We start from the raw sequence: 115,343 nt of genomic DNA on the forward strand, positions 1-115,343 counted from the left end.
CAGCGGGAGGCAGCAGATCGATGCGCGCCACTGGCTGGTTCGCGTCCGCCACCATGGCCTGTAACAGCCGCAGCAGGTAGTCACGGTGCCGTTCGATGGTCGCGGCGTCGAACAGTGCCGTGGCATATACCAAGGCCCCCTTCACCCTGTCCGCCTCTTCTTCCAGCGAAAGCGACAGATCGAAGTGTGTCGTGTGATTTTGAATTTCCAGCGTGGACATGCGCAGGCCGGATAGATGGAAATCACCGTCCTGAGGCGTATTGTTGAAGGCAAGCATCGCCTGAAACAGGGGATTTTGGCCGAGGCTGCGCCGGGGATTGACCGCATCCACCACCTGCTCGAAGGGCACGTCCTGGTGTGCATAGGCACCCAATGCCGTCGCTTTGATCTGGGCGAGCAGATCGGCCACCGTTTGTGCATCGTCCAGTTGCACGCGCAGCGCCAGGGTGTTGACGAAAAAACCCACCAACGGCTCGATCTCGGTGCGTTGTCGGTTCGCAACCGGCGTGCCAATCACGATGTCCTGCTGTCCGCTCAGTCGTCCCAACAAGGCCGACCATCCCGCCAGCAGCACCATGAACAGCGTTACACCATGCGCCTGCGCCAACCGTCGCAAGGCCGCCGTCAATTCCGGCGTCATGCTTATTTCAATACGATCGCCACGGTAATTCTGTACTGCCGGTCGCGGTCGGTCCGCCGGCAGGTCCAACATCGCCGGCGCTCCGGCCAAATGCGTCGTCCAAAACTTCAGCTGCGTGCGCAGAGCCTCCCCATGCAGCCAGTCACGTTGCCATGTGGCGTAATCGGCGTATTGAATGGGAAGCGGCGGCAGGGGATCGGCTTCACCGCGCATGCATGCATCGTACAAAACCCCTAGCTCACGGATGAGTACTTTGATCGACCATCCGTCCGACACGATATGGTGTTGCGTGATCAGCAATACATGCTCGTCCTTGGCCAGCTGCAGCAATTGGCCACGCACCAACGGCCCCTGCGACAGATCGAAAGGAGCTAGATTCTCCTCTTGCGCCCGCCGCACTACTTCCGTTTGCGCCCAATCCCGGTCCAGTCCGCCCAGGTCCACGATTTGCAATGCGAATCCAGTCTGCGCAGCATCCAGCCGCTGCACCGGCACGCCATCCTGGTTTGTAAACACCGTGCGCAGAATTTCATGCCGCGCCACGATTTGGTCCAGCGCCCGACGCAGTGCCAGCACATCCAAGGGACCTTCTATCCGCAGCGCTGCCGGCAGGTGGTAGGCCACGCTCGCCGCACGATCCAGTTGGTCCAGAAACCATAGCCGCTGTTGAGACCAGGATAGGCGCAATGGCTGATCGCGGTCCAGGGAACGCAAGGGTGGCGGCACATCTCGTGCTTCATCCGAGCACAATTGTTGCTCAATAGCCGTCGCTAGTCCTTCGATGCTCGGGTTTTCGAAGAATGCGCGCAGAGGGAGGTCGATACAGAATTCATCGCGGATGCAAGCGACCATCTGGGACGCTAACAGCGAATGCCCTCCCATCGAAAAGAAATCCGCGTCCGGCGCGATTTCCATAACACCCAACAGTGACTGCCAAATGCGAGCCACCCACTCGCGCGTCGTGCCTCTGGCAGCGGAGACGGCCGTAGGCTCATCATCCCGTCGCCAGGACCAGATCGCTTCGATCTGTCCAGAGAGATAGAGGTCGCGGCACTTGACGCGCTGGATCTTGCCGCTGGACGTCCGTGGCAGCTGTCCTGCTTTGATCAGCAACAACGCAGCCAGATCGAATACGTCATGACGCTCGGCCAGTTCACTGCGTACCCGGCCGATCAACCCGGGAAAATTGGGCGTGGTGCGCGATTCAACTTCCTGCACCAGCACCAGTTCAGCCCCATGTTCATCTTCTACGGAAAAGGCTGCGCAGCCGTTTGGGCGGAATGCGGCGTCAAGGGCCTCTACCGTGATTTCGATATCGTGCGGAAAAACGTTACGCCCCTGAAAGATCATCATTTCCTTCAGGCGACCGGAGACATACAGGCACCCATCAGCGATGAACCCCAGATCACCCGTACGTAAATAACGCTGGTCGTCCCCAGGCGACGTTGCGCCGAACGCTTTTTCACTTGCCTCCGGTTGGTTCCAGTACCCGCTACCCAGCGATGCCCCCGACACCCAAATCTCGCCGATTTGCCGTTCCGCCAGTGATTGCCCATTGACGCTATCGGCGATGATGATGTGATGCCAATCGGAACTTACCGGGCCGCATGAAAACAGTTCCGTGATGTCGTCGTCGGCCATCGGCGACGTGGCGCTTCCATGTCTCAATGCTTCCTTGCTGATCTGGAGGGATTTAGGCAGATCATCCAAGCCACGGTCGCGGCCTGCACATACCAAAAGTGTCGATTCGGCAAGTCCATAGGAAGGGGTCAGCGATTCCGCCTTAAAGCCGCAGTTGCGGAATGCGTCGGTAAATCGGCGCATGCTGTGCGGGCGCACGCGGTCGGCACCATTGATGGCGAGTTCGAGGCATGTCAGGTCAAGACCGGTTTTGTCTGCGGAGGAAACACGCTTGACACAGAGATCAAAGGCAAAGTTCGGCGCCCCAGTTACCCGTGCGCAGTAGCGGCTGATCAACGACAGCCAACGCAGTGGCCGCATCAGAAACACCGCGGGTGGGAACAGCACGGTGTGCGCGCCGGTGAACACAGGCAGCAAAGTAAAACCGATCAATCCGAAATCGTGGTGCTGAGGCAGCCACGACACCAACGTGTCACGCGGTCGGAGACCATAGCTAGTTTGAATGTGAGTCAAATTAGCCAGCAGGCTGCGGTGGCTCACCATGACCCCTTTGGGTCGGCCGGTCGAGCCGGACGTGTACTGCATGAAGACCAGCGCATCGGCGTTCAAATTCGGTTGGCGCCAAGGGTCTGAGTTAGCCGGTGCGTCCTCGATGGCCAGCCAGACAATTTCCTCTGCAGCCCCATCGGTTGCAACGAACCATCTCTGCAAGCGCTCTATATCCGCAGCAGTGGAAAGAATGACTTGCGCCTGAGCATCCTCCACGATGCCCAGCAATCGCGGCATTGTGCGGGCGTTGGACGGCGGAGCCGTCGGAACCGCAACGACTCCAGCGTAGATGCAGCCAAAAAAAGCTACAACAAAATCGATGCTGGGCGGAAAGCTGAGTAGTACGCGGTCTCCCCGCTGGGTCACGGACTGCAATTGAACTGCAACCGAACGAGCCCTGCGATCTAATTCTTCAAAAGACAATCTTGCGCTGACGTCCTGTCCGTTATCGAGATAAGTGAACGCCAGCTTGTCCGCCATGCCGGATCGAGTGTCAATCCTTTGAAGCGCGACATCGAGCATCGTCGTTGCCACTCCATCCTGTGCACAGCCCATGGATTCCCCTTTTATTTCCTTCGCAAAGCACCGGAAAATTGAAGTCACATTCGTGCTTTGATCGCGATGTCCCATTCTGGGTGGTGACCACGATCAAGCTAAATTTGCAAACTCAACGCTGCATTACCAATTTGTAGAATCTTGATCTACATGTTGCACGCCACTTTTTGCATCTGATACCTGATGCCTGGAGCACGGCCCAACTCGAGCACCTTTATTGGCGACGCTGTACAGACTCTTCCATTCATCTACGATCCTGATCATGGTCTCGTCGTCCACCCACCGAGCGCGATCTACTGTTTGGTTGTAATAACGAAAAGCCTTCTCTAGCATCAACAACATCTCGCGTAACCAGCGGCGCATAGTCGAATGATCTACCTCAATATCTCGCTCGACGGTCATTCCTCTGCGGTTGCTCCCCCTCACTTTCTTGTCTCCTTTGGCCTGATGGTCGCGCGGTTTCACGCCGAAACCCCGCTTCAGACATTCGCTGTTGCCGTAGTGGTAGCAGGTTTCCGACGTTTCTCGACGAGCTTGCCGTCCTCCATGATGAGTAGTTGGTCTGCGACGTGGAAATAGCGATCATCGTGGCTTACCACCACCACGGCTTTTCCTTGTGCTTTAAGGTCTTGCAAGATTTCCGTATAGAACACTTTTTTGAAAACCGGATCCTGGTCGGCGGCCCATTCATCAAGTAGGTAGAGTTGCTTGTTGTCAACAAAAGAAACCACCAGCGCCAACCGTTTGCGCTGACCGTCGGAAAGATCGGTTGTAGAAAATACTCCGTCCAGTACTTGCACTTTGCTGTCGAGCTCGAACTCGCGTAGATAGTGATTAATCGAGACCAGCTTTTCTTCATCTACCGGGCAGAGCAGACGGTCGAACAAGTGGAAATCAGAGAAAATCGTCGCGATGCCTTGACGCAAATCATCAATGCTGCTTGTGTCGACAGCATGCTCGCCGAAAGTGATGCAACCAGAAGTCGACGGATAGTGCAGCGACAGCATTTTGCACAGAGTTGACTTGCCGGAGCCGTTACCTCCGACGATAAAGGTGATTTCCCCTTTTCGTATCGAGAAACTGAGCGGCCCTACGACAAAGGCATCGTGCGCCTTATCGTTACGGTGACGATAGCTGGCATCATCGAAAGAGATGGCCTGCCAGTGGCGCTCGCAAAGGGGCTGTTCGAATTCGTCCTCCTCCGGCAGCTCACCAAGGACTTCCTCGATTTTCTTGAGCGACACGGAGGCCATTGACATTCTGGGCAGCATATTGAGGATAACGGTAATGGGCGCGGTGATATACAGCAGCACCATTACCACGGCGACCAGGTCGCCGCTTGAAATCTCGTGATAGTTGACGAACACGAAGGCGACGGTGCCGATGGCGAAAAAAAATAATAGATCGCCATAGCTGTTGGCCATGAAAAGTGTGGTCATTGCCCGCTTTTCCGCAGCCAGGAGCTTCCGGTCGCAGGGTTCAAGAACCTGGGAAAAATATCCTTCGCGCTTTTGCCGATCGATCTGCAGTTCCTTGACGCCAAGGATAAGATTCCTTACCCCTTTTTCCACGCTGTCATGCAGTTGGCGTGCTATACGAAAGTACCGATTCGCGATCAGAACCGGAATTTGAAAAGTAATGATGCCAAATACCACGGCCTCCAGCACGAAGACGAAAATGCGCGTATCGATGTAGCTTAAAAAAGCAAGCAGCCCCAGTAGCGTTACTCCATTAATGAGAAGCTGCGGGACGACTTCGGCGCCTGCGACGATACGGCGCACATCATCAGTTACCGCTACCATGAGCCGCGCTTGGCCAAGCAGCTCGAGCTGTGGATAGGCGGAACGAACAATGCGTCGACACAGCCGGTTACGCAATCTGGTAGCGAGATCCAGGGAAACCCTAGCCATGATAGTCACGGCTAGCGCCCTGCTGATGAGAATGAGGACACAGAGCAACATGAAAAATGCAGCGAGCCTGACATGACTCACCTCGATCCCGGCAACCCGCGTAACAATCGCCCCGGCATAAGTGAGTCCGTCATCGGGCTCGCGCAGCGAGGACAGGATGATTGGGATCGCCAGTGCATACAAACACCCGGATAGCGCTCCCAGCAACACCGAGAAAAATACCCTGTTCGGCGCAAAGCGCCCAAGCCCCGACAAGAGGCCAACCCGGCTACGGGGACGATCCGCACGCAGGCGCGGGTTCATTTGCCGCCCCCCATTTCAAGGGAAAAATATTGGCCGCGCATAAACGGCAGCACCATGTCTGCGTAATGCGGATTCATCCAATTTCCGGACTGCCCAGTGGAATTCATGTATTCGTACTGACTCCCGTGCGGCCCCAATTCGATGAGCTGGCGAGAACTAGGGCCAAAGGCGCCGACATAGCCATCTGTGCCGCTGAGGTAAAATCCCGATACATCGATACAATCCGGTCCGCCGCCGCTCTCGACGCGGCGCTCGAAAATCCAGGAGAGCCCCTTGATGTTGCTGAAGGGTTGGTGCGCATACAAGGTGTGGTGGATGGCACCCCAGTGCCAGGAAGTCTCGTTCCCGCCCAGGCGTTTGTGCAGCTCCGATAACGCTTCATCCAGGCTGACTCGCAATAGCCTACGGCAGGCACGTTCGTCCGTCTCCAGGGCTTGCGGGCGGCACCAAAGCGCGTGTTCGTCAGTGAGTGCACGATCGATCTGATCGATCCTGGCACCTTCCAGGAAGTCGCGCACGTATTGTTGTTGCTGGCGTCGTGTCCAGTCTTTAACGAGGGCATCGCCAAAAAGCTTGTCCGCAAGATGTCGCGTCCATACATTGAAGATCGCCGCCTGAGTACTCGATGCGGTCATGTTTCCCGACCAGTTCCTGAGCAGATCCAGTGCTTGGCGTTCGTCGGCGTCCGAAGGAGCAAGCGCCGTTAACTGGGGCAGCAGATGTCGAGCCGAAAGACTCACTACATCCGTCTGGATTACTTGCATATCCTTAATTGTCAGAGGATGACCGGAGGCAATCGCATGCTGCAGCATCTGCTTGATCCGATCCGCGCGCGCGGGCGGCGCCCAATCGTTGGATATGAAATATGGGTAGCTATCGCTCACCGGACGATCATTAGCTGAGACGATGTACCCCTCGGGCGGGTTGTACTGCATCGGCATTGCGTCGAAAGGAATATAACTTTGCCAGGCGAATGCGGAATCCCAGCCTGGCTCAGGAAGCGAGCCATCGCCTTGCTGCCGTATGGGAATCTGTCCGATGCCCAGGTAGCCGATGTTACCGTTACGATCGGCGTATAGCATATTGAGAGCCGGCGCCACGTAGTGCCGAAAAGACTCTCTAAAAGAAGTCCAGTCTTCGGCATAGCTGACAGCGTACATGCTTTCATAACTTCGATCGCCTTTCTGCAATGCGGTCCAGCGCAGTGCCACAGGCTGTCCGATAGCCTTCCCCCGCAAGTCACTTATGATCGGCCCATTGCGCGTGTGTCGCACTTCTATCTGCACAGGTTTCAGCGCTTGATGCAAGAATGCCGGAAAATCGGGTGCTACCGCGATTTGCTCCTCATCCTGCTCAACCGGCACCCATTTGCCATCGGCCAGGTATCGATTGGGATCGTTGGGATCGAACCGCTCTATGGCGAGATCTTGTACATCGGCCATCATGCTGGTGCCGCCCCAAGCGATGCGCCCGTTTTGGCCGAAGATGACAACTGGCAGGCCAACAAGGCTCATTCCTTGTGTACGCAGACGGTCACCATGCTGGACGACCGGATACCAGATCGAAGGCAATTGCAGCCCTAAATGAGGATCGTTGGCCAGCAGCGCCCCTCCACCAAGGGTATAGCGCCCGGACACCACCCATGCATTGCTGCCAACCTCGCGCCCGCCTATCTGCCAATTCAAATGGAGGTTGTGCGCAAATGTTCCGAGCGACGCTAAGGAGGCGAGCGTAGGAGTCGGAGCTTCCTCACTTGAAGTGTCGCGCTTGCCTGGAAAGAAGAACTGCACCTGCTCCGGAAGTAAATAGTGCGTAGCTGCGGCTTTTCCAATTTCCTGATCAAGATTGCCGGCCAGATCAAGGGCGAAAACCTTACTCCAGGCGAGAGAATCGATTTCGGTCCATGGCCCCGGATGAACGTTGAACATCGTAAATTCAAAGGGCAGTGGATGCCTCTCGCTCAACCAAGCGTTGACTCCACGAGCGTAGGCCGTAAGGGAGCTGCGCGCGGGCCCACTGAGCGCAGAGTAGGCGCTTTGAGCGGATTGCCGAAGCCCTAGCGTACGCATCCAACTGTCCTGAGCCAGGAGATCTTTTCCAAAGATCTCGCTCAGCCTGCCGGAGGCCAGGCGTCGCTCCAGCTCCATTTGCCACAACCTGTCTTGGGCCTGCACATAGCCCATGGCAAAGTAAACATCTTCATCCCGATTCGCAAACAAACGCGGAACGCCGTGCTCGTCGCGCACGATCTTTACCGTCCCCCCTCCCGGTACCTGCAGCGTTTGCTCACGCGGCGGCAACCCCAGGCGACCATAGACGTACAACCCAGTAAGCAACAGCGCAAGCGGCAAGAAGACGAATAGCACAAACCGCTTGAGGACTGGAAACGCAGCTTCCATAGCACTTATTCGAAAGGTAGAAAGCAAAGCATCTTCGCACTACATGACGATGCCATTGCGGAAGAACGCATAGTTTGATCGCACGCCCATATTCAATCAGACGCGCACTCCATCGCTCAGTTTTGGGTTTTAGGCGATCTCCGTCAAAGAGTGAGTACGCCCCGGAATGGCATAAAGCTGGTGGGCGATGGCCTTGAGCAACGCATCCCTTTCATCGTGGATAAAAAAATGGTCGCCAGGCAAGCATTCAAGGCTAATGAGTAGATCTATGCCTTGCTGCCATGCGGAAAGCTCTTCTTCCGCAATATCGTCTTCAGCGCCGTAAAATACATGCGTGACCACCCCATGCAGCGGGGGCCAGTTGCTCTTATAGTTCTCTACCATTACAAAGTCCGCACGTAGGCCCGGCAGCAACAGATCGAGCATTGCGTCGTTAGCAAGGATTTCGGGGGGTGTTGCGTTGTACTCGCGCAGCAAATCCTTGAAGGCTGCATCGTCTAGCGTCGAATAGCTGCGAGGAGCCCGTGCCCAAGGTGCACCGCAAGCCGATAGCAGGAGACGCTGTGGCATGACCGCTCCAGCTGCCTGCAGCCGGCTGCAGAGCTCGTAGGCCAAGAGCCCACCATAGCTGTGACCGAAGAAGCTGTAGGGCAGGGGTTGCTCAAGCAGTGGCGTCATCTCAGTCAACAGCGCTTGGCAAATATCATCGAGATTGGTGCAGGGTGGTTCTAGAACCCGCGCCCCCTTACCCGGCGCTTCCACGGCCACAACTTCAATCCCGCGCAAAGACTTCGTCCAGCCATGGAACACCCGGGCAGTGCCACAGGCATAAGGCAAGCAGATCAGGCGAGCGCGAGCCGGAATCTCAGATGCTTGCCGCACCAACCACCGTGCAGTATGGCGTCGATCGTTCATTGATCAATACCTTTCCAGGCTTGCCACACTGAAAGGTGCTGCTGGCTTAAGAGCGTATGCCACCAGACTGGCAAATAAAATGATCAGTATGATGCTCCTGGTGCCGAATACAGGAAGGGGCATCAACATATTGCCCTGGCCTGATTTGACAATGGGCCGAGTGATTCTGTTGAGAGAGGGGACGTGCAGTGGGCAAGTGTTACTATATAGCCGGCGCATTAAGCAGCCGAGGAAGCTTTTACGGAGGGAATGAGTCATATTTGTTGCGTTGCCTTCTGTTCCATAACCCTGCGGCCTTGTGGCTACCGTATCAGACAGCTTACCGAGTCGACTAGTCTATCGTAGACGTTCTGGAGTCATTCTTTAAGAGTATCTAAACCAAGCTCATGGGTTATTCGTTTCACGCGCCTCATGACCGGCAGGCGATGCCGCCGTAACCACCATAACGGATGTGATAGGAAGCCAACGTGTTCTCGACGTACATTGGCGCGCTTGCTATCGCCCCAGTGATTGGGTAACTGCAGCCCCGCATAGCTGTTGATAATATCGCGGCACGCGGCAGCGAGTTTGTTGGCATCAATATGCCGTCGATTGACAAACGACAGCATGTGCGAAGTGATAGCGCCGCGAAAATGTCTTGCTGCCTGGTTGGGGCCCAAGTTGCATCCGTAGGTAAAAGCCGTCAGCACATAGCGTTCTTTAGGCTGATCAATTTTGGGTTCCGATCCTGAGATTGGACCGAAGTGGCGGTACCAATTCGTCCAGTGCCCCACATCACACAGTACGTCAATGACGCTGCGTTCACGCAAGGGACTGCTTCCTGCACCTCATGACGTCAGCAGCCCAACGCGCGAGCCACGTGTTCGCGACGTGTTGCCCAAACAGTTGGAAGCATTCGACGACCAAGTTCGCATAGATGGATATACCTACGTCATAGAAAAGGCGTTGGTGATGGCCTTCGGAAATGCCGTCCGCCTAAAATCACTTCTCAAACGCGCCACTAGTTTCGGAAAAGCCGCGAGGTCGCGTCTGGCTGCGCTCGTCAACGACTATTTTTTGACGCTTTCCCCGTCAACCGATGACTCACTCTGGCAAGCGTTCCGTGATCTTATCAAGCACCAAGAACGATTCAGCGATGCCCCGTGGGCCATCCCCGAAGACGAATTGATTGAATTTAGAACAATTCTAGACCGCCATGCGCCTATCGACCCGCTCGGTAGGTTGAGGTGGCTGTTCGATGACTCGGGCTACGCTGAAATGGAGTTCAAGGACAATACGGCGTTCGAATTGGCACGCCGCAATGCCTTGGAAAGTATCAAGGCAAGCGACGGTACTGCACGACTAATCGAGCTGGCATTGGCGGCGCCATCATCGCTTAGCATCGCGATGAGTCTCGCCAAGATCGACTGGCCGATTGAGGATTTTGCTTGCCTAGTCGAACAAAGTCTTCCTATGGAATCCCTATGGTCGCCCTTTACGAGTGTGGTATCGAGCATTGCTAACCAGAAGTTTGGCGAGGCTTGGCAAGTCCGCATGGTTCGGTATGTGGCTGAGGCAACACAACGGGGAGATCTCCAGGCTGATGCGGCGAGCTTTGTATTTTTACGATGGCCGCCTTTGGCGTCGACATGGAGCGCGATCGCAGAGGCTGGAGATGCAGTCTAGGCAGCGTATTGGCGCGTAACGCAGATGTTTCCTTCCGACGGTGACGACGCGGCGATTCGCTTTGCGTGTCAAAAATTTGCAGCATCAGGCCGACCTTTGGGTGCCTTATTCGCAATGCATCGAAATCTCAATCGCTTAACTTCAGTCGTTATCTGCGAACTGCTCACACTTGGGGTTGCCGAGCTAAACGCTAACCCTGAGCGTTATTCGGGAATGCTTAATTACTATCTCAAAGAAGTCTTTGCCTATTTGCGAACCGCAGCGGATACTGAGCCAGCGCTTGTGGCAGCATGCGAGTTTAAGTACATCGAAGCTTTTCGATTTAGTCGCGATGAACTTATCATCCACCGATTGCTGTCCAAAGATCCGGCGCTTTTTTTTGAATTTATCACCAATGTTTACCGCTCAAAAGACCAAGAGGAGGCCGAGATCACCCAGCACCAACAGGCAATTGCCAGAGCTTCGTATTCGATCCTTTCAACCTTTGTTTTGCTGCCTGGCACTCAAGAAAACGATGTCGATGCTGGAATGCTCGCGACCTGGATCGTCAAAGTGCGTCGCCTTGCCTCGGATCGCGGGTTGCTGGAGATCACCGATCGTCAAGTTGGGCGTCTTCTTGCGCATGCGCCCCTCGATTCGAACGATAACGGCTGGCCCCACCGAGCTGTTCGTCTAGCGATTGAGTCCACGCAGAGTACGGATGCGGAGAGTGCGATTGAAATCGAACGCTTTAATATGCGTGGTGCGCATACCAAATCGATTGAAGCAGGGGGTGTCCAAGAGCGAGCCTTTGCGGAGACCTATCGAAAATGGGCATGCCAGGCAGCGGCAACACCACGCACCAGTGCAATGCTCCATCGCATAGCAAAACAATGGGAGGCTCACGCCGCATATGAAGATACATGGGCCGAGCAGCAGAAAATGCGGTAACGAACATGGCTGCCACGGCATGCCTCATCGGCGCCAAGTCTTCCGCCTTAGTCGACGACTATTTGGTGTCGCCTGATCCTGAAGGGTGAGGCGGCCGCCTAGCGGAGATCGCATCCTCTCTGGCCGGCATCAGTGGCGCGCCGAGCAGGTTTGCAGCGCGGCTGGCCAAGAGGCTGCCCGCCTGAAAATACCCCATGACCGTACCGACGCCGCGGTGTTCGGTCATCGCCATCACCTCGCCGAGCGGCACGCCTTGCCGAACCGCTTCGGTGACAAAGCCCGAGCGCAAACTGTGGGCCGCCCAGTCACCGTCAAGGCCAGCAAGTTTGGCGCGGCGCTGGACCATCCGCGCCACGTGATCGGCGGTCAAGGCCGTAGTGCCGACGGTGTCGCCACGGTACATGCGGCGGAAGAGGGGGCCCGCAGCCGCCGGCGCGGCCATCAGCCAGGCGGCAAGCGCGCGGGCGGCGTCGCCCTTTAAGGGTTTTTCGCGTCGCACACCGCTGATATCGGTCTTGGTACTGCCCAAGGCATACACCCACGTGTCGGCATCCAGACGGCGCACGTCCGAAACTTGCAGGCCCACGATTTCCGAGCGACGACGACCGCCACCGCTCCACGCCAACAGCAAGAGCGCGCGATCGCGCACGCCACGCCGGCCGTCTGTGCAGGTGGCCAACAAGGCTTGCAGCGGTTCGGCTACCGCAGCGGTCTTCTTGCGCACGGTGACGCCGCGCCGGACCTGCGCCTTACGGGCGCGCTGCAGCAATTTGCGGACCGCGGCCGTTTCAGTGGGCGACTCCCAGTCATGCACGCGGTGCCAGCTCGCTAGCACGGCCAGGCGGTGGCTGACCGTGTTGTACGCCAGTGCCCCGAGATGGCCCTTGATGCCCGCGGCCACCAGCGCCGCATCGAGCGTCGGCGGCAACTCGTGCGTCCAGGTGCCCTCGTCGGCGGGACGTGCCAGATGATCCAGCACGAATTGGACGGTCGCCGCGACCGGCAGCGGCTGTTCACCCAACGCATATCCGTAACGACCCTGCAGCCAGCTGTTCCAGTAGGTGAGGGCACTACGGTAGCTGCGCACGGTGTTGGGCGGCGTACCGGCGGCCACGAAGGCAGCCGCTGCCGCCTGGCTCGCGGCATCCAGCGAAGCCAGATCCAGTGCGGCGGGTAGCTTACTCAGTGCCAGGGACGTATTATTCATTACGTATACCGTATCTAAATAGTGATTCTGAGTAGATAAGATCGGATAAGGTTTACTTATCATACCTAATTGGAGGAGGGGCAGGGCATGGCCATCGGGGTACCTGAAACGGACGTGTTTGCCGCCGCGGACGCCGTGCTGGCACGGGGCGAACGGCCCACGGTCGAACGCGTGCGCGTGGAACTCGGCCGCGGCAGTCCCGCACGGGTCGGGCAGCTGCTAGAGCAATGGTGGGAGCAATTGGCGCAGCGCTTGAAAGGCCACGCGTTGCTGCCGGACCTGCCGAGCGAAGCGGCGCAGGGCTTCGCGGAGGTATGGCGGCTCGCCGTGGCCCAGGCCGAAGGGATCGCCCGGACCGCGCTGACCGCGGAGCAGAACGCCCTCTTTGCCGCGCAAACCGCCCTCACCCAGGAGCGCAAGCTGTGGGAAATCGCGCTCGCCGAAGCGCAGACGAATGCGCTCGACAGCGCAGCCAAACTGGCGCAGAGCGAGCTGCAACTGCGCGAACGCCAAACCCTGGTGGACCAATTGACTACCCAGGTGGCTGACCTCCTTCAACAACGCGATCACCTGCAGCGGCAACTCGCGCAGCAACTGGCCAACCTGGACACCCTACGTGCCGCGCATGCGTCTGTGCAGGAGCACGCCCGTACCGTGGAAGATCGGGCCCACCAGCAAGTCGATCAGGCACGCCAGGAGATCAAGGACTTGCAGCAGCGACTGGAGCGCGAACAGTACGACGCTCGTCAGCGTGTCGCCCAACTTATCGCGCAACAGGAGGAACTCCGCGGTGCGGTGCGACTGGCCGAGCAAGCGACCGCGCATCACACTGGACGCGTTGTCGCACTGGAAGCCATGATCATGCAGTGGCGCAAAACATTGGAACGTCCCAAACAGATTTCTACACGTCGCGATAAATCGAATTCAGCCTCAAAGAAAGTGGCAAAGAAGAAACATTAAAACGCCAATGGCGTGGCACGCCGCCATCAAGGTGCGTAATCTGAAGTTACGGAGAACTTATGCAGACTACAAAATGGTGGAAGTGCGATTTGCAGGTTGCTTCGCCGTCTTGGGGCTTCACGCTTCCCGCGGGCACTCACTACGACTTTACCCGTCCGGATGATCGCGCAGCGTTCCTCGATCTTTACATGCAAACGGCCGCCTCGCGCGGCATCGAAGTCTTGGCGCTTGCCGATCACAATAGCGGGGAGTGGATTGACGACATAAAACTCGCGGGAAAACGGCATGGCATCGTGGTATTCCCAGGCTGCGAGATCACCACACAAACCGGCGCCGATGGTGCGCATCTGCTGATCTTTGGTGATTTGGACAAAACAAGCCGTGATTTTGATCGCTTGCTTCACAGCATCTTTGGCTTTGCGGAGGGCAATCCGGCGTACCACACCCATGGCGGTACGCTTAAACCGTCCGTCTCTACGCAAACGGCAGAGCAGATTCTCAGTCATCTTCCCGATGGCTACATCGCTGTCGCTCCGCACGCACTAAGTGAAAATGGAATGGCGTCGCCTAAAACCGCCAAGGGTGACATTCGGTGGAAAGCTTTGCATCACGAACGATTGCTGGCGTTAGATCCAGGCGATTGTGCGAATGTTGAGGGGGATGGGTTCAATGCACGCTTTAAGCGACGCGAACTCGCAGACTTTCCTTGCTTGCGTGACATGGCGTTCATTTCGACGTCTGATGCTTACAGCGTTGATCGCCTGGGTGCCAGGTTTACATGGATTCGAATGGGGCGGCCATCGATTGAAGCACTCCGACAGGCCTTCCTAGACCATGAATCGCGCGTCATATGTGATTGGTCGTCGAAACTACAGGCCTTTCCAGCGCGTAACCCCAACAATGTTCGACATGCCTGGATTGCATCCATTGACTTGAACGGCCAACTCGCCAATTCACGCCGCCCGCTATCGCTCTCATTCCATCCTGGACTCAACGTCATCATCGGCGGACGAGGCAGCGGAAAATCGACCGTTATTGCAGCGCTGCGGCAGATTTATTCGTCATCCGACAAATTGCCACCACGCATCAAGGCAGAAGTCGATGCCTTTTCGGGGAGCGTTTTCGCTAGCGCTGAGTTGCATTCGGTTTATCGCATACAGGAGTCACAAGAAGCCGTATCGTTGCGTTGGACACACGCCGATAAACGATCGCCCAGTCCCCGTCTGCCTGTCACGGTCGTCAGTCAGAAGGAGCTATTTGAACGTGCCATTGGTGACATTAATGACCCGAACATGTCGTCCCGAAGCCTCTTGGCGTTGGTTGACACGTCCATCGGTTTCAACGCGGAAGGCATTTCATCGCTCGACGGATTCGGTCGCAAGTTGGAAGACGCCCGGACCCAATGGGCGAACGCCGCGCGGCGGCAGATTCAGATGGAGAGTGACGTCGCGCAACTGCCGGAACTAAGGCGACGAGAAGCCATATTGCAAGGGCAGGTCGATGCATTTTCGGCACCGGAAGTTAGACAACGGCTTGCCCGCATCGAGTCGCGGCGCTACGAAGATGATGTCTTTTCGCGCACTCGCAATGAGACTGTCGACTATCTCGCCGAACTCCAACGCGTGGCGACGTCACTGGCCATTACGAAAGAAGAGGAGACCGGCTTTGGCGAACCTTTTGGCAAGGAATTGGCGCTATTGTTTGGAAAGCTACGCGCTATTTCGGAAAACGTCGCCAACGATGTCGTGCAGTTAGTCGCAGAGGCCAATGACGCCCTTCGCGACTTTGACGCAGACCTAGCCAAATCCGCATGGCACGCCGACTTTACGGCCTCCCTCCAAGATCTGGAGGCGTATAAAGAAGAGTTGGACGCAAAAGGCCTCTCGACGAAGGAATTCAGTCGTTTGCAAGAGGAGTTAAAGGGCATTCGACAGCAAATAGTCGCCCTGACAGAGACCGAGAGTACGATCGAAAAGATCAGAGGCGACACCGAAGCTGCATGGCGCGCTATGGCCGACCTTTGGAGTGCAAGAGACGCTGCACGTGCAGAACTTTTTGAAGTGGTATCGGTTAGAAGCGGACGCTTACGATTTCAAAGAAACGTGCGCGCGGACGTGATGCCTTGGATTCAATCACTTCGCGCCATGGCGAATTTACGCGCAGATGCCTATCTCGACGATGTTCCCAAACTTGCCGATTGGTTATGGCTCCAACGAGCCGATGTAGAAAACCGATGGGACGCATGGATCTATGCCATGGCGACAGGGGACATGCATGTTGTTCAGCAAGAGGCTCAACTCCGTCGTGAGTTTTGTGATCGTCTTTCAGGAATCGATGTCACGGTCCGCATGAAGCTGGCCACGCTGATTCCGGATGATGTTGTCACGATGCAGTTTCTGCGTGACGGCGGCCACGCAGAAAATGACCACGATTGGCAAGCCATCAGTGAAGGGTCGCCGGGACAAAAGACAGCGGCAATGTTGGCTTTTGTACTCCATCATGGAAGTGACCCGCTCGTCTTAGATCAGCCGGAGGATGATTTGGACTCGGAATGGATATCGGAATTGGTGGTGAAGGAACTTAGAAAAAGCCGCTGGACACGGCAGCTTATCGTAGTGTCACATAACGCCAACATCCCCGTTCTGGGTGATGCCGAGCAAGTAATCGCCCTTGAAAATAGGCAGGGCTCACTGTCGATTCGAGAAAGCGCTGTGACGGCGGAAAGCGGCAGTACCGAATTCGTGAAACACGTGGGTCCTGTCGAGGAACAATTCGTACGCAACGATATTCAGTTAATTATGGAAGGTGGCGTGGTGGCTTTCGTCAAGCGCGAGCAGAAGTACAACAATGAGACTCGAGACATCCGCTTAGGCAGATTCGTTTTTCGATAGAAAGCAATCCAAATGAAAGCAACGTGGCCATCAACCGTACAGCCCTCCGCCTCCGACCAATGAGTAAGCCGTGTCTAGCGTCTCCTTGAACATGAACGTTGCCATTGGCGTTATGGCGATTTACGTGTTTATCTACTACTTCTTGGCCAGATCAGTGCTGGCAAGGATCAATCGGAAGGATCCGGATTATTTCGAACTTACTGAAAACGGCAGCGATTTGCCTGTCGGGATGAAAACATCTTCTACCATTTTAGAGATGGTATTCGATCGCGACCTACCTGGCCGCACGTATGGACAATTTGTGCGCATAGGCCTCTACACGGTTCGCGTCATGTTTGCGTGCTACGTTCCACTCTCCGTACTTATGCTGTCCTTGGCTTGGAAATAGCCAGCCCGCATTTCACGGTTTCAAGCGCCGCAGCGATCGAAGATGGTCAGCGATCGGCCTATGCTGTGATGACACGGGCGTTGATACGTCGGACCGCAGAAACGGTCCTCGCGTTTTACTGCGCTGTACGCTGCGTTCCCACCGATGTTGCTGTTGACGAACATTCAATATTGCTTCGTGTGCTGTTTGGCGAGAAGATGATCCATAAGGCACGTATCAGCGCCTGCGGCTAGACACGCTGCGAGATCGAACTGGTAAGAGCCTGCATCAACTCGTGCATCCTACGCTCAATAAGAAATAGGTCGCGACACACCGAACGAGCGCTCCGTGTCGCCGAGCAATTGGGCAACAGCCTGTTGCCCAAAAAGAAGTAAGCCGCGACAAACCGGAGAAACGCTCCACGTTGCTGTGCAAGAGGCAGTTTGTTGGCGGCCCGGCGGCAGGTTGTTGGTCGCAGCGGAGGCAGTTCCTAGGTTTCCGACAGCTGTGCAATTGGTCAACAGCTTGTTGACTAATTTTGTGGGCTGCGTGCTCCAATGAGGAGGTTTATGTGACGAACATTCCTCAGTGCTTAGGTTTTTCTGCCTACGTTCTCGGCTGTAGATATTTGACTGCGCCATTTGCCGAGGATTTCTGCCGTGGGCGTAGAAGTTTCTCTGCCGAGAACAATTGGGACGCCGCTTATCAGCGGCGCTAGCCGAAACTTAAGTGTCAAAGTCAACCGTCGAGAACAGTCAGGCCGCCTAATTTCTAACTAAATTAATTAGATAAGTCCTTTTTTGCAAAAATTTCCAGAATGCCGGCCGTACCTCAATTAGGCGAGAGGCAAGCGTTGTTGGAACAACTGGCTGCGCAACGAGGAGATCTGCTTCAGCAACGCGATCGTTTGCAGACACACCTAGAGCAACTGCGTGTTGAATTGGAAACCTTAGGTACCGAACGAACAGTCGCTCTCGAACATGTGCGTGCCATTGAAGATCGTGCCCACCTTCATGTCGATGAAGCACGTCAGGAACTAAAAATGTTGCAACAGCGGCTCGAACGCGAGCAACGCGAACATGACAAACGCATCACTCAATTGGTTACACAGCAGGACGCACTACGCAAAGCCCTCCAGGACTCCGAACGGGCCACCGCACATCAATTGGGACGAGTTGCTGCCTTGGAAGCGGCCATGGCCAAGTGGCGGAGCATACCGGTAGCGCCCATAAAAAACGTAGCGCGCAAATCACAATCTGAAGCAAAGACCAAGCCACGAAGCAGGGCACGTAAGGGGCGCTCGTAACGCCGTAGTAGATGCCGTCATTCACTATGAAGCGAAGGCTAGCTTTAGCTTGGAAATGGTACGATGCTCAAAAGCTCCGTACGAGTTTGTAGCACCACTCATGAGCCGAAGCCGGAAAGCCAATTTCAAACGTGCCGCACAAAAGCGAAGAGAGGTGCGTGCCAACGCCCGACGTGCGGAAAAGAAAGTGGAGCAAGCCGCCTGGGCAGCTGATGCTCCGATTCGCGAAGCAAAAAATATAGAGCGGCTATCCAACGAAACGTTGTTGCTCGTCAAGGTTGATGGGGAAGTTTATTCCGGATTGGTCCAACACAACGGATCTTGGGAATATCTCCGACGGGATGGTCTGGCCACGCCGGAACCACTTTTCGATGATCCCGTTCTAGCTACGCTATGGCTTTATGCCGACGTGTCGTACAAACGTGAATACCAGCCATCTTCCATGGTGGAAGTCGAAGAGCGACATGCATCGGCAACAGCTTTTCTCTCGGATATTCGAGAAAAACTGCATGTAGCGTTTTATGCAGGCGAACTCGACAATCGAATCATTGACCCTTGCCTGTGCGATGCGACCGATTTATTCCTTGATCATTTCGCCGACGAAACTGCACGCCGTGCGATAGAAGAACGACGAGCGAACGGAGACTATCGCTAACTTGAGCTATTCGATTGGCTCGATAGCTGTCGTCATAACGACTTCAAGTGGCGGCATTTGTTGAAGGTAATGGTGCTGACTTATGCCTATTACTCTCGTCCAACAGCACCCTCACGGGTTTCTTCGAGGCCCATTCTGGGATGAATGCTTGTCCAGTTGGGTGGATCGCCAGGACGGCGCGATCGCCATAGTGCCCGACAAACGTGCGGATGATGCGCCGCACTTTCTTGAGCACGACTACGGCAACCTGAAAGTCCTTGACCCAGATATAGATGAGCCACTCGCAAACCAGCTCCAACGAGCTGCTTGGTGGCCCGCTCCATATGTATTGCCGCCTGAAGAGCGCGACTGGGTATGTTTTCGATGCCTTCGTGGACGCTGGGCGAGGGGGCTTCCGTTGTACCGAAGCCGCAGTTGGTCGATTGCTTGGCACGGGAGCTGCCCGACGCACGGTCCACTGACTAGGGCCGTGCGCCTCCCAAAAAGATTGAACGACTGGCCTGTTGAAGCTTTCTCCGATCCAAATCCCGCTGCCCACGATCGTATGCTGCTTATTACGCGATTATTTGGCGTCCCCATTAATGTCTTTCACGACCAGCGAGGACATCACCTCGAGGCCGCCTTGGACGATATCAGCACCAGCAGATGGCATCCTCGCTTCTTCGATCAGCTGTCACTTCATCACGCCTACGCCGCGATTACAGAGCTGTTGTTAATCCAGTTTGCTGGGAGGAGGCGCAAGCCGCGCCTTAAACGATTGAACGCTCCAGCTTTCAGCGGAAAGGTGGTTTATCCAGGGAAGCGTCCCCGCGAAAGCTCCACAGTTCAATATTGGTGGCGTTCTAACCTTACGGCACACCATCTCAACGTTCTTGCGGAAGCCATTTTATCAATATGGACAGGAACTCCTTTGCCGCGCGACGCAGGTCCCGCGGAACGTACCAGGCTCATCGTTAGAATCATTGGCTGGGATTTGTGGGAAGCTGACAGTGCCCGCAACCTCGTATGCACCTGTAGTCGGAGCGAGCATGGCAACTTGTATCCGGCACCTCATCCGTATGGGCTCGATGCGCTCATAGGCGTGTTCCCTGAGCCGTTGCGAGATAAGTTGGAAAAAGGACTTTTGAACTTTCACCGTAGCCATGGCCATGGCCGACCACCGCTCAGCGATCACCAGGTCGCTATGTATTGCGTGTTCGATAAGCCGGTACGGCAAAACGCGGCGGGCGCCGATGCAGACTTTCTACAAATGTTGTCCACGGAGACCGGGAAATCTTTTGGAATCAACCGCCGGCACGATCTTTAAATAGAGGACAACAATTAAAAATACCGACTCCGACGTGTCGAAGGCCGCGAATCAAATTTGACATAATATACATTATGCGCAATTTAGGGCGAGCCCGATGAGGGAACCGGACGGTCCGCCAACCCTGCCGGAACTGGCGCTGCTGCTGTTTCTCGTCGTCGCCGTCGTGCTCGTCGTCGCACATGGCATATCTCAGCCAATGGATTTCGCGAGTTACGACACGCGTGCTTTTTGAGCTACAAAAGTTGCGCTGAGTTCTTGGGCGTGAGTTTCCGGACGGTTCGCTATTGGAGCGCCAACTATTCGGTGATCGACACCGGCTACGGCATCCCCGCCGATCATCTGGCGCACCTGGGTCTGCATCAGGCGCGGCTGGATATTCGCAGCACGCCCGGCTAGGGCTCCACCTTCACCTGCGGCTTCGGACACGAACGCTTACTGGCGCCGGAAACGCACGATTCCCACGCCGCCGGATAAGGCGGCGTGGGCTGATTACAAAACGCGGCATGAGGCCTAGCACTCGTGTCGCTACGGCGTCCGCACGAATCCGTTCACGACGCCCGCGGAGTTAACATAGAGTCCCACGATGACACCGCTAGGGTTGATCCCTGTTGCCTCAGTGAACGAGGCTCCGGGGTAGTCGAACGACGTGTAAGCGCCATTGAACAGAAAACCGTGGCTGACGCCCGAAGCATCGGTGTAAACCCCCACCACGTCACCCGGAGCGTTGGCGCCGCCAGCAAACGTAAACGTGGCGCCTGGATAGTTGATGGTGGCATACGATCCGTGGAACAGCAGGTACCCTTGGCACTGTGTGGAACATGTCGTTCCACTTAGATGTGTGTAAGCACCAACGACTGCGCCAGATGGGATCACCACGCTGCTGGTACTACTGGCCGCACCTGGTGGGTCGAAGGTCGCCGAGAAGACGCCCTTCTTGGACACCAGGAAACTGTGGGTAACGTTGGCGTTGCCGGTGGCGCCGCAGGCAGCGTCGGAACAGGTAGCGCCTGACAATTCACCTGAAGGGTTAATGCTACTGAGCTCTGTACCAGCCGCGCCTGGGTAGTCAACCGTTGTGTAAGACCCATCGCTTAAAATGAAACCGTGGCTGACGCCAGCCACGTCGACGTAGGCGCCCACAATATCTCCCCGCGGATTGATAAAGTTGGCAGTCGTAAACGTGGAGCCCGGGGGGTCGAACGGCGTAAACTCCCCTCCCGTTAGCGTAAAACCGTGCAAGGCTCCACCCGCCGTGAGGGTGTAACCGCCGACGCTCGTACCCTGGGGATTGGGGCCGCCAACAAGTTCAGTGAGTACAGCGCCAGGATAATGGACCGACGTATAGGTCTGCGCCCACGCGAACGACGGCACTGCAACGGCCGCACCGATCGTACACATTGCGATGAACCGAGATACCTTAGTCATAAGATTTTCTCCTGATTCTTGTGTGAAGTTACGGGCCGAAGGACTGATGGAGCCTACGGCTCCATCCACGTGCCCCACAAAGGAGATTGCGCGCTGAACGATTCCTTACGAACGCATAGGCGTAGCGGTCGCTTATGAGTAAAAATGAACTGATGCCTCCCTAATTTACCAAATCTGTTGTTATCGAAACGTCCCAGGCCGAGCTATTTCTGAGCCGGGAGCTGGCAGCCCTCGAATTCAATTTCCGCGTACTGGCGCAAGCGCGCGACACCAGCATTCCGCTGCTCGAACGCCTGCGTTATCTGAGCATCGATGCCGATGGCCTTTCTTTTGCCACACTCGTTCTCGCGCAATGCGCCCGGCCTTCGTTGAGAACCAAAATCCGTCTTGAACTTCGACAAACTCTTCGCTCAGCAACTTAACCAAGGCGTCCTGGATTTGCTCCTGCGTAAACGCCCATGTCTCCTCCATTTTGACTGTCTCGCGTCGATTGCCGAGGGTAATCCCTCCCCCGGCATCTTGTCAGGGGTGACTGTGTCTCGCGTCGCTGCAATCTCGTGCAAGCAAGAAGGTCTTCATCATTTATTAGATGATTGACCCTGTGCAATAAAGAGCATTTGGGCGCGCTGTGTCGTCGAAATTTTGATAGGGCCCGGGTGCGCTGACGACGTCCCGGCCGCGTGCCTGCGTCGCTGCAAGCATCAGACATTTCCTCTTGATCCGGCGAGACGTACCGAAAATGCGGATACTGTTTCGTTTAAATGGTTTGCTTGTTGCTTTAGCGATTGTGTCGCTTCAGCTGCTTCCTCGACCAATGTCGTGTTCTGCCGCGTCACCTGATCCATTTGATTGATGGCTCGGTTGACCTGTTCGATACCGCGACTTTGCTCGTCCGAGGCAGCTGAAATCTCGGCGATGATCTCCGACACGCGCCGCACCGCTTGCTGCACTTGGGAGGTCGTTTGACCTGCTTCTTTGGTCTGGTCGTAACCTAGCTTAATGGTTTCGACCGAGCGCTCGATGAGGTCCTTGATTTCCCGCGCCGCCGAGGATGAGTGTTGCGCCAAACTCCTTACTTCCTCCGCAACCACGGCAAAGCCACGACCTTGTTCACCGGCGCGTGCGGCTTCCACAGCGGCATTCAAGGAAAGAATATTGGTTTGGAAGGCGATGCTTTCGATGACTGCAGTGATTTCGGCAATTTTCGTTGAGCTCGACGATATATCGGTCATCGTTCCGATGACGCGTTCTACTGCAGTGCTTCCGCGGGCAGATGTGTCGGACATATCGGACGCAAGGACGCTGGCTAAACGGGCGCTATTGGCATTTTGTTGGACAGCGGCAGTTAGCTCTTCAATACTCGCGGCTGTTTCTTCCAGCGATGCTGCTTGTTGTTGGGTACGTAGGGAAAGGTGGTTGTTGCCACTTGCGATTTGCCCAGCCGCCGCGTCCACGGTGTTGCTTGCCGCTTGTGCTGTGCCAACGACCTCGGCCATGCGCGCCATCAGACTGTTTAGTGCGATAGCGGTGAGACCGATTTCATCGTTGCGTTCAACTGAAGCGGTCCGGGACAGGTCGAGCGAGGCGTTAATCTCTTGCAGGGTGCGCTGTAAATTACCGAGGCCTCGGCGGATCAAACGGTAAAGGTGTGTGCCGAAGCCACCGGTAATGAGCAGTGCAGCGAGTACGATCGTTACCAATAGACCCAGAGCTAGGTTGTAAGCGGCGGCATTTTCCTTCTGTACTGCATCCGACTGCTCGACAACATAAGCAAGATGGTTATGGAAACCGTCATTGAGAGCGACGGCGGCTTTATGCACTTGCCCATCGTTATGCAGCATGGCCAGGGCGCCATCCCTATCACGGTTGTGGAGCTTGTCAAAGAAGCTGGCGCGCGCGTTGCGATAGGCTGCCATATGTATTTTGTCCGCCTCTAGTAGCGCGCGGTCGCGTTCGTCGACAACGCTGTTGTTCGCATAAGCGGCCATGTGGGCATCAAAGCTTTTGTCGGCGTCGGCAAGCTGCTTTTGCATGCCGTCCTGGCTCGCTTTATCGATCCCATCCACCACATAGCGATATACCGTCAGACGCATGGTGCCGACGTCGTCCAACGCCATCGAGATGGTCTTGATGCCTGGGATGGTGTGCGTTTCGAGGCCAACAATACGTTGGTATGAATGATGAAGTTGCGTCAATCCATAGCCGCCAACGAATACAAGCGCGATCAGAGCGATGAACAAGGTCAGGATCAAGCGTTGAACGATCGTCATAAAACCTCGGGGAAGCGTATCTAGCGCCAAGGTGCAGCGGTGGTGCCGGCAAAGAATCAGATGAGTGTCAGAAAAATGGGAAAGAGTTGCAGAGCTTCTGATCGGTGAGTCATATCAGTTGTTTGGCTCGTGATGATCCATGGCGTGTAATCGGCTCCCTCCCCCTTCAACTTGAGGACTTGTGCTCCGGCCAGTAGTGAGCACGCCCAAGCAGTCAGTTGCGTAACATCTATATGTATATGGATCCTAGCGAGATCGTGTCGCGGCCAAGGTGACCTACGCGTTCGTGGTCAACGAAAAGGGGCAGTTGCAGTCGATCCATTGGGGACCGCGACTGGCACCGGGCGACCCTTTGCCGGCACCCGTCATACCTCCCGGCCGTGACTCGATCGATGGCGTGGTCAACGTGATCCCGCAGGAATATACCGGCTGGGACGAAGGGATCTACTACGAGCCGGATTTCAAAGTGACGTTTCCAGACGGCAATCGCGACCTGGTCCTGCACTACGTGCTATCACGACCACCGTTCCGCGATAGCTTTTCTCTCAATGTTGTTCGCGTACAAAGGAGCTTCTTCGGCGTTGTGAGCGTTCAAGGCTTTTCTCGCAACCACGCGCGCCTGTTCCAAGGTGATTCCTCTCTTCTCGAGCATTTCGAGATAGTCAGGCGTGATACGCACTTCGATGTGATTCGTGAATCTTGTCGTTTTGGCATCAAGCGCCTGGACGGAAAGATCCCAGACCACGATCACTTTGGTTCGTTCGTCTATCGCCGGGCCAATCGAATCCGACATCGAAACCAGGCGGCAATGTGCCCTTTCGGCAATATCCTCCACGTAATGCTGGATCAGAAGGTTCCCGACGTTTTCGACGTTGATGGACATGCGCTTTCCATCGATGCGGAACGTTGCACCGCCCGCAATGTGTGCTTTTGAGCACGTCTGATACTCAGCATCAGTGAGGGAAAACACCCATTCGGTAAGATCGATGCTTTCCACCGGCGCGTGTATGGTGGCTTCTACGACCGACATTGCGATCAAATCGTCACTACTTTGCGTGCTATTCATGGTGCTTCCCCTGCCCGTCAGATCGAAAGTTTCTCGATGATTTCTTGTGTCGAGAGAATGGCGTTTGCATAAGCGGGCATGTTGAATTTGAGAGACGCATCCATCTCCGCATGCCCAAAGCTGCCGATGGCATCCTTGACGAGCGTCACCTCGTATCCCAACTCGGCCGCAAAGCGCACGGTGGATTCGATGCAAGTGTTGGCTCGCATGCCAATAACGATGACTTTGCGTAAGCCGTGTTTCTTCAACTGAAGGTCAAGGTCGGTGTTGGCAAACCCGCTGGACATCCAGTGCTCTTGTGCGACGACGTCGCCAGGCTTCGGCTCGAAATCCGGATGAAAACTGCCACCCCAGGTGCCGTCAGCGAACACATGATTGTGGTGGGCGCTAGCCTGCACGGGAGGCATCGTCTTCCAATGCAGATGGGTATCGCCTTCGCGCCATCGGTGATGCGGAGCTATGAACACCTGGATGCCGCGCGACCGCGCAGCGGCCAGGACCTGACGCATATGTTCAACAACGTTTAGAGACGCCAGCGTCTCGCGGCTTAGCTCGTAGAGCTTTCCCCCTTCCGACAGGAAGTCGTTATAGGGATCAACAATCAGCAAGCCCGTCAATTCAGGTTCGTAGGTTGTCTCTGCCATGGGTCCACTCCTGTCCGAGGTTTAAGCGTTCTTTGTCGTGGAATGAGCCATCAGGGCTCCCCGAATGGGTTGTCGGCCTAAAGCCCTTCCACACTCGTGCCACCCAGCTAAGCCACCTGGGTGTCGCTTGAGACCGTGCACATGCATAATAGCGTACGACTGAACTCTATAATAGAGTTCAGTCGTACGCTATTTCAAGGATTTTTTCTATATGGGTCGATCAAGCAAGCAGGAGATGGAACAGAACCGCGCGCGCATCGTGGACGCGGCTACGAATCTCTTTCGACAGCACGGTGTCGCTGCAGTCGGTGTTGCAGACATCATGAAGGCGGCGGGTATGACGCAAGGAGGGTTCTACAAGCACTTCCCTTCCAAGGATGCGTTGGCAGCTGAAGCTTGTACCGTAGCTTTCACACGCTCCGTCGATGTCTGGAAAGAAAAAGCGAAAACTGAAAGCGATGGCGGAACCGCCGCCTTGCGCGAACTCGTGACGTATTACTTCGCGCCCAAGTCACCCGAGCGGACCTGCCCTATGGTTGCTTTGAGCCAGGATGCCGCTGCTAGCGACGCCCCAGACGACCCGCTCCGTATCGCCTATAGCCAGGGCGCACACAGACTCTTCGACGCATTTGCCGAAGTGGCTGCAACGCACACCGGCGCGCCAATGTCTCGAGAAAAAGTCATGATGATCTTTGCGGCTATGGTGGGGGCCAACTTCCTGACCCGGGCCATCGGCGAGGATCCGTGGATGGTTGAAATGAAGTCGCTGGTGCTTTCAAGCATCGATACAAAACAGCTGTGAAAGTGACGATCAGGCAGAGCTTCACCATAAGTGTATTTTACGTCGACGCTTCGGGTTTCCAGCGAACCTGATGCGCCGATGTTTCGCACCTCCTCTTCATTGGTATCTGTGGACAATGTCCATCCAGAGGAAGATATTTCAGTGAGGTGTCACTCGACGGATTTTTTCCGGAACAGACATCGCAGCCTGGGCAGCGCAAGCCGTGTGCTTCGCAAAAAATCAGGCGACAATCAGGTGCAATAAGCACACGCATTTCATTGAGGTGACATCATGGCTGATAAGGATATCCCCGGCATTCGTCCTTACAACGCCCCCGCAGGTGGCTGGGGAGCATTGCGAGCAACGGCCAAGGCTGTCCAGGAGCAAATGAATGCCCCTGATGCCACGATGACGCTCCTTCGGACCAATCAGCCTGAAGGATTTGACTGCCCGGGTTGTGCATGGCCGGACAAAGAACATCGATCCACCTTCAGGTTTTGCGAGAACGGCGCCAAGGCCGTCACCTGGGAGGCGACGAACAAGCGTGTTCCTCCGACATTTTTTGCTGCTCACACGGTAACGTCGCTGCTCGCATGGAGCGACTACCAATTGGAGGATCAGGGGCGATTGACGCACCCGATGGCCTACAACCCGGAGAAGGACATCTACGAGGCCATCAGCTGGGACGAAACGTTTGCTCGCATTGGCGCGATTCTCCGCAACCAAGCCAACCCGAACGCCGTCGAGTTCTACACCTCGGGTCGCGCTTCCAACGAAGCCGCTTTTCTCTACCAAATCTTTGCCCGGGAATACGGCACCAACAATTTCCCGGATTGCTCGAACATGTGTCACGAGGCCACTAGCGTAGGCCTTCCTCAGTCCATTGGCATCGGCAAAGGCACCGTTTCACTCGACGATTTCGATCATTGCGAACTCATCATCGCCATGGGGCACAACCCGGGCACGAATCACCCACGCATGATGGGCACGCTCCATGAAGTGGCGCGTCGCGGTGCTCCGATTATCGTGTTCAATCCGTTGCGTGAGCGCGCCCTGGAACGTTTTGCCGATCCACAGGACCCGCTGGAAATGGCGACCTTTGGCGCGACCGAGATCGCGTCAACGTACCTTCAGCCCAAAGTCGGCGGCGACGCAGCAGCGCTCAAGGGCATCATGAAGGCGTTGCTTGAGATGGATGAGGTGCTAGGGCCAGCGGGCGGCGTTCTCGACCATACCTTCATTGCTGAGCACACCAACGGCTTCGAACTGTTTGCAGCCGATCTTCGTACGACTTCCTGGCGAGATATCGAGGCTACCTCGGGCGTACCTGAAGACGAGTTGCGCAAAGTTGCAGAAGCCTACGCCAAATCCAAGGCGACCATCGTCACCTATGGCATGGGTATAACGCAGCACAGCATGGGCACTCAGAATGTCCAGCAGATCGCCAACCTGCTTTTGCTGCGAGGCAATTTCGGCAAGCCCGGTGCAGGCATTTGTCCGTTGCGTGGCCACTCCAACGTGCAGGGCGATCGAACGGTCGGCATTACGGAAAAGCCGGGCGCTGCTATGCTCCAGCGGATCGAGCAAACATTCGGCTTTCGCCCGCCGGCCACACACGGCCATGACGCGGTGGCGGCCATGCAGGCCATCGTTGCGGGTGAGTCGAAGGTACTGATTTGCCTCGGTGGCAATCTGGCTGTGGCGCTGCCCGATCCGGAGGCGTGCTTCCAGGCGATGCGGCAACTTGAACTCTCTGTGCATATCGCCACCAAGCTCAACCGCTCGCACCTTCTCACGGGCAAAAATTCCTTCATCCTGCCCTGCCTGGGCCGCACCGAGCGTGACATGCAGGCAACGGGACCGCAGTCGATCACGGTAGAAGATTCCATGTCGATGGTGCATGCGTCGCTGGGTAAGCTAACGCCGGCTTCGGAAGCACTAAAGTCCGAGCCAGCCATTGTTGCAGGCATGGCAGCCGCCACACTTCCCGAGAGCAAGGTGCCGTGGATGCATCTGATCGAGGACTACGATCGCATTCGCGATGCCATCGAATCGGTTTTTCCGGACTTCGAGAAATTCAACGAGCGCATCCGCGTACCGGGCGGTTTCAGGCTGCCGCTGCCACCGACGGAGCGGATCTGGAAAACGCCGTCCGGAAAGGCGGAATTCCTTCGCTTCACCGGGCTGCACGAAGATCCTGTTTTTACGGATCAGACGATCCTCAAACTCACCACACTGCGCAGCCACGACCAGTACAACACGACCATCTATGGACTGGATGATCGCTATCGTGGCGTTTTCGGACGACGCGATGTGCTCTTCATGAATGAACATGACCTCGCAGAACGAGGCATCGAGGAAGGTGACAAGTTAATCGTGGAGACTGCATTCGGCAAAGGTCAAGAACGCCGCATGACGCAAGTCATCGCAGTGATCTACCAAATCGCAAGAGGCTCAGTCGCCACCTATTACCCCGAAGGCAACTGCCTGGTGCCGCTCGACTACATTGATAAGATTAGTGGGACGCCTTCCTATAAGTCCGTTCCGGTGCGTGTGAAGCGGGCTGGAAGCCACTGACATAGCCGGGCTCGTCATTCGGCACACCCTCCCTTTTGGCAACAAGGATGGCGAGTCCGCCGATGGCAACCAGGCGGACCATTGTGTGTAGCAACATGCGACAAAATTCATTTGTCGTACAATACAACCTTTAGTTGCATCGCCCATCCTTGGCAAGTGTGATTAAAGGGGTTACTCGCTTGATGAAAAAAAATTCGAGAGCATGCGCCCGCCGTTGTCTGGCGATCCTTGGCGTGATGGTGTTGGTGGCATGTGGCGCGATGAACGATGTGCGAGCTGCGGCCAGCGACGGCGGAGCACATATTGATGTATCGGGCCATGTCTTCCGGCTGGATGCGGCCAAGGTGACCTACGCGTTCGGGGTCAACGAAAAGGGGCAGCTGCAGTCGATCTATTGGGGACCGCGACTGGCATCGAGCGACCCTTTACCGACACCGATCGCGCCTCCTGGCCGTGACGCGATCGATGGCGTGGTCAACGTGATCCCGCAGGAATATACCGGTTGGGGCGAAGGGCTCTACTACGAGCCGGATCTCAAGGTGACGTTTCCAGACGGCAATCGCGACCTGGTCCTGCACTACGTGTCGCACAGCGTGCATGGCAACGTGCTGTCCATCGTCATGAAGGATATCGAGCGCCCGATCGTCGTCACCTTGCAGTACGAGATCGACCCAGGCACAGGTATCGTGCGGCGCAGCGCGGTCATCGAGAACCAGACGGCAACGCCGATTATCGTGGAACAGGCGAGCGCAGGCACGTGGATCTTACCGCGCAGCCACGATGACACGCTGCGGTACCTTGCTGGCCGTTGGGCGGGCGAGAACGACATCTACGAACACCCGGTGCAACCGGGCAAGACCGTACTCGAAAGCCGCCGAGGCAGTACCGGTATGCAGAACGAGCCGTGGTTCGCCATTCGCCGTAACGATGCAAACGAAACACATGGGGAAGTGTGGTTTGGTGCCCTGGCTTGGAGCGGCTCCTGGCAGATTACGATCGAGCAGGACCAGGCCGAGCAGATACGCGTCACCGGCGGCTTCAATCCGTTTGATTTCGGCTACAAGCTGGCGCCCGGCGCAAGTCTGCAAACGCCCAGCTTCTATGCGGGTGTCACCAACGGCGGTATGGGCGAGGCTTCACGTTTGATGCATCGGTTGGAGCTCACTCGCATCCTGCCCCAAGCGCCGCACCCGCGAGCGCGGCCCGTGCTTTACAACTCCTGGGAGGCGACAGGCTTCGATGTCAACGAAGCCGGACAGGTGGCGCTCGCAGAGAAGGCGGCAAGCATTGGCGTCGAACGTTTCGTGATGGATGACGGCTGGTTCGGCGCGCGCAACAACGACAAGGCCGGGCTGGGCGACTGGATGGTCAATCCGCAGAAATTCCCGCACGGGCTGAAGCCCTTGATCGATCGCGTCCACGCGCTTGGCATGGATTTCGGCATCTGGGTCGAACCGGAGATGGTCAACCCGGATAGCGATCTATACCGCGCGCATCCAGACTGGGTGCTCAACATGACCGGCCGCCCGCGCACTCTGGGCCGTAACCAAATGGTGCTCAACCTCGCCCGGCCCGATGTACGCGCATACGTGTTCAGTACGCTGGACAAATTGCTGAGCGAAAACCAGATCGCCTTCCTCAAGTGGGACTACAACCGCAGCTGGTCCGAACCCGGTTGGCCGCAGGTGCCAGCCGACCAGCAGAAAAACGTCTACGTCGACTTCGTGCGTAATGTCTACGGCATTCTCGAAGAACTTCGTCGCAAGCACCCGAACGTGGAGATTGAATCGTGCTCAAGCGGCGGCGGTCGCGTGGATCTTGGCATCATGCGCTTCACCGACGAAGTCTGGCCTTCTGACAACACGGATGCGTTCGACCGTCTGCGTATCCAGGACGGCTTTACCCAAGCGCATACGCCGGGAGTGATGATGGCCTGGGTCACTGACTCGCCCTCCTCCATGAATGGGCGCAGCATGTCGCTGGAATACCGTTTCCTGTCATCCATGCAGGGCTCGCTCGGTATCGGTGCGAACCTGACAAAGTGGACTGCGCAGGACATGGCCACCGCACAACGTCTGATCGCTGACTACAAAGCAATCCGCGAGACCGTGCAGCATGGCGATCTGTATCGCCTGGTTTCGCCCGATAACGGCAGCGAGCACTCGGCCACTGAGAATGTATCGCCGGACAAGGCTCATGCAGTGCTGTTTGCATTCCTGCATTCCAGCACCGAAGGCTATCCGTACCCGGCGGTGCGGCTCCAAGGGCTTGATCTGGATGCGCGTTACCGCGTGCGCGTGCTGCAAGGAACGTTGGCCGAGCGTACGCCAACCGTGGCGAGCGGCGCTTACTGGATGAATGTAGGCATCGACGTCGTGATGCATGGCGATTTCCAAGGTACAGCCATCACCTTCGATCGCGAGTAGCCGATGCGCCAGCCTATGACCGAGGAAGAGAGTTGCTGGCTCGAGAACACGCATTTGCGCGTGCAGGTGCTGCCGGCGCAAGGGGGTGGCCTGGGCCGCTTCGAATGGCTTGGACGAGACGTCGCCTTCCCCTTGCTGCGCCCGTATAGACCAGCGCTCGCGGATAACAGCGCAGCGTTCGATCCCAACCGCCTCGCCTGTTATCCCCTCGTGCCATGGAGCAACCGCATTTCGTGCGGAGGATTCGATTTTGCCGGCACATCGGTGGCATTGTCGCCCAACTGTCCTGGCGAGCCGTATCCCATCCACGGTAGCGGCTGGCGCCGCGCGTGGACAACGCAGTCGCATACCGCCAACGAAGTACAACTGGTGCTGGACGAGCGAGCACCGGATGCCTACAGCTACCGCGCCATGCTCACTTACGCATTGCGCGGGGACTCGCTAGAAATCGAACTGTGCGTGACTAATACTGGCGACGCGGCGCTGCCGTTCGGGCTTGGCCTGCATCCATTCATCGCACTGCACGACGGCGTTACCTTGCACGCGCCCGCCGCCCGCGTCTGGCAGAACGACGGCCTTTCGCCATTGCCGTTGGAGAACGTGCCAGTGCCCTCCGACTGGGACTTTCGACAACCGAAGGTATTGCCAAACGAAGTGCTCAATCACTGCTTCCTGTCCTGGCCAGGCAAAGCCACGGTGCATTGGCCCCAGCAAGGACTGCGCTTGCACGTTGTGGCGGATGTCGACGCGTTCCTGCTCTACACACCGCACGATGCAGATTTCTTTTGCTTCGAACCGGTTGACCATCCGATTGATGCCGTGCACTTGCCCGGTGGGCCACTGGCGCATGGCATGACAGCGCTGGCACCCGGCGAGTGCCTATGTCGGCATTTTGTCTTCCGCGTGGAAGACATCGGAAGAGGAGGCCCACGTGAACCCACGGCTTGAGAACAAAACCGCGTTGATCACGGGTGCCGCCAGTGGCATCGGCAGCGCGATCGCCGAGCTTTTCGCGCGCGAAGGCGCATCGCTGGCGCTGCTGGACGTGGACGCTGCCGCCGCCGATGCGTTGGCGCGCCGGATCGTAAACTCAGGCCACCATGCCATCGCCGTGCAAGCAGACGTGTCGAATGACGATGAGGTGCAGCACGCCGTAACGCAGGCCATGGAAGCACTCGGTCGCATTGATATCCTGATCAACGGCGCCGGCATCAATGTCTTTCGCGATCCGCTGACGTTGAGCGACGTGGATTGGCAGCGCAACCTCGGCGTCAACCTGCAAGGTGCCTGGCATTGTGCGCGTGCGGTACTGCCGTCGATGCTCGAGGCAGGCTACGGGCATATCGTGAACATTGCATCCGTGCATGGGCACAAGATCATTCCGGGCAGTTTCCCCTACCCCGTCGCCAAACATGGCCTCATCGGACTCACTCGCGCGCTGGGGCTGGAATACGCTGCTCGCGGTATTCGCGTGAACTCGATTTCGCCGGGACTGATCCTGACGCCGGCGACCGAACGCTATTTCCAGTCATGCCCGGACCCCGAAGCCGAACGCAGCAGGCAGGCTGAGCTTCTGCCCTGCAAACGCATCGGCACACCCGAAGAAGTGGCTTATGCCGCCCTATTTTTGGCTAGCGACGAGGCGCGTTTTATTAACGCGACGGATTTGTTGATCGATGGTGGTCGTAGTCAGCTTTATCACGCTTGAGGTTCAGGCAGTCCGCGCTGAGCGTGATCTTTCAAATTACCGGGCCGTCATTCCCGCGAAAGCGGGAATCCATTTGCCCTGATGCAAGAGCGAAGATGGATTCCCGCTTCCGCGGCAATGACGGCATAGCGGTATATACACATGCAAGGGAAAACGTGGGGATACCTCAGCCTCAGCCCCCTGCAAGCACGGAAGGGAGTTTTGCAAGCATCTCGCTCAGTGCACACCTGCATGGCCTTCAAGATGCGCTTCCAATACTTCAAGCGACACGCCGGCAGTCTCCGGAACACGCCGCAGCACAAACAGAAAACCCGCACCGCAGATCAAACCGTACAACCAGAAACTGCCCGCCGGCCCAAGGTGTGTATTGAGCCAAGGGAAGGTGTAGGTGAGCACGAAGCATGCGGTCCAAAGCCAGAACACGCTCAAGGCGACAGCTTGCGCGCGGATACGGTCCGGGAAGATTTCCGACAGCAGCACCCAGGTGACCGGCGCCAACGTCGTGGCGTAGATCGCAATCGCCGCGAGCACCAGCAGCAATACCGGCAGGCCAAGCACGTGCAGCGCATACGCGCCACCAATCAGCAGATAGACCGCAAACAGACCGCCTGCGCCGATCAGCATCAGCTTGCGCCGTCCCCAACGATCCACCAGCGCCAGTGCCAGCAACGTAAACAGCAGATTGACCGAGCCGGTGGCGACAATCGACCTGAGCCCTTCATTGATGTCGAATCCCGCCGACGCGAAGATGTCCTGCGCATAGTTGAAGATAACGTTTATCCCGCACCATTGTTGGAACACGGCCAGCGTCACGCCGATCACAACGATCGGGCGTACGCGCCGGCTGAGCAGATCACGCCAGGTTGCGCCAACGGCAGAAGTGGCTTCCTGCACCGTGCGAATCGCTGCCAGCGAAGCACGTGCATAAGCTTCGCCGCCGATCTTCGTCAGCACCTGCTCCGCCATATCGTGACGCCCTCGCCGGCTTAGCCATCGTGGCGATTCGGGTATCACCATCGCGAGCACGAAGAACAGCGCCGCTGGCACACCGCCGCTCAAGAACATCCAACGCCACCCATGCTGTACGTTCCACGATTGCAGCAGCGCATGTGTGTCTACTTCCGGCGGTACCGGCCGCGCGATCCACAGGTTCACCGACTGTGCCAACAACACACCGACAACGATGGTGAACTGATTGATCGCCACGAAGCGTCCCCGATGTGCCGCGGGGCTGACTTCGGCGATGTACAGCGGCGAGATGCTAGAGGCCAGGCCGATACCCAGTCCACCGATAATGCGGAACGTTGCAAAGATGCCGGTGCCGTTGGCCCATGCGGTGCCGAATGCGCATATCAGGAACAAGGCCGCCGACACGATGAGTATGGCGCGCCGGCCAAAGCGATCGGCAAGCATGCCTGCTAACGCGGCTCCCACGATGCAACCTACCAGAGCTGCACTCATCAACCAGCCGGACATTACTGGATTGTGGACGCCGAAATAAGTCTCGTAGAAAAGTTTGGCGCCACCGATGACGACCCAGTCGTAACCGAAAAGCAGACCGCCGAGTGCTGCGACCATGCAGATCAACCATATATAGAGGCCGCTGTCGGCATGCACGACACGTGTGTCGCCGGGTGCGCCATCCGCTATCTGCACGAGCAATTCCTTTGGGTACTGAGGCTTGTTGGTAATGCCGAACTTAAAATTCGCCGAAAGGCAGCGTCTTGCCCGACGTCATTCCGGCGAAGGCCGGAATCCAGTTTGAATACGAGGTGCGAAGCACGCAAAACCTTTGTGTCGTGTGCTTCGCACGTCATTCTTAACTGGATTCCGGCCTTCGCCGGAATGACGTCGGGCAACACAACGCCACGCTAGTGCCTCAAGTTCAGGGCCTACTATCGGGGACACGTCCGTGTCGTCATACCAGAGAGCGAGTCCGAGGTAATCAGCGGTGCCACCACGATACGATCAAGATCAGGCGCGTAGCCGTTGGGATTGCCCATCTGGATGGTATTTGATCCGGCCTTCAGTTGAACGCGAAGCAACGTTGGCCTCGGGTCATCAAAGGTACTTCCATCCAGGTTCAATGAAACCGGCGCAGCGTTATTGATAGTGACAACGAGCGTGCGCGTGCCGCTCGTCGCATAGTCGATTTCAAGCTGATATGTCCCTGCTTTTGGAACGGTGACGTTAGAGAAAGTCACGGTGTTGGCCGGACCATTCCCGATGTTGCCGGCTTTGGAAAGGCCCGAGGCATAGTTGCTGAAACCCGCTGTTACCGTGCCGCTCAACGTGGCTTGCTCGGCTTCGTAAGTGGTGGCGGTCGGCAGCACGGCATCACCCTGCCCGCTGATCACGATGCGATCCAGGTCAGGCGCATAGCTCGTGGGGTTGCCGAATTGGATGCTGTTGTATCCCGCCTGCAGACAAACCGGCAGCGTTGTGCTGGAAGGAATAAGAAAACTACCACCACCGAAATTGAGGGTCTGGTAGGGGCCGCCATTGATCGTATACAGATAGGAACGCAAGGCGAAGGTCATCGAGTCGACCTGCATGAGGTACACACCTGCGCGGCGCACATAGACATTCTGGAACGTTACGGTGTTGCCGGTACCAAGGCCGAGGCTACCCACCTTTTTGCCATCGGAACAACTTGGGCAGTCGGCGATTGATGCGGTGCCCGCCAACGTCGCCGAGGTGGCTTCGTAGCTGGTGGAAGGTACGGGCGGCGTATGGCCGATCCGCGTCGAGACTTTCAGCAGACGCACGCCATGTCCATCCAGCGCCGTCGAAAATGCGCCAGGTGACGGACCAAGATCCGTCTGCGCCCACAGGTCGCGCACCTGTCGTACGCCATCAAGCCCGATCTCCCGCCACGGCAACCTCACATCAGCCGGCGTCGCATTCATATTGAATACGGCGACGTAGTAGTTGCCATCACCGAGATCGGTCAGCCATATCGGTAGATCTCCGCCAAGTACCTGCTTGGCCGGTTTGCCGGATTGATCGACAGCAAGCACTTCATCGGCCGTCGCCAGTTGCTTGCCGAAAGCATCGATCTTCGTCAGATCGCCACCCAGGTAGATGGGCGCGTTCGCCATGGCCCACAGGGTGATGGCGGAGCGTTTCTCGGCGTGAGACAGGCCATCCAGTTTGCCATCTCCGATATCGAGCGAGTCCATGTCATTCCAGCCCAGCGTAGGGCCGGTCGCATTCTCCCAGCCCGGCAGATCCCGGAAGCGTTTGTAGATACGTGGCCAATCCGTAAGCGTTGCGCAACGGCCTTCGCATTCAACGTCATCGTCGATGCGGCGTGCATTGGAAAACTGCTGCCATGTGCCGAGGTAATCCTGATCGATTTCCCATGAAATCGTCAGCCAGATCGGGCGGCCGCTGTTCGCGATGGCTTTGGACCACGCAGCCACGTCATCCTGGTTGTCGATATTGAGATTGTCGTTATACGAACCCGGTGTCACGGCATCGAGCTTGATGAAGTCGACACCCCACGAAGCGAACAGTGCGACCACGGAATCGATATAGGCTTGTGCGCCAGGCTTGGTGAAATCGATCTTGTAGTGATAAGGCGACGTTCCCGGCGAGCCGAAAGCATTCCCCGCCGTGTACGGCACGGTGAGAATGTCCTGGATGTGATACGACGTGCCAAGGATCGGGGAATTGGCCGCAACGGCGGGTTCTTCGACACCTGGGATCCAATAAATGCCTGCCTTCTGACCGTTCTTATGAATGTGATCGATCAGCGACTTAATATCCGGAAACAACGTGGGATCGGGAATCGGCCTGCCGTTCGCGTCGAAGCCACCGTGCCAACCTGAGTCCATATTGATGTAGTTGAAGCCGTGCACCTGCAGCCCTGAGCTAGCCAGCGCATCGGATTGTGAGGTGACATTGGCTTGGGTAAGAAAGTTGGCATCGAGCGTCTGCTGACTAAAGCTGCTCCAGCCAAGATAAGGTCTCTGGGCGACACCGTTAACCTGTGCGCCAGCGCTTGTCGCCAGCCCGAGCAACCCACACGCTAGAGCGCCGCGTGACAAGAGCGATTTCAGCGTCCGCGCCAATAAGCGTTGGCCTGTTGCTGTGTCATGGAATCGTGAATGCGCATCGCCGTTAAATACAGAGGTATTCATAACTGTCGACGTTCCCTTCGATGTATGGAGGACGCCCTGATCCATCGAGCAAACAAACCCAACAAATCCGAGCAGACAGCTGCGGCCTTCACTAGCGCATGGAACAACGGCTTGCGAGTTGCTGACGTCAGCCGCTTCGACAAGCCCCTCACCTTCTCGATATCGAACAGCAATAGCCGCAGTTTTTGAACATCACGCTGACTACGTCGAATGGACTGAGGCGCCGTTGCGCCCTCCCCAGCACACCCGCTGAAATGACGGTATACGCCTAGACATGCGTATTAGTCATATAATATAACGTAGACCTGTGTCATCCACCCTGTCAAGCATGGACGAGTGAAACTGTGGGCGTAATCCCTCGCACGGCGACCCGGCTGTTGATGACTAAGCATGGGACACGATTGCTGACGACAATCGCGTTAACGGCAGCCTCCGGCTTCTGCGCCGTGCTAGCGGAGAAACCGCCCTTACCCGGTCGGGTAACCATTTGGGCGCCGAGCGTGACCATCGGCGGCCCCGCTTTCAACGACCAGACGATTCGAATGATCGTGCATCCGAGTCTGAGTGGGTCATCCGTGCGCATTCACTTATCTAATCTACGCAGCACTACGCCGTTACGTGTAGGCCGCGTGAGCATTACTTATCAGGCCGATGGCGCAACGGCTGCTGCTGGTTCGTTACACACGGTGACGGTTTCTCGCGCCACAAGCTTCATTCTGGCCGCGGGCACGGAGGCTTTCAGCGACCCGATACCGATGCAAGTCAAAGCCGGACAGAATTTGCTGATCAGTCTTTATTTGCCAAATAAAACCAGCTCTGCCACTTGGCACTCCGACGCATTCGACACGACCTACCTATCTGACGCGGGCACTGGCGATCACACGAACGATATCGATGGCGGCCGCTATACCCGGACAACCACGTCCTGGTATTACCTGTCTGGCGTGGACGTTCTTGCCAGCAACCACAGCACCATCGTTGCTTTCGGCGATTCCATCACCGACGGCTACAACACACCTAAAGGCGCCTACGCGCGCTGGCCCGATGACTTGGCTCGGCGGCTTGCCGACAGCCGTCACCCTATCGCAGTCGTTGATGCCGGCCTCGGCGGGAATCGGGTGCTGACGGATGCACCCAACATCTGGCAAGGATTCAGCGCAATCAAACGATTCGCGCATGATGCACTTGACCTTCCAGGTGTGAAGACCGTGATCCTGATGGAGGGCATCAACGATATCGGTAACGATGCAGGTCCCAGTGGCGCACCGCTGACCGCGCAGGATTTGATCGGCGGCTATAAGCATCTCATCAAGCAGGCGCACGATGCCCGCGTCCGGATCATCGGCGGAACCTTGTTGCCGAACAGCAGCGCCAGCTATTACACCGAGTCGCGCGAAGCCATTCGGCAAGCCTGCAATCAGTGGATTCGTACTAGTGGCGCCTTCGACGGTGTTGTTGACTTCGATCAGGCGATGCGTGATCCCGCCCATCCCACATCTTTGCGCCCGAGCTACGACTCGGGCGATCACCTCCACCCGAACGCGGCAGGCATGCAGGCCATGGCGAACGCCATCGACCTGCAGCTGCTCACAAAATAGTGCCGAGAGAGAAAATTGGCGATGAAAAAATTACAGGGTCCTGGCGCGAAAAATGATCATGATGACCTTGAGCATGCAGCACGCCGCCGCTTCCTTAAGATGACCGGCACGATGGCGGCGTTGCTGCCTTTGTTGAGCGCGCCCGGATTCAGTGCCACGACCGCCCCTGTACAAAATCCACGAAAGACACGCGCACCTTCGCTGCACGGCCCCACGCTGTGGTACGCCGCACCCGCTTCCGAATCGAATGTCATCCAGGAAGCGACACCGATCGGCAACGGGCGCATGGGATGCCTTATTGGCGGCGATCCTGCAAGGGATTTTCTGTATCTAACCGATAACTCCATGTGGCTCGGTGGACCGAACAATGCCCTCGATGCTGATGGGCAATTCAGTTACGAGGTGAAGGATTTCGGCAGCTTTACCATGCTTGCCAAGCTTTACCTTGAAGTGAGTGGTCATGAGCTGTCGGGCATTACCGACTACCGGCGGGAATTGGATCTCGCCAATGGCTATGTGCGGATTTCCTATCGCAAGGACGGTATCCACTATCGGCGCGAGATATTTGCCAGCCATCCGGACGATGTCATCGTCGTGCATCTCTCACAGAGTGGTGGCGGCACCTGGTCGGGTGCTATCGCCTTGCAGGGAACACACGGGGAAACCACCCAGTTTTCGCAACAAACAGCAAGCAGTCATTTCAGCGGTGCACTCAATAACGGTTTGAAATATGCAGCTAGCGTAAAAGTCGTCAACCGGTCCGGCTCAGTATCGGTCGAGAACGGCACGCTACGCTTTGCCGGCTGCGATGCGCTGACCATTCTGTGCTGTGGCGGCACCAATTACACCCCGGATGTGGCGAAAGGCTACCTGGATCATTCCCTTGATCCGCTGACGCTGGTGAGGCAGAAGCTCGAGGCGGCGGCTCAGCTGAGCGCGGATGTTCTGCTGCAAACCCACATTGCCGACTACGCCGCGCTGTATGACACCATGCAGGTCAATCTCGGTGCATCGACACCGGAACAACGCGGATGGGATACATGGACGCGCCTGCAAGCACGCGCAAAAACCGATGCCGCCGCAGACCCTGAGTTGGAAGCGGCGTATCTGCAGTTCGGGCGCTACCTGACGATCGCCGGATCGCGCGACAGGTTGCCTACTACCTTGCAGGGGTTGTGGCTCAGCGACAACGCGCCCGACTGGATGAGCGACTATCACACTGATGTCAATCTACAGATGAACTACTGGCTGCCGGATCGCGCAGGACTGCCTGCCTGCTTCGATGCACTGGCGAACTACTGTCTGTCGCAGCATGAATCCTGGACCACGATAACCCAGCAGCATTTCAATGACCCAAGAAACGGTTTCCGCAACAGCTCCGGCAAACTGGCCGGATGGACGGTAGCCATTTCCACCAATATTTTCGGCGGCAATGGCTGGTGGTGGCATCCCGCCGGCAGTGCCTGGCTATGCAATAGTCTCTGGCAACACTACCAATACACGCTTCAACACGATTACCTCGTGCGCATCTATCCCTTGCTCAAGGGCGCGTGCAAGTTCTGGGAAGCACGCTTGCTAACGCTGCGCGTCACCGATCCCACCAGCGGATTGGAGCGTGAGGTGTTGATTGACGACAGCGACTGGTCGCCCGAACAAGGCCCCAAGAATGCAAAGGGCATTACCTATTCCCAGGAGTTAGTGTGGGACCTGTTCAACAATTATCGGCAAGCGGCCGCCATCCTCGGCATGGACGCGCACTACAGTTCGGTCATTGGCAGCTTGCAGGCAAAGCTTTATCTGCCCCAGGTCAGCAGTGAAAACGGTTGGCTGGAAGAATGGATGTCACCGAAGAACCTGGGAGAGACCAGACATCGCCATCTATCACCACTGATCGGATTCTTTCCGGGAGACCGCATCACCTTAGACAACAGCCCGGCATCCTTGATTGATGGCGTCACCCGCCTGCTCGACGCACGCGGCATGACCAGCTATGGCTGGGCTTGTGCATGGCGGGCGATATGCTGGGCACGCCTGAAGCATGCCGAACGTGCCTACCAACTGATACTCAACAATCTTGCGCCTTGGCGGATTCGCGGCAATGGCACCGCCATGAACCTGTTCGATATTTATCAAATGACGTCTGATTCTGGCATATTCCAGATCGACGCCAACTTCGGAACACCGACGGCCATGCTGGAAATGCTGCTGTATTCCCGGCCAGGCTCGATAGAGCTGCTCCCTGCCCTGCCGAAAGCCTGGGCAGCAAGCGGTGAAATCACCGGCATCGGCGCACGCAACGGCTTCGTGGTGGACATGCGTTGGCGGGATGGTGAGATCACGGGCGTTACGGTACGCAGTATTGGCGGCACCCGGACTCAACTGAAGTTCGGTAAGCATTCGCGGGCCATTTCGCTGCAATCTGGGCAATCCATAACGATTACTCCGGGTTCTGATTAGCCTGTCCTGATGAGAGGTTCGAAAAGCATAAGGGTTTCTCGGCAGGCACAGATTGTTCGAAAACGTGTTGTCGGCAGAGAGTGGCCCTGGCAATCGAATGCCGTTTTCAGGAAATCTGCGGTAGGTAGCTGGGTCTGGCCGCCGTCAAACCTTGCTTCACTTGCAGAGTGCGCTCATCGGCCAGCACCTCATCCAGGCCCGATTCGAGTCCGTCGAGCGCGCGCTTGACGATCTCCTCAGCACCGGATTTCGGAGCATCGAACCCACGTGCGAGATCGGTATCGACGAAGCCCATGTGCAATGCCAGCACTTGCGTCTTCTGCGCCGCCAGCTCGTTGCGCAAGGCATTGGTGAGCGACCACGCAGCAGACTTGCTCGCCGCGTAGGCGGCCATCGCACCGCTGTTCACCCACGAGACCACCGACAACACATTGAGCAACGCGCCGCCGCCGTTGGCCTTGAGAGTCGGCGCAAAGGCTTTGCTCATGCGCAACATGGCGAAAAAGTTGGTCTCAAAGATGCGTCGCGTGACGTCTTCGCTGTCCGATGTAAGAAAGCCTCCGGGCTGAGCGATGCCGGCGTTGTTGATAACAAGCGTCACATCTGACGCTACCTCTGCGGCGGCCGCCACGTCGGCTGGGTTGGTGACGTCGAGCCGCAGGGGCTGAACACCGGATTGCGTGATGGTGGCAGGGTCGCGTGCGCCGGCGTAGACCTTGCGGGCGCCGCGGGCGAGCAGTTCGTGTGTGAATGCCAGACCGAGCCCGCGATTGGCTCCGGTGACAAGGACAGTAGCGTTCTCAATTTTCATAAGAAACTCCAAGGTTGGAGGAGACAGGCTCAGTCGATGGTTATCCCAGACAGCGCCATGTGCCGTTGAAGCTGCGGGCATTCCTGGACTTTGCAACACCGCGGCTGCGGCAGCGCCTTGGCTATGAAAGCCTAAAAACTTCTTAAGGATCAGAACCACTGTGAGACCTAGGCGGTGGCGCTCTCGGTTCCGACTGCCACCAAGTCGGACTCTCCAAATCTTTCCAACGCACTGCACCAAGTGGGACTTGCAAGGCGCCATATCCAATTCATCAGTTTAACTTGCAAGTTAAACTGATGAATTGTAGGCTAGGCACATGGTCAAATCTCCACGCCCTAACGCCTCGATGGAGGCAGCCGTCAGCGAACTTACGGCCGCCGTTGGTCAACTGCTACGCCGCTTGCGTTCGGAGATGAGTTCGGACGAACTCAATCTTTCGCAGGCGAGTGCCCTTGCACGGCTGGATCGGCATGGCGCCATGACGACGGCCGATCTCGCGCGCGCCGAATCGATGAAACCGCAGTCGATGGGAGCCATTCTTGCCAGCTTGGAACAAGAAGGGTTGGTTGGGCGGGAACCGCACCCCACCGATGGGCGACAGATTCTTTTTGCGCTGACGGCCGAAGGCGCCGAAGTAAGACGCAAGCGCGGCATCGCCAAGCGCGAATGGTTGCTTGCTGCGATGGCGACGCTGGAGCCTGCCGAGCTACGAACGCTTATCGATGCCATTCCGCTTATCAAACGACTGAGCGAGTCTTAACGACAAGCCGGCCAAATCGACTCATCTCAACAGCGCGTCAACAGCATGAAGGCGCGTTGCGTCAGTCTGCACCCTCACGCTTCCGCACAAAGAGGATTACATCATGGTGAACGGGCTTCACGATCTTTCCTATTTCTTCGGCGGCGTTTTTCTAGCCAATGCCATCCCGCACTTTGTCAGCGGCACGATGGGGCGTCCGTTCCAATCGCCATTCGCGCATCCGCCTGGCCAAGGGCTGTCATCGTCGACTATCAACGTTGTCTGGAGCTTCGTGAATTTCGTCGCCGCCTACCTGCTGATTTTGTGCGTCGGCCAGTTCGATATGCGTGATGCACCATCGATGATTTCACTAGCCCTGGGCGCGTTATTGATCAGTCTGGTGGCCGCAAAGCAATTTGGTCGCTTCAACGGCGGCAATCTTCAGGGCTGAATACTCATGAGTTCCGAACTTAACTCGGAAGCGCTCGATACAACAGATAAGCTCGATTCATCGATCTGGAAAATCACCGCCGTCGTCGTGCTGGGTTCGTTCCTCGCGCAGCTCGACGCAACCATCGCCAATGTATCTCTCTCTAGTCTTGCCATCGAGTTGCACACCGACCTTTCGACCATTCAGTGGGTCACCAGCGGCTATCTGTTGGCGCTGACGCTGGCGTTGCCGATGAACAGCTGGTTGGTGGACCGCATCGGTGCGAAGGCCGTGTATTTGTGGTGCTTCGCTGCGTTCACCCTTTCCTCTGCGTTGTGCGGACTGGCGTGGTCGCCGCAATCTTTGATCGGGTTTCGCGTCCTTCAAGGCATCAGCGGCGGATTGTTGGCGCCGATGGCTCAGATGATGATGGCGCGCGCAGCCGGGAGACATATGGCGCGCGTGATCGGCTATGCCGCCGTACCCGTGCTGCTCGCGCCGATCCTGGGGCCGGTCATCGCGGGCATAATCCTGCAGCACGCGTCCTGGCGCTGGCTGTTTTTGGTGAACTTTCCGGTTGGCGTGCTAGCGCTGGTACTGGCCGTTATCTTTCTACCTCACGATCGCCAACAGCTCAGGCCGCGCAAACTGGATTGGGTCGGTCTGGCGTTGCTTTCGCCTGGCTTGGCGATCTTTCTTTATGGATCGGATCGCATCGGAGCACCGATGGGTCAGGCCGCAATGCTGGTTTCCATCGTTCTGCTCGGCTTGTTTTTATGGACCGCAAATCGCAAAGGTGACGAGGCGCTGGTTGACCTTCGGCTCTTCAAAGGCAAGGTATTTCCGGTTTCTGCCGTGACGCAGTTTTTGTCGAATGGTGCGATGTTTGCCGGTCAGATGCTGATTCCGATCTATTTGATCCGTGATTGCGGCCGCTCTCCGGGAGAGATGGGTTGGCTGCTGGCGCCATTAGGCTTAGGAATGTTGTGTACCTATCCATGGATGGGCACCTTGACCAGCCGATTCGGGATTCGAAACGTTTCCGCCGGCGGCGCATGGTTGGCATTGGTCGGCACGTTGCCAATCTTTTATATGGCCAACCACGAACTCAATTTCTTGGTGCTAGCTGTTGCGTTGTTCATTCGCGGCGTGGGTCAGAGCGCAGTAGGCATTCCCTCCATATCCGTCGCGTATGCGTCAGTTAGCCGGCACGAGCTACCCATGGCGACCACTTCCCTCAATATCGTCCAGCGCCTCGGGGGACCCACCTTCACCACGCTCTGCGCAACGTTTCTGGGATGGCGCATGGCTACGCAGCCCACGACGCATGCGTCATCGCTGACTGCCTACGCATGGGCGTTTCTATTGCTCTGTATCTTGCACGTGGCCACCGCTGTTGTCGCATGGCGACTTCCTCGCTCCATGAATGAAGTGGTTGAAAAATCAGCCGCGTAAGCGGCGATCAGCGAGTCCATCGGAACCGGCTCACTCTGCCACCCAGGAAACATCTCCGAATCTCGCCAAGCTTGTTACTCCCACCTTTAGAGCACCCGGCGGCAGTCTATCTCGCGATCGCCAAGCACCGGAGACGACCGGTAACGGCACGACACGAGGAGAAACGGCATGAAAAATATAGCTGTGTGGGGCTTCAGCTGGGTACCACCCTTTGCCCAGGGTCTGGTGCGCGATCTGCGCGTGCGCTGGGCGCTTGAGGAGGCGGGGCTTGCTTACGAGAGCAGGTGGATCGACGCCGATGAGCGGAACTCCGAGGGCTATCGGCGCAAGCATCCTTTTGGAGTGGTGCCCGCACTCGATACCGACGGCGAAACCCTGATCGAATCAGGTGCCATCGTTCATGCCATCGCTGAGCAGTGCGAAGTGCTCATGCCGCAAGACCTCCGCACCGAGACGCTCGCCTGGATGTTCGCCGCGCTCAACACCGTTGAGCCGCCGCTCTGGAATCTCTTCGTGATTGATCGACTACACGGCGACGAGGCTTGGACGAGGCTGCGCCGTCCCGGCGCGGTGGACGAAGCGAAGGCTCGGTTGGCTGCACTGTCTGCTTGGCTCGAAGGCCGTGAGTACTTGCTTGGGCGCTTCACGGCGGCCGATATCCTGATGGCGACCGTGCTGAGGTTCGTGCGGCATACAGATCTGGTGGCGGAGTTCACACCGCTCGATGACTACCTCAAGCGTTGCGAGGCGCGGCCGGCACTGCAGGCTGCCCTGCGCGACCAGGCAGCAGGTTACCTGCGCAACACTCCGGTCGCCGCCTGAGCTCAGAGGCGCATCCCTATCCTTGTTTCACTTATGAGATCTGGCGCTGGCTGCGCACGCCGAACAACACCTAGAGAAAACCGCTGTTGTCGATGCGCTTGGATGGTGCAACGGCAGCGTTGGCATCGGCGTCGCCGCCGCGGACCTGTATGCCCACGGCGGCGATGCGCATCACCTGCAAAGGTTGCGGCGTGCGATTGCTGCCGCACGCGCAACTGCAAACGGCAAAATCTGCCATCCAAGTTGGTTGCGTAGCAACAAATAAAAAATGCCAGCGCCGTTTTCGCGTCTGGCGTGCAAGCTTGCTCCAACGTCGCGAGGCATTCGACCCCGCCAAACCCCTCTCCCGTAAACAATGGAGAGAGAGTGACGGCGCACCGCTTCAATGCCGATCACATGACGCCGACAGCCGATATATTTTCTATACAAATAGACGTATAGACGTCTATTTGTACATCATATTTCGACTGAATCCCCGCTACCGCGGTTCAGGTTACAAAAAACAACATGCGAATTCCGTTATTTTGACAAACTTGAACCCAGCCCAAATTTTCACATTTGCATTTTCACGTGCGAATGACGCACCTTCTCCGTGCTATTCACACAGAGAGGCGATTTCAGACGTGAAAAACAGGTCTGCGTTGAAAGGCGCAAAGGATTTTTTCTTCCCGTACTCGGGCGTATTCATTCGACACAAATTCAATCGCAAAGTTTTGGCATCCGCAGCGTCGCTTGCACTATCAGCCGTGGCTCTGCCTGCTTTCGCAACCAACTGGTGGACTCAGACACCCGACATATCGATCGGTTCCGCCGTAGTCAACGTCCGCCATTTCGGCGCCATGGGTAATGGCTCCACGGACGACACCAAGGCAATTCAAGCCGCTGTCGACGCATTGCCATCTAGCGGCGGCACGATTGATGTACCTAACGGCACATACATGATTAATGCTCTCGAAGGCATCAGCTTGCGCTCACACACCCGCCTGTCGCTGGCAAGTGGAGCGGCCCTCAAAGCGATCGGAAACAACGCGAGGCGCTACTGGGTGGTGAAGGTTTGGAACGTCAACAACGTCGAGATTGTAGGCGGCGGCGTCATCGGTGAGCGCTACAGCCATCGTGACACCACCGGCGGCGAATGGGGCTACGGCATCAACATCTCGTCTTCCGACAAGGTCTACGTCCATGACATCACCGTGAAGGACTGCTGGGGCGACGGTCTGCTAATCGGCGCACTCACCTCGGGCAAGGGTATGGTGGAGGCGACCAATGTGACGCTGAATCGCGTCAAGGCCGAGAACAATCGGCGCCAAGGCATGTCGATCACGCCTGCCAATCGCGTGTATGTGGTGAACAGCAGCTTCACCGGCACCCATGGCACGGCGCCGCAGTCGGGCATTGACATCGAGCCGCGAGCGCAAGGCTGGGCCTCGCAGGTGCGCCTGGAGAACACAACCCTATCGGACAACGACGGCAATGGCCTTGAGGTTCACCACAACGTGGACGCCCTGTCCCTTCACAAAGTCACGGCCGAGAACAACAAGGGCTTTGGCGTATACACCGGTGGCCCTAAAAATGTGAACATCACCGACAGCACGCTGAGTCAGAACTACCTGTTCGGCGTGGACTTTTCTGCCGACACGAGCTACGTGACGATTGCCAACAACACCATCAACTATAACGGTGACGAGTGGTTTTACGCGCATGACGAGTCGATCTTCACAAAGGGTACGACCCCGCGCGACATTGAGGTCGCCGACACGGCGAAATATGTCACACAGTCGAACAACATCGTGTCTCCGATGAGGTAGCGTGCAAGGCCGCATGGATCGTCGAGGCGACCCATGCGGCTTTTTCTGCCGGCCTTTAGCCTTTCCTGCGGGGTGAGGCCGGCGCCTGTTCATGTTCATATCGCCCATAAGGGCGCCTGTTTGTACGGTTTGTGCCCAAATCTGTCATAGCGCGCCGAACAAATGTTCGTCACCCGCGCACGTTGGAAACCGCGCGGGCTGCTGCCATCAGCACCGACGGCAGCGTCAAATCCCAAGCGCCGAGCCCCATGGAAGGGCCTGGACCTGTGCGGCTTGGATGGCCCGTGACGCGAGTCCGTATTCAAGTGACCTGATTGATGGCCGATAGCTTTTTCAAGGGCGCTTGGCACGCCCAATGCATGAAAAGGGCTATGACGACCACTAATTTCCTGATCGAATCGGAGCGCAACGCTCCGAGCAACGTGATCCCGCTTCGCTCCGTCGAGAGCAAGCCACGGGGAGCGGGCGCTCGTCCCTACCGATCAGTGGGCGCTCAAGTGCACGCCATCGAAGCGAATGCGGTAGAAAAAGAGCCACCTGAGCAACGTTTGGCACGGCGTGTGGAACGCGTTCTCTGTGCCCTGCTCTATCACACGGTGCTCGGGCCGGGGGATCTTCGTGACTCGAAGTCTTTTTCCATCGAAAAGCGTGTGAAGCAGTTGGTGTCGCACGACCGATTGACGGCGATCGCGCGCGCAGCGATTAGTCTTGACCTGACCGCCGACCTCACCCGTCTGGCAGCGGCAGCGATCACGTTCGAACTCCAAGCTCAGTCTCTATGGCAGAACAGATTGCTGCGCCTGTTCTCAGCCCATCGTCGACTCATCAATGCTGACACGTTGGCCATCGCGGGTCTGCTCGCCTGGGACTTGGACGCATTGAAGGCTCGCCCGATCGACACATTTGCCAAGTTTCTTTGAACGTAGCTCTCAGTGTGGCGTCTGTTCGGCAGCTTCAAGGCAAAGTAACGATCACCGCAAGGCCACCTCCCTGTCGATTGGAAAGTTGAAGGCTGCCGCCAATGGCGCGCGTCAATTGCATAGCAATGGCCAGGCCCAAGCCCGCACCGCCTGTGTCACGGTTGCGCGAACCTTCCAATCGGTAGAACGGTTGCAGAACCTGGCTCAACTGATCTTCGGGAATGCCTAGTCCGCGATCGCACACGGCCATGCATAGTGAGCCTTCCTCGTTGCGCCAGGCACTGACTTCGGCAGCGCCGCCATATTTGATGGCGTTGTCGATCAAGTTGCCTAGCACGCGCCGCAGCGCCTGCTGACGGACCACGGCCACGCCGCTGATGGACTCCGATAACGTGACAGCTTTGCCGATGTCCTGGTAGTCGAATACGAGGCTTTCCAGGAAGGCCTTCACGTCCATGCGCACCGGCGTCTCGGCGCCACCATGCGCGCTGCGTGCGTAGGTGACACCTTCGCGCACCAGGTGCTCCATCTCATGCAAATCGCTGAGAATCTTCTCGCGCCCTTCGCCTTCTTCCAAGGACTCCGCGCGAAGACGCATGCGTGTGATGGGTGTCTGCAAGTCATGCGAGATCGAGGCAAGGATGTGCAAGCGCTCCTTGAGGTGGCCGGCGATGCGTTCCTGCATCGTGTTGAAGGCGATCGCAGCGTGAGCTACTTCGATGGGGCCTGCTTCGCTCATTTGTGGACCGTCCGCCATCGGCGTCATGGCTTCCGCGGCCTGCGCCAGTTGCGCCAGGGGGCGTACGACCAATCGCACTGCCAGCCAGGTGCACACGAGCAGCAGAAGCAGTTGCAAGGGCAACACGATCGGCAGCCATTGCGCGATCGGTGGTACGCCTCGTGGCGTGATTTCTAGTGTGAGCGGCGAACCATCGTGCAAGGTGAAATGCACTTGATAGAGCTCGGGATTCGCCGAGATCGTGTCAGCCTGTACGTGATAATCAGAGCCGACCTCTTTCTCGATCCGGTGCGTAACTTCGCGCGCGCGATCGGTTGTCAGCGGCATACCTGGCTGACCGTGCCCGAGCAGGAAACGGTAGTTGTCGCGCTGCAGGCGGCCCAGCCAATTGGCGCGTTCGGCTGCGGGGAGGCGGTCCAACACGGCAACCGAGGTGCTCACTTCGTGCTCGACCGTGTTGAGCATAGTCGCGGTGGCACTTTCGTAGCGCTCATAGAACATTAGAGCGAAAGAAAGCCCCTGCGCCACCATCAAACCGACGAAGATGATCAGGTAAACGCGCGAAGCCATGCTGCGCGGCAACCAACGCCTCTGTGTGATGAATGCCATGCGACTCACGTGTCATCCCCATGCACGGTGATCGGCATGCTGAACACATAACCTTCGCTGCGTACGGTCTTGATGTACGACTGATCCTTGGAGTTGTCTTCAAGACGAGTGCGCAGGCGGCTCACCAAAAGATCAATGGAACGATCGAAAAGCTCCGCATCCCTGCCCTGCGTCAGGTTGAGCAACTGGTCCCGCGAAAGCACGCGCTGCGGATGATCCAGGAATACGCGTAACAATCGAAACTCCGCGCCGCTCAGCGGCACGATGGTGCCTTCATTGTCCAGCAGATGGCGTGCCGCGGTATCCAGGCGCCAACGTCCGAACGACAGAATCTCGGCGGCTTCCGTAATGCGCAGATTCGGCGGCAGCATACGCGTACGACGAATCACCGCTTTGATGCGTGCGAGCAGTTCGCGCGGCGAGAACGGCTTTACCACGTAGTCGTCCGCCCCCATCTCCAGGCCGATGATGCGATCGGTTTCGTCGTCGCGCGCAGTCAGTAGCAGTATCGGCAGCGCGCGATGTTTGCCACTGCGCAAGGTGCGGCAAAGCACCAGGCCGTCATCGCCGGGCATCATGATGTCCAGCACGACGAGGTCGAACGCCGAGGAATCCAGTTGTGCGAACATGTCGCGGCCATCGACGGCAGCGCTGGCGCGCAAGCCGTTCTTTCGAAGGTAGTCCACGACCCCAGTGCGTATGTCGCGATCGTCATCGACGACGAGGATGTTGTCGATGTGGTCCATATTCGTGCGTCCTCAAGGTTGTGTTGCCGTTACGCGCTCTGCGGTTTGTCCAGCAACTGCCGAATGCGCTGCTCGACGTCGTCATAGTTTCCCTCGCCGACGTGGTGATAAACCACATGACCGTGCTGGTCGATGAGGTAGATGGCTGGCCAGTAACGATTTCCGTAGGCATTCCAGATGCGATAATTATTATCCACTGCCACCGGCCAAGTGATCTGATATTGGCCAATCGCTTCCCGCACAGAGGCCAGGTCGTGCTCTTCATCGTACTCGGGCGTGTGCACGCCGACGACCACGAGCCCCTTGCTGGCGTACGTGTCGTAAAGCGCCTTGGTGTGCGGCAGTACATGGATGCAATTGATGCATTCCCGCGTCCAGAACTCCACCAGCACCACCTTGCCGCGAAGGCTATCGATGGTCAGTGGTGCCGAGTTGAACCAGCGATCGGCACCGATGAAATCGGGCGCCGGGGTGCCGCCGCCGGACTCCTCGGTGCTGGTCATGGTCCAAGCGTTTGGCCAGAAAGTAATCAGGACCGCGCTCAGGGTGGCTAAGGCAGCGGCAATGCGGAGTGATGTCACGGGTGGTCTGCCCTGCAGTGGATAAATGGCAGTGCCAACGCGCCGCCATGACGCGTATTGGGCGCCCCGGATTTATCCCGAACGTGTCCGCTCCGATGGCTTTTTGTATCTGTTTGTACAAACGGATCCCGAGGCAGGCCGGCCCCGGTCGGTGAGCTTTGTATCGAAACGTATCAGAGCCCGTCCGCTACACATTTCGATGCCTTTTGGCGCTTGCCCGGACACAACCGGGATACGTCGTCGCGGTTTCCTATGCACATCGGCCAACGCCTCGCTACCTACTCGGGGCGGCCATTCAACCCATAAGGAAACCGATCATGTCCATCCTCTACACCGGCAAGACCTTCACCACCGGCGGCCGCAACGGCCAGTCACGCAGCGACGACAATCATCTCGACATCAAGCTCTCGATCCCCGGCTCCAACGGCGCCGGCACCAATCCGGAACAGTTGTTCGCTGCGGGCTGGTCCGCTTGCTTTATTGGCGCGATGGCACATGCAGCCAAGGAAAAAGGCATCGCGTTGCCGGCGGACGTCTCGGTCGCCGCTGAGGTCGACCTGGGCAACGACGCCGAGGAGGGTTTCTTCCTCCAGGCACGTCTCAACGTAAGCCTGCCGGGACTCGAGCACGCCCTTGCCCAATCCATCGTCGATCGCGCTCATCAGCTCTGCCCGTATTCGAAGGCGACGCGCGGAAACATCAAAGCCGTCGTCACCGCGCTTTAAGTCCCTTCCTCATCACGCACGCATTCCAGGAGATCACCATGAAGCGCACGCACTTAGCACTCGCCGCCGCCTTTGCCCTCAGCCTTGCCAGTTTTGCTTCGTTCGCACATGCCGAAGACTCGTCGGCTCAGCCGTCCAAATCACTCGCCGCATCGCAAGATCCTTGGGGCCCACTGAAACATGTCCACGCCGGCGTGCTGGATGTCGCCTATGCAGAGACGGGTCCGGCTGATGGCCCCGTGGTGATCCTTCTGCATGGCTGGCCCTACGACATCCACAGCTATGAAGAGGTCGCACCCGCGCTGGCGGCGAAAGGCTATCGGGTGCTTGTCCCCTATGCGCGTGGCTACGGTGACACGCGCTTCCTGTCTGATAGCACCCTGCGCAACGGCGAGCCCGTCGCACTGGCTCAGGATGTTATCGACTTCATGGATGCGCTCCACATCAACCATGCAGTGCTTGGCGGCTTCGACTGGGGTGCGCGCTCGGCGGACATCGTCGCAACCCTGTGGCCGGAGCGGGTGAAAGCGTTAGTGACGGTGAGCGGCTACCTCATCGGCAGCCAGGAATCCGGTAAAACGCCGCTGCCGCCCAAGGCGGAGCTGCAGTGGTGGTATCAGTATTACTTCGCCACCGAGCGCGGTCGCATCGGCTACGACAAATACCGTCACGACTTTGCCAAGTTGATTTGGCAGACCGCTTCGCCGAAGTGGAACTTTGACGACGCCACCTTCGAACGCAGCGCAGCCGCGCTGGACAATCCGGATCAGGTTGCCATCGCGGTCCACAATTATCGCTGGCGGTTAGACTTGGCCAAGGGCGAAACGAAGTATGAAGCCCTGGAAAAGCGGTTGGCTCAATTCCCCGCTGTCACAGTGCCAACCATCGCCTTGGAAGGAGACGCCAATGGCGCACCGCATCCGCAGCCAGAGGCGTATGCCAAGAAGTTCGCAGGCAAGTACCAGTTCCGTCTGATTACCGGTGGTATCGGCCACAACCTGCCAGAAGAAGCACCGAAGGCGTTCACTCAAGCCGTGATCGATGCCGATCACCTTTGATAACGAGCGAGGAGCATCACATGAAAGCGTCAATCATTGGGGCTGCAACCCTACTATCCATCGTAAGCGTACTGGCACCTGATAGGGGACATGCGCAGCAACTGCAAGGAACGCATCGCAAGGAATTGTCCCGCCACAACCTCAGCATTCCGGGTTACGAGGAAGTCCAACTGCGTGTCGACATCGATCCTGGAAAGACCGCTCCCAATCACAAGCATCCCGGCGAGGAAATCATCTACGTCATCGAAGGCACCTTGGAGTATCGCCTCGAAGGCAAGCCACCGGTAATGCTCAAGGCTGGCGATGTCCTGTTTGTTCCGACGGGTATCGTCCATAGCGCAACGAATGTCGGGCAAACCAATGCGGCAGAGCTTGGGACGTACATTGTTCCTATCGGGAAGCCACTTGTGGAATTGGTGAAGTGAACCCTCTTCGAGCGCTCCAGTTCATCACATCTCACATAAAACGACTTGATTAGTGTCGAGCCTCTGTCCTCCCTGCTTCTTGCTCGTCATCCCAGCGAAAGCTGGGATCCAGCGACTTTAAACCGCTTAGAAGGCACTGGATCCCGGCTTTCGCCGGGATGACGGTGAGGCATAGCTGAGGTTTGACGCTAATCAGACCACCGTGGGAAAGGGGTTTAAATAATCACGATACTCAGCGAACCATCCGCCGCAGGTTTGCAACGCGCGATACGAACAACGCTTTCTTTGATATCGTTCAACGTCGGAAGGCGCTCGCACCACGCACCCTCCGTCATCAACAAAACCATCACGTAACGCTCGATCCGGCTCAACCGCCTCGTCATAGGCAACCATCCTCGCCATGACGTCGGCAGGTCTTACCTTCGGAGATTGTGATTCTCATGACTGACATCACACGCCGCACCTTCGTGATCTCAAGTATTGGATTGTTCGGCGCCGGCCTTCTGCCGCGTTTCGTGCGGGCCGGCAACGGCAAGGAGATGGCTGGAAAGCAGCTCTGGACGCTACCGCAAAGCACGACAGCCATGGCACCACGCGAACAGCTTCTGTTCGATTTCGGCTGGCAGTTCGCACTCGGCAACGGCGATGACCCGACCAAGGATTTCGGTTTTGGATTCGGCCAGAGCGATTTTTCGAAGACGGGCACGTTCAAGATTGCCACCTCCGACTTCGATGATGCCGGCTGGCGTAAGCTGAATCTTCCACATGACTGGGCGGTTGAACTCCCCTTCGTGCACGACGACAAGGGGGACGAAGACAACCGAATGCTCTCGCATGGTTATAAGCCGCTTGGGCGGCGCTATCCCGCAACCAGCGTCGGCTGGTACCGGCGCATGTTTGAGATTCCCGAAAGCGATCGCGGACGCCGCATCTGGATCGAATTCGACGGTGCGATGCGCGACGTCATGCTGTTCGTCAACGGTTGCTTCATTGGTCGCCACGACGACGGCTACACCCCGTTCCGCTTCGACCTCACCGACTTCCTCAATTACGGCGGCAAGAATTACATCGCCCTGCGTGTCGACGCCAGTTTCGGCGATGGCTGGTTTTACGAAGGCGCTGGCATCTATCGCCATGTCTGGTTGACCAAGATGGATCCGGTTCACCTAGGCAAGTGGGAAAGCGTGGTACGCCCGACCGTCAAGGGCGATGCGGCCACCCTAGACCTCGCGACGATCATCGAGAATGAGAACGAGCATCCGGTAAATGCCTCGCTCGAATGGACCATCATAGATGCCACCGGCCGCACGGTTGCGCGGGCGATATCGGCGGCACAGACCATTGCGCCGAATGCATCGATGAACTATCGGGCCACAGCGACCGTTGGCAATCCCACACTCTGGTCGCCTGACGCGCCTCATCTCTACACGGCCCTCGTCAAAGTCATCGTCGACGGCAGTTTGCGCGATGCCGAACAGATTCCATTCGGCATCCGTACGGCGATGTTCGATCCCGACCGCGGCTTCTTTCTAAATGGCAAGCCGCTCAAGATTCAAGGCACATGCAATCACCAGGATCATGCCGGAGTCGGTGCCGCCCTGCCCGATCGGCTGCAATCGTTTCGGATATCCGTGCTGCAAGGCATGGGCTGCAACGCGGTGCGCACGTCACACAACATGCCGACGCCCGAATGGGTCGATGCATGCGACCACATGGGCATGCTTATGATGTGCGAAACGCGTCAGATGAGCTCCAGCCCGAGTGGTCTGCAACAGCTCGAAACCATGGTGAAGCGGTATCGCAACTCACCTTCGATCATCATCTGGTCGATCGGCAACGAAGAGTGGAAGTTACAAAAGGGCGATATGGCCAAGCAAGGCGCCAGCATCGCAGCGACCATGGTCGAGCGCTGTCACGAACTCGATCCCACCCGCGTTGTTTCCGCAGCAGTCAATGGGGATAACGAGCAAGGGGTATCCGATGCGCTCGATATCATCGGTTTCAACTATCACACTGACTTTCCCGACGCTTTCCACAAGAAGCATCCGAAGCGCTCTGTATTCGGATCGGAAACGTCCAGCGCTATTTCCACTCGCGGCGAATACACCTCTGACAAGGCAAAGAACACGGTCAATAGCTATGACGGGGTTGTAGATTGGGGACAGACGCCGGAGCAATGGTGGACTTTCTACGGTACCCGCGAATGGCTGGCGGGGGGCTTCGCCTGGACAGGCTTCGACTATCGTGGCGAGCCGACACCTTATGGTTGGCCCTCCATCAGCTCGCAATTCGGGATTGTCGATCTATGCGGCTTCCCCAAGGATTATTATTACTACTACAAAGCCTGGTGGCGACAAGAACCCAGCCTCCACGTGTTTCCACATTGGAACTGGCAAGGAAAGGAAGGCCAAGACATTACCGTCTGGGCATACACCAATCTCGATGAAGTCGAACTGCTGCTCAACGGCAAGAGTCTCGGCATCAAGAAAGTGCCTCATCTGGGGCATGTGGAGTGGAAGGTCGCTTACACGCCCGGGGTCATCGAGGCACGTGGTCGTCGTAACGGCCAAATCGTCCTGACCGAGCGTCGCGAAACCACCGGTCCAGCGCAAAAAATCCGTTTGACCGCCGATCGCTCGGAGATCGCTGCAGACGAGCAGGATGTAGCCATCATCACTGTCGAAGCGCTCGATGAACGTGGCCGGCTGGTACCGACGGCGATCAACAAACTCGCGTTTCGGATCTCTGGGGCGGGCCAGCTCATCGGCGTCGGCAATGGCAATCCCAACTGTTTGGAGAGCGACAAAGAGCCCAAGCGATCGCTATTCAATGGGTTGGCCCAGGTCATCGTTCAATCGACGGATGAAGCTGGCCAAGTTCTCATCGAGGCCGTCGAAGATGAATCGGCTGAACACCCACTACGCACTGCCTCGCTGGTGATTAGAACAAGAAAGCCCGCATCGAGACCTCAGCGCGTCGGTTGATCAGCATACTGACCTTGGCAATACGCAGGCTGGCCAGGATAGCCAACCTGCGTATACCAGCCTCCGCACCCGCTCATTATTTGTGATCTTTGTCCCGCGGAAAAATGTTGACGATGACAACGTCCCGCTTGTCTTCGTCATGACAATCATCATCCCCGCCACCCGCATGAAGCTGAGGAATATTGCCGTCGGGCGTCGGCGGAACGGTATAAGGATTACCGCCGAGGGCCTGGATCTTTTCGATTAGAAGAGCGAGGTAATAGACCATGGTCGGATACCAGGGGCTCTTTCGATCGAGATGCTCGACGCGCCAGCTCATGATCGACAACAGCTGGAGATGATAGAGCAGCATCTCCCCTTGGGTGGATACGGGAATGCCGAGTTGAAACGTGCCAATGGGCTCGCGCCAGCGACCCGAGTCCAACTGTGCCGCTTCCACCACCTTGGGGTCCGGATGCGTGACGACCAGCGCGTAGTCGCCCGACGCGTCGAACACCGACAGGTCGGTCACCAGCGATCGACGATTGCCGAGGTCGAACACGCCCTTAGCCGCGCGGGTTCCTTTCGTTTGTTTTGACGCGGCGGAGGATTGATCTGCGAGCAGCTTATTCGCTTGGTCCAACGTGATCTTTTCGACCCGTGGTGCAGGTAGCCGAGCAACGCGCTCGCGATTGGTGATCTGCTGCACAGATAGGTCGAACCTTTGCCCCTTGCGAATCCCCAGCGGGAGCTGGACGGACAACACGCCGGTCTGGCGGCGCAAACTTCTGGGGATGGGCACGTAGCGGTCACCACCACCGGGGATTTCGATGGTATGAGCATCGATCGCACGAATTTCGTGGCGCGCGTAGAAGCGATCCGCGAGATCGACGACATCCTGAGCATTCCAGCTCGGGATATGGAGGTTGACATAGGTGCCGGCAGGTATCGCCCTGGACCACGCCAAGAGCAACTCGTCAGGCGGAAGATTGGATGAGATCACGCCTGGCGTCGCCTCGATCTCGAACGTGTGCATGGCGACGCGCGAAGCGCTCAACCCTGGATTGGCGACAGTGCTGATCGCCAGATTGCGCTGGGATATCTTGTCGGACGTCGCAGGGTTGGCACCGCTCGGAATCGGTGCGCCTGCGTAGATAACCTCGGTGACGACACATTGGTGCTCACCCATCACGATTGTCGGCAAGGGTACCGGCGAGCCGCCCGACACCGGCGTCGGGGGCAGGTAGGGATCGTTTAGATTGTTGTCGATCAACGCGCCATAAATCCGATATCCAACACTCGCTTGAACGAGCTTGGAATTGTCGGGGTCGGTCTGGGAGCTTGGCGGCTCCACGCGCGTCGTCGAAAAGTACGGGAACGACAGCCATTGCGTTCCACCGTTCTGCGTACCGGGAAGATCGATAGGCGTTGCACCCGATGTTTGAAGGTAGCCTTCCATCGGCATGCCGCTGCCATCAAGCTGATACGTCAGCGCGGCAGTGGTTTGAGAGACGAACGTCCTGAAGAAAACCTGCACCGGATTGGCATCGCCGCCAGCGCTGCTCAGTCGAACGCGGGCCAGCGCGAAATTGTAGACAAGCTTCGGCGGATGGCTCGTGGTCATCGCCGCCACGCTGAGCACCGATCCGGCCTCGGTCGAAGGCAGCGTGGTGAACTGGTGCGAGTTGATGCCGGACACAACATTTCGCAGGAATGTCAGCGCATCGGCACGGGTCGCATTGGCGGGCAGATGCACGCCCTGAAAGCTGTCTCCAGCAACGACATGAAACACCTTGATGTCCGAACTCAGCCAATACGTGGTGTTTCCGTCCGCAAGGTCGAGCATGAAAGGGTTCGCGCTTTTGATGAGCTCGATCCACGCCATGTCGGTTAGCGCCGTCGGCACCGCGCTCGTCGTCAATGAGGCGCTGACAGGCACCGTGATGGCGTTGCCGCCGAAGGTGAAAGCGCTGCCGGTGAAATTCAGCTTATAGGTGAAGGTGAAGCGCTGCAGACGGTCGGAGAGCGTTGGATCATCACTCGCGATCCCGGTCGGGACGACGGTGATGGGAAAGCCACCACTGACGCTGACAGCTGGTGCCCAATGCATCAGTTGCGTTGAAGAAGGCGACAGTGTCGTGATACCGCCGTTGGGAAATTGGCTGGGCTTGAGGCCATCGACCGTGACGAAAATGGCTGCAGGGAAACTGGGTGTCGCCGTAGCCTCGTCCTGGCTGAAGGTGCTGCGCTCGAGGATAAGGCTGATCGCCGGTTTCGAGCGCGCGAGCCAATTGGTGATGTTGATGTATACAGCCTGGATATCGGCGAATGCCGCAGCATTGGCTGACAGGCCCTGCCCCTTTTCAGCGTCGCCGCCGACGAAATTATTGAGCGCCGTCGTATCGACGTTGCTCGCCCCGACAAGATTGATGTCTAGATAATGATGAAAGGTCGAGCCGGTAACGATTCGGCCGACACCTGCCACACGCCCATCGTAAACGCTGAGCGTGTTGACTTTGAAAGTGCCGGAGACCGTGGAATCAAGCACGAATGGCGCGGGGTCGCCAACATAGTAACTGGCTTGCGATTTCGTCTTGCCGGTGGCAATGATCTGCGGCATTTCGCGATGACCGGCGATCTCGCGAAACTCGCCCTTGGAGGTATCGCCATACGGCGATGGCTGCGTATAGTCGAAGCCACCGACCACGTCCAAGGCGTCGCCTTCGTGCATATGGTCTGGATAAACCGTGACGTCGTGCCCATTGTTCCGCAAGATCGGATGAGCAGGTGACGAAGTCGGCGTGATGGTTTGTGGCAGCGCGTCCGATTGATTTTCAAAATAGGCGTAGGGCGTGACGGTGGCATTGCCTACCGAGTCGGTCGCTGGATAGATCCCCGACGGATTGATGAGCGTCGTATCCGCCCGTCCGATGCCGAATACCGGGAAATTGTCGGGAACCGCGGCCAGATCCGCTGGCTTGCTGGTGTCGTTCTGGCCGTACCAACTGCGCATCACCCGCACCCGCGGAATCTGGCCACACATCGCCGAGCCGAGGCTGTAATGATCGCCGACGGCAAACACGCCACCGCCCTGCTCCATGAAATTGGCAATGGCGTTGAGCTGTGTCGCGTCGAGGGGCGGTTTTGTGCCTTCGAGCACGGGCGGCTGGGCGGTGTCGTTCAAGCCCCCGTCGCCGACCATCCAGATGACATCGAAGTCGAGCAGGTTGGTGCTGGTGGCAAAGTTGAAGTCGGCGAAACCGACGTCGGCGTTGGGGTCGGCTTCGCGGTTGGCCTTTGTTACCTGGAAGCCGGCGCCCTTAAGCGTGCTCACCAGTGTCGTAAAGGTGAAGTCCGGCGTTGAAGTGTTGTCTTGGAACAGGAAAGCACCGTCGATAACGACCAAAACATTGATGGCCATCTCACACCTCCTCTGGTTCCCAAGATGCAACAGCTTCGGATCGAAACCATGCGACAGGCTACCTGAGCGACTTAGTGCTGGTGCTAGAAGAGCGCGATCGTCAAACACTCAATCCGGATGATTGAGTCCCCTATTCTTTCCCATGCCCCTTTCTTTCTCGTCCCCGAGCTTGAAGGCTTCAAAATCTCGGAACGGTCCCCTGACTTCCCACCGACTCTACAATTCCCTCCGCTCTCGCAGCGTGAAGGTTACGTAAAATTGTTAGCCGTAAATTTGGTTGATAGAACGGATGCATCCGCGCGAGGGATTTTTGCAAAACTGACTGTTCGAGTGTTTGTTGACATCGCGAGATGGAGCTGGCGTTCTATCTCTGGCCGACCAGGCCAGGCAGCTCGGTACTAACAAGTGGTCGCAGCGGTTAGTCGCCTTGATGCATTCGCATCGTGAACACGGCTTCGTCGATCTCACGCGCCCCTTGGTATGCAAAATGCTTAAGCATCAGGTACCTTTCGCAGCCTTTTCCTTCGCAGCTAGACGCTGTGCTTGAAGGTCGCCGCGACTTGCTTCCTGAGCAGTCTGTACAGAGGTTTCCGTCGCCTCGGCGAGGGCGGCGTGGAAGGCGGCGTGCGCGGCGCTGCTAATGCTGACCTTATCGGAAGATGATGACGATGACGACGTTGCCTTGTTACTACTACTCGGCTGCACAGCGGGGGCCGATACAGCGGGGGCCGATTGCGTGGTGGTAGTGGCGCTGGTGCCCGAGGTCGCAACGGTAGTCGGCTGACTGCTGATTGCCTGTATGGACATGATTTTCTCTCCAAGGAAAGGTTACGCCTTTTACGGCATACGACTTATCGGCAAAATGAGACTGGACTTTAGCTGTGTTGTACAAGATGGCACTTTCAGCATTTTGGCATCGCACAAACCATCCAGTGCCACTTTCATCTGGCATGAGAAGAACAAGGAAAAGTAGTCCGAGCCTTTTCCCTGGTCCGCACCTTGGGCATTCGTCGCCCAATAGGATAAGGACAATCTGAGTGTGATGCCGGCTCGCAGGAGCTTGACGCCTCTCCCCAATATTGTTCTCATCAGGATAACGCGCCCGCCATGTCGGAGCGGGTAACGGACAGGGGGACAACGGATGGTTATCAGTCGAGTAGTCGTCGGCACCGGTTGCGTGCTAGCGCTTCTGGTGAGTGGATTCGCTCACGCCCAACAAAACGGCACTGTCACTTACGTCTATACCGATCCCCAAGGCACTCCCTTGGCGGAGACGGATGCCCAAGGCAACATCACGGCGACGTTTGATTACACGCCATATGGCAGCATAGCGATGGGTACGCCACCCAATGGACCTGGATACACGGGACATGTGGATGACCCCGAGACCAATCTCATCTACATGCAGCACAGGTACTACGATCCAGTAACCGGGCATTTTCTCAGTGTTGATCCTGTCGTACCTACGGCAGGTAACACCTTTAGCTTCAACCGATACGATTACGTCAACAACAACCCAGTTGATCACATCGATCCCGATGGAAGTACCTGCACGCAAACCAATAAGACGTACACATGTCAGATCGACAAAGTAGTCACGCAGCAGAATGGCAAGCTTGTAACTAGGAATGCAACTGCCGAGGACCATAAAACGTACGCAGGATTAGAAACGGCTCTGACAAAGGCAGTCAACGCGGCGGCCAGTTCCGGGAAGACCGCGGATATCTCGTTTCAGAGCGGCGGCAAGACCTATTCATTTTCTATTGCAGGGACTTCGGTGGCCCAGAACTTGGCAGGACGCATAATAAGAGCTGATCCCGTGGAATCTGGGGCTATGGATACACAGGGCAACACGACCACCGTTGAGCAGGCTGGCCTGCAGCCGGGGCGCACGGTCGTCGGCAATGCAGAGAGGACGCAAGAGTTTTATTTTTTACATGAGGGAATCCATCGAAGTCGCGAGGAACGGAACGCTCTTGGATGGCGCGGATTGTTGCAGATGGGTGCCGATCAAGATGCTCATCAAGACTCTTATAACGCTGCAGCGACTTCCTTTTTGGGGCCAAACCAATGAATGCTATGGCGATGGTCCTGGCTGTTACCAGCGCTTTGTGTAGCCTTCCCATCGATTCGATCGGGGATCTTGGCTGCTCGATACGGTATGTTGATAAGCAGCAAGGTTATTTTCTTGGCATCGAAAAAAATAACGTCATAATCGGCACCGCACGTGACGCCGTAAAAAATCCCGCTCATGATGTGTCGCAAGTCGATGGGCCTATTGAAAACTGTTCGTCCCGCGCGTTTAAGTGTCGAACTATCGGCGGTTATTTGGTATTTGTTATCCCGACGGGTGCAGGCCATTCTGCAGAATATACAGAAGGGCCACGGATATCCGTTCAGCGAGTCGCGAATGGCGGATGGCACGGCTCTGCAATGTGCTCAATGGTCACCAGCACAGGTTGCTCACCCAATGTTGACGTGAACAAGCTCGTTGAGGCCTATCAATACGACGTCAATCCAGCAGGTGTTGTGACATCGGTAAAAATTCAGAATTGGAATGATGCTGGGAAGCTATTGAGCACCTATAACTTGGTCCTCGTGAGTGAGAGTGGACTCAAGTTGAATTGACCCCCAATGACTGTTGTGGCGATGATCCTGTTTGTTGCTAGCGCTTTGTGCTTCGATAATAACATTGATACGATTAGTGATCTCACCTGCCCGATACGGTATGTGGATAAGCAACAAGGTTACTTTATTGGCATAGAAGGAAATAACGCCATCATAGGCACGGCAATCCGCGACGTAAAAAATCCCGCCAATGACATGCCGCAGGTCGATGGGCCAATTGAAAATTGTTCATCCCGCGCGTTCAAATGCCGATCCATCGCCGGATTGGTATTCGCCATCCCAAAGGGCACAGAGCATTCTGCAGAATATTCAGATGGGCCCAGGATAGTAATTAAGCGACTCGCAAATGGGGGATGGCATGGCTCCGCAACATGCTCAATGATTACCCGAACAGGTTGCTCACCGCATGTTGACGTGAACAAGCTTGTTGAGGCCTATCAATATGACGTCAGTCCAGCGGGTGTTGTGACATCGATAAAGATCCAGGATTGGAATGATGCTGGGAAGCTATTGAGCACCTATAACTTGGTTCTCGTGAGTGAGATTGGGCTCAAGTTGAATTGATCCAAACCCACGTATGTTGGTTTCCATGCTTGGTTGAGCCAAATATCCATCAGAGAAAAGGGGGCAGATTACTTTTCCTTTCTCCGTTGTCAGAACAGAGGACGTCTTGTAGATTCGAAACATGGGGCTTAAACGAATGGACAACGTAGGAATCGTCGTCGATGACCTCACAGCGACGATTGATTTCTTTCGCGACGTCGGCCTCGAGCTCGAAGGGCGGGCCACGATCGAAGGAGAATGGGCCGGACGTGTCACCGGATTGGGCGATCAGCGCGTCGAGATTGCCATGATGCGCACCCCCGACGGTCACGGCCGGCTCGAGCTCTCCCGCTTTCTCACGCCGCCCAACGTGGCGGATCACCGGAACGCCCCGGTGAATGCTCTGGGCTATCTACGCGTCATGTTTGCCGTGGACGACATCGACGAGACGCTCGAGAAGCTCCGCAAGCACGGCGCGCAGCTCGTAGGCGAAGTAGTGCGTTATAAAGACGCGTATCGGCTCTGCTACATTCGCGGGCCTGAAGGGCTTCTCATCGGACTCGCCCAGGAGCTCAGCTGAGCGCCAGCACCACAAACGCGGTGCGCCGGCATTCGACTGCAACACCGAGCGTCGCCCTCTTCCTTAACTTGCTAAAAGTAGCGGTATTCCAGTGTTCTCACTGGACGTAGTGAAACTGGGTAAAGATCACCTGCCAGCGGCCATTGCGTTTTGCCCAGACATCGACGAAGCGGCCTCGAATCGCATATGCCTTGCCATGATTGAATCCCTTGGCATCGACCATTCCGCCAAGCACGGCACCGTTCGACCATACTTTACGCACCTGTTGGCTGATGGCGACATAGGTGGTCTTGCTTCCCGGCGCTACCGCATCGGCGATGAACTCTGCCTTGGTCTGATTTTTGCCGCTTGTACCGGCCAGCGTGTAGTCATCGGCCAAGAGCCGTTCGAGTTCTGACCGGTCGGATTTGAATTGCGCGAGATCATAGGCTGTCGCGGCAGCGGCAAGATCCTGAGGCAGGCCGCTATAGTCACCGACTTCCTGCCCTGCCTGTGCCGAAGCCGCGATCAACGCAGCTGCGCAAATCGCCCATTTCCAGTGTGATACCCGCATTGTCCACCTCCAATGTCTGGTGTCCTTGTGCAAGGTAGCCACGAAATCCGGTAAAGCAATGACCCGGAAGTCATAGGGGCACGTGCGTCACTACAAACTTGCAGCTCTCTGCTCGATCTGTTGAGACTGCAAAAAGGTGGCGCGGCTGCCTTGATCTGGCAGCCGCGCAGCAGGGATCTCACAAACCCCCGCACACCACAAAACACTACCAACCAATGCCGAATGCCATGTGCTCTGGCTGTTGCGTCACGATGGTTGTGCTCTGGTTGTTGTTGTCGTCATACGAGAAGCCGTATGCCAGTCCACTGACCGAGTGCTGATGCCAGAACTGCGAATAGAAGTTGGCTGGCGAGGATTGATAGTAGGTTGAAGCAGTCGCCCAGTTCGTGGATGTAAGCAGCAGTACACCACGGTTCGTCGCCGCGCAGATCTGGTTTTGCAACTGCAACTGGATGGCGTTCTCGTCCTGTTGCTGGGGCGAACTTCCCGCAACGCCGCTGGCCATCGTTCCGGCACACTCCAACACGTCCTGCGTGGACGGTTGTTGGACGACAAAGGTCTCTCCAGCATTGGCCGCAGCCGGATTGACCTCTGTAAAGGTAAAGGTCGATCCAGAGGTAGTGCCGGTAAATTGACGACCGTTGAGGGTTAGCGTCAGAGGCGTGGTGGTGTACTTCGCCCATGCGCTTGCGATGTAACTATCAAAGTAGTTTCCATTCGCTCCACCCGTACCGAAAGTGGTTTCCGCGGGCGAGAGAATGCGCAGGTTGTTCGGCGCAGGCGTATGGAATACTGCCGGCGTCTGACTGATGTATTCCTGGTCAAGGTTTGCGATCGACTCGTTGATACCCACCTGCATGTGGTAGGTCTCATTGGACCCCCACACATCCAGCAGAAGCGGCAAGCCGAACTGATTGACCTGGGTGGTGTTGATAAAGATGCCGCCGTTCGCGCCGTAGGTGAACTCGTACCAATCGTAGTGGACGTTGATATTCGGATCGGTGTTGTTGAGCGGGTTGGGTCCGGCGTATCCGTTGTTGCCATTCGCACCGGCCACGATCGACATATAAAGCGGGCTGCCTTCGGAAATGTAGATACGTCCGGCAGTCAGCGGCGGCAGCTTGAGTTGATGGCTCTGAGCAAGCGTGAACGCGTAGTTAGGATACGTCTGTCCGTTCGGTGCGACCACTGCGTTGGCAGCCGTGTTGTCCGCGACATTGGCCGGCGTAATGGTGCCGTCGTAGTTAACCCAGGAGAGCGCTCCGGTGGCAGGATCGTTGCCCAGGATCTCGACATAGATCTGGTTGTCTGCCCATGTGCCGTTAGTGTTGTTGTTGAGATCAGTGACGATGACACCAGGAACGACCGTGTAGCTGGGCGCAAGATTGACGCTCAGCGTGGCTGCTGAAGAGTTAGCAGAGCCCGCTGAGTTACTGACTGCGACCGTGAACGTGCTGGTGTTATCGGCATAAGTGGTACCCGGCGTGGTGTAGCTCGCGCTGGTTGCCCCTGTGATGACCGCACCATTCTTGTACCACTGATAAGTCAGTGAAGTGCCACTGGCAACCACGGAGAATGTAGCAGTCCGCCCGATCGTGACCGTTTGACTGGTTGGCACCGTGGTAATGACGGGCGCCGTTGCCGTCGGCGACGCCGACGTCGTCGTGACGGCGGTGTTGGACGCTGGCGAAGCACCGGCCGCATTGACCGCCTCGACGGCGTAGGAGTACGTGGTCGAGGCCGTCAAACCCGTATCGCTATACGAGGTGCCACTCAGGCCATTCGCGACGGCGACACCATTGCGAACCACCGTGTACGTAACGCCGGACGTTGCCGATGCGGTCCAGCTCAAGTCGACTTCACTGGAAGAAGCCGACGTTGCCGTCAGGTTCGCAGGTGCATCCGGAATCGCGATCGTCGTGGCGCTGGCTTGCGAAGCCGGGGCCGACGTGCCGGAGGTGTTGGACGCCTCGACCACGTAGTAGTACGTCGTGTTTACCGCAAGGCCCGTATCCGAATAGCTGGTGCTGGTTGCCGTGGCAATTTGATTGGCGCTGGAAGGCGTAAAGCCGGACGTCGTGCTGCGGAAGACGTCGTAGACCACGCCAGAGGCTGACGAAGCCGTCCAGTTCAAGTTGATCTGACTGGCAGAAACGGATGTCGCAGTCAGGCTACTCGGTGAGCCGATGGGAGGCGCGACCACTTCGATGCCGTTGATCACCGCGTTATCCGTGATCGTGGTGAACTGAAGCACGATCTGCCCTTGCGCATTGGCGGTCGCCGTAAAGGGCTCGACGATCGCAATGTCCTGGCCCCCGGCCGTCGCAATGATGTCGAAGTTACTCAACACCTGCGTGCCGTTGATGCTCACATTGAATACGCGCTGCCCCGCTTTGGTCCAATAGAACTCGTCGAAGTGCAGACGCACCACGTAGTTGGCTCCAGCAGTCAGACCGGGCAGCGTATAGCTGAAGTTATTGCCGACACGTTGGTGCTGATAGACCGACTGGGGAGCGGGATTCGTCACGCCAGCGATATTGATCGTTGCGCCTGTACCGGATGCCGCGCCACCGTTGAAGTCCTCATCGGCAGCGTAGGAACCCGCTGCAGGACCGCCAGCGCTGATCGCAAGCACATCCGAGCCACACCCCGAGACGCAGTCGACATCGAATGTGGTTGCCGTGGCAGTGTTGGAGGCCATCGACGTACCCACCGAATCGACCGCTTCGATCGTGTAGGAGTACGTGGTGGAGGATGTCAGGCCCGTGTCGCTATAGGTTGTTCCGGTCAGGCCATTGCTCACCGCCGTTCCGTTACGGAACACCGTATACGTCACTCCCGACGTCGCCGAGGCCGTCCAGCTCAGGTTGATCTGACTGGAGGAAGCCACGGTTGCCGCCAGCTTCGACGGCGCATTGGGCGGCGTATTCGTAGCCGTCGCGTTTTCAACTTCGATGCCGTTGACCTCGGCATTGTCCTTGACCGTAGCGAACTGGAGCACGATCTGCCCCTGCGCGTTGGCCGTCGCCGTAAATTGCTCGGCAATCGCAATGTCCTGCCCACCGGCAGCCGCGAAGACATCGAAGTTGGTCAACACCTGCGTGCCGTTGATGGTGACGTTGAAGACGCGCTGCCCCGCCTTCGTCCAGTAGAACTCGTCGAAGTGCAGACGCACCACGTAGCTGGTACCTGGCGTGAGGCCAGGAAGCGTGTAGGTGAAGTTGCCGAAGCGTTGATTCTGGTAGACCGATTCGGGAGCCGGATTGGTCACCCCATTGATATTGATCGTCGCATTGGTGCCCGATGCCGTGCCGCCATTGAAATCTTCATCGGCGGCGAAATAGCCAGCGCCAGGGCCACCCGCGCTGATCGCAATGGCATCCGGACTGGTGCAGTTCGTCGTGCAGGTGGAGGTAGACGTCGTCACCGTGGCGGTGTTGGAGGCCGTTGAAGCGCCGGCCGCATCGCTAGCTTCGACGATGTAGTAATAGGTGCTGGCGGCAGCCACGCTCGTATCCGAGTAGGTGGTTCCTGCCGTGGTGGCTATCTGGTTTACATTGGAGGGGATGAACCCGGCAACGGCGCTGCGATAGACGGTGTAACTGACAGTACAAGCGCTTGCCGCCGTGCTCGCGCCCCACGTCAGGTTCACTTGGTTGGAGCCGTTGGCGCCTGCAGCCAGGGTTCCCGGCGCACTCGGAACAGCGCTGCAGCTATTCGCTTGCGCGGTGAGTGTGGCGGTATTGCTGTTGGTCGTACCAAACACGTCGCCGATAGCCACGCTAAAGACCGCACCGTTGTCGGCCGCCGTGGTAGCCGGTGTCGTGTAGCTGGATGACGTTGCCCCTGCAATGGCGTTTCCGTTCTTGAACCACTGGTAGCTCAAGCTGCCAAGGCCGGTCGCCGTCACGCTGAAGCTTGCCGTTTGTCCAACGGCTACTGCCTGATTGCTTGGCTGCGCCGTAATAGTCGGCGCCGCTCCAGCGTCGGTGCCAGAGGTGCACAGCGTTGCGCCAGGATAGTTGTTGGTCACTTGATAGGCCGACGTGCCATCGAAGTTCACCACCGCGGATTTCGAGGAATCGTTCGGATCGACCGTCGACGTCCACGTGCTCCAGGTTCCTGAAAAGGCGCAGGTGGAATTATTCACGCCACCGATGCTCTGCGCTTCCGACTGCGTAGCCAGACGCATATTGATGCCCGCGCAATAGGTCTGCGCATTCACGCCGGTGAACTGTGAGCCAGGCGTTGTGTCCGTCATGACGGTGCGAGTCCAGGTCAAGCCGGTCAGATTGTCCTTCACCAGGCTGGCGTTCGACGCGTTGACGGTATATCGCTCCGAGGCGCCGCCACATTGCGGCACGTTGTAGACCTGGAACTCATAGACCGAGTAGCCATACTGGGTCGCGCGCTGTATCCCGTTCAGCCGGACATAGCGTGCATTTACCGTTGGGAAGCTGAGCGTCTCCGTTCCACCCGCACCGGCGCTGGTGCTGTAGGCCACGTTCCAGGTCGGATTGGTTTTCGGATCCGCATTGGTATAGAGGATCTGATACTGGGTCGCGTACGCGTTTTCCCAATTGATGATCACCGTATTGAAGGATTGCACCGAGCCCAAATCGATCTGCAGCCACGAGGGATCAACGCCGGGAACAGCGGGCGTAGGTGGCGCACCGGCGGTCGCAGAGCCCCACCGTGTGGAAAGATTGCCGTCGACGGCATTCTCCGGCCCCAGGCATCCCGTGCCCGTGTACGGCGGCGTTGTCGTTCCGTCATTGCACGCGTTCTGCGTACTGCTTGAGGTCGCGACCGCGTTCAGGGCCAAGTTGACGCCTGGCGGCGCGAGCGTGATGCGCGCCGCGTTGCTGGTGACAGGCGCGTTGGCGGCGTTATTCACGGTCACCGTGTACGTGCCGACGTTTGCGGCACTCACCGCGGGGATCGTATAGGTCAGCGTATTCGACAGCTGCGTTCCGCCGGAGAGGATGGTGGCGGAGCCACCTGCAGGCGTGAACTGCCACTGATACGTGTACGGCGCAGAACCGGCAACGACAGCCGTAAATTGAACGGGCTCATTGATCGGCGCGATGGTGCTTGCCGGCTGCGTAGCAATGGACACCGGTGTTGCAGCATCGATCGTCACAGCAGCGGTCGAGGATTGAACCGAGCCGAGCGCGTTGGTAACCACAACATAGAAACTAGCGCTTCCAGCTGCCGTAAAGACAGGTGTGGTGTACGACGTTTGATTAGCGCCAGAAATGGCGCCTGAGCCAACCTGATACCACTGGTAGGTAAGTGTCGGCGAACCTGTCGCTGCCACCGTCAGTGTGGCCGATTGCCCATCCACCACAGCCTGGGAAGCCGGCTGTGTGGTGATGACCACGTTGGCGGGCGCATCGACACTGAGGGTGACTGGCGTCGATGTCACCGTCCCCAAACCCGAGCTGCTGGTAATCGTCACCGTAAAGGTGTCGCCATTGTTTGCGGCGGTCGTTGCCGGCGTGGTGTACGTGGCGCTGGTTGCGCCGGCGATCGGGCCGTTCGCGTCAGACCACTGATAGCTGAGCGTGCCCGAACCTGAGGCCACGACGCTGAAGGTCGCCGGGAAGCCCGACGTGGTTGCCTGGCTCACGGGAGGAACAATGATGACCGGAGCCTGCGATTGCGACGAAGCCACCGGTGCCGTCGAGCTCAACGTAACACTGCCGCTTGCCAATCCAGGCGCACTCGCCGTCACGGTGACGGTTCCGGGCGTAAATGTGCTGCGCAGGGCAATCTTCTGCAATCCGCCTTCGAAGTTCAGTTCCGGATCGCCGGGCGAGTGGAAGAAGGCGTAGGGCAATCCCTGAATCACCGTGCTGTTCGCTTGGGAGAAGGCATCCTGGTAGTAGTTGGTCCAGGATGGATCGGCTACCAGCTGCTGCGTGCCGCCCATGTACGTTGCGGGTCCGCTGACGGAGAACGTGACGTTGTCCTTTGCCGTCGGCACAAGGTTGCCATTGGCGTCCTCCACCTGCGCAACCACAAAGGCTGCATCCGAACCATTGGCTGTCCACTGAAAACTCGTGCCGTCCGGTTTGGTCACGTCAGGAACAACGCTGAGCACAATTTTGCTCTCAGTCCCTGCAGTCGTGCGCGTATCGCTCACTCCTGAAACCGGATTGCCATTCGCATCCAAGCATTGCGCGGTGACCGTGCCAGGCGCCCAGTTCACCATCCAGTGAACCTGCCCCGGCATGACCGTGGTGTTCTGCGTCAGATCCGAGCTGGAATTGACGTTCCAGGGATTGGGCACCTGATCCGCAAGCAATGTACCCGTGACCGGATCGTTGGGAACGCCGTTGATAAGCAAGCGCACCGACGGACAGTTGCTGAATGCATTCTCCTGAATCGGAGTCCCTGCGGTGTACTCGTAGGCGCGATTCCAGTGATGCGCCAGGTGAACGACTGGCTGCACCGAATACGGAATCCAGTTCGCCTGATAGATGTAGTAAAGCAAGCGGGGGAAACGATTCGCGTCGGTCGAGGAGTAACCCAGCGAGCGCACGAAGTTCACCATGTTGGGCTGGTTCTGATACTCGGCCCACAGACTGATCTCGCCCGGCGACTCGGCGAAATACCATTGCGCCATGCCGAAGGCATTGGCCGCCCTTCCCTTCCGCCAGTCGTCAAGATACGGCGCTGCAAACGCAAGCTCATAGTCATAGGCAAGGCCGCGACCGGTGCCCATGTTGTCCCAATACTCGGCGCCAAAGGCCGGATTATTCGGATTCTGCTGCTTGTTACCGGCTTCGCAGCCGGCGCCGTCGCATTCGTCGATCAAACCGAATGAGGGGCTATACGTGCGATCGGCACTGCCGCGCGGATTGATGTTGTCCCACGTCGTTTCGATGGTCCCGAGTTCGCTGGCGAGCGCCGTATTCATGCCACCGTTATCCCTCTCCCAATCGAGAATGGACGGATGGCTGCGGTCGCGAATGATCATGTCGCGATGCAGTTCCTGCTTCAGCTCAAGATCGTCAGCCGTCGGATTGGAGCTGGCATTCCAGTAGCCCTCACCATCGCCGCTAGGCTGGTCGATCATGATGCCGTAGGCATCCGCGGCGGCTACCAACTCCGCACTGCTGGTCGAGTGGCCAGGGCGCCATACGTTGCCGCCTTGCGCCGCGATCTGCGCCATGTCGCGCCAAACCTGCTCGTCGGGAACCGACGAACCAAGCGCCGGATAGTCGTAACGGCCCGATCCGCCCCAAAGATAGACGGGATGACCATTGAAGTAAGGGAAGTTTGCATCCCACGTAATCGTGCGAATGCCCAGCGTGTCCTGTGTCGAATCGACCACGACTCCGTTCACGCTGACGATGTGGTAGACCTTGTACAGATAAGGCGACCCGCACGACACCGCGGGCGTTCCACAGGTTGCATTATTCGGATACCACAACGTTGGGTTGGGAACCGTAATCTTCTGATCGAACATCGGCGTGGCGCCGGATGGAAACGTACTGGCCGTCATAGCCGGCACGGTTTGCGTAACCGGCGGCGCAGTGACAACCACGTTGCCCTTTGCGTCCACGATCTGCGTCGTCAAGGTGACCTGCTGCCCCGCCGACGTCTCATTCACCACATTGGTTTGCACATCAACGACCGCCGAAGCGGCCGTAGCAGTGCCCTGCGCGGCAGGAACCTCCGATACCGTTCCGACGTAGGTACCCCAGGTCTTCTGATTCGAATAAACGTTCTGCGGGATATGAACTGGATTTGTGACGTACAGCTTCACGTTGCGGAACAATCCCGCCATGGCCTGGCCGAAACGGAAAGCGCCGGAAAAGTTCGGCTGCTCAAACCACGAGGCCCCGCGCGAGACATCGATGGCAATGACATTGTCCGTTTTGCCGTCCGCGGTGATATACGGTGTCAGGTCGACGATCACCGGTACGAAACCCACCACGTGGGTAGCCTGCGCATCGGCAGCCACCGCGCTGACGCCGCGCAGCAACGTACCGTTTATAAAGACCTGGATACCGGTGTGCGATCCCTCAATGTTCAGTAGAAACTTCTGACCTGCGTACTTCGGATCCACCTTGAAATGCAGACGGTACCAGTTGTTGTTGCCCGTCAAAGACCCTTGGCCGCCGCCGGACGCCTGGTTGATGAAGGTGCGCGAGATATTGGCGTCGAAGGGCAAGCCCACTTGCGCCCAGGTGGCGCTGGTATCGGAACTCTCGCTGAAGCCAGGCGTTGAGTAGGCTGTCGAATTATTACTGTTCTCGAACCACCAGTTACTCTGCGGGGCATTCGACGTCGAGCTTGCGTTCCCGATGTACTGTGGAACGCCCGCGGCGAGATTGATCGTGGAGCGCTGCGAGATGGGCAGTGTCGGCTCTACTTGCTGGGCATTGGCGTAACTAGCACTCACCAACGCCAGCAGTACAAGAAGCATCATGAAGAGCGTCCGTACGCCGCCTGCCGCTATGGATGCATCGCGTCTGGTTCCAACTTCCCAAGTACGGCAAGCATGCAGTATCACCGTCATCTCCCCTGCTAGAAAGCTCGAGCTTCTGAATTGAGAATCGCTATAACCGCGTAACCCACATGGCCGTCATTCCCGCTTTCGCGGGAATGACGGCCACACATCAGGTACTTTCGCGGCTCGTGTCACTGAGATTGTCATCCCAGGCCACTCAGGGGTCGCATCATCCGCGCTGCTCACGACCATCGCAATGCAAAAAGGAAACTTTTTACGCACTCTTTCGGGTAGAGCTTTGCGTATTGAGATGCATTGCTCATTTAGATGTCTAAATTTCGAAACTGAAATAAAAAAGACAAATAAGACGTTCGATGCCCATCTTTCTGAGTTGAAAATTCCAACGCGATTGCTTTTCCTTTTTTCTTCTTGGCATCGGTATCCACATATCCTTTCGAAGTCATTCGCACACTGCTGTCCTGAGAAAATTTTGCACGGCTTGCCGAAATGCCTAAATATTCGTCATCCCGGCGAAAGCCGGACGTTCTCCGCGCTTCGCGCTACGTCCGGCTTTCGCCGGGATGACGGTAAGGCAAGTGATCGCACCTGTCGTGAATAGTGAAAAAGCTCAATAAGCAGCTTCATCAAATTCCGTACTGCGCGTAAGCGTCTCCCACTCGTCGAAACTCTTTGCGAGGGCGGCAAGCTGTTTGCGTGCCAGATCGAGCGCATCCGCACCCAGCAGCAGGTGCAGTGGCGGATTTTTCGCCTTTATCGCCTCGATGATCGCAACAGCGCCCTTCGCCGGATCGTTGTGCTGCTTTCCGTGTGATTGGAGCAGCGCATTGCGTTGCTTACCCAAGGTGTCGGCAAACTCAGGAAGCCGGATGTTGGATTGCCGTATCGATCGGCCGCGAAAATCCGTCCGAAACGCGCCAGGCTCGACCACGGTCACACCGATACCGAACGGCGCCACTTCCTTTGCGAGGGTTTCGGAAAGCCCTTCAAGAGCGTACTTGCTCGCATGGTAGTAGCCGACGTTTGGAAACGTGGTCAGCCCCCCGATCGAGCTCACATTGACGATATGCCCTTTGCCACGCTGCCTCATTCCCGGAAGCACGGCCTGCATCAAGGCGATGACGCCATGCACGTTTGTATCAAATTGCGCGCGGATTTCAGCATCTTCGCCTTCCTCGATGGCGCCGATATAGCCATAACCGGCATTGTTCACGAGTACGTCGATATGACCGAACGTGTCATATGCGGTCTTCACCGCGGCAGTTATCTGCTCGGATTGGGTGACGTCGAGGGTGACAGCGATTGCTCTGTCGCCGTAATGCCCAACAAGGTCGCGCACTGCGTCGGCCTTGCGTGCCGTGGCAACGACACGATAGCCGCGTTCAAGCACCTTTTCGGCCAAGGCTCGACCTAAACCGGAAGAGCTGCCTGTTATCAACCACACTGAATTGTCGCCAATCATGATTTCTCCGTTTCTTTTCGGACCGCCGGCGCTGTCTTGACGCGCCTTGACCTCGAGAAAGGATAGGGGCGACCATCCATTCAATCATCGCGAATAATTAGCATGACGCATGCAATCAGATAAAACGATGTCGCCCGGAGTCATATCACGCGGGGTTCTCGACGACCTCGCAGCCTTCGCCGCTGTCGCGCGTACGCGAAGCTTTTCGCGTGCCGCCGCCGAATTGAATGTTTCCAATTCGATGCTGAGCTATACGATCAAGCGACTGGAATCCCGCCTCGGCTATCCACTGCTTCGGCGAACCAGTCGCAGCGTCGCGCCGACCTCCGAAGGGGAGATGCTCCTGTTGGCGCTCGAACCTGCGTTGGACGCCATTGACAGCGCCCTGGGCGAGCTGAGCCAAAACCGTGATCGCGTTTCTGGCACCCTGCGCATCACCGCCACGCGGCAGGGGTATAAGGCCGTCATTCGTCCGGTGCTGACCGATTTCTGCGCGACCTATCCGGAGGCAACCGTCGAAGTCATCATCGACTATGCCTTCCGGGATCTCGTTTCCGAGCGCTTCGATGCCGGCATTCGGCTAGGTGAGAAGCTCCAGCAAGATATGGTCGCCTTGCCAGTCGGGCCGACGCTCAGGATGACCGTGGTCGCCTCGCCTGAATATCTGTCGCGACATCGCGCTCCCGGCACACCGGAAGATCTCCAGCATCACCGTTGCATCAATTACCGCATGGAAACAGCAGGCAACATTTATGCATGGGAATTTGAAAAGGATGGCCGCGAATTGAAAGTGGAGCTCTCTGGCCCGCTGACATTCAATGAGCCGGACCTCATGCTTCAAGCCGCGATCGATGGCCTTGGCATCGCCTACGTGCTGGAGCATGAGGCGACACCCCATATCACAGCGGGGCGTTTAGTCAGGCTATTGGAAGACTGGACCCCTCCCTTCCCCGGATTTTTCCTCTACTACCCTTCGCGCAAGCAGGTCTCTCCTGTCCTGGCTGCATTATTGACGCTCTTGCGAGCGCGGCGAGATGAGCCAGCGGCTTGAGTGAGGCAGATTGTAGGCAGTGATGCTGGCCACGAGCACGCTAGCATCGAGCGTCACAGCGGCGATGCCAGCACTCGCCGGATCTGTTCACCGAAAATTTCAACTCGGTCCAGCGACGAGCATCGCCACTACAGCGGATACCGAAGGATTCAAGGCTAGCGCGATCGTCGCCTGCTCTTGATCCACCGGCAGATGGATCAGGCGCAATGATGCCGGATGATGGAGCACGGGCTCGCTTTGATCCAGGCAGACATCGATGGTTTGCAGGTCGTCGCTGAGCCCTTTTCCGGTAGCTTTCAAGATGGCTTCCTTGCGCGTCCAGCAGCGTTTGAACAGTGCCAGGCGACTATCCAATGGGGCTTGCTCGATGTGACGGCGCTCGGTCGGATGCGTGATCGTGGTGAGAAGATCCCGATAGTCCTTCAGATGCGCAAAGGTTTCGACATCGATGCCAATGGGTTCGTGCTGGCTTACGGCACAGGCAACCCAGTGGCCTGAGTGGGACAGGTTGTAAGCGGGCGCGTCGGCCAAAAAGGGCTTGCCATGAGGGCCGATGGAGAAGGCTCGCGGCATCGAAACATCTCGCGGACAAACCAGACGATGCACCATGGTGCGCCCTAGCACGAAGTTGTGGCGGTCGCCGGTTTGGCGAAAGCGCGCGGCACGTTGTCGATCTTCGTCGGTCAACACGTGCTCGTCGGCGAACACTTCCGCGCCACGCAAGATCGCCACGAAGGCATGACCCTGCGCCAACGCGTCGTCGCAAGCATCTCGGGCCTGCTGCCACAAAACAGCGGGGGTGGCATGGATGACGATGAGCCGGCATCCTGCCCGCATGTCTATGGCACCGCTATCACGCATGCTGGCCAGATCATTCATGCGCGGCCATTCTTTGCGCTCCATCTTCTCTCCAGCGCGCGAACAAGTCGTCGATCAGTGCGATGCGTTGATGATTGAGATAGAAGTGGTCGCCTTCGAAGCTGCGGCACGCAAAGCCCGGTAGCGCCCAGCGTTCCCAGGCCAGTATCCGTGTCGGCGTGATATGTGCGTCGGCGGTACCGGCGTAAGCCGTGATCGGCAACCGGAACGCGCTGCCTTCCGGCACCACGTAGCTGTCGATGAGATTGAAGTCCGCACGCAGCACCGACAGCACGACTTTCAGGTATTCGGGATGCCCGAGGATTTCGCTTGGCGTAGCGCCAAAGCTCTCCAGTGTGCGCAGCAATTCCGTATCGTTAAGCGTGGCGCGCGATCTTTCCCGCCGGCACAGTTGCGGCGCGGGGCACGCCGATACGAACAAGCGTTTCGGTAGAGGCAAACGGCGCTCATGCAATTGCCGTGCGACTTCGAAGCCCACCACACCGCCCAGGCTATGGCCGAAGAAGGCAAACGGGAGATCGAGCGGCAGCATGTCGGCCAGCATCATGGCCAGCGTGTCCAGTCGATACAGGGGCGGTTCGGCGAAGCGTGTTTCCCGCCCTGGAATCGCCGCCGCCCACACTTCGGTGTATGGCGCAACATGTTGCTGCCAGTCTCGGAAGAGCGAAGGGCCGCCGCCAGCGTGATGAAAACAGATCAGGCGGCGACGGGCGCCAGCGCTCGCGCCAAAGCGCCGAAACCAGCGGCCTGGATCGATCGCGCTTGCCCGCATGTTTACTACCATGGCGCCCCCTTCCCTCCCGTCCTGCTTAATGCCTAGATGCCTACGTGCTTCGGCTTTCGGCGTACGTCAGCACGATGCCATTCTGACGTTTCTTCACCGCGGAAAAAATGCGCAAGAAATAAAGCACGCCAATGACCGCCTCGAACGTCGAACCGATCACCCAGCAAGTCGGAAGGATATTCGGGTTTCCAACATGCGCGGTTGTAATCGCGTAGATCGTCGGAATGCTGATGAACCACATCATCACCAATCGCGTGACGAACAGGAACCGGGTCAAGCCAAAGCTCTCCAGTACCGCGGCGCCGGTCATGGAGAAGGCAAATGCCAGCGAATAGACCCACAACACACGTGCGGTCGCAATGGACGCCCGTTGAATTTCCGGCGGCTTGTCCGCCAGTCCAAAGGGACTCAACAGTGGTCCCGGCGTCGCTATCTGGAAAAACGAGATGATGACGATGTACGTCAGCTCGATCACCAGGGTCACCAGAAGAATTCTCGGGATCTGCGCAAAATTGTTCTCGCCGATCGCATTTCCGCACAATACGCTGCACCCGATACCCAAGCCGAGAACCGGGATGATGCCCATATAGTTCACGGTCAAATTGATGTTATTGGCCGCCAGCGCGATCGAACCCAATCCGGCAATCACCCAGATAAACGCCGCGTTGCCGAAATTGTCGATGCCCGCCGAGGCTCCCAGAATGAAGCCTTTCTTCAAGCGCTGCAGCACGTCGGCCAACATGGAACCCTTGCGCTTGAATACCAAAGCCCTGAGGTTGCCCCAGACCTCACCGGGCATGCAGAACAAATAACAGGCCATCACCGACAGCGACCCCGCCAATGTTCCCATCGCGGAGCCGCGCATGCCAAGTTCAGGCAAGCCGAACTTGCCGAATACCAATCCGATGGTCATCACGACTCCCACCGCTTGGCCGATCAGCCCAGCAGTCAAGGTGATACGTGTCCTGCCGATCCCGTTGAAATAGGAAGAAAGCGACATGTTGAACGTCATCGCACCGCCAAAATAGGCGGACCAATACAAAAATTGCGATTCCAGTTTCGTAATGTCGGGCGGCCTGTTGCTCAAAAAGGGAATCTGCTCGATGAGCGGCGCCATCAGCACAAGCGTCACGGCGAACACGGCACCGATCAGGATGCCGATGGCACCCTGGTAGGCCGCCTCTTTCTTCCCCGATCGCCCGAACGCCTGCGCGACGCACGACCTGGAAAATCCCACCACTGCAGCAAAGAAACCTACGATTGCCGTTGCGGTATAGATGGCCGGCCCGGAAGCCGTCAAGGTGTCATTCGAATATCTCGCCAGGCAGATTCGATCGACGAACATCGCCAGCAAGCTGCCGACCATCGATCCCATCAACGGGAGTGAGACGTTCAAGACCCGTTTGGCGAGTCCAAAATCAAAACCTGCGTGGATCGGTTTCAAGCTGATGCCCCTTGAGGTGCGATGCCATGGTCCCGCCTGATGCCTACCGTCAACTACGAAGCTTGAGTCGCACCGGCACCGCACTCGGGCTCATGAAGAAATTCATGATCTGTTGAATCGGCGGTGCATGGGTGTCGAATTCCAGTTCAAAGTTGTGCATGACCATCGAGATCACCAATTTGATTTCGGTCAGCGCAAGGAAGCGGCCGGGACACAGACGCGGGCCGTCACCGAATGGAATCAGCTTCCGTGCCGGATCGTCTTCCTTCTGTGGTTTCTGGTCGAATATCCAGCGCTCCGGCAGGAACGCATCATTTTGCGGAAACTGGGCTTCGTCCAACCCTTCGCCTGCGGTGGAGACCATGATCGCCGTATTCTTCGGGACAAAGGTGTCGGCAACGACACAATCGGCATTGCTGACGATGCCGATAAAGGGCGCGACGGTTCTCAATCGCTGGGTTTCATTGTGAGCAGCGTCGAGGTAAGGAAACTGCTTCATCATTTCCCAGTCGTGCGCCAATTCGGCGTCATCAAGCACTGCATCGGCTTCGGCGGCTAGCGCGGACGCGGCGTCAGGATTCTGCGCCAGCAAATTGATCATCCACGCCATGGTATTGGCCGTCGTGTCCTCACCGCCGATCACGCTCAGGATGGCATTGTTGATGAGGTCCTGATCGGTGAAACCCGATTCGGGATCGTCGCTGGCAGCGATCATGGCCTCCAGCATGGTGGTCGGCTTTTGCCGTAGATGTGGCTGCTGCTCCATGCGCGCGCGCGTGTTCCGGATGAACCCGGCGACCGTCTGTTCAATATTGGCTGCGGACTTGTCGGCCTCCCGATCCGCCGGCAACTTGAAATGACGCCAATAAGGAAACAGTGCAAAAGCGCGGGCGCCAAGGCGCTGAAACATATTGTCGACATCGCGCTGCAGCTGACTGCCGTCATGGTTGACCACGTCAAGGTCATGCCCCATCGCGATGCCCACGGTGACATCGAGCGCAAAGGCTTTCAGGTCTCGACGCAAGTCGACGGGCCTGCCTTCCGCTAACGCAGTTTTCCAGCGTCGAAGCATGCGTTCGGCCATAAATGACATCTTGGGAAAGAAATTCCGTATCACCTCGGCATTGAGTCCACCCATGACAAGCTTGCGCTGCTTGCGCCAATCATCGCCCTCCGCGATAAAGACACCGCTGATGTTCAGCTCGTTCATGATCGTCTTGAGTCCGCCGACTCGTCTGAACTGTTCAGGACGTTCACGCAATAGCGCGCCAGCGGTCGCGCGATCCGAGACGACCACCACCGAGCCGCCCGGCACTGTCAATCGAAAAATCGGCCTGAATTCACGGACCCATTTGGCCAAACTCAGGTGCCATTGGCGCCCACTCATCTGTAGCGCGTTACCCAGGAAAGGCAGGCCCTTGGGGCCTGATAGATCCGCAATCGTGCGCGAATATTTAAGCTCGCCGAGATTTTCCGCGCTCAATTCAGAGGCTTCGGTAGTCGAATTCATGATGGCTTTCCTGAGTGCATGTGTGAAATAACGGGTCACTTTTCATCGCAGATACATACGCCACTTATGCAAACGACAATTCGCTGCTGGGAGAATGGCTTCTGATCCTGCGCGAGATTTCACGCGCCAATTTTTCAATGTGCGGCGGCTTCACGATCGACAGATGGCTGCCACCGATCCTTGACACTTCAAGACGATCTCCCAACAGATCGCGCCAACCGAAAGTCAGGTCCTCACCCTCGTTACGGTCGGCGGCAAAGAACGTCACAGTCACCTTTGTGGGCGGAGTCTCATACTCGACGGCGGCCTTGGCGCCCGCCCGATAGACCGCCAACGTTCGCTTCAGAAACGCCATATCGAGATGGGCCGGAAGCAGTGCTTCGCGTTGGCACACGGCGACCATGGCGTCGACATCTTTGCTCTCCATCAGTGCCATCAGCTCATCGTAGGCAGGATGCTGCCGCGCATCGGCGACATCCGGATTCAGATCGACGATCCAATTCAGCAAGGCGCTGCATTCGTCGAATTCGAGCGTATTTTCTAAACGTCGTTGAGCCCGCTGGAATGGACTGCTGCCCGTATCGATCATCCCCACGAATCGCACGGCTTCACCGGCCATAAGCAATTGATGGGCGATTTCATAGGCGATCATGCCGCCCAGCGACCAGCCCGCAATCATGTAGGGGCCGGACGCCTGGACTTGCCGCATGGCCTTCACGTAGACAGCTGCCGAGTCGTGGATGCTTGTGTGCGGCATCTCACCCACGGCAATGCCGCTGGCTGCCAAGGCGTAAACAGGTTGATTGGCATCCAGATATCGCGCCAGGTCAACGGCATACTGAACCTCCCCGCCGATGGGGTGAATGAGGAACAGTGGCGTCAAGTTGCCATGCGGGCGAATGGGAACAAGGTTCGATGGCAAAAGGGGGCTCGCTGGCAATGGCGGCAGCGCGCTGATACCGATATCGGCATGGGCCAGCTTCGGCATCAATGCTGAAATCGTGGGTGCCTCGAACAAAGCGCGCAACGGCAGATCGACATGCAGCGCACGCTTTATCCGCGACACCATCTGCGTGGCCAACAACGACTGCCCTCCCAACGCGAAGAAATCATCGAAGACACCGACCTTGTCGACACCCAGAACATCAGCCCAGATGTCCGCGATGATCTGCTCGGTCGGTGTGCGCGGTGCCACATACGCGGCATCGCTTTGCGTCGGGTCCGGTGCCGGTAGCGCCTTGCGATCCACCTTGCCGTTCACCGTCAACGGCAGGGCTTTCAGCACTACATAGGCGGTCGGCACCATGTATTCCGGCAGCCGCTGTACCAGGCCGGTACGACAGGCTGTCACCAACGCAGTCTCCTCTTGCTCACCATCCTGCATCGGCACTACGTATGCCACCAACCGCTTCTCGCCCGGCACGTCTTCGCGCAGCGTCACCGCCGCGGCCTGCACATCGGCCAGCCCCGACAACTGCTGCTCAATCTCGCCGAGCTCGATGCGGAAGCCGCGCAGCTTCACTTGCTCGTCCCGGCGTCCCAGGAATTCCAGTTCACCATCCGCCCGATAACGCACCAGGTCACCCGTGCGATATAAGCGCGCTCCCGCTTGGCTGGCGAACGGATCGACCACGAAACGCTCCCCGGTCAGCTCTGCGCGCCCCAGGTAACCCAGCGTCACGCACTCACCCCCGATGTACAGCTCACCCACGCTGCCCATCGGCTGCAACTGCATGCCCTCGCCGAGCACATACAACTGGGTGTTGCCGATCGCGCGACCGATCGGTGCCGCCACGCCGTCCAGCATGTCCAGTACTGCCGCATCCGACAGCCGCCACACGCTGCAACCCACGGTCGCCTCGGTCGGGCCATACTCGTTCACGAAGGTTGCCGCCGGCAGCAGCTCACCTTTCCAGCGGCGTAATGTCGCCAGGCTGAGCTGCTCGCCGCCCACGACGATGCAGTGCGCCGCTTCGCTCTCCACACTGGTTTCATCCACCGCTGCAGCTTCGTCCAGATAGGACAGTGCCTCCAGGTGCGCCGGTGTGATCTTGAACAGCCACGGTGCTCCCGGTGCGAACAATCTTGCCGACAGCTGCGGCAACGTCCGTTCGTCATCCGCCAGCAACACCACCGGTTTGCCCACCAGCAACGGCGGCAGCACGGTCGTTACCGTCGCATCGAATCCCAGCGGTGAACTCACGACCGAGCCGACGATGTCGTCGCGCAGGTATTCATGCACGGCATGCCATACGTAGTTCAGCAGTGACTTATGCGCCACCATCACGCCCTTCGGCTTGCCCGTCGAACCCGAGGTATAAATCACGTAGGCCATGTTGCCTGGCTGCGTGTGGTTCTCAAGGTCATCGTCCGCATAACCACGCAACACGTCGGCGTCGCTGTCCAGGCAGAACACGTGCACACCCGGCAATGCTGGCATGCGATCCCGCACATGTTGCTGCGTCACGACTACGGCCGGCTTAGCGTCGGTCAGGATCGTACCCAGTCGTTCCTGAGGATAGGCCGGATCGAGCGGCACATAACCGCCACCCGCTTTCAGAACGCCGTACAGCCCCACGATCATGTCGATCGAGCGTTCGACGCACAGGCCGACCAGCGTATCCGGCCCAACGCCAAGCGTGCGCAAGTGGCGCGCCAGACGGTTGGCGTGTGCATTGAGTTGCGCATAGCTCAATGACACGTCTTCGTAGATCACTGCCACGTGGTCGGGTGTGCGTGCAACTTGCGCTTCGAACCATTGATGCAGCGTCTGCCGCTCACTCGGATAGACTGCGGCGGTATCGTTGAAGGTATGCAGCAGTTGATGACGTTCGGCTTCGCTCAGCATCACCAGCTTGCCGACAGCACAGCGGGGATTGGCTGCGATCGCTTGCAGCAAGCGGACGAAATGATCCGCCATGCGTTCAATCGTGCGCCGCTCGAACAGGTCGGTACTGTATTCAAAGTGGCCCTTCATGCCTTCCTTGCCTTCCACCAAGCTCAACGTCAGGTCGAACTTAGCGGTGACACTGTCGTGGTCGAGCAGATTCATCGACAGGCCCGGCAACGTCAGTTCACCCATCGGCGCGTTCTGCAACACCAGCATCACTTGGAACAACGGCGTATAGCTGGTATGCCGCTCCGGCTGCAGCATTTCGACCAGTTGCTCGAATGGCACGTCCTGATGGGCATACGCATCCAGCGTGTGCTGACGCACTTGCTGCAGTAGCGTGTGGAAATCCTGTGTAAGGTCGACCTGGGTGCGCAGTACAAGGGTGTTGACGAAGAAGCCGATCAGGTCTTCGATGTCGCCGTTGTTGCGGTTGGCAATCGGGGTGCCGATGCAGATGTCGCTTTGCCCGGCGTAACGTGCCAGCAAGACGTTGAAGGCAGCGGACAACGTCATGAACAAGCTGCTTTGCGTTTTCCTGCTCAAGGCTTTCAGCTTGTCGCCCAGTTCCGCCGGTATGACAAACAGCAGCGAGGCACCCCGTTGACTCTGCACGGACGGGCGTGGCCGATCCGTGGGGAGCGTCAACAATGACGGACTGCCCGCCAATTGATTCTTCCAATAATCCAGTTGTTTCGCCAGGACCTCGCCGCTCAGCCACTGCCGTTGCCAGTTGGCAAAATCGACATAGCGCATCGGCAATGCCGGTAGCGACAACGGCAAGCCAAGCGCATGGCTCGCGTAAAACGCGGCGACCTCCCGCATCAGGATGCCCATGGACCAGCCATCGGACACGATGTGATGCATGGTCAGCAGCAACAGATATTCCTGGCTCTCCAACTGCACCAGGCTGCCGCGGATCAAAGGTCCGGTCTGCAGGTCGAAGGGCGTGCGTGTTTCATCGCGGATCAGCCATTCCGCCCTCGCTTTGCGCTCGTGCTGCGCCAGATGACGCAAATCATGAAAGGCGAGTGTCCATTCCAACCGCGGCCGGATTCGCTGCGCCGGCGCCCCATCCACCGTTTCAAAGTACGCTCGCAGCGCATCGTGTCGACATACCACGTCATCGAGGGAACGTTCCAGCGCTTCGCGATGGAGCTCGCCTTTCAATCGCACCGCTATCGGCATGTTGTAGGCCGCACTCCGGCTTTCGAATTGATCCAGCAGCCACAGCCGCTGCTGCGCAAACGACAATGGAAACGCCTCGCTCGGTTCGACGAGTGTTTGCGGTTCGTCTATGAATTCCATGCTTGCCGGGGCGATGTGATTGACCATCTCGATCAGCGTCGGCGCATCAAAAATGGCACGCACCGACAGAGGGGCCCGGAAGACTGCGGCGATCCGCGACACCAGTTGCGTCGCCAGCAGCGAATGGCCACCTAGTTCGAAGAAATTGTCGTGAATACCGACCTTGTCGAGCTTGAGCACATCCATCCAGATCGCCGCCATGCGTTGTTCGTCTGGCGTACGCGGCGCGATATACGCCACATCGTTGCGCGTCATGTCGGGCGCCGGCAATGCCTTGCGGTCGATCTTGCCGTTCGAGGTCAGCGGCATGCGGTCGAGCGTGACGAAATAGCTTGGCACCATGTAGTCGGGTAGCTTCTGCGACAGTATCGAGCGCAGCTGCGTTTCGTCCGGCAACGCTTGTCCGTCGCGCGGCACGAGGTAGGCGACGAGCCGCTTGTCGCCGACATGATCTTCCCGTGTCAGCACCACCACTTCACCGGCCAATGTCTGCAGCGCCGATTCGATTTCACCCAGTTCGATGCGCAAGCCGCGTATCTTCACCTGATGGTCGCTGCGGCCCAGGTATTCGATCGTGCCGTCCGGCAGATAGCGCGCCACGTCACCCGACAAGTACATGCGTGCACCGGGCGTGGCACTGAACGGATTGGGGATGAAGGCCTGTGCGGTGAGATCCGGGCGATTGACGTAACCGCGCGCCAGGCCGATACCTGCGATGTACAGATGACCGGCCACGCCCACCGGCACCGGATTGAGCGCCTCGTCCAGAATATGGATCTGAATGTTCGCAATCGGACGTCCGATCGGCACGCAGCTCAGCGCGCTGTCCTTGCGACACGTCCACGCCGTGACGTCGACCGACGCCTCGGTTGGGCCGTATAGATTATGCAGTGCGACGTGGTTCCATTTCGCAAAGAAGCGCTGCTGCAGATCCAGCGGCAAGGCCTGTCCGCTGCACATCACCTGACGCAGGGAACGTCCGCATTCGCCGGCTTCGTTGATGAACACCTCCAGCATTGGCGGTACGAAATGCAGCGTCGTGATGCTTTGGGCATCGATCAGCTCGGCCAGATAGGTCACATCCTGATGACCACCGGGTCTGGCCACTACTAGTGTCGCCCCTTCGATCAAGGGCCAGAAGAACTCCCATACCGACACGTCGAAGCTGTAGGGCGTCTTCTGCAGCACGCGGTCCGCCGCGGTCAGCGGGTACGCCTCCTGCATCCACTGCAAGCGGTTCACAATGCCCTGCTGATCGATGCCAACGCCCTTGGGCTTGCCGGTCGAACCGGAGGTGTAGATCACATAGGCCAAGTTGTTAGGCTGGACGTGATGTTCAAGATCGGTCGTTGCGTACTGCACCAGCACTGATGCGTCGTCATCCAGTGCAAACACCGACACGCCGGATACATCAGGCACCCGCTCGCGCACATGCTGCTGGGTCAGCACCACGGCTAGTCTTGCGTCTTCCACGATGGTGGCCAGGCGATCTGGCGGATAGCTCGGTTCCAGCGGCACGTAGGCGCCACCCGCCTTCAGGATGCCGTACAAGCCGACCATCATGCCCAACGAACGTTCGACGCACAGGCCCACCAGTGAATCCGGCCCCACGCCCAGGCTGCGCAGATGCCGCGCCAGGCGATTAGCCCGCGCGTTGAGTTGCGCATAGCTCAACGACACACCCTCGTAGATCACCGCCACGTGGTCGGGTGTGCGAGCGACTTGCGCTTCGAACAGCTGCTGCAGGGTGTGCATACCAGGCTGCACATTCGGATACAGCTTCGCTGTGTCGTTGAAGGTATGCAGCAATTGATGACGCTCGGCATCGCCCAGCATCGGCAATTCGCCGACAGCACGATGAGGATGGGCCACGATCGCCTGCAGCAAGCGGGTGAAGTGATCCGCCATGCGTTCGATCGTGCGCCGCTCGAAGAGGTCGGCACGGTATTCCAAATAGCCCTGCAGGCCATCCTTGCCTTCCGTCAGACTCAGCGTGAGATCGAACTTGGCGGTCACGCTTTCGTTCTCCAGCACGTGCATGGCCAGACCCGGCAACGCCAAGGTGTCGATCGGGGTGTTCTGCAGCACCAGCATCACCTGGAACAACGGCGTGTAGCTGGCATGCCGTTCCGGCTGCAACGCCTCGACCAGTTGTTCGAACGGCACGTCCTGGTGCGCATACGCATCCAGCGTGTGCTGTCGTACTTGTTCAAGCAATGTGTGGAAATCGGCGGCCAGATCGACCTGGGTGCGCAACACCAGGGTGTTGACGAAGAAGCCGATCAGGTCTTCGATTTCGCGACGATTGCGATTGGCGATCGGCGTACCGATGCAGATGTCGTTCTGTCCGGCGTAGCGTGCCAACAGAACGTTGAACGCCGCACACAGCGTCATGAACAGCGTGCTTTGCGTCGGCTTACTCAATGCCTGCAGTTCGGCCACCAATGCGGCCGGGAGCGCGAACGGCACACTGGCACCGTCGTGCCCCAATCGCGCGGGTCGCGGTCGGTCGGTAGGCAGCGTCAGCAAGCTCGGGCTGTCGGCCAGTTGCTGCCTCCAGTAACTCAGCTGCCGCTCCAGCACGTCGCCGCTCAACCACTGCCGTTGCCAGTGCGCGAAGTCCGCGTATTGAATCGGCAATTCGGGCAGTGGCGACGGCAGGCCCTCAATGAAGGCCCGATACAGGGCAGCGACTTCCCGCACCACCACGCCCATCGACCAGCCGTCCGATACGATGTGATGGATCGTCAGCAGCAGGATGTGCTCTTGCTCGGCTAGCCGAATCAGGCGGAAGCGGATCAACGGACCGGCCGCCAGGTCGAAAGGCTGGCTCGCCTCCTGCTGCATGCGCAAGCCAGCGCGTGTCTCGCGTTCCGCAGCTGGTAGGTCGCTCAGATCGACGATCTCCAATGTCAGCGGCGACGCCGGCGCAATGCGTTGTACGGGTTCCTCGCCAGCCATCACGAACGAGGTGCGCAGCGCTTCATGGCGACGCACGATTTCGTTGAGTGTGTGCGCCAGTGCATCGACGTCCAGATGGCCTGTCAAACGAACGACCACCGGAATGTTGTAGACCGCACGTTGGGGTTCATATTGATCGAGGAACCACAGCCGCTGCTGTGCGAACGACAGTGGCAACGCCTGTTCCCGCCCAATGCGTTGGATCGGCGCGGCGTCCGGCTTGAGTTCGCTCTGCGCGGCCAACACAACGAGTTCTGCCAGCATCGGCGCTTCGAACACTGCACGCAGCGGCAGGTCGACGTCGAACGCCGCACAGATCCGCGAGTGCAGTTGCGTCGCCAGCAGCGAATGACCGCCCAGCTCGAAGAAGTTGTCGTAGATGCCGACCTTCTCCCGCTTCAACACCTCCATCCAGATGCCAGCCATCTTCTGTTCGTCTGCATTACGCGGTGCGATGTAGCCGGCATCGCTGCGTGTCATGTCGGGCACCGGCAACGCCTTGCGGTCGACCTTGCCGTTCGGCGTCAAAGGCATGCGATCCAGTGTGACGAAACTGGCTGGCACCATGTATTCCGGCAGATCCCGCAATAGCGCGGCGCGAAGTTGCGTCACATCAGGGATGCCCTGCCCGCCATGTGGTACGAGGTAAGCCACCAGGCGCTTGTCGCCCGGATCATCTTCCCGTGCCAGCACCACGGTTTCGCGGATGTGCGACAGCGCCTGCAGCCTTGCCTCGATTTCGCCCAGTTCGATGCGGAAGCCGCGGATCTTCACCTGGAAGTCGTTGCGGCTCAGGAATTCGATGCTGCCGTCGGGCAGATAGCGACCTAGGTCGCCGGTCTTGTACAGGCGCGCGTCGGCGTGACCCGCAGGTGCGAAGGGATCGGCAATGAATCGCTCCTGCGTCAGTGCCGGCAGATTGAGATAACCGAGCGCGACACCGGCACCGCCGATGTAGAGCTCTCCGGCCACACCGATCGGAACAGGTTGCAGATATCGATCCAACAAATAAATGCAGGTACGCCCGATCGGACGGCCAATCGGAATGCTGCGACCTGGCGCTACCTGCGTAATGTCATGGGTGGCGGCGAAGGTGGTGGTTTCGGTCGGTCCATAGCCGTTGATCAGCCGCTTCGGCGGATGGTTCTGCAACACCTGTCGGATGATGTGCGGATCAAGCACGTCGCCGCCCACGATCAAGGCACGCAGTCGAGTCATCGCGCTGCCTAGCGCCTGCGCGTACTGATTGAACAGTCCCACCGTCATCCACATGCACGTAACGTGTTGCGCATGGATGAGTGACGCCAGCCTGGCCGATGCCATCAGGTCATCCTGATTGACGATGACGATGGCCGCGCCGGTTTGCAGCGGCACCCAGATTTCCAGTGTGCTTGCATCGAAGGCGGGATTAGCGGCACAGGCGAACCGATCGCCGGGCTGCAGATCGAGGTAGCCATTGTCGATGGCGAGACGCTCGATCGCGCGATGGGGAATCTGCACGCCCTTGGGCTGCCCGGTCGAGCCCGAGGTGTACATGATGTAGGCGCAGGCAGCACCGTCGATTGTGGTGGTCAGGTTGTGTTCGGGCTGTTGCGCAAGTTCGCTCCAGGTATCTGCCTGATCAAGCTCCACCCTTCCAAAGAGATCCGGCGCGTCGATGCTGCTCCACGTAATGAGGCATCGTGCGTCACTGTCTTCGAGCATGTGCGTCTGGCGATCGATCGGAAGCACGGCATCGAGCGGCACGTAGGCAGCGCCGGCCTTGACGACGGCGAGCTCGGCAACGATCAGGTCCATGCTGCGCGGCAAAGCGATGGCGACGGCATCGCCGTTTTGGATGCCGCGCGTGCGCAGCACATGCGCCAATTGGTTGGCTCGCCGATTGAGCTGTGCGTAGCTGTAGTGCTGCTTGCCATCGACGATGGCCAAGGCATCGGGGTGCTGCTGTGCTAATTGCTCGAAGCGCTGATGAATGCACAGCGCTGCCGACTTGGATGTCTCGGATGGATAAACGGAGGCTATGTCGTTGAACGCATAGAGCAGCTGGTAGCGCTCGGCTTCGCCCAGCATCGGCAATTCGCCGACGGCATGATGAGGATGGACCACAATCGCCTGCAGCAAGCGGATGAAATGATCCGCCATGCGTTCGATCGTGCGCCGCTCGAACAGGTCGGTGCGGTATTCGAAATAGCCTTGCAAGCCGTCCTTGCCTTCCGTCAAATGGAGTGTGAGATCGAATTTGGCGGTGACGCTTTCGTTCTCCAGCACATTCATGGCCAGACCCGGCAACGCCAAGTCATCCATTGGCGTGTTTTGCAGCACCAGCATCACCTGGAACAACGGTGTGTAGCTGGTATGACGCTCCGGCTGCAGCACTTCGACCAGTTGTTCGAACGGCACATCCTGGTGTGCATACGCATCCAAGGTGTGCTGTCGCACTTGCCGCAGCAGTGCGTTGAAATCGCACGCCAGGTCCACCTGGGTGCGTAGTACCAGGGTATTGACGAAGAAGCCGATCAGGCTCTCGATTTCGCTGCGATTGCGATTGGCGATCGGTGTGCCGATGCAGATGTCGCTCTGTCCAGCGTAGCGCGCCAGCAGCACGTTGAAGGCGGCGCATAAGGTCATGAACAGCGTGCTTTGCGTCGGCTTGCCCAGCACCTGCAGCTCAGCCACCAGTGCTGCCGGTGCCGTCAATGGAACGGTCGCTCCTGAGTGGCTCAGTCGTGAAGGCCGCGGCCGGTCGGTGGGCAGCGTCAGCAGGCTTGGGGTGTCGGCCAGTTGCTGCCTCCAGTAACTCAGCTGCCGCTCCAGCACGTCGCCGCTTAACCATTGGCGTTGCCAGTGCGCAAAATCCGCATATTGAATCGGCAATTCGGGCAAAGGCGACCGCCGGCCTTCCAGGAAGGCCCGATACAAGGCGACCACTTCCCGCACCACGACCCCCATCGACCAGCCATCCGAAACGATGTGATGGATCGTCAACAGTAGGATGTGCTCCTGCTCGGCTAGCCGGATCAAGCCAAAGCGGATCAAAGGACCGATGGCCAGGTCGAAAGGTTTACCCGCTTCTTCCTGCATGAGCAGGCTTGTCCGGGTTTCCCGTTCCGCGGACGGCAAGTCGCTGAGATCGGTAATCGGCAACGCCAATGGTGATGCCGGCATAATGATTTGCACGGTCTCGTCGCCGTCCATGGCAAACGTCGTACGCAGGGCCTCATGACGGCGCACGATTTCGTTGAGCGTGCGTGCGAACGCGTCTGCATTGAGATCGCCGGTCAAGCGAACGGCCGCCGGGATGTTGTAGATCGCACGCTGCGGCTCGTATTGCTCGAGGAACCATAGGCGCTGCTGCGCGAACGATAGACGTAATGGTGCTTCGCGCAGCATGGGCTGTATCGCCGATGGCATCGCCTGCTCGTGCAACGTCGCCGAATCGAGCGAATCGATGCGCACGACGAGCAATTTCATGGTCGGCGCTTCGAAGATCGCTTGTACCGGCACCTCGATCCCGAATTCGGTGCGTATCTTGGATGCCAGCTGTGTCGCCAGTAAGGAATCTCCGCCAAGTTCAAAGAAATCGTCGTCGAGCTCCACCGATGGGCGCCCGAACAATTCCTGCCACATCGTGGCCATCGCATCCTTGCGGCTGATCGCATCCTTCCTCGCTTCCATCGCTGGCAGTGCGGATGGAACCGAAACATCGCGCCGGCCGAATGACGACGACGAGCCCACAGCAACAAACGTATCGGGAAGATCCGGATAAGGCACATCGGTCCAGTAGCGTTCCCGCGCAAACGGATAGGTAGGCAGACTGATACGGCTGGGACGACCCAGGCCGGCGTCCCCATACAAAACGTTCCAATCGAAGCTGAGGCCCTTGACCCACAGTTCAAGCAACTTACCGAACTTGCCCTTCGCGACCCACGCCTGGACCATCACGGTCAGGTCTTCGTCGCCCGCAAGCATCGACAGCGCGCCACGCTTGGCATGGCCGTGATACACGCCCTCGACATCGTCCTTGCCGGAAACGAAGGCCGCCAACTTGAGCTGTAAATCGTCCAGCGAATCCACCAGCAGGGCCAATCGCTCCTCCATCGCTTCACGGCCGACTTGCAGGGTGTAGGCCATATTCGCCAACGTCAGATCAGCGGCGACATGTTTCGAGGTGATCAACGCCAATAGCCGCTGCACTTGCTCTTGCAGCCTCTCCTTGTTGCGGGCCGAAAGCACGACCATGGCCTGGCCTAGGTTCGCTTGCGTGGAAATACCATCCGCGTGCGGCGGCGGAATATATTCTTCGATCACCACATGGGCGTTGGCACCGCCGGCACCAAACGAGGAAACGCCAGCGATCCTCGGAATTTCGTGCTGTTGACCACCCATCTCCAACACCGGGCGCGGCCAATGCGCCAAGCTCTGCTGTAGGACAAAGGGCGTATCGGCGAATTTGATGTTCGGATTCGGCGTGCTCGCATGCAGCGTGGGCGCCAGCATCTGGTGCTTCATCTGCATCAACACCTTACTGATGCCCACGAAGCCGCTTGCGCTCTCGCTGTGGCCGACATTCGACTTGGCCGAACCGATGGCACAGAACTGCTTGTCTTGAGTCCAGTTTCGGAACGCCTTGGATAATCCAGCAATCTCGATGGGATCGCCCAGGTTGCTGCCTGTACCCTGCGCTTCCACATAACTGACGCAGCGCGCATCGACACCTGCCCGTTGCAGCGCATCGCTCACCAACTGCGCCTGCATATTCGGATTGGGAACCATGTAGCTATGGGTCTTTCCACCCGAATTGACTGCGCTTCCCTTGATGACGCCATAGATATGGTCGCCATCGGCAACCGCGCGATGCAAGGGCTTGAGCACGAATGCACCGACTGCCTCGCTGTCCACGAAGCCGTCGCCATCCGCCCCGAACGACCTGCATTGGTCACCGCTGGACAACATCATCAGCGACGACAGATCGATCAGGTGGGCGGGTGCAGTGATCAGATTCACACCGCCTGCAATGGCCACCTCGCTGTCGCCGCTACGCAGGCTATTGACCGCCAGGTGCACGGCCGTCAGCGTGGACGAGCAGGCGGTATCCACCGCCATGCTGGGCCCTTGAAAATTGAATAGGTAGGAAACACGATTGGCGAACGACCAGAAACGCACACCGGTCGGATAATGCTCGTTCAAGACGCCGACGAACGCGCCGATCTTTCTGCTCCGGCACAGGCTCTCCGGCGTGTAACCCGCGTCTTCAATACTTGCGTAGACCTCTTGCAGGAATAGCCGCTCCTGCGGACTCATCAATTGCGCTTCGCGTGGGTTGATATTGAAAAACAGGCGATCGAAACAATCCACGTCGTCCAGCAGACCTGCCCATTTGGTGTTGGTTTTTCCGGGTTGATTCTTTCGCTCGTCGTAGAATCGACTGTTGTCCCAGCGCTCCGGCGGCACTTCCGAAATACAGTTGCGACCCGCGGCAAGGTTGTCCCAGAACTCGTTGACATCGGCGGCGCCTGGGTAACGTCCAGAGAGGCCGATGATCGCCACGTCGAACTGTGAAGTGGCAGGCACGGTTACCGTTGTTGACGCCGGCCTGAAAGCCTCAGATTCGTCACCCCGCCGAACGCCGGGGCCCAGCGACTTTGTTGATCGATCAAGATGCTGGACCCTGGCGTTCGCCGGGGTAACGAAGGTCATGTCCTCTTCCGTATGAAAACGAGTTGATTCGTAGCCTTGATTTGAAAGCAAAGTCGCTGGGTCCCGGCGTTCGCCGGGACGACGAGGTTGAGATTCTTCCGCAAGCTCTTCGATCGCCGACGACGATGGTGCAGCAATCGCATCCAGGCCCGTCCAACGCATCAGCGTTTCTGCCTGAGTCTGCATGAAATACTCGACCAGGCTCTCAATGTCCTGATATTCGAACAGCAAGGTCGTGCTAATGCTGTCTGCGCCAAATACGTCGCCTAAGGCATTGGTCAATTCCATAACGAGGAACGAATCGATGCCGTATTCGTTAAAACCGATGTTCGCCTGGATGGCATCTGCTGAAAGATTGATGCTCTTGCCGATCAACTTTTTGAACTGACTGATGCTCCTTTCGCGCAACAGTTCGCTCGCCGGAAGGTCGGCCAGCGCAACCACCTTGTCGCTATCACGGCTGCCAGATGAGATAACGCCGTTCAAATCGGTCATGTTTGACGTATTCCGGTCAATGCCCATGCCACGTGTCGAATCGGGATCGAAGACACGAAAACTGAATTGTTTGAAGCGAACGCAGACGAGGCCTGTCGAGTCGCACAAATCGATATCGAGTTTCTGGACCGCATCACTCGCATTGGATCCTGCGCTGTAGCGCACGATCGCCCACATCTGGCTGGAGCAAGGCGCCAACACTTCTAGTCCTTCGAGCGCAAAGGGCAATGCCAGCGCGATCTCCTGCGTTCCCGTAGCGGTCAGTTGAAGCCCCACCGGTGCCTGCAAGGCCGCATCGAGCAGACTCGGATGCAACGTATAGTGCTCGAGCGTCGATGCCACCGAAGCCGGCAACGTGATCTGTGCCAGCACTTGCCCGTTGCCGACGAACACGTCATTCAGACCACGGAAGCCTGCGCCATAATGCAAGCCCTTCTGATCGAAGACGGCGTAACACTGCGCAGCACTGAAATGCGCAATGTTGCATTGCTCACGCCATGCGGCAAGATCGTGCCGGGTACTAACAGCATCTGCCTTGGCCGTCGCTGTCAGTACGGTGCCCTGGCCGTACAGGGTCACCTCTTCCCCGTTATCGCTGTAGATGTCGTAGCGGATCGCTCCACCCTTTTGCGGACGAAGGGCTAGATGCAGGCTGAGTCCCGCTGCATCCATCACGACGGGACGCGCCCACGTCACCTTGCTCAACGATAAACCGCTCTCCAGATGCGTCGCTTCGCGCGCGCCGGCAAGCGCCATCTCCAGTTGCGCCACACCCGGCAACACGTGCATGCCCGCTACGCGGTGGTCGGCGAAGAAGAACTCATCGCCATGGAAGTGGCTGCTGAATCGTTGCACCGACAGGTCCGACGTATTTCGATGGAGCAAGGGATGCAGAATCTGCTGCGGTGCGCTTGACGGCGCAGCCAGACCATAGCGCTCGCGTGCAAAGGCATACGTCGGCAGGCTGACACGGTGCGGTTTGTGTTCACCGTATAGGCTGAGCCAGTCCACATGCTCGCCGGTGACCCAGCGCTCCACGATTCGATCCCACTGCCCTTGCGTTGCCCATTCGCGCAACGTCACGACCATGTTGTCATCTTGCACAGTAGCGGCGCCTTTCTCACGGCGCGCCTGTCCACGATGCAGTGCGAAATGCCAGCCCCCTCCCCCCTCCGGGGAGAGGGTTGGGGTGAGGGGCCAAGGCTTGCCTGGAACTTCATCGCTGCCGATATGCCCTAGCTTTGTTGTGTCGTTGTTCTGCAGATTGCGCGAGGTTCGCCCCTCACCCCCGCCCTCTCCCCGGAGGGGAGAGGGAGAAAGTGTGAGGGCGTGCATCAGCTTCTCGCGTAGATCAGATAGCGAGTCAACCACTACACCCAATCGCTCCTCCATCCCTTCACGACCAACCTGCAGCGTGTACGCCAGGTCGACCAGCGCGATGTCCTGCGCTGCTGGCGAGCCCAGGAAATTCACCAGCTGTTGCACCTGCTCACGCAAGCGATCTTCATTGCGTGCCGATAACACCACTGCGGCTGGACCATCGATCGACGGCAGCTTCGCGACTGGGAGGTATTCCTCCAACACCACGTGCGTATTCACGCCGCCGAAGCCGAACGAGCTCACGCCGGCACAGCGCGGCAAAGCCTTCCCCTGCGGGTCGTGTACGGCCGTCCATTCGCGTGCCTCCTGCACCACGTAGAAAGGACTTCCGTTCAAATCGATGTACGGATTGAGATTCTCGCTGTGCAGACTTTTCACCAGCGTCTTGTGCTTCATCTGCAGCAAGACCTTCACTACGCCCGCGATGCCGGCCGCCAATTCGAGATGACCAATATTGGTCTTGACCGAACCGAGCCCGCAGTGCGCCGCCACCACGTCGCTCTCGCCCGTGGCCGCGTACAGTTCCTTGAAGGCTGCCTTCAGGCCATTGATCTCCACCGGATCACCCAGTGGCGTGCCGGTACCGTGCGTTTCGATATAGGTGACGGTGCGCGGATCGATGCCCGCCTGCTGGTGAGCTTTCCTGATGACTGCTGCCTGCGCCTTCGTATTGGGCGCGGTCAACGAATTGGCGCGACCGCCGTGGTTCTCGGCGCTGCCGCGAATCAGGCCATAAATATGGTCGCCATCGCGCTCGGCCTCCGACAGTTTTTTCAATACCAGCATCGCGACGCCTTCGCCGCGTACGTAACCGTTGGCCTCGCTGGAGAAGGTCTTGCAGCGCCCGTCTTCGCACAGCATGCCCGACTTGTTGAGGCTGATATGCGCCTCGGGCGTCACGATAGTGTTCACCGCACCGACGATGGCGATCGACGAGTCACCATTTTGAATGGCCGCCACGCCACGCCGCAGCGCTACCAGTGAGCTGGAGCACGCCGTTTCCACCGGCTCGCTCGGGCCGTGGAAATCAAGCAGGTAGCTGATGCGGTTCGGGCCGACGGAAGGTACGCCGCCGGTCGACGAAAAGGCTTGGCCCCACAGATTGGCGCGATGGAGCAGCGTGCCGTATCCGGGAGCACCGGTGCCGACATAGATGGCCGTATCGCTGCCCGACAGCGCCGCACCGGCATAGCCGGCATCTTCCAGCGCCTTCCAGATGTGGATCATCATCAGGCGCTGCTGTGGATCCATCATCTGCGCTTCTTTGGGCGAGATGTTGAAGAACATGGGGTCGAATTCATCGACACCATCGATGAAGCCGCCCCACTTGATGTTGGTCCTGTTTTCTTCCCGCGCCGGGTCGCCGTACAAGGCCCGCCAATCCCAGCGCTCAGGCGGAATCTCGCTAATGCAATCCTTGCCCTCGCGCAGGTTGCGCCAGAACGCATCGAGGTCCTGCGCATGCGGGAACTGGCCGCTCATACCGATGATCGCGATCGGTTCAGATGATGGTCTTGATGTCACGGCTTCCGCAGCGAGCTTGCGAGAAAGCCTCACACTCGTCGCGCCGGCGAACGCCGGAGTCCAACGTCTTGATTGGCCAACAAAGTCGCTAGGCCCCGGCGTTCGCCGGGGTGACGACGGTAAGGAATGTTTTTTTACATCCTCTGCGACTGGAGTGGGCAAGGCATTGTTTGTCGCAGCGAACTGCGGGGCTATCGCCTCGTTATGTTCCCGCACCAGATAATCGGCCAGACCATGGATCGTCGGGTATTCGAAGAAGATCATCGGCTTCAGCTCAAGCTGATAGCGCTGGTTCATGGCATTGCAGAATTCGGTCAACGTGACGGAATCGAAACCGTATTCGCTCAAAACGGTTTCGCCGTCGATGTCTTCCGCATGGACCTTGATCAGCGACGACGCGAGCTCAACCAGTGTCTGCCTCACTTGCTCCGCCAAGTTCGGTATTACCTCGCAGTCATTCCGGCGAAGGCCGGAATCCATTTCGAATACTTCGTGCGAAGCACTCTGAACCAGCGTCGTGTGCTGCGCACCACGTATTTCCACTGGACCCCGGCCTTCGTCGGGGTGACGATGAGGCAGTATTGAAGGGTTCGAGGGATGACCGAGCAACACCTGTCGAATACGCGCTGTCTCACCCTCAACAACCAGCACTTGGTTCAACCCACTTGCCAGCGCCTGCCGCAACGCCAGCACACCACTGTCACTGGCCAGCGGATGCATACCCCACTGCTTGCTCAGCATCGTGCGTGTCGCCGCATCCACGTGCATGCCGCCTTCATCCCACAGCGGCCAGTTGATCGACAACGTATGCCCATGACGCTGCCCGCGCGCCGCCTGTTCGGCGCGATGATGCGCAAAGGCATCCATGAAGGCATTAGCTGCCGCATAGTCGGCCTGACCTACGTTGCCCACCGCACCGGCCATGGACGAGAAGCAGACGAAGCAGTCGAGCGCCATGTCGCGGCTCGCCTGATCGAGGTTCAACGTACCGGCCACTTTGGCGGCCAGCACCTCATGCAACTGCTGGCGGGTCTTCCTCACGATGAAGCTGTCGCGCAGTACACCGGCGCTATGGATGATGCCGTCCAGGCTTTCAAACTCTTCCGGAATGCTGTGCACCAACTGCGTCAACGCCACGGCATCGGTGACGTCCACCGCGTGATAGCGCACTACGGCGCCAAGTGTTTCGAGTTGGCGGATGTTCGCCTGAATGTCGTCGTTTAACGGCGAGCGTCCGGTCAGGATCAACACCGGGTTCTTAGCTTGTTGCGCAATTTCGCGTGCGAAGATCAAACCCAATCCGCCCGCACCGCCCGTGATCAGATACACGCCCTGCGCCTTCCACGGCGACGGAACATCGAACGGTGCTTGCTGCTCGGCCCAACTGCAGACTTGGCGTTCGCCATGGATGTAACGCACGAGTTGCGCGTCAGCGCCACGGTTTTCCAGCAAGGCCCGCACGACGTCCTGGCCGGCTTCGGTGCAAATCACTTGGCCGACCAGGCGCGGATTTTCCAGTTGTGCCGTGCGCAGCATGCCGCTCAAGCCGGCCATGGTCTGCTCGATACCCTGGCTCGGCATCACAATCTGGATCAGGTGTTTGCCGCGCTGGCTGTTCAGCGACTGCAGCTGCTCTAGCAAGGCGGCGGCAGCCGATTCATAGCCCTTAGCCACGTCCAGGTCAGCGGACGGAGCGGTACAGACTGCACCTGGCAGTTGTACTTGTACACGTTCAACAGTTGCCGTATCGAGACCAAACAGCATCACACGATGCTGTGCGAACATCTGTTCCTCGGCACGATCCGTGGCAGCAGGCCGCGCGGTCCATGTCGGATGCAGCAACAGGGTCTGGATCGGAGCGTCGGGCACGGTCACCTGCGGTGTCGGCCCTGTTGTCGGTAGCGGAGTCAGATCGTGCAGCAGGGATGCTTCAGGTGCTTCCTCAGCATCTGTCGAAGCCACACCATGACTGTGCATCAAGGCTTCGCCATCGTCGCTTTCGCTATAGATCTCGAAGCCGATCCGTCCGGCTTCATCGGGATAAAGCGCGATATGCAACGCCAGGCCGCCATCCCCCACGACGACCGGTTGTTCCCACATCATGTCGTTCAAGGCGATACGACCCGTTTCGCCGATCACTTCGGCGACCGCGCTGCGCGCCATTTCCAATTGCGCTACATCCGGTAATACGCGATCGCGCAAGAATGATTCGTCGCCGCTCAAACGCGTGCTGAAATGCCCCTCCTCCGAGGTGTTCCGCTGCCATAGCGGATGCAGGGCTGCGCCGGCGTCGGAGGCAACCGCCGTCGTGGCCGTCTTTATCCAATAGCGCTCGCGTGCGAACGGATAGGTGGGAAGGCTGATGCGTCGCGGCCGAACGGCGCCATACAAGCGCTGCCAGTCGAATGGCAACCCCTTCACCCACAAATCTAGCAACTTGCCGTACTTACCCTTGGCGATCCACGCCTCGACGGTAGCGGCCATGTCATCGTCGCCAGCCAGTGCGGCTAGTGCTTCCTTGTTACGCTTGACCTGTCCGCGATACAGCTCTTCGATCGCCGTCTCACCCGCCGCATACGCTCCCAGCTTTTCGCGCAGTTCGTCCAGCGACGTCACCAGCACCGCCAAGCGTTCCTCCATCGCTTCGCGCCCAACCTGCAGCGTATAGGCCAGATCGGCTAGCGTGATATCCGTGTCTGGCGCAATCGCCGACAGCAAGCGTTGCACCTGCTCGCGCAGCCGATCTTCGTTGCGTGCCGACAGCATGATCAACGCAGGGCCGTTCATGACGTACTGCGCAACCGGCGCGGCGTACTCCTCGATTACCACATGCGCGTTCGCGCCACCCGCACCGAAGGAAGAGATGCCAGCAAGCCGCGGGTACTCGCGCTTGACGCCATTCACCTCCAGCACCGGACGCGACCATGGCGACAATTCCTGCTGCACCACGAACGGCGTCTGAGAGAAATCGATATTCGGATTGAGTACGCGCGAATGCAGGCTCGGCACCAATTGCGTGTGTTTGAGTTGCAACAGCACCTTGGTGACACCGGCAATGCCGGCGGCGCTTTCACAATGGCCGATATTCGATTTGGCCGAACCGATCGCGCAGTACTGGCGGTCGCTCGTCCACTGCGCAAAGGCCTTACTCAGGCCGGCAATCTCGATCGGATCGCCCAGGCTGGTGCCGGTGCCGTGCGCCTCCACATAACTCACTGCACGTGCGTCGATACGGGCTTCGCGCAGGGCACGCTCGATCACTGCAGCCTGCGCATTCGGATTCGGCACGGTGTAGCCATTGGTCCTTCCGCCGTGGTTGATCGACGTCGCCTTGATCACGCCATAGATGTGGTCGCCATCGGCCTGCGCCTGCGCGAGTGGCTTGAGCAACACCGCGCCCACACCTTCACCAGGTACATAGCCTTCACCGCCTTCGCCGAAGCTCTCACAGCGCCCCTTGCCGGAGATGAACTTGCCTTGCGCCAGCAACAGGTACTTATTTGGATGCACTGACACATTCACGCCGCCGGCGACGGCCACCGAACACTGACCACGCTGCAACGCCTGACAAGCAAGATGGATCGCGGTCAGCGAAGACGAACACATCGTATCCAGCGCCAGACTCGGGCCGCTGAAATTGCAGAAATACGAGATACGATTGGCGATCGAAGCCGGACTTCCTGGCACCGCCAAGGCACGACCACGCTCCTGTTCCTGCGCGCCGTACAGCTGATATTCCTCGTACATCACTCCGACGAACACGCCAACATCGCCATTGGCGGCAACGTTGTCGCGCGTGTAGCCGGCGTCTTCTAGCGTAGCGTGCACGCATTCCAGGAACAGCCGTTCCTGCGGATCCATCAGTTCCGCTTCGCGCGGCGAAATATTGAAGAACAGCGGATCGAAAAGATCCACGCCATCGATAAAACCGCCCCATTTGCTATAGGTCTTGCCGGCCTTGTTGCGGTCTTCGTCGAAGTAGCGCGCATGATCCCAGCGCTCCAGCGGAATTTCGGTAATGCCGTCCTTACCTTGGCTGAGATTGGTCCAGAACTGCTGTAGATCGCTCGCCTGCGGATAACGCCCGGCCAAGCCAACGATTGCGATCTCGTCCACGGACGGTTGTGTGCTGCGCGAGATAAAACGGGAGCGCAGCGGACTTATCGTCGGCATCGCCGAACGGGTCGTAGCCTTCGCCACTTTCGCCGGTGTTGCAACCGCCATCTTTTCACCGAGCAAGGCGATCAACGCGGAGCGGTGCTGCCGCAGGAAATAATCGGTAAGCGATACGATCGTCTGATGTTCGAAGAACAAGGTCTTCGGCAACGGACCGAACACTTTTTCAAGTTGGGCGGTAAGGTCCAGCACCATCACCGAGTCGATGCCGTAAACCTCTAGCCTCGCGTTTGCATCAATGCTTTGCGGCAGCAGCTTGAGGGTGGTCGACAGCAGGCGCAGCAGATAACGCAGCGCCCGCTCATGCAGATCATCTGTCGCTGGTTCCGCAACAGCCAGTGTGGATATCGCCACTTCCGGCTTTGCAACGACATGACCAAACAAACTGGCCCTCAACTGCTCGCGATCACCCTCGGCGACCAGCACCTGCGGGGCACCGCATGCCAGCGCCTGCGCTAGTGCCGCGCAACCGCTAGCCGTGCGCAGCGGCGTCATGCCCAATGCTTGCGACAAGTAGCGACGCGTGGCGTCATCCACCTGCATGCCGCCCTCCTCCCACAGCGGCCAGTTGATCGACAAAGTGCGTCCATGCCGCGCGCCTTGCTCAACGAGGTCGCGGCGATGGTGTGCGAACGCATCCATGAACGCGTTCGCTGCTGCGTAGTCCGCCTGGCCCACATTGCCAACCGCACCAGCGACCGACGAAAAGACGACAAAACAATCCAGCGCGAGGTCGCGACTAGCTTCGTCCAGATACAACGTGCCATCGACCTTGGCGCGAAGCACCGCAGCCAACTCGTCCGGTGTCTTCTTGATGATAAAGCTGTCGCGCAGCACGCCTGCGCTGTGCAGAATGCCGTGCAACGCACCGAATTCGGCTATTGCATCGCGCAGGGTTGCATTCACTGCCTCGCGATCTCCCACGTCCAGCACGCGATAGCGCACCGTCGCACCCAGTGCTTCGAGTTCGACAAACTTCGCGTGCATAGCCTCGGTCGGTAACGAACGACCGGTGAGAATCAACGTTACGCCTTGTGCCTGACTGGCAATATCCCGCGCGAAGATCAGGCCAAGACCGCCAGCGCCGCCGGTGATCAGGTACACGCCACGGTCTTTCCATGGCGTCGGGATGTCGCCCAATCCGGGCAATTCTTCCCAACCGGCGACTTGGCGTTCACCTTCAACATAGCGAATTCGCGACACCGACTCGTACTGGTTATCCAGCAAGACTTGCGCCACATCCTGGTTCGGCTCTACACCGATCACCTGTCCGGTGATGTATGGGTATTCCAACTGCGCGGTGCGCAGCATGCCATCAAGGCCAGCAAAAACATGGCCCACCCCGCTGTTCGGCACGACCACTTGCACCACGTGCCGACCCGTTTCGCGCCCCGGTGCCTGCAGTTTCTGCAATAGATACTGCGCTGCATCGGAATAGGTCCGTGCGAGATCCAATCCACTTGCAAAGGCCACACAGCTAGCATCGGGTATCCGCGTTTGCACCCGCTCTGCGCACGCTGCATCCTGATCGCACAGCAATATCAGATGCCGCGCGATGTCGTGGCTCTTTGCACCGCTGACGCGAAGCGCTTCCCATGCAGGGCTGACCAGCAAGATCTGACTGGATGATGCAGACATGGTTCGCGCAGTCGACGCGCGCAGCGCGAGCCTTTCAAGACGCACACATACCGTACCGGCCTCATCGCATAGCTCGATATCGAACAGCAGCGATGTATCGTCTGCCGTCTCACCAAGGCTGGGGCGCACGATCGCCCATATGCTCGTGGGGCATGGCCCCAGCAGGTCCAGCGCGCCTAGGGCAGCAGGTACCCATAACGTATCCGTGCGCGAATCGTCACCCGCATGCACGAGGCCGACCGCGGCTTGCAGCGTCGCATCGAGCAGACTGGGGTGCAGCGCGTAATCGCCTTGCGTGGCTTGCAACGCCATCGGCAGCGCGATTCGCGCGAACGCCAGGCTCTTCCCAATCAAGAGTTCCTGCACACCTTGGAACGCGGTGCCGTAGTGCAGACCCATGCGATCGAACAGCGCGTAGCACTGCTGCGCATCCAGACGCGCAACGTCGCTCTGCACACGCAGCTCATCCAGGTTATAGAAGGACGGTGTCGTGACCTCCGCAACAATGACTGCACTGCCCTGGCTATATACCGTCGTATCGTCATCGCCGTGAAACTCGAAGGTGACGGTGTCATCGCCTTGCGGCTGCAGCGACAAATGCACCTCCACACCCTCGGCATCCGCCACGACCGGCCGCAGCCACGTCACATCACGCAGTCGCAGAGAAACCATCTCACCGATCGACTCACTCACCGCGCGCCGAGCCATTTCCAATTGCACGGAAGCCGGCAGTACACACACGTCGTGCACGACGTGATCGGCCAGGAAGAACTCCGAGCCACTGAAGCGCGAGCTGAAACGTTGCGCAGCGAAGGTCGACGTGTTGCGATGCAGGAGCGGATGCAGGGTTCCCGCACTCGTTTCCAATGCCGGGCCGGTCGGAATCCAGTAGTGCTCGCGCGCGAACGGATAGGTCGGCAGGCTGATCCGGCGCGGATACCGCCCTTGCGTGTACAGCCGCCGCCAATCGAACGGCAAACCTTTCGCCCACAGCTCAAGTATCTTGCTGAGGCGTCCCTTGGCCACCCAGGTGTCTATCATCGCGTCCAGGCCGTCATCCCCGGCCAAACCTAGCAACGTGTCCTGATGTTGCTTCACCTGTCCGCGATACAGCTCATCGATTACCGTTTCGCCAGACACATAAGCGGCAAGCTTTTCATGCAGCTCATCGACCGACTGCACCAGAATACCCAGGCGTTCGTCCATCGCCTCGCGGCCGACCTGCAGTGTGTAGGCAAGATCGGCCAGCGCATACTCAACGCCCGACTCGAGCGCCGACAACAAGCGATACACCTGTTCCTGCAGGCGATCCGCAGTGCGGGCGGAAAGCACCACCAATGCCGGACCTTGCGGCGCGTACGCCGCTTCCACCGGCGCAGGGCATTCTTCGATCACCACATGCGCATTTGCACCGCCTGCACCGAACGATGAAATGCCGGCAAGACGCGGGGATTCGCGCTTGATGCCGTTCACGTCCAGCATGGGACGCTCCCAGGACGACAGTTCCTGCTGCACGACAAAAGGCGTCTGCGCGAAATCGATATTCGGATTAAGTACATCCGAATGCAGGCTCGGCACTAATTGTCCGTGCTTGAGCTGCAGAAGCACTTTAGTGACGCCGGCAATACCAGCCGCACTTTCGCAGTGACCGATATTCGACTTAGCCGAACCGATCGCGCAGTACTGGCGATCGCTTGTCCACTGTCCAAATGCCTTGCTCAAGCCAGCAATCTCGATCGGATCGCCCAGACTCGTGCCAGTACCATGCGCCTCGATATAGCTAACTGCGCGCGCATCGATGCGTGCTTCGCGCAGCGCGCGCTCGATGACCTTGGCCTGTGCATTCGGATTAGGCACGGTGAAGCCATTGGTCTTGCCACCGTGATTAATGGCCGTCGCCTTGACCACGCCGTAGATGTGATCGCCATCGGCCTGCGCTTGCGCGAGTGGCTTAAGCAGCACCGCGCCCACACCCTCGCCCGGCACATAGCCTTCGCCGCCTTCGCCAAAACTCTCGCAACGCCCCTTGCCGGAGATGAACTTGCCCTGCGCGAGCATGAGGTACTTGTTCGGATGAACCGACACATTCACGCCGCCGGCGATCGCCACCGAGCAATCACCGCGCTGCAACGCATGGCAAGCCAGATGGATCGCCGTTAGCGACGACGAACACATCGTGTCAAGCATCAAGCTGGGGCCATGGAAGTTGTTGAAATACGAGATGCGGTTGGCGATCGAAGCAGGGCTGCCCGGTACCGCGATCGGCCTACCTAGCGCCTGTTCCTGCGCGGCAAACATCCGGTACTCCTCATACATCACGCCAACAAACACGCCAACGTCGCCGTCGGTCGTCACGTTATGGCGCGTGTAGCCTGCATCCTCCAGCGTGGCGTGCACGCATTCGAGGAACAGCCGCTCCTGCGGATCCATCAACTCCGCTTCGCGCGGCGAGATGTTGAAGAATAGTGGATCGAACTGATCGACACCGTCGATAAAACCGCCCCACTTGCCATAGCACTTGCCCGGCTTACTGCGGTCTTCGTCGAAGTAGCGCGCGTGATCCCAGCGCTCCAGTGGAATCTCGGTAATGCTGTCACGACCCTGACTGAGGTTGGCCCAGAACTGGTCCAGGTCCATCGCCTGTGGATAACGGCCTGCCACACCGATGATCGCGATGTCGCCGACGTCATCACTCGCAGCATGACGCGTGCGGTCTGTCGATATATACCGTGCCTGTTGCGCGATCGGCGCCACAGCGGCACGCTCTATCTTGCTTGCAGAAGGCAAGGTGGCGACCGCGGCGACAGCACGTTTTTCGCCCAGCAACTCCGCCATCACTACGCCATGCTGCCGAACGAAATATCCACTCAACGCGGCGAGCGTTTGATATTCGAAGAAGAGCGTCTTCGGCAGCTGCCCGAATTGCCGCTCCAGCGCACGCGTCAGCTCCAGCACCATGATGGAATCGATGCCGTACGCCTCCAATTGCGCTTGCGGATCGATCTTTTGCGCCGGCACTTTCAGCGTGATGGACAGGAAGCGCACGAAGTGGCGAATGGCGCGCTCATGCATGTCATCCACGCTATCCGCCACAGCTTCGGTGAGTTCCGCTGTCTCAGTGACATGTTGCGACGCTGTCACCGAGGAGGTGCCCTCATCCGCGTGGCGAGAACCATCGCCTGCCGGCGAGTCGCCTAGCACGCGCAATCCGAGCCGCTGGAATCGTAGACATGCGTTACCGTGCTCATCGCACACATCGATGTCCACCGTCTGCACGGCATCGCCGTTTGCATAGTGATCGCTCGGCCGCACGACCGCCCACATGTTGTCGGTGCAAGGCGAAAGAATGTCGAGACGATCCAGGGCGAACGGCAGCATCAGCTTGGGTTCGCGGCCGGCACCGATGAGCAAACCGATCGCCGCTTGCCAAGCCGCGTCCAGCAGACTCGGATGCAATACATACCGATCCTTGGTCGTCAGCCGCGATGTTGGCAATGCAATCTGCGCAAGCACCACGCCATCGCCGGCAAACAATGCCTGCAACCCTTGGAAGCCTTCGCCGTAGCGCAGACCAAGCCGGTCGAACATGGCATAGCAAGCCGTAGCATCCAAATGCGCTCGCGTGCATTGCTCACGCAAGCTCGCCAGATTGTGCATGACGGGCTCGGCCGACGCAGCCACTTCCGTCACCACGCCACGGCTGTAGATCGCGACCTCGTCATTGACTGGTTCGGCGTGAATCTCGTAGGCGATGTCGCCGCGATCCTCCGGACGCAACGAAACATGCAGCTCCATGCCTTCTACAGAAGCCAGCGCCGGACGTTCCCACACGATGTCTTTCAGATGCAGCTGGGCCGCCCCATCCAGCGCCGTACTGACCGCGAAGCGCGCTATTTCCAGCTGAGCAACGCCCGGCAGCACACGCTGTTCGCGCACGACGTGATCGGCGAGAAAGAATTCATGCCCATCGAAGCAGCTGCTGAAACGCGGTCCTAGCAGATTCGAGGTGTTCCGTTGCAGCAACGGATGCAGCGCGTTCCATGCGGCGGGCGTCGCGGGCAAGTTCGCGTCGCCTGTAGTGATCCAATAGCGCTCGCGTGCGAAAGGATAGGTTGGCAGGCTGACGCGGCTCGGCTTGCGTTCGCCATATAGGCTGGACCAGTCCACACGCTGGCCGGTGACCCAGCGTTCCACTATTTGATCCCACCGCCCTTGCGCTGCCCATTCGCGCAACGCGGTAACCATGGCTTCGTCGTTCGTGGGTAATGCCGAATGTTTCTCGCGCCGCGCCTGGCCGCGATATAGCGCGAGATCGTAGCTCCCTATCCTCTCTCTCCGAAGTGGAGAGGGAGTTGACCCGAGGAGGCGCATCAATTTTTCGCGTAGATCAGAAAGCGAGTCAGCTACCAAACCTAACCGCTCCTCCATTCCCTCGCGGCCAACCTGCAACGTATACGCCAGATCGGCCAGCACGATGCCCTGCGCCGACGGCGAATCCAGAAAATTCACCAGCTGTTGCACTTGCTCGTGCAAACGTTCTTCATTGCGTGCCGACAGAACCACCGCTGCCGGGCTATCGATCAACGGTAGCTTCGCGGCCGCGATGTACTCCTCCAACACAACGTGCGCATTCACACCACCAAAGCCGAATGAGCTGACTCCGGCGCGGCGCGGCAAGACTTCGCCTTGCGCATTGCGAAGCGCAGCCCATTCATGCGTCTCGCCCACCACATAGAACGGGCTGCCTTCCAGCTGGATATAGGGATTGAGCTGTTCGCTGTGCAGACTCTTCACCAGCGTCCGATGCTTCATCTGCAACAGCACTTTCACCACGCCCGCCACACCGGCCGCCAATTCGAGATGGCCGATATTGGTCTTGACCGAACCCAGTCCACAGTGCGGGGCGTTAACGGTGCTATCGCCCGTCGCCGCATACAGTCCCTGGAAGGCCGCCTTCAATCCGTTGATCTCCACCGGATCACCCAGCGCGGTGCCGGTGCCATGCGCTTCGATATAGCTCACCGTGCGCGGATCGATACCGGCTTGCTCATAGGCACGCCGCACGACAGCAGCCTGCGCATTTGGATTGGGTGCGGTCAGCGAATTGGCGCGACCGCCGTGATTTTCTGCCACACCACGCACTACGCCATAAATATGGTCGCCATCACGCTCGGCATCGGCGAGCTTCTTCAACACTAGCATTGCTACGCCTTCACCGCGCACATAGCCATTCGCGTCGGCGGAGAAGGTTTTGCAGCGACCATCCTCGCTCAGCATGCCTGCCTTGTTGAAACTGATATGCAGATCCGGCGTGATCAACGTATTGACGCCACCGACAAACGCCATCGACGATTCGCCGCTCTGGATCGCCGCCACCCCGCGCCGCAAGGCCACCAGCGAACTGGAGCAGGCCGTTTCCACCGGTTCGCTGGGTCCGTGGAAATCGAGGAAATAGCTCATGCGATTCGGACCGACCGAAGCCACCGCGCCGGTGGACGAATAACCCTCGATCGCCGTCATCGCGCGCGCAATCAAGGTGCTATAACCCGTCCCCATCGTGCCGACGTAAATGGCCGTGTCGCTGCCCGCCAAGGCGGGGCCGGCATAACCTGCGTCTTCCAGCGCCTTCCAGATGTGAATCATCATCAGACGCTGCTGCGGATCCATCAGCTCAGCTTCCTTCGGCGAGATGCCGAAGAACATTGGATCGAATCTGTCGACATCGTCGATAAAACCGCCCCATTTGATATTGGTGCGGTTGGTGTCATGCGCGGGGTCGCCATGCCAGGCACGCCAGTCCCAGCGTTCGACTGGGATCTCGCCGATGCAATCGCGACCTTCCATCAAATTGCGCCAGAACGTATCCAGATCGGGGGCCTGCGGGAATTGACCACTCATGCCAATGATCGCGATCGGCTCGTTCGTAGGTGCGGAACTTGACGTCGCCTTGATGGAGCGGCTCCAGCCACGCGTACGCACACGTTCCTGCGCTCGCACCGGCGAAACCGCATCCACCTTTGGCGATACGACTGTCATAGTCGGCGCGCGAGATGCCGCCATGCCGTGCGACGCCAGCGAAGCATGATGCTCACGCACCAGATAGCCAGCCAGGTCATCCAGCGTGGGGTATTCGAAGAAGATCGTCGGCTGCAAAGCCAGCTGATAGCGCTGATTGATCGCGTTGCCGAACTCTGTGAGCGAAATCGAATCGAAGCCGTATTCGCTCAGTGCGGTTTCGCCATCGATATCTTCCGGGCGTACCTTGATCAACGCGGACACCAGACCGACCAGTGTGTGTTTCACTTGTTCCGTCAAGTTCGGCATTGCCTCACCGTCATTCCGGCGAAGGCCGGCACGCGGGGAGAGCACATGGACGTGCTCGGCTTTGAGGAGCGAGGAATCCAGTTTGAACACGTCGCGCGAAGTATTCGAAACGGATGTTGCGTGCTGCGCACGATGTATTTCTACTGGCCCCCGGCCTTCGCCGGGGTGACGCTGAGGTAGTGTTGCCGCAGTTGAGGAACCACCCACCAGTACTTCACGAATCCGCGCCGCATCACCGGCCACCACCATGGACTGCGTTTCTCCACTGGCCCAGACCTGGCGTAACGCCGTCACGCCGTCTGACGTACCGAGCGGATGCATGCCAAGCTGACGCGCAAGCATCGCGCGTGTCGCCGCATCCACCTGCATACCGCCCTCTTCCCACAGCGGCCAGTTCACCGACAGCGTGCGACCACGACGCAGCCCTTGCGCCACCAGCGCATTGCGCTGATGTGTAAACACATCCATGAACGCATTGGCCGCCGCGTAATCCGCCTGCCCGACGTTTCCGATCGCACCGGCAATCGACGAAAACACAATGAAGCAATCCAGCGCCATGTCGCGGCTTGCCTCGTCCAGATGCAACGTACCGTCCACCTTGGCAGTGAACACCTCACGCAGCTGCGTGGAAGTCTTCTTTGCGATATAGCTGTCGCGCACCACACCGGCACTGTGGATGATCCCGTCCAGGCTTTCGAATTCCTCGGGAATGCTACGCACCAGCGCCGTCACCGCATCGGAGTCGCTGACGTCCATCGCTTGATAGCGCACCACCGCGCCCAGAGTTTCCAGTTCACGGATATGCGCTTGAATGCCTTCGTGTATCGGCGTTCGTCCGGTCAGGATCAGGACCGGGTTACGTACTTGTGTAGCGATCTCGCGTGCGAAGCTAAGGCCCAGACCGCCGGCACCACCGGTAATCAGGTAGACCCCGCTCGCCTTCCACGGACCGACTGCTGCGGCCGGTGCTGCGAACTCTTCCCAGCCGGCGACATGGCGCGCGCCCTGTACATAGCGTAGCCGCGAGGCTGCGTCATCGCGGTTGTCGAGCAAGACTTGCGCGACATCCTGCCCTGACTCGACGTCGATCACTTGTCCGCGAATACGCGGATGTTCCAGTTGCGCGGTACGCAGCATGCCACCTAGGCCGGCGAAACTACGAGATGGCACCCCAGCGGGCACCGCAATTTGGATTAGGGAATGACCTGCCTCGCGACTGAGCGACTGAAGCTGCTCCAACAACGTAACAGCTGCCGCGCCGTAACCGGTAGCCAGATCAGGCTTAGGCGCGCACTCAAAAAACACCGCACCGGGAATGCGCCGTTCAAGCTCGGCGACGCTGGTTTCCAGTAAATCGCACAGCAGCACCAAATGTCTGGTCGGCACATCTTTCGCTGTAGATAACGCCGATGTGGCAGTCCAGATTGGTCGCAGCAGCAACGCCTGATCCGACTCGTCAGTGATCGACACCGCCGTATGAGGCTCTTCGCGTAGTTGGGCACTGATCGCCGCACGCAGCTCAAACTGCCGCAAGCGCACGCACACAACACCGTTATCGTCGCACAAGTCGATGTCGAGCCGCTGCACGGCCCTATCCGTCGCAACGTCCTCGCTGGCGCGTACGAAAGCCCACATGTTTGCCTTGCACGGCGCCAGAATCTCCAGGCTACCCAATGCGAACGGCAGCATCAGCGTCGATGCCTGTGGATTCAGACCGAGCGTCGCCTGCAGGGCCGCATCCATAACACTCGGGTGCAACACATAGTTGCCCCAAGTAGCCTGCGCGGAAGCCGGCAACACGATTCGCGCCAAAAGTTTTCCCTGGCCGACGAACAGCTCGCTCAGCCCACGGAAAGATGGCCCGTACTGCAAGCCGAAGGATTCATAGCGCGCATAGCACTCCGCCGACTGGATATGTGCGACGACGCACTGCCGCTTTATGGCCGCGAGATCGTGTGTCGTCGCACCTGGAGCCGCCGCCTCAATCGCAACCACGCCCTGACTGTAAACCACCGCCTCGCCATCTTCCTGCTGGCTATAGATTTCGGCGTCGAGATCGCCATCCTCACGCTGGGTAAGCGCAAGATGCAGATCGATGCCCTCAGCGCCGACCCGAACAGGGCGAAACCATGCGATGCTTTTCCATTGGAGCCATTCGTCGGTGTCGAAAATCTGCTTCGCCGCACAACGTAGCATTTCCAGTTGCGCCACGCCCGGCAGCACGCGATGACCTTGCACGAGATGATCGGCCAGGAAGAATTCCTCGCCGCTAAAGTGTGCACTGAAACGCAACCCGTCGACGTTCGAAGTGTTTTGGTGCAATAGCGGATGCAGCACTGTGGCAGTCGACGAAGCGGCAGTGCGAGTCGCGTCACCGAGCGGAATCCAGTAACGTTCCCGTGCGAACGGATAAGTCGGAAGGCTGATGCGACGCGGACGTTGGCTTGCCGTATACAGACGCTGCCAATCGAACGATAGACCCTTCGTCCACAGATCCAGCAACTTGCTGTGCTTGCCCTTGGCGAACCACGCATCGATGATCGTCGGCAAGTCGTCGTCACCCGCGAATGCGGCTAGCGCCTCCTTGTTACGCTTAACCTGTCCGCGATACAGCTCGTCGACAACGGCCTCACCCGCAACATAAGCACGAAGTTTCTCGCGCAAATCGTCGAGCGAGTGCGCGACGATACCCAGCCGTTCTTCCATGGCTTCGCGGCCGAACTGCAGCGTGTAGGCCAGATCGGCCAGGGCGATCTGCTGTGCGTTGGACCGCGTATCGAGAAAGGTCAGCAGACGCTGCGCCTGTTCGCGCAGGCGTTCTTCTTGTCGCGCCGACAGAACCACCAGCGCGGGACTATCGAGCGTGGCTGCAGCGCCGGTGGACTCGCGATATTCCTCGATCACCACGTGCGCATTCGCGCCGCCCGCACCGAATGACGAGATGCCGGCGAGGCGTGGATATTCGCGTTTGACGCCATCGATATCCAGCACCGGTCGCCGCCATGGTGACAGCTCCTGCTGCACGACAAAGGGCGTCTGCGCAAAATCGATATTCGGATTCAACACGTCCGAATGCAGGCTCGGTACCAATTGCTCATGTTTGAGCTGCAGCAACACCTTGGTCACACCGGCAATGCCGGCCGCACTTTCGCAGTGACCGATATTAGATTTGGCGGAACCGATGGCGCAGTACTGACGATCGCTCGTCCACTGCCGGAATGCCTTGCTCAAACCAGCGATCTCGATCGGATCGCCCAGGCTAGTGCCGGTACCGTGCGCTTCGATATAACTCACCGCTCGCGCGTCAATTCGCGCCTCGCGCAAGGTGCGTTCGATAACCTTCGCCTGCGCATTCGGATTCGGCACCGTGTAGCCGTTGGTCTTGCCGCCGTGATTAATAGCCGTCGCCTTGATCACGCCATAGATGTGATCACCATCAGCCTGTGCTTGCGCCAGCGGCTTGAGCAAAACTGCACCCACGCCCTCACCTGGTACGTAGCCCTCGCCACCTTCACCGAAACTCTCGCAACGCCCCTTACCCGAAATGAACTTGCCTTGCGCGAGCATGAGGTACTTGTTCGGATGCACCGACACGTTCACGCCACCGGCGATCGCCACCGAGCAACCGCCACGCTGTAGCGCCTGACAGGCCAGATGGATCGCCGTCAGCGAGGACGAGCACATCGTGTCCAGTGCGAGACTGGGACCATTGAAGTTGCAGAAGTACGAGATTCGGTTCGCGACCGACGCGGCACTGTTGAGCAAGGCCAGATTGCGTCCCCTGGCCTGCTCTTGCGCGGCGAACAGTTGATATTCCTCGTACATCACGCCGACGAACACGCCGACGTCACCCTCTTCGGTTACGTTGTCGCGTGTATAGCCGGCATCTTCAAGCGTGGCGTGCACGCACTCCAGAAACAGCCGCTCTTGCGGGTCCATCAGCTCCGCTTCGCGCGGCGAGATATTGAAGAACAGCGGGTCGAATTGATCCACGCCGTCGATGAAGCCGCCCCACTTACCATAGGTCTTGCCGGTCTTGCTGCGATCCGCATCGAAGTACTGCGTGTGATCCCAACGTTCCAGCGGAATCTCAGTGATGCTGTCGCGGCCTTGACTTAGGTTGGCCCAGAATTGGTCAAGGTCTATCGCCTGAGGATAGCGACCTGCCACACCGACGATAGCGATGTCGCCGATGGGGCTCGTTTCCAAAGACGCAACCGCACGCTTTTCGTAGACACCCTCACGCTGTCCGAAACGCGGGCGACGAACACTCGATGGTGCTGCAGCGGCAGGTGCGCCGGCTTCGCGCGGTTGCGCGGTGGGTGGTATTTCGCGCGGGTTCTCGCCCAGCAATTCGATCAGGCGCGCACGATGCTGCTGCAGGAAATAGCCGGTCAACGCGGATAGCGTCTGGTACTCGAACAGCAGCGTCTTCGACAGCGAACCGAAGACCTGCTCCAACGCACGGGTCAACTCCATCACCAGGATGGAGTCGATGCCATAGACCTCCATCTGCGCGCGTGGGTCGATGCTGTGCGTCGGTCGCTTGAGCGTGCTAGACAACAGGCGTACGAAATAACGCTCGGCCTTATCCTGCAATTCGTCGGGGCCGGTATCGGCTGCATCTTCTTTGCGCGGCGTGCCCACAGTTACCGCTTTGGCTTCCGGCACCAATTCAGACATAAAGCGCTGAATCATGCCCTCGACAACGAGTACCTGTGGCTGGCCACTAGCGAGGGCATGCGTCAACGCCGCGCAGCCGTTCGTGCTGCACAAGGGAAGCAGACCAAGCTGCTGCGTCAAACCCTGTCGCAGAGCTTCGTCCACCTGCATGCCGCCTTCATCCCACAGCGGCCAATCTATCGCCAAGCTGTGACCGTACCGTAGGCCTTGCGCTTTCAGCGCATTGCGATGATGCGCAAACGCATCCATGAATGCATTCGCCGCCGCATAGTCTGCCTGCCCCACATTGCCCAGCACGCCGGAAATCGAGGCAAAGCATACGAAACAATCCAGCACGAGATCGCGGGTTGCCTCATCCAGATGCAGCGTGCCAGCCACCTTGGCGTGCAATACGGTCGCCAGATCCTCCGGCGTCTTCTTCATGATGAAGCTGTCGCGGAGCACGCCCGCGCCATGCAGAACACCGTGCAGCGCACCGAATTCGGCCACCACTTCGCGCACGGCGTCGTGCACTGCTTTGCGATCCCCGACATCGAGCGCGCGATAGCGCACGGTCGCTCCCAGCGACTCCAGCTCGGCAAACTTCGCCTGCGCCGCTTCGCTCGGGTGCGAACGGCCGACAAGAATGAGTGTCGCGCCCTTGGTCCGCTGTGCGATATCGCGCGCGAAGATCATGCCCAGGCCACCCGCGCCACCAGTAATAAGGTATACGCCGCGTTCGCGCCACAAGACATTGCATTGCTCGGCTGCCGTCAGCTCGGTCCAGTCAGCTACTTGGCGCTCACCAGCCACGTAACGTAACCGCGAGGCTGAACTATGCCGGTTATCCAGCAACAACTGCGCTAAATCCTGGCCAGGCTCTACGCCGATCACTTGGCCGATGATATGTGGATATTCCAACTGCGCCGTGCGCAGCATGCCGCCGAGACCGGCGAAGATGCTTTGCAGACCTTCATTCGGCACCACGACTTGCACCAGATGCTGCCCGGCCTCGCGACCCAGCTGTTGAAGCTGTTGCAACAGGCATTCCGCGGCGTCGACATAAACGCATGCGAAATCCCGCTCCGAAGCAAAGACAAAGCAGTTCGTGTCATCCAGGTGCGCACGTACCGCGGCCACGGTGTCCACATCCATTCCGCACAAAAGCGTCACATGCTTTACGTAAGACGGCGCCAACTTGTCGACAGCTTGCGCAGTCCACTTCGGATGAAGCAGTGCCATGCGGACCGGCTCATCCATCCTGACCTGGTTGGCGGCGCGAACACTGAATTCGCTCAACCGCACCTGCACCTCGCCGGTTTCGTCGCAAAGATCGATATCGAATTTCTGCAGCGCATCGTCCAACGTGTGCCCCGCACTGCGGCGGATCACCGCCCACATATCGCCATGGCAAGTACCCCAGATATCGAGGGAGCCAAGCGCGAATGGGAGCATCAGATTCGCTGCATCCAAGCCACCGTTGGCTTCGGCCTGGAACGCGATCGTCGCCTGCAAGGCCGCGTCGAGCACACTGGGATGAAGCACGTAGCCTTCCCACTTCTCCCTCACCACGTCCGGCAATACGATCCGCGCCAGCGCCAACTCGCCACCAACGTGTAGAACCTCAAGACTGCGATGTGCGGGGCCATAGTCCAAGCCGAACCGCTGGAACGCGGGATAGCAAGCCGTCGCATTCAGGTGCGAACGCGTGCAATCGCGGCGTAGCGCATCGAGATCGTGTCGCGACGGCGGATCGAACGAAGTGGCGGAAACGATCGAACCCTCGCCATACACCACACCTTCATCACCATCATCGCCGCTGAACAACTCAAAGCCGAACTCGCCGTTGTCGCCGGGAAACAAAGCAACATGCAGATCCAGCGCCTGCTCACCGACCATGATCGGCCGCAACCACATCACATCCTTGATGCGGTAACGCCCTTGCGCGGAGAGCGCCTGTTCCACCGCGCAGCGCACCATTTCCAGCTGCGCGGCAGCCGGCAACGTACGCGCACCCTGCACCACGTGATCGGCTAGGAAAAACTCCCTACCGGTAAAGCGACTGGTGAAGCGCAACCCGAAAGCATTGGACGTATTGCGATGAAGCAGTGGATGGATAGTCGCCGGAGACGTCACCGTTTCCTCCAGCGATTGTGCTTCGACCCAATACTTCTCGCGCACGAACGGATAGGTCGGCAACGCTAGCCGGCGACGTTTGTGTCCTTCATGCAGTCGCACCCAGTCCGGCTCATGCCCTTCGATCCAGCCCTGTGCCAGCGTCTTGAGATCGCGTGCGGCGAGGCTTTTGGACAACGCTTCGTCCTCAGTGCCCTGACTCAACTGCGTAAGGACATCCGGCGACAGCAGCGAAAACAGTACATCGCCGGGTGCGGCGCGCTGCGCCAACCAATCTTCCAACCGCGCGCGTAGACTCTCGAAAGAGTCGACCACCAGCGCCAACCGCGCTGCCATCGCTCGGCGCCCCACCTGCAAGGTGTAAGCGACAGCGGCCAGCCCAGCCTGCTGTAGCTCCGGCGACGCAATGGTGCCCAGCAAGCGATGCACGCTGTCACGCAACACGGCCTCGGTCTTTGCCGACACCAGCACCAGCGCAGGCTCGGCCGCAATCGGAGCATCAACTGTCGATGACTCGGGCGCCAGATATTCCTCAATCACCACATGCGAGTTCACGCCGCCGAAGCCGAACGAGCTGATACCTGCGCGCCGTGGAATGGTTCGTCCGGAAGCATCGCTCAACGCCAACCATGGCCTTGCGGTATCCACAATGTAGAACGGACTACCGTCGAACGAGATCCGCGGA

The 115,343-nt window shown here is 58.2% G+C and carries 58 protein-coding genes and 2 pseudogenes (1 of these 60 running past the window's edge); 33 read left to right on the forward strand and 27 right to left on the reverse strand.

What is annotated here, in order from left to right; translation table 11 throughout:
* The 6 genes and pseudogenes from ISP18_RS00905 to ISP18_RS00930 form a co-directional block, all read right to left on the reverse strand.
* Positions 1-3,352 (reverse strand): condensation domain-containing protein (locus ISP18_RS00905; protein ID WP_404559233.1); only part of this gene is annotated, 3,352 nt, incomplete at its 3' end.
* Positions 3,353-3,508: 156 nt separating this feature from the next.
* Positions 3,509-3,850: a hypothetical protein gene (locus ISP18_RS00910; protein ID WP_404559234.1), complete on the reverse strand. Its 342-nt coding sequence runs from the start codon at positions 3,848-3,850 to the stop codon at positions 3,509-3,511.
* Positions 3,851-3,864: 14 nt separating this feature from the next.
* Entirely contained in the window at positions 3,865-5,598 is a 1,734-nt protein-coding gene (locus tag ISP18_RS00915) for a cyclic peptide export ABC transporter (protein WP_380016103.1), read from the reverse strand.
* The gene (locus tag ISP18_RS00920) at positions 5,595-7,964 is read right to left on the reverse strand and encodes a penicillin acylase family protein (RefSeq protein WP_380016105.1); all 2,370 of its coding nucleotides are present in this window, start codon (positions 7,962-7,964) and stop codon (positions 5,595-5,597) included. The genes ISP18_RS00915 and ISP18_RS00920 overlap by 4 nt, the downstream gene beginning before the upstream one ends.
* Positions 7,965-8,126: 162 nt before the next feature.
* Positions 8,127-8,912 carry a thioesterase II family protein gene (locus tag ISP18_RS00925; protein WP_380016107.1) on the reverse strand — a complete coding sequence of 262 codons (786 nt, stop codon included), beginning with the start codon at positions 8,910-8,912 and terminating at the stop codon, positions 8,127-8,129.
* 421 nt (positions 8,913-9,333) lie between these two features.
* A pseudogene (locus ISP18_RS00930) lies at positions 9,334-9,715 on the reverse strand (Tn3 family transposase); the annotation flags it as partial.
* Between ISP18_RS00930 and ISP18_RS00935 the strand changes: the two are divergent.
* On the forward strand, positions 9,702-10,577 hold the full coding sequence (locus ISP18_RS00935) for a hypothetical protein (RefSeq protein WP_380016109.1): 876 nt from the start codon (positions 9,702-9,704) through the stop codon (positions 10,575-10,577). The pseudogene ISP18_RS00930 and the gene ISP18_RS00935 sit on opposite strands and share 14 nt — an antisense overlap.
* Positions 10,578-10,601: 24 nt before the next feature.
* Complete coding sequence (locus ISP18_RS00940) at positions 10,602-11,507, forward strand: hypothetical protein (RefSeq protein ID WP_380016111.1); 906 nt, start codon at positions 10,602-10,604, stop codon at positions 11,505-11,507.
* 58 nt (positions 11,508-11,565) lie between these two features.
* On the opposite strand, the gene ISP18_RS00945 is transcribed toward ISP18_RS00940, so the two are convergent.
* A complete protein-coding gene (locus tag ISP18_RS00945; protein WP_380016113.1) occupies positions 11,566-12,714 on the reverse strand; it encodes a tyrosine-type recombinase/integrase in 1,149 nt (382 codons plus the stop codon).
* Positions 12,715-12,801: 87 nt separating this feature from the next.
* Here ISP18_RS00945 and ISP18_RS00950 point away from each other — a divergent pair, with 87 nt between their 5' ends.
* The 8 genes from ISP18_RS00950 to ISP18_RS00985 all read left to right on the forward strand — a co-directional run bounded on the left by ISP18_RS00950 (position 12,802) and on the right by ISP18_RS00985 (position 20,598).
* Complete coding sequence (locus tag ISP18_RS00950) at positions 12,802-13,674, forward strand: DNA-binding protein (protein ID WP_380016115.1); 873 nt, start codon at positions 12,802-12,804, stop codon at positions 13,672-13,674.
* 59 nt (positions 13,675-13,733) lie between these two features.
* Positions 13,734-16,565 carry a TrlF family AAA-like ATPase gene (locus ISP18_RS00955; protein WP_380016117.1) on the forward strand — a complete coding sequence of 944 codons (2,832 nt, stop codon included), beginning with the start codon at positions 13,734-13,736 and terminating at the stop codon, positions 16,563-16,565.
* Between the two features lie 70 nt (positions 16,566-16,635).
* Positions 16,636-16,953, forward strand: a complete 318-nt coding sequence (locus ISP18_RS00960; protein ID WP_380016119.1) for a hypothetical protein — start codon at positions 16,636-16,638, stop codon at positions 16,951-16,953.
* 835 nt (positions 16,954-17,788) lie between these two features.
* A complete protein-coding gene (locus tag ISP18_RS00965; protein ID WP_380016121.1) occupies positions 17,789-18,238 on the forward strand; it encodes a hypothetical protein in 450 nt (149 codons plus the stop codon).
* A 100-nt stretch (positions 18,239-18,338) separates the two neighbouring features.
* Positions 18,339-18,893 (forward strand): hypothetical protein, encoded by a 555-nt coding sequence (locus tag ISP18_RS00970; RefSeq protein WP_380016123.1) that lies wholly within the window; start codon positions 18,339-18,341, stop codon positions 18,891-18,893.
* Positions 18,894-19,515: 622 nt separating this feature from the next.
* Complete coding sequence (locus tag ISP18_RS00975) at positions 19,516-20,199, forward strand: hypothetical protein (protein ID WP_380016125.1); 684 nt, start codon at positions 19,516-19,518, stop codon at positions 20,197-20,199.
* Positions 20,200-20,296: 97 nt separating this feature from the next.
* Positions 20,297-20,434 carry a hypothetical protein gene (locus tag ISP18_RS00980; protein ID WP_380016127.1) on the forward strand — a complete coding sequence of 46 codons (138 nt, stop codon included), beginning with the start codon at positions 20,297-20,299 and terminating at the stop codon, positions 20,432-20,434.
* A 29-nt stretch (positions 20,435-20,463) separates the two neighbouring features.
* Positions 20,464-20,598 carry a hypothetical protein gene (locus ISP18_RS00985; protein WP_380016129.1) on the forward strand — a complete coding sequence of 45 codons (135 nt, stop codon included), beginning with the start codon at positions 20,464-20,466 and terminating at the stop codon, positions 20,596-20,598.
* Between the two features lie 129 nt (positions 20,599-20,727).
* Here ISP18_RS00985 and ISP18_RS00990 read toward each other — a convergent pair whose 3' ends face one another.
* A complete protein-coding gene (locus tag ISP18_RS00990; protein ID WP_380016131.1) occupies positions 20,728-21,627 on the reverse strand; it encodes a hypothetical protein in 900 nt (299 codons plus the stop codon).
* 182 nt (positions 21,628-21,809) lie between these two features.
* Here ISP18_RS00990 and ISP18_RS00995 point away from each other — a divergent pair.
* Positions 21,810-21,953 (forward strand): annotated as a pseudogene (locus tag ISP18_RS00995) (hypothetical protein); the annotation flags it as partial.
* A 375-nt stretch (positions 21,954-22,328) separates the two neighbouring features.
* Here the strand turns inward: ISP18_RS00995 and ISP18_RS01000 are convergent.
* The 3 genes from ISP18_RS01000 to ISP18_RS01010 form a co-directional block, all read right to left on the reverse strand.
* On the reverse strand, positions 22,329-23,897 hold the full coding sequence (locus ISP18_RS01000) for a methyl-accepting chemotaxis protein (RefSeq protein WP_380016133.1): 1,569 nt from the start codon (positions 23,895-23,897) through the stop codon (positions 22,329-22,331).
* Between the two features lie 514 nt (positions 23,898-24,411).
* The gene (locus ISP18_RS01005) at positions 24,412-24,963 is read right to left on the reverse strand and encodes a hypothetical protein (RefSeq protein ID WP_380016135.1); all 552 of its coding nucleotides are present in this window, start codon (positions 24,961-24,963) and stop codon (positions 24,412-24,414) included.
* Positions 24,964-24,980: 17 nt separating this feature from the next.
* Positions 24,981-25,607, reverse strand: coding sequence for an isochorismatase family cysteine hydrolase (locus tag ISP18_RS01010; RefSeq protein ID WP_380016137.1), 627 nt, complete (start codon positions 25,605-25,607; stop codon positions 24,981-24,983).
* 235 nt (positions 25,608-25,842) lie between these two features.
* Here ISP18_RS01010 and ISP18_RS01015 point away from each other — a divergent pair, with 235 nt between their 5' ends.
* The 5 genes from ISP18_RS01015 (at position 25,843) to ISP18_RS01035 (ending at position 33,099) form a co-directional block, all read left to right on the forward strand.
* Entirely contained in the window at positions 25,843-26,409 is a 567-nt protein-coding gene (locus tag ISP18_RS01015) for a TetR/AcrR family transcriptional regulator (protein ID WP_380016139.1), read from the forward strand.
* Between the two features lie 270 nt (positions 26,410-26,679).
* Positions 26,680-28,965, forward strand: a complete 2,286-nt coding sequence (locus ISP18_RS01020; RefSeq protein ID WP_380016141.1) for an FdhF/YdeP family oxidoreductase — start codon at positions 26,680-26,682, stop codon at positions 28,963-28,965.
* Between the two features lie 182 nt (positions 28,966-29,147).
* Positions 29,148-31,391, forward strand: a complete 2,244-nt coding sequence (locus ISP18_RS01025; RefSeq protein ID WP_380016143.1) for an alpha-galactosidase — start codon at positions 29,148-29,150, stop codon at positions 31,389-31,391.
* 3 nt (positions 31,392-31,394) lie between these two features.
* Complete coding sequence (locus ISP18_RS01030) at positions 31,395-32,339, forward strand: aldose 1-epimerase (protein WP_380016145.1); 945 nt, start codon at positions 31,395-31,397, stop codon at positions 32,337-32,339.
* Positions 32,323-33,099, forward strand: a complete 777-nt coding sequence (locus ISP18_RS01035; protein ID WP_380016147.1) for an SDR family oxidoreductase — start codon at positions 32,323-32,325, stop codon at positions 33,097-33,099. The genes ISP18_RS01030 and ISP18_RS01035 overlap by 17 nt, the downstream gene beginning before the upstream one ends.
* 216 nt (positions 33,100-33,315) lie before the next feature.
* Here ISP18_RS01035 and ISP18_RS01040 read toward each other — a convergent pair whose 3' ends face one another.
* A complete protein-coding gene (locus ISP18_RS01040; RefSeq protein WP_380016149.1) occupies positions 33,316-34,755 on the reverse strand; it encodes a sugar porter family MFS transporter in 1,440 nt (479 codons plus the stop codon).
* 239 nt (positions 34,756-34,994) lie between these two features.
* On the reverse strand, positions 34,995-37,244 hold the full coding sequence (locus tag ISP18_RS01045; protein ID WP_380016151.1) for an alpha-galactosidase D: 2,250 nt from the start codon (positions 37,242-37,244) through the stop codon (positions 34,995-34,997).
* 629 nt (positions 37,245-37,873) lie between these two features.
* Between ISP18_RS01045 and ISP18_RS01050 the strand changes: the two genes are divergently transcribed.
* Together ISP18_RS01050 and ISP18_RS01055 are read left to right on the forward strand one after the other, a co-directional pair.
* Positions 37,874-38,842 (forward strand): SGNH/GDSL hydrolase family protein, encoded by a 969-nt coding sequence (locus tag ISP18_RS01050; protein WP_404559235.1) that lies wholly within the window; start codon positions 37,874-37,876, stop codon positions 38,840-38,842.
* Positions 38,843-38,863: 21 nt separating this feature from the next.
* On the forward strand, positions 38,864-41,299 hold the full coding sequence (locus tag ISP18_RS01055; RefSeq protein WP_380016155.1) for a glycoside hydrolase family 95 protein: 2,436 nt from the start codon (positions 38,864-38,866) through the stop codon (positions 41,297-41,299).
* Between the two features lie 106 nt (positions 41,300-41,405).
* Here ISP18_RS01055 and ISP18_RS01060 read toward each other — a convergent pair whose 3' ends face one another.
* Positions 41,406-42,110, reverse strand: a complete 705-nt coding sequence (locus ISP18_RS01060) for an SDR family oxidoreductase (RefSeq protein WP_380016157.1) — start codon at positions 42,108-42,110, stop codon at positions 41,406-41,408.
* A gap of 316 nt (positions 42,111-42,426) precedes the next feature.
* Here ISP18_RS01060 and ISP18_RS01065 point away from each other — a divergent pair, with 316 nt between their 5' ends.
* The 6 genes from ISP18_RS01065 to ISP18_RS01090 all read left to right on the forward strand — a co-directional run bounded on the left by ISP18_RS01065 (position 42,427) and on the right by ISP18_RS01090 (position 48,284).
* A complete protein-coding gene (locus tag ISP18_RS01065) occupies positions 42,427-42,870 on the forward strand; it encodes a MarR family winged helix-turn-helix transcriptional regulator (RefSeq protein WP_380016159.1) in 444 nt (147 codons plus the stop codon).
* 103 nt (positions 42,871-42,973) lie between these two features.
* Positions 42,974-43,300, forward strand: coding sequence for a hypothetical protein (locus ISP18_RS01070; RefSeq protein ID WP_380016161.1), 327 nt, complete (start codon positions 42,974-42,976; stop codon positions 43,298-43,300).
* 6 nt (positions 43,301-43,306) lie between these two features.
* Positions 43,307-44,734, forward strand: a complete 1,428-nt coding sequence (locus ISP18_RS01075) for a DHA2 family efflux MFS transporter permease subunit (protein WP_380016163.1) — start codon at positions 43,307-43,309, stop codon at positions 44,732-44,734.
* A 168-nt stretch (positions 44,735-44,902) separates the two neighbouring features.
* The gene (locus ISP18_RS01080; RefSeq protein ID WP_380016165.1) at positions 44,903-45,556 is read left to right on the forward strand and encodes a glutathione S-transferase family protein; all 654 of its coding nucleotides are present in this window, start codon (positions 44,903-44,905) and stop codon (positions 45,554-45,556) included.
* 92 nt (positions 45,557-45,648) lie between these two features.
* Complete coding sequence (locus tag ISP18_RS01085; RefSeq protein WP_380017594.1) at positions 45,649-47,364, forward strand: right-handed parallel beta-helix repeat-containing protein; 1,716 nt, start codon at positions 45,649-45,651, stop codon at positions 47,362-47,364.
* Positions 47,365-47,735: 371 nt separating this feature from the next.
* On the forward strand, positions 47,736-48,284 hold the full coding sequence (locus ISP18_RS01090; protein ID WP_380016167.1) for a hypothetical protein: 549 nt from the start codon (positions 47,736-47,738) through the stop codon (positions 48,282-48,284).
* 34 nt (positions 48,285-48,318) lie between these two features.
* On the opposite strand, the gene ISP18_RS01095 is transcribed toward ISP18_RS01090, so the two are convergent.
* From ISP18_RS01095 to ISP18_RS01105, 3 genes are read right to left on the reverse strand one after another with little or no spacing between them, the layout of a single operon-like run.
* Positions 48,319-49,632, reverse strand: coding sequence for a sensor histidine kinase (locus ISP18_RS01095; RefSeq protein WP_380016169.1), 1,314 nt, complete (start codon positions 49,630-49,632; stop codon positions 48,319-48,321).
* A gap of 5 nt (positions 49,633-49,637) precedes the next feature.
* A complete protein-coding gene (locus ISP18_RS01100) occupies positions 49,638-50,378 on the reverse strand; it encodes a response regulator (protein ID WP_380016171.1) in 741 nt (246 codons plus the stop codon).
* Between the two features lie 29 nt (positions 50,379-50,407).
* A complete protein-coding gene (locus ISP18_RS01105) occupies positions 50,408-50,881 on the reverse strand; it encodes a redoxin family protein (protein WP_380016173.1) in 474 nt (157 codons plus the stop codon).
* A gap of 395 nt (positions 50,882-51,276) precedes the next feature.
* Here ISP18_RS01105 and ISP18_RS01110 point away from each other — a divergent pair, with 395 nt between their 5' ends.
* The 4 genes from ISP18_RS01110 to galA all read left to right on the forward strand — a co-directional run bounded on the left by ISP18_RS01110 (position 51,277) and on the right by galA (position 56,151).
* A complete protein-coding gene (locus ISP18_RS01110; RefSeq protein WP_380016175.1) occupies positions 51,277-51,684 on the forward strand; it encodes an organic hydroperoxide resistance protein in 408 nt (135 codons plus the stop codon).
* A 38-nt stretch (positions 51,685-51,722) separates the two neighbouring features.
* The gene (locus ISP18_RS01115) at positions 51,723-52,742 is read left to right on the forward strand and encodes an alpha/beta fold hydrolase (RefSeq protein ID WP_380016177.1); all 1,020 of its coding nucleotides are present in this window, start codon (positions 51,723-51,725) and stop codon (positions 52,740-52,742) included.
* Positions 52,743-52,762: 20 nt separating this feature from the next.
* Positions 52,763-53,167 carry a cupin domain-containing protein gene (locus tag ISP18_RS01120; protein ID WP_380016179.1) on the forward strand — a complete coding sequence of 135 codons (405 nt, stop codon included), beginning with the start codon at positions 52,763-52,765 and terminating at the stop codon, positions 53,165-53,167.
* 440 nt (positions 53,168-53,607) lie between these two features.
* Positions 53,608-56,151 (forward strand): beta-galactosidase GalA, encoded by a 2,544-nt coding sequence (gene galA / locus ISP18_RS01125; RefSeq protein WP_380016181.1) that lies wholly within the window; start codon positions 53,608-53,610, stop codon positions 56,149-56,151.
* A 76-nt stretch (positions 56,152-56,227) separates the two neighbouring features.
* On the opposite strand, the gene ISP18_RS01130 is transcribed toward galA, so the two are convergent.
* Positions 56,228-59,551, reverse strand: coding sequence for a hypothetical protein (locus tag ISP18_RS01130; protein WP_404559236.1), 3,324 nt, complete (start codon positions 59,549-59,551; stop codon positions 56,228-56,230).
* Between the two features lie 498 nt (positions 59,552-60,049).
* Positions 60,050-60,358: a hypothetical protein gene (locus ISP18_RS01135; RefSeq protein WP_380016185.1), complete on the reverse strand. Its 309-nt coding sequence runs from the start codon at positions 60,356-60,358 to the stop codon at positions 60,050-60,052.
* A 334-nt stretch (positions 60,359-60,692) separates the two neighbouring features.
* Here ISP18_RS01135 and ISP18_RS01140 point away from each other — a divergent pair, with 334 nt between their 5' ends.
* The 4 genes from ISP18_RS01140 (at position 60,693) to ISP18_RS01155 (ending at position 63,302) form a co-directional block, all read left to right on the forward strand.
* Positions 60,693-61,625: an RHS repeat-associated core domain-containing protein gene (locus ISP18_RS01140; RefSeq protein ID WP_380016187.1), complete on the forward strand. Its 933-nt coding sequence runs from the start codon at positions 60,693-60,695 to the stop codon at positions 61,623-61,625.
* 5 nt (positions 61,626-61,630) lie between these two features.
* Complete coding sequence (locus ISP18_RS01145) at positions 61,631-62,179, forward strand: hypothetical protein (protein ID WP_380016189.1); 549 nt, start codon at positions 61,631-61,633, stop codon at positions 62,177-62,179.
* 6 nt (positions 62,180-62,185) lie between these two features.
* Positions 62,186-62,743 carry a hypothetical protein gene (locus ISP18_RS01150; RefSeq protein ID WP_380016191.1) on the forward strand — a complete coding sequence of 186 codons (558 nt, stop codon included), beginning with the start codon at positions 62,186-62,188 and terminating at the stop codon, positions 62,741-62,743.
* Positions 62,744-62,879: 136 nt separating this feature from the next.
* Positions 62,880-63,302 carry a VOC family protein gene (locus tag ISP18_RS01155; protein ID WP_380016193.1) on the forward strand — a complete coding sequence of 141 codons (423 nt, stop codon included), beginning with the start codon at positions 62,880-62,882 and terminating at the stop codon, positions 63,300-63,302.
* 97 nt (positions 63,303-63,399) lie between these two features.
* Here the strand turns inward: ISP18_RS01155 and ISP18_RS01160 are convergent, their stop codons facing one another.
* The 3 genes from ISP18_RS01160 to ISP18_RS01170 all read right to left on the reverse strand — a co-directional run bounded on the left by ISP18_RS01160 (position 63,400) and on the right by ISP18_RS01170 (position 73,799).
* Positions 63,400-63,855 (reverse strand): nuclear transport factor 2 family protein, encoded by a 456-nt coding sequence (locus ISP18_RS01160; RefSeq protein ID WP_380016195.1) that lies wholly within the window; start codon positions 63,853-63,855, stop codon positions 63,400-63,402.
* Positions 63,856-64,060: 205 nt separating this feature from the next.
* Positions 64,061-72,298 (reverse strand): beta-1,3-glucanase family protein, encoded by an 8,238-nt coding sequence (locus ISP18_RS01165; protein ID WP_380016197.1) that lies wholly within the window; start codon positions 72,296-72,298, stop codon positions 64,061-64,063.
* Positions 72,299-72,947: 649 nt separating this feature from the next.
* Entirely contained in the window at positions 72,948-73,799 is an 852-nt protein-coding gene (locus ISP18_RS01170) for an oxidoreductase (protein WP_380016199.1), read from the reverse strand.
* 109 nt (positions 73,800-73,908) lie between these two features.
* Here ISP18_RS01170 and ISP18_RS01175 point away from each other — a divergent pair, with 109 nt between their 5' ends.
* The gene (locus ISP18_RS01175) at positions 73,909-74,850 is read left to right on the forward strand and encodes a LysR family transcriptional regulator (protein WP_380016201.1); all 942 of its coding nucleotides are present in this window, start codon (positions 73,909-73,911) and stop codon (positions 74,848-74,850) included.
* A 99-nt stretch (positions 74,851-74,949) separates the two neighbouring features.
* On the opposite strand, the gene ISP18_RS01180 is transcribed toward ISP18_RS01175, so the two are convergent.
* The 5 genes from ISP18_RS01180 to ISP18_RS01200 all read right to left on the reverse strand — a co-directional run.
* Positions 74,950-75,753 carry a 4'-phosphopantetheinyl transferase family protein gene (locus tag ISP18_RS01180; protein WP_380016203.1) on the reverse strand — a complete coding sequence of 268 codons (804 nt, stop codon included), beginning with the start codon at positions 75,751-75,753 and terminating at the stop codon, positions 74,950-74,952.
* A complete protein-coding gene (locus ISP18_RS01185; RefSeq protein ID WP_380016205.1) occupies positions 75,722-76,513 on the reverse strand; it encodes a thioesterase II family protein in 792 nt (263 codons plus the stop codon). Before ISP18_RS01185 ends, ISP18_RS01180 begins: the two co-directional genes overlap by 32 nt.
* Positions 76,514-76,553: 40 nt before the next feature.
* Entirely contained in the window at positions 76,554-77,957 is a 1,404-nt protein-coding gene (locus ISP18_RS01190) for an MATE family efflux transporter (protein WP_380016207.1), read from the reverse strand.
* A 49-nt stretch (positions 77,958-78,006) separates the two neighbouring features.
* Positions 78,007-79,467 carry a cytochrome P450 gene (locus ISP18_RS01195; RefSeq protein WP_380016209.1) on the reverse strand — a complete coding sequence of 487 codons (1,461 nt, stop codon included), beginning with the start codon at positions 79,465-79,467 and terminating at the stop codon, positions 78,007-78,009.
* Between the two features lie 64 nt (positions 79,468-79,531).
* Positions 79,532-115,343, reverse strand: partial view of an amino acid adenylation domain-containing protein gene (locus ISP18_RS01200; protein ID WP_380016211.1) — the 3' portion only. It continues 1,241 nt past the right edge of the window; only the last 35,812 of its 37,053 coding nucleotides appear in the window; its start codon lies beyond the right edge, outside the window; its stop codon occupies positions 79,532-79,534.

This window comes from Dyella humi, from assembly GCF_044904605.1.
GTDB lineage: Bacteria > Pseudomonadota > Gammaproteobacteria > Xanthomonadales > Rhodanobacteraceae > Dyella_B > Dyella_B humi.

Coding starts and splice junctions, on each gene's coding strand:
- ISP18_RS01025 (WP_380016143.1), top strand. CDS start 29,148: ATGAAAAAAAATTCGAGAGCATGCGCCCGCCGTTGTCTGGCGATCCTT.
- ISP18_RS00970 (WP_380016123.1), top strand. CDS start 18,339: ATGAGCCGAAGCCGGAAAGCCAATTTCAAACGTGCCGCACAAAAGCGA.
- ISP18_RS01105 (WP_380016173.1), bottom strand. CDS start 50,881: ATGACCAGCACCGAGGAGTCCGGCGGCGGCACCCCGGCGCCCGATTTC.
- ISP18_RS01100 (WP_380016171.1), bottom strand. CDS start 50,378: ATGGACCACATCGACAACATCCTCGTCGTCGATGACGATCGCGACATA.
- ISP18_RS01155 (WP_380016193.1), top strand. CDS start 62,880: ATGGACAACGTAGGAATCGTCGTCGATGACCTCACAGCGACGATTGAT.
- ISP18_RS00925 (WP_380016107.1), bottom strand. CDS start 8,912: ATGAACGATCGACGCCATACTGCACGGTGGTTGGTGCGGCAAGCATCT.
- ISP18_RS01140 (WP_380016187.1), top strand. CDS start 60,693: ATGGTTATCAGTCGAGTAGTCGTCGGCACCGGTTGCGTGCTAGCGCTT.
- ISP18_RS00980 (WP_380016127.1), top strand. CDS start 20,297: ATGAGGGAACCGGACGGTCCGCCAACCCTGCCGGAACTGGCGCTGCTG.
- ISP18_RS01150 (WP_380016191.1), top strand. CDS start 62,186: ATGACTGTTGTGGCGATGATCCTGTTTGTTGCTAGCGCTTTGTGCTTC.
- ISP18_RS01005 (WP_380016135.1), bottom strand. CDS start 24,963: ATGAATAGCACGCAAAGTAGTGACGATTTGATCGCAATGTCGGTCGTA.
- ISP18_RS01135 (WP_380016185.1), bottom strand. CDS start 60,358: ATGTCCATACAGGCAATCAGCAGTCAGCCGACTACCGTTGCGACCTCG.
- ISP18_RS01175 (WP_380016201.1), top strand. CDS start 73,909: ATGCAATCAGATAAAACGATGTCGCCCGGAGTCATATCACGCGGGGTT.
- ISP18_RS00955 (WP_380016117.1), top strand. CDS start 13,734: ATGCAGACTACAAAATGGTGGAAGTGCGATTTGCAGGTTGCTTCGCCG.
- ISP18_RS01195 (WP_380016209.1), bottom strand. CDS start 79,467: ATGAATTCGACTACCGAAGCCTCTGAATTGAGCGCGGAAAATCTCGGC.
- ISP18_RS01065 (WP_380016159.1), top strand. CDS start 42,427: ATGGTCAAATCTCCACGCCCTAACGCCTCGATGGAGGCAGCCGTCAGC.
- ISP18_RS01080 (WP_380016165.1), top strand. CDS start 44,903: ATGAAAAATATAGCTGTGTGGGGCTTCAGCTGGGTACCACCCTTTGCC.
- ISP18_RS01010 (WP_380016137.1), bottom strand. CDS start 25,607: ATGGCAGAGACAACCTACGAACCTGAATTGACGGGCTTGCTGATTGTT.
- ISP18_RS01070 (WP_380016161.1), top strand. CDS start 42,974: ATGGTGAACGGGCTTCACGATCTTTCCTATTTCTTCGGCGGCGTTTTT.
- ISP18_RS00990 (WP_380016131.1), bottom strand. CDS start 21,627: ATGACTAAGGTATCTCGGTTCATCGCAATGTGTACGATCGGTGCGGCC.
- ISP18_RS01090 (WP_380016167.1), top strand. CDS start 47,736: ATGACGACCACTAATTTCCTGATCGAATCGGAGCGCAACGCTCCGAGC.
- ISP18_RS01095 (WP_380016169.1), bottom strand. CDS start 49,632: ATGGCATTCATCACACAGAGGCGTTGGTTGCCGCGCAGCATGGCTTCG.
- galA (WP_380016181.1), top strand. CDS start 53,608: ATGACTGACATCACACGCCGCACCTTCGTGATCTCAAGTATTGGATTG.
- ISP18_RS01000 (WP_380016133.1), bottom strand. CDS start 23,897: ATGACGATCGTTCAACGCTTGATCCTGACCTTGTTCATCGCTCTGATC.
- ISP18_RS00935 (WP_380016109.1), top strand. CDS start 9,702: ATGACGCTGCGTTCACGCAAGGGACTGCTTCCTGCACCTCATGACGTC.
- ISP18_RS01055 (WP_380016155.1), top strand. CDS start 38,864: ATGAAAAAATTACAGGGTCCTGGCGCGAAAAATGATCATGATGACCTT.
- ISP18_RS01110 (WP_380016175.1), top strand. CDS start 51,277: ATGTCCATCCTCTACACCGGCAAGACCTTCACCACCGGCGGCCGCAAC.
- ISP18_RS01045 (WP_380016151.1), bottom strand. CDS start 37,244: ATGAATACCTCTGTATTTAACGGCGATGCGCATTCACGATTCCATGAC.
- ISP18_RS01185 (WP_380016205.1), bottom strand. CDS start 76,513: ATGGTAGTAAACATGCGGGCAAGCGCGATCGATCCAGGCCGCTGGTTT.
- ISP18_RS01120 (WP_380016179.1), top strand. CDS start 52,763: ATGAAAGCGTCAATCATTGGGGCTGCAACCCTACTATCCATCGTAAGC.
- ISP18_RS00950 (WP_380016115.1), top strand. CDS start 12,802: ATGGCCATCGGGGTACCTGAAACGGACGTGTTTGCCGCCGCGGACGCC.
- ISP18_RS01060 (WP_380016157.1), bottom strand. CDS start 42,110: ATGAAAATTGAGAACGCTACTGTCCTTGTCACCGGAGCCAATCGCGGG.
- ISP18_RS01015 (WP_380016139.1), top strand. CDS start 25,843: ATGGAACAGAACCGCGCGCGCATCGTGGACGCGGCTACGAATCTCTTT.
- ISP18_RS01075 (WP_380016163.1), top strand. CDS start 43,307: ATGAGTTCCGAACTTAACTCGGAAGCGCTCGATACAACAGATAAGCTC.
- ISP18_RS01165 (WP_380016197.1), bottom strand. CDS start 72,298: ATGATGCTTCTTGTACTGCTGGCGTTGGTGAGTGCTAGTTACGCCAAT.
- ISP18_RS01020 (WP_380016141.1), top strand. CDS start 26,680: ATGGCTGATAAGGATATCCCCGGCATTCGTCCTTACAACGCCCCCGCA.
- ISP18_RS00915 (WP_380016103.1), bottom strand. CDS start 5,598: ATGAACCCGCGCCTGCGTGCGGATCGTCCCCGTAGCCGGGTTGGCCTC.
- ISP18_RS01130 (WP_404559236.1), bottom strand. CDS start 59,551: ATGGCCATCAATGTTTTGGTCGTTATCGACGGTGCTTTCCTGTTCCAA.
- ISP18_RS01030 (WP_380016145.1), top strand. CDS start 31,395: ATGCGCCAGCCTATGACCGAGGAAGAGAGTTGCTGGCTCGAGAACACG.
- ISP18_RS01170 (WP_380016199.1), bottom strand. CDS start 73,799: ATGATTGGCGACAATTCAGTGTGGTTGATAACAGGCAGCTCTTCCGGT.
- ISP18_RS01145 (WP_380016189.1), top strand. CDS start 61,631: ATGGCGATGGTCCTGGCTGTTACCAGCGCTTTGTGTAGCCTTCCCATC.
- ISP18_RS00945 (WP_380016113.1), bottom strand. CDS start 12,714: ATGAATAATACGTCCCTGGCACTGAGTAAGCTACCCGCCGCACTGGAT.
- ISP18_RS01115 (WP_380016177.1), top strand. CDS start 51,723: ATGAAGCGCACGCACTTAGCACTCGCCGCCGCCTTTGCCCTCAGCCTT.
- ISP18_RS01180 (WP_380016203.1), bottom strand. CDS start 75,753: ATGGAGCGCAAAGAATGGCCGCGCATGAATGATCTGGCCAGCATGCGT.
- ISP18_RS00940 (WP_380016111.1), top strand. CDS start 10,602: ATGTTTCCTTCCGACGGTGACGACGCGGCGATTCGCTTTGCGTGTCAA.
- ISP18_RS01160 (WP_380016195.1), bottom strand. CDS start 63,855: ATGCGGGTATCACACTGGAAATGGGCGATTTGCGCAGCTGCGTTGATC.
- ISP18_RS01085 (WP_380017594.1), top strand. CDS start 45,649: ATGCGCTTGGATGGTGCAACGGCAGCGTTGGCATCGGCGTCGCCGCCG.